The organism is Micromonospora sp. Mcm103 (assembly GCF_024519755.1).
In the GTDB taxonomy this organism is placed as follows: domain Bacteria; phylum Actinomycetota; class Actinomycetes; order Mycobacteriales; family Micromonosporaceae; genus Micromonospora; species Micromonospora aurantiaca.
Genome location: NZ_JALJRJ010000004.1, coordinates 1 through 111,667, shown reverse-complemented (window position 1 = coordinate 111,667; position 111,667 = coordinate 1). Strand labels below are relative to the sequence as shown.

The following is a 111,667-nucleotide window of genomic DNA, read 5'->3' as shown; positions in this document are numbered from 1 at the left end:
CGATGCCGGCGGCGCTCGCCACCGCCGCGCCGATGCGGGCCTTCTCCCGCACGTTCGGCTGGCTGATCCGGCTGCTGAACGAGTCAGCGAACCGGCTGGTGCGCCGCCTCGGCGTGGAGCCGCAGGAGGAACTGGCGAGCGCCCGTTCCCCGGAGGAACTGGGCCTGCTCGCCGCGATCTCGGCCCGGGCCGGCGCGTTGCCGCCGGACACCGCGATGCTGCTGCGCCGCACCATCCGTTTCGGCGACAAGCGGGCCGCCGAGGCGATGACGCCCCGGGTCGACGTCACCGCGTTGCGGGCCACCACGACGGTCGCCGAGCTGCTGGAGGCGTCCCGGCGGACCGGCCGCACCCGGTTCCCGGTCTACGAGGAGACGCTCGACCTGGTCACCGGCGTCGCCGGGGTACCAGACGCGCTGGGCGTGCCGCTGGCCCGCCGCGCGGCCACCACTGTCGCCGCCGTGGCCCGGGAGCCGGTGTACGTGCCGGAGAGCCTGAACCTGAACGGGGTGCTGGCCGCGCTCAAGGCCGCCGGGGCGGACCTGGCGATCGTGGTGGACGAGTACGGCGGCACCGACGGCGTGGTGACCGTGGAGGATCTGGTCGAGGAACTGGTGGGCGAGATCGCCGACGAGTTCGACCCGGACGCGGTGGACGGCTTCGGGCCGGTGGAGCTGACCGTGCCGGGCGGCGAGCGCACCGTCCTGACCGACGGTGTGCTGCGCGCCGACGAACTGGTGGAGCAGACCGGGTTCCGGCTGCCCGACGGGCCGTACGAGACGCTCGGCGGGTTCCTCATGGCACGGCTCGGCCACATCCCGGTGCCGGGCGAGACGCTCGACGAGGCCGGGTACGAGTTCACAGTGGTGGAGGTCGACCGGCACCGGATCGAGCAGGTGCGGGTGGTACGCCCCGAGGAGCCCGACGACGGTGCCTGAACTACTCGTCGCGGTCGGGTTGCTGCTCGGTAACGCGTTCTTCGTGGGCAGCGAGTTCGCGCTGATCGCCTCCCGCCGTACGGTCATCGAACCGCTGGCGGCGACGTCGAAGCGGGCCCGGCTGGCGCTGGCGGCGATGAACCAGATCCCGCTGATGATCGCCGGGGCGCAGCTCGGCATCACCGTCTGCTCGCTGGGCCTCGGCGCGATCGCCGAGCCGGCGCTGGCGCACCTGCTGGAGCCGGCGTTCGCCGCGCTGGGGCTGCCCGCCTCGGCGGTGCACCCGGTGTCGTTCGTCATCGCGCTGGCGGTGGTGGTGTTCCTGCACACGGTGGTCGGCGAGATGGTGCCGAAGAACATCACGCTCGCCGGCCCGGAACCGTCGGCGCTCTGGCTCGGCCCGGCCATGCTGGCGTTCTGCCTGGCCACCAAGCCGCTGCTGCTGGCCATGAAGTGGGCGTCCCGGCAGGTGCTGCGGTGGTGGCGGGTGGAGGCGACAGACGCGGTGAAGACCGTGTTCACCGCCGAGGAACTGGCCGGGCTGGTCTCCCAGGCGCGTACCGAGGGGTTGCTGGACGCCGAGGAGCACGCCCGGATCACCGGCGCGCTGGCCCTGCACAGCCGTACCGCGGCGGACGCGCTGCAACCCTGGTCCACCGTCACCACGGTGGCCGAGGACGTCTCACCGGCGTCGCTGGAGGTGCTGGCCACACGTACCGGCCGGTCCCGCTTCCCGGTGGTGCAGCGGGCCACCCGCCGGGTGCTCGGTTTCGTGCACGTCAAGGACGTGCTCGGGTACGCCGGGGCGAGCCGCCGGGCACCGGTGCCGGCCGAGATCTACCGGCCGCTGGCGGTGGTGCCGCCGGACCGTACGCTCGCCGATCTGCTGCTCGCGATGCGCCGCGAACGCCGCCACATGGTGCTGGTCAGCGACGGACGCCGGCCGATGGGTGTGGTGACGCTCGACGACGTATTGACAGCCATCGTCGGAAGATGAATTGAATACCCTTGGTGTGCAACCGATTGCGGATACGTGATTGAACAAACGGTCGCCTTGATTCCACCGGACGCCTTCCCTAATGTGAGGCACCGACCGCTGTGGGTCGTCTGCCTCGATCTTCCCTCTCGCGAGGCGCCCGGCGGTCGGTTGCAAAGGAGTCCGTGCCGGTGGCAACCACGCCCCCTCAACGTCACGCCCCGAGCGCTCCACCCGGCCGGCGGGCCGGGTTCCGACGGGTGGTACACGGTCTGGTCACCCTGGTCGCGGCCGCCGCGGTCGGCGCCGGAATGCTGACCGCCCCGGCGCACGCGGCGCCGTCGGTGGACGAGATCGACGCGCAGATCGACAAGCAGTGGCAGCAGCTCGAACCCACCATCGAGCAGTTCAACAAGGTCCGCTCGCAGCTTCGCGCCAACCAGAAGAAGTCCAAGGCGCTGAAGGACAAGATGGTGCCGCTGGAGCTGGCCTCCACGCTCGCCATGAACAAGGTCGGCGACATCGCGGCCCGGTACTACATCCAGGGCCCGTCGCAGGAGCTGGGCGCGCTGCTGGTGAACTCCAAGCCGGGCGCGCTGGCCGAGCAGCTGGTCATGCTGGACCGGATCGCCGAGGACCAGCGCCGCCAGATCGCCGGTGTGCTCAAGGTGCGCGACGAGTACAACAAGCAGAAGGAGAAGCTCGACGCGCTGATCGCGCTGGAGACCAAGCAGCAGAACGATCTCGCGGCGAAGAAGAAGCAGATCGACTCGGAGATCAAGCGGCTGACCGCCATGCTGCCGGTGACCTCGATCCGCCCGGCGGGCTGCCCCAAGATCGACGGTGTGGTGAGCAGCGCCGCGCGGACCGCCATCAAGACGGCGTGCGCCCAGGTCGGTGACCCGTACGTGTGGGGCGCCACCGGCCCGAACTCGTTCGACTGCTCCGGCCTCACCCAGTACGCGTACAAGGCGGCCGGCATCTCGCTGACCCACTTCACCGGCGCGCAGTGGAACGAGGGCCGCAAGGTCTCCCGTTCCGAGGCGAGACCGGGTGACCTGGTGTTCTTCGGCTCCGACCTGCATCACGTCGGGCTCTATCTCGGTAACGGGGTGATGGTGCACGCGCCACGTACCGGTAAACCGGTCCAGGTGTCGAGCATCAGCACCCAGCCGCTCGCCGGCTTCGTCCGGGTCGCCTGACCCGAACCCCTGGCAGCGGAAAGGCCCCCGGTCCACGCGGACCGGGGGCCTTCCCGTGTGCGGTGCCGGGTCAGCGCGGCGTGCCGACCGGGGACGGCAGGACCAGCACGTCGTCCAGGTTCACGAACATGATCCGGTGACCGAACTGGACCTGCACGTAGCGGTTCTTGCCGCGGACCACGGTCCGGTCACCCGGGGCCGAACCGTCGAACGAGACCGCCCGGTAGTACTCGCCGGGCAGCACCCCGCCCACCGCGTACCGCTGGCCGGCGGCGAACGTGTACTGCAGCGGCGAGATGGTCTGGTACGGGATGGTGTCCGGGTAGGCGGCCTGCTCCGGGTAGGCCCGCCCGTACACCGGGATGGTGGCCTTGCCGGGCCGCGGGGTCACCACGAAGCCGGTGGCCCACTTGGCGGTCGGCGCGGAGGCCGGGTTGAGGAACCACGCCTTCTGGCCGAGGTACCAGATCGCCGTCCAGTCACCCTGGCGGCCGGCGAGCGCGTACGTCTGGCCGGCGGAGGCGCGGGCGCCGTGGTCGGAGATGTACATGGTGTCCGGCGTACCGTCCGGGCGCAGCCCGAGGTCGTTGACGAGCGGGGCGTCCGGGCTCGGCGCGGTCCGCAGGATCACCGCGGAGGAACCCCGCGACGGGCACGGCTCGGCCGGCGGCCGGGGCGTCGGGACACCGGGCGGCTGCTGGTTGCAGCCGGTGAACGCCGGCCGGTTGGTGGCGAAGTCCGGGTCGATGGTGACCAGGCCGGTACGGGGCGTGCCGGTGCTGCGGAACGGCGCCTTCATCAGGTCGAAGTAGTGCGACCAGTCCCAGTACGGTCCCGGGTCCCAGTGCATGCCGCCCACGTTGGCGGCGGTGATGCCGGGCACGTTGTCGTGGCCGATGATGTGCTGCCGGTCCATCGGGATGCCGAGCTTCAGCGCGAGGTGCCGCACCAGCTTGGCGGAGGTGCGGTACATCGCCTCGGTGTACCAGGTGCCCTGACCGGCGAAGCCCTCGTGCTCCAGGCCGATGGACTTGGCGTTGACGTACCAGTTGCCGGCGTGCCAGCCGACGTCCTTGGTCTTGATGTGCTGGGCGATGTAGCCGTCCACCGAGCGCAGCGTGTAGTGCCAGCCCAGGTAGTCGGCCCGCTTCACCAGGTCGACGCTCGGGCCGAAGTAGCCCTCGGTGTCGTGGATGACGATGTACTCGATCTTCTGCTGCTTCGGCCGGTCGCCCAGGTCGTGGTTGCCGTAGTCGCCCGGGTCGTCGCTGAGCTGCTCGTACGGCGCGGGGATCCACTCGCAGGCCAGCCGCACCGGGCACTCCAGCCCGTCCGGCCGCTCGGCGTTGCGCAGGCCGAGGCGGGCCAGCCGGGAACGGTCCGGCGTCGCGGCGGTGGCGGCGAGCGTGACCCGCTGGCCGTCGTCGGTGGTCCGGCTGGCGCCCTGGCCGAGCTGGTCGTAGACCTCGTCGGCGAAGGCCGCCGCGGCGTCCGAGGTGTCCGCGCCGGAGTACCGGGCCACCGCGGCGTACCAGGCCGCCGGGTCGGTGCCGGCGCCGACCGGCCCGCCCAGAGCCTTCTGGTACGACGCCAGCAGCGCCGCGCCACCGCGGATGTTCGCGGCCGGGTCGGTGCGCAGCGTGCCCGCGTCGAGCCCGGTGAGCGCGGCGGCGGCGTCGAGCGTCTGGAGCGAGGCGGGCGGCAGCGGGGTCTCCCGCTCCGGCGCGGCGGCGGTGGCCGGGTCGAGGTTCAGCGGCCGGGAGTCGTCGCCGCGCGGGTCCTCGTCCTCGTCGACGTGGGCGCTGCCCGGCATGGCGAGGATGTGCGCGGCGTCGGTCAGGTGCATCGGGCCGTAGCCGCCGCTGGTGCTCGGCTGCCCGGGGTGGGTGTCCCAGCGGGACTCCAGATAGGAGACGCCGAGCAGCACGTTCTGCGGCACGCCGTACTCGGCCGCCGCGGCGGCGTATTGTTGTTGCCTGTCGCTCGCGGGCGCGGACGTGTCCGGCGCGGCGGTCACCGGGCCGGTCGTCGCCAGCGCGGTGGCTGTCGCCACTGCGGCGGCGAGCAGTATCCGTCTGCCCGACGGCGGGGCGGAGAGGTGCATCGAACCTCCTGGACAGGGATGGGGGTCACTGCGTCTCCACCCTCACTCCGCACACCCACGGGGGTCAATACCTTTCCAGTGAGTAATCAGCCTTGAAAGAAAATTTCACCTCCGACCTGGGTGCGGCCCGTCATCGCGTACGGAGTGTCACGCCGCTGGAAGTTGCGGATCGATAACGGTGGTCCCTACTCTGGTGAATCGTCGGCCGCACGTCTCACCGTCCAACCCGGTCGGTGACGGTCCGACACCGCCGAGTCGCCTCCGGGCGAGCCGGGGAACCAGGTACCTGGGGTGAATCCGCAGCGATGCGGTAGGGCGGCTCCCTTCCCGCCCGAATCCGTCAGCTAACCCGGTAGGCGGTACGGAAGAAGGAGTACGGACGCCCGGTGGCACTCCATGCCCCGCGGCCGTCGTCGAGCCGGTCGGTCGACCGGTCCACGGCTGTGCCGCGTACCCGCTGGTCCCGCTTCACCACAGCCCTCGCCGCCCTCGTCGGCACCGCAGTCGTCCTGACCGGCGGCGCCACGGCGGCACACGCCGAACCCTCGGTCGCCGAGATCGAGGCCCAGATCGACCGCGACTGGAACAAGCTCGAACCGGTCATCGAACAGGTGAACGCCGTACGCGAGCAGCTCGCCGCGCGGCGCAAGCAGGCCGACGTGCTCGGCCGGCAGATCGCACCCCTCCAGGCCCGGGTGGACGCCGCACTCGGTCAGGTCGGCGGGCTCGCCGCCGACGCCTACAAGGGCGACAACCTCTCCACAGTGAACGCGCTGCTGGGCAGCCGCTCACCCGGTGACCTGGTCACCGGCCTGGAACTGCTCGACCGCTTCGCGCACCGCCAGCACGAGCAGGTGCGCTCCGTCGCCGCGCTGCGCGACGAGCTGGCGGCGAAGAAGAAGCCGCTGGACGAGATGATCGCCGGGCTGGCGCGTACCGAGGCCCAGCTCGCGGCGAAGAAGAAGCAGATCGACGCCGAGATCGCCAAGTTGGAGAAGCTGCGGCTCAAGGTGTACGGCAAGGGCGGCGGCGGCCCGCTGCGCCCGGCGCCGTGCCCGGCCGGCTACCCCGGCGGCCCGGCCGGTGCGGCGGTCAAGTTCGCCTGCGCCCAGATCGGCAAGATCTACGTCTGGGGCGCGGCCGGGCCGGACCACTTCGACTGCTCGGGCCTCACCATGGCGGCTTGGGCCAAGGGCGGCGTCTCGCTGCCGCACAGCGCACGCCAGCAGCACGGCGTGACGAAGCGGATCAGCCGGGCCGAGCTGCGCGCCGGTGACCTCGTCTTTTACTACGGCGACCTGCACCACGTGGCGATGTACGTGGGCGACGGCTGGGTGGTACACGCCTCCCAGTCCGGCAAGCCGATCACCATGAAGCGGGTCGACGACGGCGACATCAACAGCTACGGCCGTCCCGGCTGAGGTGTAAGGAAGGGCCCCCCTCTTAACGCCTCCGGTAGAGGAGGGGGCCCCTATTAACAACTGCGGGCGTCGTCAGCGCGTCGGCCAGGTGCGCCAGCTCTGCCAGGACCGGCTCGGCGTCGGACCGCGCTGCCCCTGGTAACGCGAGCCGTAGACGGCCGAGCCGTACGGGTGCTCGGCCGGCGAGGAGAGCCGGAAGATGCAGAGCTGCCCGATCTTCATGCCCGGCCAGAGCGTGATCGGCAGGTTCGCCACGTTCGACAGCTCCAGCGTGACGTGGCCGGAGAAGCCGGGGTCGATGAAACCTGCTGTCGAGTGCGTCAGCAGCCCCAGCCGCCCCAGGCTCGACTTGCCCTCCAGCCGGCCGGCGAGCTGGTCACCCAGCGAGATCACCTCAAGCGTGGAGGCGAGCACGAACTCGCCCGGGTGCAGCACGAACGGCTGCCCCTCCGGCACCTCCACCATCGACGTCAGGTCGTCCTGCTGCACCGACGGGTCGATGTGTGTGTAGAGGTGGTTGTTGAAGACCCGGAACAGCCGGTCCAGGCGTACGTCGATGCTCGACGGCTGCACCAGCGTGGGCTCGAAGGGCTCCAGCGCGAGCGTGCCGGCCTTGATCTCGGAGATCAGGTCGCGGTCGGAGAGCAGCATCGGAACACCATAGCGACCGGTACGGGTGACCTGCGTGTCGCACTACATCTTCGTACATGTGTTCGATAGAGTGTCCACATGGCTTCCTGGTCCGAATTCGCCGCCGACGAGCCCCGCCTCGCCGACGAGATCCGCCTCCTGATGCAGCAGTACGGGCCGGGCTTCGGCTACCTCGCCACGGTCCGCGCCGACGGTGGCCCCCGGGTCCATCCCGTGTCCCCGGTGATCACCGACGACGGCCTGTGGTGCTTCGTCATCGACTCGCCGAAGCGCCGCGACCTCGAACGCGACGGCCGCTACGCGCTGCACTCGTTCCCGCCGGAGGAGAGCGATGACGAGGCGTACATCGCCGGGCGCGCACGACCGGTGACCGACCCGGCCACTGTGACGCGGCTGGCCCGGATCGCCCGCGCGTCGCCGCAGGGCGACTGGCGGCTGTTCGAGTTCACCGTCGAGGCGGCGATGCTGACCCGGCGTGACCCGGTGGCCCAGCCCGGCGCCCCCCCGCCGCAGGTGCGGGTCTGGCTCGACCCGCGCGGAGCCGAACCGGCCCGGCGGGAGCCGGTGGCCGCGGAGGCCCGGCGCGGCCGGCACGGCTTCGACACCCGCCGTCCGGCCGCCTGACCCGGCCCACGACGAACGGTGCCGGCCCGTCCGAGGACAGGGCCGGCACCGGTACGCGGTACGACAGGTCAGGCTGCGCGGTAGGCGTTCCACGCGGTGAGCATGCGGCTCGCCTGGCCGGCGGTGAACTGGTACATGCAGGAGTCGTACGTGTAGTCCATGAAGTTGGTGATCGGGTCCTTGCCGGCGGTCGAGCAGGTGTCGCGGCCGGTCGGGCACTGGTACGCCGGGGACGCCTCGGCCGGGGTGTCGGAGACGCTGTCGCCCGAGCCGGAGCAGCCGCCCTGGAAGGTGTGGTAGAGGTTCAGCCAGTGGCCGACCTCGTGGGTGCCGGTGTCACCCTGGTTGTAGTTGGTCGCGGTGCCGCCGGGCAGCGACTCGTTCAGGACCACCACGCCGTCCATCTTGTCCAGCGTCCGCTTCGGGAACGTCGCCCAGCCCAGCAGGCTGTCGCTCAGCTCGCCGAGGTAGATGTTCAGCGTGTTCTTGCCGCCCTCACGCAGCGAGGTCTTCATCGAGCGCTCGGCGGAGGAGCCCTGCACGATCGGGTACCACGACGGGTTCGTCACCCGGTTGATCTTCGTGAGCTGGAACCCGAACGCGGTGGCGGCGCCGCCGGTCGAGCCCGCGTACGCCTGGTTCAGCACGGTGATCTGCTGGTTGATCATCGAGTCGGTGATGTTGCCGCCGGCCCGGGTGCTGTTCTCCTGGATGACGTGCACGACGACCGGGATCGTCACGGTGGCCAGCGGAGCGACGGCGCCGGTCCGGAAGCTGGCCCGCTCGCGCTGCGCGGCGGCGAGGTCGGCCTCGCGGTCACGGACCTGCTTGGCGGTCAGGTGGTTGGGGTCCAGCTTGGCGTTGCCGCCCTTCGCGACGCGAGCGTTCGCGTGCTCGTCGGCGTGGGCGTCGGCCGGCTCGGCGCAGACGCCGGCCGGGGCGGCCGAGAAGGCCGAAGCAGCGGGGACGACGCCGACGGCGGCGGTGCTGAGCAGCAGCGCGAGGGTCGACGTCGCGACACCGGCGGTACGCCGGGTCAGCAGGTTGGGACGGAGTCCCATGGGCCCACCTCTTTCTGACGGCGTGGCAGGGGGTGTGTCACGCCGGTTCGGAAACGTGGGGCAGACGTTACATCCCATCGACGCATTTGAGAACGCCCATACGTTTCCGACGTGCAACTTCGCGCCAGCCGGCTCCGGTGGGTGCTTGATCCACTCCAGTTCGGGGAGGTGGCGGGGTCAACCGCCCGCCGATGCCGCCACCTCGCCGAGGTGGCGCGTGCACCTGACTGCACGGGGGTGGGGGGCTTCAGGTAGAGTGGTGCCGCTGCGGGTGTAGTTCAATGGCAGAACATCAGCTTCCCAAGCTGACAGTGCGGGTTCGATTCCCGTCACCCGCTCCAACGTGAGGCCCCAGCTCAGGACAGGTTTCCTGGTTGGGGCCTCAGTCGTTGCTACCGCTTCTTGTGCTGGCCGTGCCCGCTACGTGCCCGATCACGGCCCTTCTTGATCTGCTCGCTGAGCCCGCTCGCGATGTGCTCGTCGCGCTCCTTGGCGGTGTGCTGGTAGATCAATGCCGCGCGAGTCGAGGCGTGACCCATCCTGGCCATGAGGTCGGCCAGGCTCGCCCCGGTCCGTGAGGCGAGGGTGTTGCCTGTGTGCCGCAGGTCGTGGAAGTGGAAGCCGGGCAGGCCGACCGCCGCCACGGACATCCGCCAGTTGCTGGTGCGCTGAAAGTTGGAGCAGCTTGCGCCGGGTGACCGGTTCCCCACCGAAGGCGAGCTTTCCGACCACTACGGCATCAGCCGAAACACCGTGCGTCTCGCCTTGGACGTCCTCCGCAATGAAGGGCTCATCGTGTCCCGACGCGGACGCGGCAGCTTCGTACGCTCCGAGCCGCCCATGCGCTACTACGCCTCGCTCACTGGCTCCCGTCGCAAACGGTTGGAGGCCGACCGGCGACGAGACACCTTCAGCCAGCAGATCGAAGCCCAGGGTAAGACGCCTCGACAAGTCAGCACCGTCGAGGTTGTGCCCGCGAGCGACGAGATCGCCTCACACTTGCAGCTCCGGCCCGGCGATCCCGTAGGTGTGCGGCGCAGGGTTATGTACGCCGACGATCAGCCGCTACAACTCGGTGACAGCTACTACCCGCTGAACATCGTGCGAGACAGCAAGATCATGAACCCGGCCGACATCGTCGAAGGCACGGATCAAGTGCTCGAAGACTTGGGCCACATCCCGACGCGCTATGAGGACGAGATCACCTGGCGGATGCCGAGCGCGGACGAGGCCACGAAGCTTCACCTCGGTCCGGCAACGCCAGTCGGCCGACTCCTGCGAACCAGCTTCGACCAGGAGGACCGACCGATCGAGGTGTATCAAGTGATCCTGCCCGGAGACCGTCACGTTCTGCTCTACGAGGTTGACGCCGAATGAAGCCAACACCGGTGACATTGACGGGCCGCCTGATCCGACTCGAACCGCTCGGACCGCAGCACGCCGCCGATCTGCTGGCAGCCGCAGCGCACGACGAAATCTGGACGTACCTCGACGAGCCCACGCCTCGCACCAGCGAGGCGATCAACGCCTTCATCAGCGACGCGCTACGGGATCAGGAAAGTGGGCAACGACTCCCATTCGCCGTGGTGGACCTGCACAGCGGGAAGGCGATCGGAAGCACGAGCTACATCGACATCCGCCCGAACGATCGCACGCTAGAGATCGGCTGGACCTGGCTCACGCCCAGCTCCTGGGGAACCGGTGCCAACACCGAAGCCAAGTTCCTCCTGATGCGGCACGCGTTCGAGGTGCTCGGCGTCGGACGAGTAGCGATCAAGACCGACCTACGGAACACAAGATCACAGCGCGCCATCGAACGGCTCGGAGCACACCGGGAAGGCGTGTGGCGCAACCACCGTCTACTCAGCACCGGCCGATACCGCGACAGCGTCTACTACAGCGTCATCGACTCCGAATGGCCCACCGTCCGCGACAAGCTCGCACCAGCAGTCCAGTAGATCAAACGACCAGGCCAGCGGCCGACTGCCGACAATGCGGTGAGAACTTTCTGTACGTCTTCAAGGCGGCCCGCAACGGGCCGCACGCGCCGCCGCCTGGGCGCGCGCCGGCCGCTGCCGCTGTCGCTCTGCGGCCGTCACGCCTGACGCCCGGCGGCTGGCGCGGACAGCGGGAAGCCCGGAGGGCCGCCGCAGAAACGACAGGGATCGTTGACCGGTGAGAGGTGGGCCGGCAGCCGGCCGGGCCGCGCGGCCACGAGCCCGCGCGGCGTAGGGGAGCGCACGCCGGCCGCGTCGGCGAGCTGGCGGCGGTCGCGGGGCTGCGGTTACTGCGCCTCCGGCGGGGGCGCTCCGGCTCCAGGATGGCCGGGCTGCGCCAGCGGGTCACGGTCCGTGGGTGGTTGCGGTAGGCCATCCCGCCTGCCCTCGACCCGGGCAAGCCGAGCAGACCCCCGCCCGACCCGCCAGCGTCCGAACGTGCGTCAAGGTCCGCTTGACGTGGCGGGCCGGGCGGTGGCCCGCTCCACAGGAGTGCGGGTCGAGGGCAGACGGGATGGCGCACTGGGCTCTTCGGGAGGACCGTAAGTGCCATCATGAAAGCCAAGTTCGCTTTGCATCGCAGCAAGAAGGCTGACGTAGTCATTGCCTTCGCTAGTAGGTGGACGCTTCTGATTCATGAGTGCATGTTGAGTAAGGGTGAGATCGAAGTAAACGGCAGACGCTTTATAGAATATCGTTTTTGATGCAACCAGTCGGGCCCGGTCGAGAATCTCGTGGAACTTGTCTTCCGCGCTCCTCCACTCATCAACTTCTGCATCTGGGAAGCGTTTAGGAGACCCGTCAAGAGTGGAGAATGCCAGGTCGAGCCTTGTTTTCCAATCATGAAGCGAGGCCAGTAGTTCCGTGTACACATCTCTGCGCAACTCAAGTTGACGCTCACGAGACTCTTGCTGCCACTGGTCGTACCGGCTCTGTCGTTCGCGCTCCCAGCGCAGGTCTTCTGCCTCTCGCTCCCTCTCCCATTTGAGGTCTTCTCGCTTTGCGGCGAAAATCTGGGCGAACATCGAGGCAGCCAAGGTTCCGCCCACGCCTACGGCCGCGACCGCGAGCGGCACCCATAAGGGGGTTGATGGCATCCACTCATTGTGCCCCGGCGGGTCAACTGCGAAGAGATGATCGCCCGGTTGCCCGCTAGACCGCTCTTCCGCGACGAGGGGGCAGGCGATCGGCCTGCTGACCTGCCCCCGGAGATGGCGGCTCAGCCGGCGAGCATCGCTAAGAGGCCGGCGACGGCCGCCGTGAGAGTCGCGAGGGCTGTGACCAGCCCCGTAACGGCTGTGAGGTAGCCGATCCGACGTGTGTGCTGGTCTTCGTTCTCCTTGGCCCGGCCATGTCGGGTTGCTAACCTGGGCACTCGACCTCCCTACCTGGTTCGTTGCGCGCGGATCAACACGGAGTTCGCTGCGGCACCCGTTTGCGAGACGGGTGCCGCTCCGTGTCTCTAGAGGTTGTACACGACGGGGTCTGACAGATTCGCCGTCGTGGCCCTCTTGGGTGATCGAAGCACCCCGTGACCAGGTAGTTCAACAATGGCGGTGGACAAGTCTCGGGACAACCTGTGGACATGTGGCGCGAACAGGTGTGCTAGATGGGGGCTCTCCTGTGGACAGTCAGTGACAAAAGTGACGCGGCGTCGCCATGAGCAGGGAAAACGCCATTCACAGGCTGTGGACAACAAGTTTCGGAAAGATGTGGAACAAAAGCCACGCTCCGGCGTGTCCTTGACGACTGACCTGGGGAAAACCCCACCGTTGCTGCGCCGTTGGGCATGTTGGCGAACAGGGTGTGGAGGCACGTCGAACAGACTGCTCACCTTCCGTTGGCTCATCGTGACGGTGAGGGTCCGAGGTGGTCAGTGGAAAGTCAGCACGAGGTCTGGCATCCGGTGTGACTGCTTGACCAAATACGCCAAGGGCTGAGTGCTCGGTAGCAGTGCATGCCACTTGTTGACAGCGGCCAGCACCCGCACTCCACCTTTGCAAGGCAGGGACAGCGAAGTCGATCGTCAGCCCGACGAGGCGGCGGAGCTGCACGGCCTGCACAGGCGGATCGGCCCCCACTGCTCATCCATGAGGTCATCCCAGAAGTCGGTTCTCGGCACCGCCGGCATCACGTCGGCTCCACAGAGGGCCGTGAACGCGTCGTCTGTAACGGCGTGGCCAACCATCTCACGCAGCGGCAAGGAGTGATCCGCTCGCACCGCCTCAACTTGGCGTGTGTCTGCGGGCGTCAGCGCCAGGACGAACTTGATCCGCTTACGCACACCAGGAGGGTAGCGAGACCGTGCCCGATCCGTGCCCGATGGAGCGGTCAGCAGCGGTCAACAGCGGCCCCTTGCGCGATATCGACCGATCCCTTCCATCCTCGATATCCAGGCGGCACGGTTGCTCAGCAGCGTGATCAATCCGATTCCCAAGCTGACAGTGCGGGTTCGATTCCCGTCACCCGCTCCACGCGAGAGGCCCTGGTCAGGACGCAAGTTCCGGCCAGGGCCTTCGACGTTCCGCGATCATCGATCACGCGACGTGCCATTGGCGTGCCATTAGGCCTCGGTGTGCTCGCGTGCCGCTTGCGAGGGGGCGTACGCCTGCTGGCCGATGTCGCCCCGGTTGTCCTCTGCGGGCAGCCGGGATGTGCCGCTGCCTTGCGCGAGGCGTCTCAGGGCGCGCGCCAAGATCTTCCAAGGCAGCAGAGCTTCACCCCAGCTACGGACGTCGAACGACTCGATGACTCTCGGTGCCCTCTCGAACAAGGATTCACCGTTGGGAAGGCGGGCCAGAGACCGACAAAGAGCAGCCAGGTGGCGAAGGTGAGGTAAAGAAGGCCAGCTAGCAGGAGTACGAACGCTCCAACAGCGTAGAGCGCGACTGCGTCCATGACGTCAGATCCTTTAGCTACGTCGAGTAATGATGAGCGGCGATGTTGGCCCGTACTTTGCAGCCAACTTGGCGACCGTGTGAGGTCGCAGCAGCCTCCCTCCGTCGCCCAGCTTCCTGTCGCCTGTTTTCCATCAACACCTCGACGTGGCGTCGATATGGAGCGCCCGTCCCACCCAGACCAAGCTTGGTCAAGCTGCGGTGCGAGAACTCCATAACGAGTCACGTCGTGCTCACCGCAGCATGCCACATGTTCATTACCTTCTTCCATGGCTGGACAATGACGGCGTGGCTTCACCGGCTCTTCTTGCTCTTCTTCCCGGATTTGCCCTTAGCCCCGTGCGAGCCTCCAGCCGGCTTGGCGCCCTTTCGTTCAGCGCGCACCGCTATGTGCAGGGCCAGCGCGATGGCGCGGTCGGCCTCTGCGGTCGCGTGCTGGTAGATCAGCGCGGCCTGCGGCGAGTCGTGGCCCATCCGGGCCATCAAGGCGCCGCGCTCCGCACGGCGCGGGCGCGGTGAGCCCGTCCGGCGGCAAGCCGCCCCGACCGCCTGCGGCGCCGGGGCGGAGAGCCGCCGATATCCGCCGGCTGGCCGCGCCCCATGATGAAGGATCCGAGCGACGATCAGCACCAGGCCGTGACGATCGCCTGAGTGGTCCTTCGTCGTCCAACTTCCGGCGATCGACTGCCGCGTCGGCTACGCCGACTTGCCCCCGAACCCACTACGCGGCGTGGGCGGGTGGTGAGGGCTGGTCTCGAAGCCTGCCCATCCGCGATCGGTCACAGCAGCGGCAGCTGCCAGGGCACGACCGCATCCTCCGGTCAGAACTCCTCATCCTCGTCGTCAGAGGGAGCAGGGTGCCCGCTGTATGCCTCCCATGCCTCCCGCAGGGCCATGAAGGCTGGCTCGTATGCGGTGTGCTCGGTGAGGTGGTCGGCGAACTGGCGGTAATCGCTGCCGGTGGTAGGCCAGCAGTCGTCGTCAGCGGCGTCGCGGGCCAGGTCACCGATCGGGTGGTTGGCGTCAGCGTGGCCCGCAAGCCATGCGGTGAAGCTGCCGTTTGGCGCAGGCAACTTGGGCGGGGTGAGGGCGACGCCTAGCGCGGGATTGGGGGAGCCGGGATGCACCCGCACCGGCACGCGCGCGAGGTAGGCGGCGGCGATCATGGCGCCGTTGGTGACGTACCCGATCCCAGCGCGTTCTCCGTCGTGCTTCAACCCGTACGAGGTGGGCCAGGGCCGGTCGCCGGCGGGGTATAGGGTGCGCAGCCAGGCGTGTGCCGTGCGCACCTGTTCGAGGTTGTCGGCGAGTGCGGCTCGATCGGCGGCGTGGTCAAAGTCGGCCGCGGAGTACTTGCCGTACCCGTAGTTGCAGAGCATCGGGTGGGCGTCCATGACCCGTGTGAGGTCGGCGTGGCTGGGTTGATCTGCGGTCACGTTTCCCTCAGAGGTCGGTGGTTGAGTGCCGGGTTGAGCATGCTGGATCGGTGGAATCTTCGCGACCGTGGCGCGCCGGAAGGTGACGTCAGTGTCACGCATGGTTGGTCACAGTGGCGTGTTGGTCGTGCCATTGGCGTGCCATTAGGCCAGGACAACCAAGGTCAACCGAGGCCAACAGGGACCGTCGTGACCAGGCAGCCGACTCCATGACCTGCCGCCCATCGGCAATTCCCAAGCTGACAGTGCGGGTTCGATTCCCGTCACCCGCTCCAACGTGAGGCCCCAGCTCAGGACAGGTTTCCTGGTTGGGGCTTGAAGGCGTCCGGGAACGATGTCGGCGAGCTGGAGGACCTGGGCGACGGTGGCGGCCGCTCCCTCTGCGAGCTGAGTCCGTCAGTGATGTGCTCGTCGCGCTCCTTGGCAGTGTGCAGTGAAAGCCGGACGCTGCGGCCCGCTCCCCAGACGGGCGGGTCGGCGGTAGACGGGATGGCGGCGGGTTGTCTCCGGTTTGACAGGATTCAAGGCGTGGCTGATCGAGCGTCGAGATTCGTGCGTCGTGGGCCGGAGGGTGGGCCGTATGCGTGTCCGTGCTGCCAGTGCCTCACGCTCGACGAGCGTGGCATGCATGGGATCTGTCTGGTGTGTTTCTGGCAGGATGACGGGACAGATGACCTCAGCGCCGACGAGTTGAGCGGGCCGAACGGGCTGACCCTGACCGAGGCGCGGGAGAACTTCGAGCGATTCGGTGCCTGTGCCGAGCTGCGATCGGACTGGCCTGAGCAGTTCGAAGAATTGCGGAGCCGGCTCGCTGATGGGATGCCGGTGGATGCAGCCATTGCTCTGATGCGCGAGCGTGGCCTGGGCTGGCTGGAGTCGAAGAAACTTCTGTGGCACCTGGTGGTGCCGGATGTTCGCGCGGTAAGGCTGCTGATTGAGAGAAGCGCTACTTGGGCTGATCGTCGTTCGAGAGCTGGCCGGCATGGGCGGCAAGGGGCGTGACCGCAGGTGTGGGAGCTGATGAACGGTCGCGCACACTGATGACTCGGGATGAGGCCATCGCCCTCGTCGAGCGGATCATGAGTGTTGACTACGCGGATGACGATGAGTTGGGCGGATGGCTGGACCAACTTGAGCGGGGCCTCGTCTGTCCAGGCGGCTATGTCTCCAACCTGATCTACTGGAGCGACCCCGAGTTGACGGCTGCTGAGGTGGTCGACCGCGCCTTGGCCTACCAGCCGATCCAGATGCGGTCCACGCCATGGGCGTAGCCGTCGCGGGGGCGCGAAGTCAGGCCAGGGCCTTCCGTACGTCACTCAGGCCACGGGCGCCCGGCGCGCCACCGCGAGAGCGGCTTGTCGTACCGCTCGGAATCGGGCAGGCTGAACCGGCTGATGTCCTCGAGCAGCTCGGCCGACGCGTCGTACTCGCGCAGGACGGCCGGCGCGTGCCGTATCACCCACAGTTGCAGCGCGGGGGCCCACGCGTCGATGCCGTGCGAACTCGACCACGGGAGCGCGTCGCCCCCCAGGTCGTACATCCACGCATCCATGGCCTCGACCAGCTGTCGCCTGGCCGGCTCGTCGGCCAGCGCCTCCGCCCAGTCGGCCAACCACGGCGTGAGCCGGGTGGTGGCCTCGGCGAGGAAGGACAGGGCCGCATGTGCGGGCACGTTCGCGTCGGGCTCGACCAGGACGTGCACCCACCAGACGTTCAGGAACCTCCGCAGGGCGGCCTGCTGCTCCCTCGGCCACTCGTGCCAGGGAGAGACGGCGAAGAAGCGGGCCAGACTGTCCAGCCCTTCCGTCGCCACTATTCGGCCGTCCACGAGGCGCTCAGTCACCTGGGGCAGGATCCGGCGTAGCAGCGGGCCGGGATAGCGCCAGTCCGTGGTCCAGTACGTGCGACGGAGCAGGTCTTCGTCGAGCGGCACGTCCGGCGTCTTCAGCAGTGCCAGTTCCTCCGCGCTGCCCCAGTGGCACTCGCAGTTGGACTCCTGCTCGTGGGCCGTCATGCCCTGGAACGCGACGGTTACACCCGTCAGCGCCTCGTCCAGGAGGCCGCTTGTCTCAGTCCGATCGGGGATCATGGCGAATCCACCTTCGAGGACTCCGGAGGCATACGCCTGCCGAAGAGATGACCTTACTGTGGAGACGGGGCGGGGCGTGCACCCGATCTACGATCATCTGCCGGAGGTCGCCGAATGACACCGAGCGCTTCGCCGACGACGGACCGGCTCGCCGTCCTGCTCGACTGGGACGGGTCGGCGGGAATCGAGGTCGACTGGCCGGCCCTCACCGAGGCCGCCGGCCACCCCTTTCCCGAGGACTACCGACGCTTCGTCGAGCGCTTCCCACACGGCAACCTCGGCTTCCTGGAAGTGCTTCATCCTTCCGACTGGGGCGTACCGGACTTCCTCCTGTACGCGCGGAACTGGCATCACGCGATGAACGAGAGGGCGGAGTGCACGGGAGGGTTCCCGTACCACTTCGGCACCTCACCGGGAGACCTCCGGGTCTGGGGAGCCGTGAACCTCGACTATCTGCTCTGCTGGCACCTGGACGACGGCCCTCCCGAGCAGTGGCCGACGGTGGTCTGCGATACCGCCCTGATCGATCCGCCCGAGCCCTACGCCGGCACCGCCACCGCATTGCTTGCCGAGATCGCTGAACTGAGGAACCCGGTGCCGGTGATCGGGTACGTCACGGAGATCGACGGGGTGCCCTTCAGGTTCGTCCGGCACGAGTAGATCGGCTCGGTGGCGGCGATGAGTTGCGGGTCGTTGACGGGTCTGACGGGGGACGAGCGGTGACCGGAGGAGCAGACCCATGGGCAAGTTGATCGTGACCGAGTTCCTGACCCTCGACGGCGTGGCGCAGGCGCCCGGCGAACCCGACGAGGATCGCGAGGGCGGCTTCAGCCACGGCGGCTGGCAGATGCCGCTGCTCGACGACAAGTCCGGCGCGGTGATGTTCCAGCAGGCCAGCAGCATGGACGCGCTGCTGCTGGGCCGCAAGACGTACGACATCTTCGCCGGCTACTGGCCCCAGGCGCCAGCGGACATCCCCTTCACCGGCCTGCTGAACGGCGTACCGAAGTACGTGGCCAGCCGTACGCTCGCCGACCCGCTGGCCTGGGAGAACTCGTCGCTGGTTAAGGGTGACCTCGCCGAGCGCGTCACGGAGATGAAGGCCCGCCACGACGAGGTGCACGTGATCGGCAGCCTGGACCTGGCGCAGTCGCTGCTGCGCCTCGGCCTTGTCGACCGGCTCAACCTGTGGGTGTACCCGGTCGTGCTCGGTACCGGCAAGCGCCTGTTCGGCGAGGGGACGGTGCCGAGCGCGCTGCGGCTCACCGAGTCGGTCACCCACGCCCACGGCACGCTGCAACTGACGTACGAGCCGGCCGGCGCGCCCGCCTACGGGGACGCGGCCGCGTAGGGCGCACGGAGGTCGAGCACGTGCCGCAGGCCGGGCTCCCCGTCCAGTTCCACTCGATGATCCGGCACGAAACCGGCGCGACGGAGCACCGCCAGCGAGGCCGGGTTCGCCAGCGCCGCCGAGGCGACCAGCCGCCGCAGCCCGTACTCGGTGCGGGCCAGTTCGCAGACGCGCCGTACGCCTTCACTCGCGAGCCCGCGCCCGGCGGCGCGTTCGGCCACCCGGTAGCCCAGCTCGGCGCTGCCGTCTGCGACGTCGACCAGGTTGAACCGCCCGAGCACGGCGCCGTGGTCGCCGACCAGCACGTGGAAGTGGCAGGTGCCGCGTTCCTGCTCGTCCAGCAGGGCCGCGTGCCGGGCGGCGTAGCCGGTGAAGAAGTCGTCGCCCCGGTCGGGGACGTACCGGGCGAAGTAGGCCCGGTTCTCCCGCTCGAACCGCAGTACGGCGGGGGCGTGGTGGGCGGCGAGACGTTCCAGCTCCGGCATCGGCCCAGGTTAGGCGTCGGCCGGGTAGCAGCGCAGTTCGATTGTGTTGCCGTCCGGGTCGCTGACGTAGATCGAGGTGGCGGTGCCGCGCGCGCCGAAGCGCGGGACCGGGCCGGTCAGCACGGTGAACACCCCGGAGTCGACCACCCGCTGCCAGTCGACCGGCTCCACCACGAGGCAGAAGTGGTCCACGTTGGACCCGCCCGGCTCGCCCTTGATCAGGTCGATGATGGTGCCGGCGTCGACGCGTACGGAGGGGAACGGCACCTCGCCGGCCCGCCACCTGTCGACCCGCACCGGGGCCAGGCCGAGCGTGCCGCAGTAGAAGTCGAGGGAACGCTCGACGTCGCTCACCGAGAGGACGAGGTGGTCGAAACCGGTCACCGTCACGAGATGGTTGTGCATGCGTCAACCCTGGTCCGGCGCGCCGCCGGGACCAAGCCCGATCCGGACTACGATCGTTGACCCGCAGGCAACGACGGAGGTGGTCCGGTGCTGGAGCGGTACGAGATCGAGACGTTCCTGACCCTGGCCGAGGAACTGCACTTCGGGCGGACCGCCGAGCGCCTGCGGGTGAGCACCGGCCGGGTCAGCCACGTGGTGCGCAAGCTGGAACGCCGCATCGGCGCGCCGCTGTTCGAGCGGACCAGCCGGGTCGTCCGGCTCACCCCGATCGGCGCCCGCCTGGCCGACGAGATGCGCCCGCTGGTGGCCGGCATCGAGGCGGCGGTGCAGCGGGCCGTCGACGCCGGGCGCGGGCTCACCGGCGAGCTGCGGGTGGCGTACGTGGGTGAGTCGACAGCTCCGGTGCTGCTGCGCGCGGTGGCCCTGTTCACCGAGCGCCATCCGGACTGCGAGGTGCACGTGCACGAGGCGCCGCTGGCCAGCACCCGGTCGAGTCTGCTGGACGGCACGATCGATGTGCTGATCGCCTCGTACCCCTTCGACGGCATGGCGAACGGCCCGGTGCTGCTGCGCGAGCGCCGGGTGCTCGCGGTGGCCGCGGGCCATCCGCTCGCGGCCGAGGAGTCGGTGTCGCTGGAGGTGCTCGGCGACCATCCGGTGGTGCAGTACCCGGCGGTGACCTCGGCCGCGTTCAAGCAGGACCGCACGCCGGACCGCACCCCGTCCGGCCGCCCGGTGCCGAAGGGCCCGGTGGGCGGCAGTTTCTCCGAGATGCTGGCGCTCGTCGCGCTGGGGCGCGGGGTGCTGCCGGTGGGTGAGCAGGCCCGGCAGTTCTACGCCCGCCCGGACGTGGCATACGTGCCGATCCACGACGCGCCGCCGATCTGTCGCGGTCCGGTGTGGCCGGCCGGGAACACCACCACCCGGGTACGCGAGTTCGTCCGCGCGGCTGCCGACGCCAACCCGCTGCCGCCGGACTGACCCCGTCGCACCCGGCTGGCAGCATCGGCGGATGCGGGACGAGATCCGGGAACTGGTCGAGGAACTGCCACCGGGGTTCGCGGGCATCCGCTGGTGGACGCCGGCCGAGGTGAACGAGGCGCCGACCGGCACGATCGAGCCGCATCTGGGCCGGATGCTCGCCAAACTGGCGGCAACGACGCCTTGACCCGTCCCCTGCGGCAAGGCCCAGCGTGACCGGTGCCGGTCGCGGTGACCGGCACGAGGAGCGCGAGGGAGGCACGGTGCGGCTGCTGACCATCGGCGCGTTCGCCCGGGCGACCGGCCTGAGCGCCAAGGCGTTGCGCATCTACGACGACTGCGGGCTGCTGCCCCCTGCCGCTGTGGATCCGCACTCGGGCTACCGCTACTACGCGCCGGAGCAGGCGGACCGGGCGCGGCTGATCGCCGGGCTGCGCCGGGCCGGGATGCCGCTGGCCGAGATCCGTACCGTCTGCGGCCTTCCGCCCGCTGCCGCCGCCGAGGCGCTCGACGCCTGGTGGCGGCGGGTCAGCGCGGACACCGCGGCGCGCGGCCGGGCCGTCGCGCTCCTCGTCGACAGGCTCAGCGAGAGGGGCACCACCATGTCCGAGACCACCTTCCGGTGCGCGACGCGCTGCGAGACCGGCACGGTCCGCGACTCCAACGAGGACACCGCGTACGCGAGCGCGACGCTGCTCGCGGTCGCCGACGGCGTACGCGGTCCCGCCGGGTCCACCGCCAGTGCGGCGGCGGTGGACGCGCTGCGGCCGTTGGAGCACGCGGACGCGCCGCAGGCCGACCTGCTCGCCGCGCTTGCCGACGCGGTGACCCGGGCCGACCGGGCGGTACGCGCGCACGCCACCGACGCCGACCAGCCCGCCACCACGCTCACCGCGCTCGTACGGCGCGGCACCCGGCTCGCGCTGGTGCACGTCGGGGACAGCCGGGCGTACCTGCTGCGCGGCGGTGAGCTGTCCCGGCTCACCCAGGACCACACGTACGTGCAGACGCTCGTCGACCAGGGCCGGCTCACGCCCGCCGAGGCAGGGGCGCATCCGCAGCGGGCGCTGCTGGCCCGGGCGCTCGGCGCGGGCGCGGAGGTGGAGGCGGACCTGGCGCTGCGGACCGCGCTGCCCGGCGACCGCTACCTGCTCTGCTCCGACGGTCTCTCCGCCGTCGTGGACCCGGGAGCGCTGCACGCCGCGCTGGCCGAGGCGGACGACCCGGAGACGGCCGTCGAGCGCCTGGTCGAGCTGGCGTACGCGGCCGGCGCGCCGGACAACGTCGCCTGCGTGGTCGCCGACCTGGCGGCGTGATCCCCCGCGACCCGGGCCGGGATGTCCGGCCCGGGTCGTACCCTGGCGATCATGCGAATCGGCATCGTGATCCTGCCCGACCAGCGTTGGTCGGAAGCGCGTCGGCGGTGGGCCCAGGTGGACGAGTGGGGCTTCGACCACGCCTGGACCTACGACCACCTGGGCTGGCGTGACCTGGTCGACGGGCCGTGGTTCGACTCGTGGACGACGCTCACCGCGGCGGCCGGCGTGACGTCCGGGGTGAAGCTGGGGACGCTCGTCGCCTCGCCGAACTTCCGGCACCCGGCGGCGTTCGCCCGGCAGGTGACAGCGCTCGACGACGTGTCGGACGGCCGGGTGCTGCTCGGCCTGGGTGCCGGCGGCATCGGCTTCGACTCGGCGGTGCTCGGCGGCGAGACGCTGCCGCCCCGGCAGCGCGTGGACCGGTTCGCCGAGTTCACCGAGCTGCTCGGCGCGATCCTGCGGGAGGACGGCACGACCTGGCGCGGGGAGTGGTTCACCGCCGTGGACGCGCGCAACAACCCGGGGTGCGTCCAGCAGCCTCGGGTGCCGTTCGTGATGGCCGCGAACGGTCCCCGCTCGATGCGGCTGGTCGCCCGGTTCGGGCAGGGCTGGGTCACCACCGGGCTCGGCGGCGACGACGTCGAGGCGTGGTGGGGCACTGTGGCGGAGCTGTCCGACCGGATGACGCGGACGCTGGAGCAGGCCGGCCGTGACCCGGCGACGCTGGACCGCTACCTGTCGCTCGACTCGGCTCCGGTGTTCTCGCTGACCAGCGCCGACTTCCTCGCCGAGCAGGTGGCGCGGGCGGCCCGGCTGGGCTTCACCGACGTGGTGACGCACTGGCCCCGGGCCAGCAGCTGGTACGCCGGTGACGAGGCGGTGCTGGTGGAGGCGGCGGCGCTGCTGCCGGAGCTGCGCCGGGCCGGCTAGGTGCCGACGCTGCCCTCGGTGGAGACCAGCCGGAACCGGAGGCAGACGATCCGGGTGTCGTCGGTGACCGGGGTGCCCTGCCGGGCCCAGTAGGCGCCGTGGCCCTCGCGCCACTCCTCGATCGACCGGTCGCCCTCACCCTCGGCGCGGGCGAAGTCCCACGTCACGTCGGCGAAGCGCACCACCTCGACGCCGGTGACCTCCACGACGGCGACGAGCGCGTCGTTGTCGTCGACCAGGACCAGTCGCTCGCCGACGTACTCCAGTTCCTCGTTCTCGTCGTCGTACTCCTGGACCAGCCCGGCGGTGGCGGTCTTCACGCCGGAGAGCACGAGGGTGTTGAGCCGGGTGCGCAGCTCGCCGGGTGTGCCGAGGGCGAGTGCGCGCAATCCACCGATGCGGGGCCACATGCTGCCGACGCTACGGCACCGTACCGCCGGCACTCACCCGGTTTAGCGGCGTCTCACGGCAACTCGTCGCCGCTGACCAGGGCGCGCAGCCCCAGCCGCGCGGCGACCTCGGGCGGGCAGGTCGCGACCAGCGCGGCGGCGCCGATCAGGTCGGCGCCTGCGTCCCGGACGACCCGGCTCAGCGCGTCGAGCTGCGCGCCGGTGTCGACCCAGTCGTCGACCAGCAGCACCCGGTCGCCGGGGCTCAGGCGCCGGCCGTCCACGCCGACCCGCAGCCGCCGGCCCCGGTAGTCGGGGGGTGTCTGCGCCCAGCGCGTCGGCCCGACCCGGCGCCGCGCGCCACCGTCCTTGTACGCGGGCAGGAAACCGGCGCCGGCCGCGACCGCGACGAGCGGGCCGAGCAGCAGCCCGGTCACCTCGGGGGCGATCACGACGGTCGGGCGGTCCTCGGGGAACAGCCCGGCCACCGCCGGCCCGACCTGGGCCAGCACCTCGGGGTCACGCCACCAGCCGGAGATGTCGCTGACCAGGTGGGTGCTGCCCGGGCCGGGGTCGATCCACCCGAACAGCTCGACCAGGCGACGACTCAGCACGCTTTCCATCCTGGCGGATCTACGGTTGCCATCCTGGCGGATCGGTGGGCCGTTCGGCCGATCGACGCTGGCGTGATCGGCTACACGTACCAGGGTAAATGCGGGCATAGCACCATGATCACGTTGACTTCGGAAGTGCTTCTCTCGTTACGGTCCGGGCCGGTTTGTTCAGCTGACGAAAGGACCGGGCCGGTGGCTGCTAGGCACCTTCGTACCCGCAAGTTCTCCTCGCCCGCCGCCATCGCCGCGACCGCGGCGGTCGGTGTGGCGCTCGCGGTCGGCGGTACCGTCGGCGCCGTGCGGCTCACCTCCGCCGAGCCGCCCGCCGAGCCGGCCGTGGTCGAGACGCTGCCCAGCACGCCCGCCGCCACGTCGGCCGCCCCCTCGCCGAGCGCGTCCGCCTCGCCGAGCGCGAGCCTCAGCCCGTCGCCGAAGGCCACCCCGAGCCCGAAGGCGAGCCGCACCCAGGCGGCCTCCCGGAGCAAGGCCCGGACCGCCTCCCCGTCGCCGACGGCGAAGAAGACGAGCAGCCCGAAGGTCGTGGACAGCGGCTCCTGCGGCGCCTCCTTCTACGCCGAGGGCCAGATGACGGCGAACGGCGAGTCGTTCAACCCGGACGCGCTCACCGCCGCGCACAAGACGCTGCCGTTCAACACGAAGGTGCGGGTCACCAACCCGGCCAACGGCAAGTCGGTGGTGGTGCGGATCAACGACCGCGGCCCGTTCATCGACGGCCGGTGCCTGGACCTGTCCCGCGCCGCGTTCGCGACCATCGCCGCCACGAGCCTCGGCCACGTGAACGTCCGGTACGAGGTGCTCGGCTGACCGGCCACTCGGGCAGAACTTCCACGACCGACGGGCCAGGTTCATTCTCCCGTCCACGTCCATCAGGCATGCTGTCCGATGTACGCACGCAACCCTTCCAGCCGGGCCGAGGCCCGCTGAGTCCCGGATCCCGCGCCGGCCTCGGCGCGGCCCTCGCGCTGCTCGCGATCGTGGTCGCGGTGGAACTGGCCGACGGCCGTCCGGCGCACTACCTCGCGTTGATGGTCGGCGCGCCGTTCCTCGCGGCGGCCCTGGCGTCCTGGCGGGTGGTGCTCGCGGTGGGCGGCCTCGCCACCGCCATCGGCATCAGCTTCGCCGTCGCGGAGCGGGGCAGCCCGCTGGTGACAGTCGTCAATGTGACAGCGGTCGGGGTGGCCACCGCGATCGCGGCGGCGACGGCGGCGGTACGCCAGCGCCAGGCGGACCGGATCGCGGAACTGTCCCGGCTCGCCTCGGTCGCTCAGCAGGCGGTACTGCGACCGCTCGGCCCGCAGGTCGGCACGCTGGCGGTGGCCGCCCGGTACATCTCGTCCACCGCGACGGCCGAGATCGGCGGCGACCTGTACGAGGTGATGGACACCCCGTACGGCGTCCGCATGATCATCGGTGACGTACGGGGCAAGGGGCTGGACGCGGTCCGCCTGGCCAGCATCGTGCTCGGTTCCTACCGGCACGTCGCGTACGAGCGGGCCGACCTGCGCGCGGTGGTGACCGACCTGGACCGTGCGGTGGCCCGCAACGTGGGCGACGAGGACTTCGTCACGGCGGCTCTGGTCGAGGAGCGCGGCGGCACGCTCACCATCGTCAACTGCGGGCACCCGCCACCGCTGTTGCTGCGCCGGGGCGCGGTGATCCCGCTGGAGCCGCCCGCGCCCGCGCCGCCGCTCGGCTTCATGCCCGTGGTCCGTCCCCGGGTGGAGCGGCTGGAACCGGGCGACCGGCTGCTGCTTTTCACCGACGGGCTGGGCGAGGCGCGCCGGGACGGTGAGTTCTTCCCCACCGCCGACCGGGCCTGGCGGCTGCTCGGCCACGGCACCGTCGCGGACGGGCTGGCCTCGCTGGAGACCGCCCTGGTCGAGTGGGTGCACGGCCGGCTCGACGACGACATCGCGCTGGTCCTGATGGAGTACGTCGGCCCGCGCAGCACCACCGCCACCCCGGTTCCGAGCTGGGAGGTCGGCGCCGCCGACGGATGAACGGGAAGTGTGTAATCGCTGTCACTTCCGAGATCGGCTTGTCGTTGCCTACCGGTGAGTAATACAGTCTGGAGTTACTGATCGGTAACACCTGTCCGGAAGCGGGGCCAGCGAGCATGACCCACTACAAGAGCAACGTGCGGGACCTCGAGTTCAACCTGTTCGAGGTATTCGGGGCGGACCGGACGCTCGGCCAGGCCCCGTTCACGGACCTGGACGTCGACACCGCCCGCAGCTTCCTCGGCGAGGTCGACCGCCTCGCCCGCGAGGACCTGGCTGCCAGCTACTCGGACAGCGACCGCAACCCGCCGGTCTTCGACCCGGCGACGTTCACCGCGCCGCTGCCGGAGTCGTTCAAGAAGTCGTACAAGGCGTTCATGGACTCCGAGTTCTGGCGCCTGGACCTGCCGGAGTCCCTGGGCGGCACCAACGCCCCGCGTGCCCTCTGGTGGTCGCTCGCCGAGCTGGTGCTCGGCGCCAACGCCCCGATCTGGATGTACGCCTCCGGCCCGTCCTTCGCCCACGTGCTGCACGTCGAGGGCACCGAGGAGCAGAAGAAGTGGGCCCGGCTGTTCATCGACAAGCAGTGGGGCTCGACCATGGTCCTCACCGAGCCGGACGCCGGCTCCGACGTGGGCGCCGGCCGTACCCGCGCGATCCAGCAGCCGGACGGCTCGTGGCACATCGAGGGCGTGAAGCGCTTCATCACCTCCGGTGAGCACGACCTGAGCGACAACATCGTCCACTACGTGCTGGCCCGCCCGGTCGGCGTCGAGGGTGTCGGCGGCCCGGGCACCAAGGGCCTGTCGCTGTTCGTCGTGCCGAAGTACCACTTCGACCCCGAGACCGGCGAGCTGGGCGAGCGCAACGGCGTCTACGCCACCAACGTCGAGCACAAGATGGGCCTGAAGGTCTCGAACACCTGCGAGGTCACCTTCGGCGAGCACGGCGTACCGGCCAAGGGCTGGCTGCTGGGCGAGAAGCACGACGGCATCCGCCAGATGTTCATGATCATCGAGTACGCCCGGATGCTGGTCGGCACCAAGGCGATCGCCACGCTCTCCACCGGCTACCTCAACGCCCTGGAGTACGCCAAGAACCGGGTGCAGGGCGCCGACCTCACCCAGATGGCCGACAAGACCGCCCCGCGGGTGACCATCACCAACCACCCGGACGTGCGCCGCTCGCTGCTGCTGCAGAAGTCGTACGCCGAGGGCCTGCGCGCGCTCGTCTGCTACACCGCGACCTGGCAGGACAAGGTCACGATCGCCGAGGCGGCCGGTGACGAGAAGGCCACCAAGCTGGCGAAGCGGGTGAACGACCTGCTCCTGCCGTTGGTCAAGGGCGTCGGTTCGGAGCGGGCGTACGAGCTGCTCGGTCACGAGGCGCTCCAGACCTACGGCGGTTCCGGCTTCCTCCAGGACTACCCGCTGGAGCAGTACGTCCGGGACGCCAAGATCGACACTCTGTACGAGGGCACCACCGCGATCCAGAGCCTCGACCTGATCTTCCGGAAGATCGTCCGGGACAACGGCAAGGCCCTGATGGCGGTCGCCGCCGAGATCCAGGAGCACATCGCCTCCGAGGCCGGCAACGGCCAGCTCAAGGAGGAGCGTCAGGCGCTCGGCAAGGCGCTCGCCGAGATCCAGAACATCCTCGGCGTGATGACCGGCTGGCTGGGCGAGGCCCAGGGCGGCGACACCCGCGCGCTCTACAAGGTCGGCCTGAGCAGCCGCCGGTTCCTGCTGGCGATCGGCGACCTGGTGGTCGGCTGGCTGCTGCAGAAGCAGGCGGACGTTGCGCTGAAGGCGCTGGCCGGCGAGGTCTCCGAGGCCGACAAGTCCTTCTACACCGGCAAGGTCGCCGCGGCCCGGTTCTTCGCCCGCGAGGTGCTGCCCCGCATCGGCGCCGACCGGCGGATCATCGAGGGCACCGACCTGGAGATCATGGACCTCCCGGAGGAGGCCTTCTGAGCCCTTCCGGGGGCTTTCACCCCTGAAACGTCACTCTCCCCCTCATGACGACGGCCGGCGGGCCCCAGCCCGCCGGCCGTCGTCGTGCGCGCGGCCCGGGTGGATAGGCGGCCCGGTGGCGGGTAACCGTCGCGGACCACGACCGAGTACGCCCAAGGCCATCGCACGGGGGAGTGCAGCGCACATGGGCATTGGTAGCGCCATCTTTCTCATCGCGCTCGGCGCGATCATGACTTTCGCCATCCGGGCCAACGTCTGGTGGATCGACCTGCGCGCGGTCGGCTGGGTGTTCATCCTGGCCGGGCTGGGTGTCCTGCTGACCACGCTGTGGTTCTGGCAGGACCGCCGCAAGCGGGCCCGCACGCTCATCGTGGAGGAGAACCGGCTCTCGCATCCGACAGCGATGATGCCGCCGCCGCCCGACCCGCCGCCGCCGACGGCACCGCCGTCCTGACGCCGCGTCTCAGCTGCCGATCCGGTCCAACTCGGCGAGGTCGTCGCCGGAGAGGGCCAGCCCGGCGCCGGCGACGTTCTCGCGCAGGTGTGCGACGGACTTGGTGCCGGGGATCAGCAGGATGTTCGGCGAGCGCCGCAGCAGCCAGGCAAGGGCGACGCCCATCGGCGTCGCCCCCAGACGTCCGGCGACCGCCGACAACGCCGAGGACTGCAACGGGGTGAACCCGCCGAGCGGGAAGAACGGCACGTAGGCGACGCCCTGCCGGGCCAGCTCGTCGATCAGGTCGTCGTCGCCGCGGTGGGCCAGGTTGTACTGGTTCTGCACGCAGACGATCGGCGCGATCGCCTGCGCCTCGGCCACCTGTTCCGGCGTCACGTTGCTCAGGCCGAGGTGGCGGATCAGGCCCTCCTGCCGGAGCGCGGCGAGCGTCTCCAGCGCCTCGGCGAGCGACCCGGGCTGCGGGCCCGTGGCGTCGCCGAGCCGCAGGTTGACCACGCCGAGCGCGTCAACGCCGAGCGTCTCCAGGTTCTCCCGCACCTGCCGCCGCAGGCTCTCCGGGTCCCGGGCCGTGGGCCAGTGGCCCTGCTCGTCCCGGTCCGCGCCGACCTTCGTGACGATGTGCAGCGACTCCGGGTACGGGTGCAGCGCCTCCCGGATCAGCCGGTTGGTGACGTACGGCCCGTACGCCGCGCTGGTGTCGACGTGGGTGATGCCAAGCGTGATCGCCTCGCGCAGCGCCGCCAGGGCGCCGTCGTGGTCGGCCGGTGGTCCCATGACCCACTTACCGGCGAGCTGCATCGCGCCGTAGCCGAACCGCGTGACGGTCAGGTCTCCCAGCGTCCAGGTGCCGCCGGGAAGGGTGGTGCGGGCCATGCGTGTACCTCTTGGCTCTCGTCGTCCGTCACGGGCACGGCCGGATCGGCGGTGCCCGGCCTCCACTATCGGGGTGTAACTTTCCGGGGGGAAGTAGGCACCTCAAAGTGCGTAGCTCACCGGCGTGACAGGAGCAGAGCATGAGCAAGGCCGAGTACGACGCGTTCCTGGCCCAGTGCCCCAGCCGGCAACTGCTCGACCGGATCACCGACAAGTGGGTCACGTTGGTGCTGGCCGCGTTGCGCAGCGACGGCTCGCACCGGTTCGGAGCGGACTGCGCCGGAGAGCCGCGGCCGAGGCGATACTCCGAGCTGTTCCGCACGCTGCCCGGGGTCAGCCAGAAGATGCTCACCCAGACGCTGCGCGCCCTGGAGCGCGACGGAATGATCACCCGCACTGTGGAGCCGACAGTGCCGGTGACTGTCACCTACGAGCTGACCGACCTCGGGTTCTCCCTGCACGAGATGATCCGGGGCCTGAAGACCTGGGCCGAGACGCACATGGACGACGTGCTCACCAACCGGGCGGCCTACGACAGCCGGGTCTGAGCCGTCCGCTCAGGCGCGTGCGGTGTGGCGGCCGGTGATCGGCGCGTTCCCCGGCGCGAGGTCGGCCCAGCGGGTCGTCGGCCGGTGCACCACCAGGTCGGTGGTCCGTAGCCCGTCCGGGTCGGCCCGCTGCGGATCGAGCAGCGCCGACAGCAGGGAGATCCCCGGGTTGTGCGCGACGAGCAGCACCGTCCCGGCGGCCGGCTCGACCGTCCACAGCAGCTCCAGCAGCTGATCCGGAAGCGCGTCGTACGCGGTCACCTCGTATCGCACCGCGGGAGCCGAGCCCGCCGGGCCGCCCTCCGGCGGCGAGCCGGTCATGCCCATCGCCACGTCGTGCCAGGTCTGCCGGGTGCGCCGCGCGGGCGAGCAGAGCACCACGTCGGGAAGCAGCCCCTGTCGGGCCAGCCAGGCGCCGGCCGCCGCGGCGTCGGCGTGACCCCGCGCGGTGAGCGACCGCTCCGCGTCCGGGCCGTTCGCGGACTGCTCGGCCTTGGCGTGCCGCAGCAGCACCAGCGTCCGCTGCCCGTTCCTGCCGTCCGTCATACCGCCCAGCTTGCCTGATTGACGATCAAAGCGCCTGGGTATGTCGATGTGTGCCGCTACCTCATCCATGGCCGCGGCGGGCAGGAAACGCCAGCAGGACGCCAAGGAGGCGACGTCATGGGCATCGGTGCCAGCATCTTCCTCATCGCGCTCGGCGCGATCTTCGCGTTCGCCGTCGACGCCAATCTCGGATGGCTGAACCTCAACGTGGTGGGCTGGGTGCTCATGCTCGCCGGCGTCGCCGGCCTGCTCACCACGCTCTACTTCTGGAACAGCCGCCGCCGTGTGGTGGCCGCTCCGGTACGCGAGCAGGTCGTCGCCGAGCCGGTGGTGCCGGTGCGCGACGACCGCGTCGTGCGCGAGGAGTACCGCGAGGTGCGCCGTCCGGGCTCGGGCTACCCGGCCTGACCCCCGAGAACCCGAGGGCCCCGCAACGGTGCGGGGCCCTCGCGCATGTCCGGGGTCCGGCAGGTCCGGAGTACGGCAGGCCGGGGTATGTCGGGCCCGGCTCAGGCGAACAACGCGAAGTAGATCGCGATGTGGTGGCAGATCGCCGCGACGAGCGTGCAGGCGTGGAAGAACTCGTGGTGGCCGAAGACGGTGGGCCACGGGTTCGGCCGGCGCAGCGCGTAGAACACCGCGCCGACGCTGTAGATCGCGCCGCCCACGCTCAGCAGCACCAGCGCGGTCACGCCACCGGAGTGCAGGATCTGCGGCAGCATGGCCACCGCTACCCAGCCGAGCGCCAGGTAGAGCGGGGCGGAGACCCAGCGCGGCGCGTGCGGCCAGATCAGCTTGACCGCCACGCCCGCGATCGCGCCGCCCCAGACCAGGCTCAGCATGATCGTGGCCTGCCGGGTGTCCAGCAGCAGTGCGCAGAACGGTGTGTAGGTGCCGGCGATGAACACGAAGATCATCGAGTGGTCCATCCGGCGCATGATCTGGTAGCCGCGTTCGGACCAGACCCGCCGGTGGTAGAGCGCGCTGGTGCCGAACAACCCGCACACGGTGAAGCTGTAGATCAGGCAGCTCACCAGCGGCGCCCAGCCGGGACGGCCGGCGGCGATCGAACACAGCACGATGCCGCAGACGAGAGCGGCGAAGAACGCGTAAGCGTGCAGCCAGCCGCGCATGCGCGGCTTCCCGATGTCGGCCGGCCGGAGCCGGAGCGGTGCGGAGGTCGTCACCTCAATAGGTTACGACGGCGTAGGTTACTTGCAAGTAGTGTGGACCGTCACCTCACCCGGCGGGAGGATGACCGGATGCTGATCCGGCCGGTCGGTGCGTACGCTCTGCTCCTCGACTGCGACGACGCGGAGCAGGCACAGGCGTGGCGGGCCGAACTGTGGCGCCGGCGCGAGGCGGGCGAGCTGACCGCCACCGAGATCGTCCCCGGCGCGGTCACCGTGCTGCTCGACGGCGTACCGGACCCGCAGGCGGCAGCCGCGCGGATCTCCGGCTGGCGGCCCCGGACCGCCGCCTCCGGCGCGGCCACCACCGAGGTCCGGGTGCCAGTCGTGTACGACGGCGAGGACCTGCCGCGTGTCGCGGACCACTGGCACGTGGACGTGCCCGCAGTCGTGGACCGGCTGCGGCGTACCGAGTTCCGGGTGGCCTTCTGCGGGTTCGCACCGGGGTTCGCGTACCTGACCGGGCTGCCGCCCGAGCTGGCGGTGCCCCGGCTCGCCACGCCGCGTACCCGGGTGCCGGCCGGCTCGGTCGCGCTCGCCGGCCCGTACGCGGGCATCTACCCCGCCGCGTCACCCGGCGGCTGGCTGCTCGTCGGCCGCACCGACCTGCCGCTGTTCGACGTGCACGCCGACCCGCCCGCCCGTCTCGCTCCCGGCACCCGCGTCCGGCTGGTCGACGCGCCGTGATCGAGGTACTGCGCGCCGGGGCGCTCACCACCGTCCAGGACCAAGGGCGGCCCGGGTGGGCGCACCTCGGCGTACCCCGCTCCGGCGCGCTCGACCCGGCCGCCCTGCGCCTGGCCAACCGGCTCGTCGGCAACGACGAGGACGCCGCCGGACTGGAGATCACCCTGACCGGCTGCGCGCTGCGCGTCACCCGGGCCGTGGCTGTCGCCCTCACCGGCGCCCCGGCCGACGTGGTCGTCGAGTGGCCGGCCGGCACCGCACCGCGCCGTCCGGGGGACGTGGGACGGCCGCTCGCGCTGCCCGCCGGGGCGGCGCTGCACGTCGGACCGGCCCGAGCCGGGGTACGGACCTGGCTGGCGGTCAGCGGCGGGATCGCCGTCGAGCCGGTGCTCGGCAGCCGCGCCACCGACACGCTCTCCGGCCTCGGACCGCCGCCGCTGCGCGACGGGGACCGGCTGCCCCTCGGCACCCCGGCCGGCCCACCCGCACCCGTCGACGTCCCCGTCACCGGGCCGGTTCCGGACGAGCTACGGCTGAGCGTGCGCCCCGGCCCCCGGCAGGACTGGTTCACCCCCGAGGCGCTCGACCTGCTGTGCCGCGCCGCGTACACGGTGAGCCCGGACAGCAACCGGGTCGGCGCGCGGCTGGCCGGCGCGGCGCTGACCCGCGCGGTCGCCGGCGAACTGCCCAGCGAGGGTCTGGTGCTCGGCGCGGTGCAGGTGCCGCCGGACGGCCGGCCGCTGGTCTTCCTGGCCGACCACCCCACGACAGGCGGGTACCCGGTCATCGGGGTGGTGGACGACGTGACAGCGCTCGCCCAGGCCCGGCCAGGCACTACGGTGACGTTCCATGGACCTCAACGCTGACCTGGGCGAGGGATTCGGAAGCTGGCGGCTCGGCGACGACCACGCACTGCTCGACCTGATCAGCTCCGCGAACGTCGCCTGCGGCTTCCACGCCGGTGACGCGGCCACCATGCACCGGGTCTGCGCCGGCGCCGCCGAACGCGGCGTCGCGGTGGGCGCGCAGGTCGGCTACCGGGACCTCGCCGGCTTCGGCCGGCGGCACATCGCGTACGACTTCGCCGAACTGCGCGACGAGACGATCTACCAGCTCGGGGCGCTCGACGCGTTCTGCCGCCTGTACCGCACCCGGGTCCGCTACCTCAAACCGCACGGCGCGCTCTACCACGCGGCAGCCCGCGACGAGGGCCAGGCCGCCGCGCTGGTGGCCGCGATCAGCGGGTACGACCACGAGCTGCCGGTGCTCTGCCAGCCCGGCAGCGTGCTGGCCCAGCTCGCCGCGGGCGCCGGGCTGCGGGTGGTGGCCGAAGGCTTCGCCGACCGCAACTACCTCCCCAACGGCACGCTCGTGCCGCGCAGCTCACCGGACGCGCTGGTGACCGACCCGGAGCAGGTGGCCGTCCGGGCGGTACGGATGGCCGTCGAGCGCACGCTGGTCGCCGTCGACGGGACGGTGATCCCCGCCCCGGTCGAGTCGATCTGCCTGCACGGGGACACGCCGGGTGCGGTGCGGTGCGCGGAGCTGGTACGGGCCGCGCTCATCGACGCGGGGGTCACGCTCACTCCGTTCGCGTGAAAGGAAGGGCCCCTTATTAAGGCCTCCGGTAGAGGAAGGGGCCCTTCTTAACGTGCACCGTCAGGCGTCCATGCCGCGCAGGACCAGCGGCACGCGGGTCGCGCCACCGGTGACCACCCGGACCGGTACCCCCCAGTCCTGCCGCGTCAGGTGGCAGGCCGCGTGCTCCACGTCGGCGTCGCAGGTCGCCGCCTGGGCGGTCACCTGGAGCACCCCCTGCGCCACGTCGCCGCTGACCACCAGCCTGCGGGACAGGTCGGTGGTCGTGCCCGCGCCCTCGACCAGCAGCTCCGGCGGGGACGCCGAGACCACCAGCCGGGTCGACGGCCCGTACGTCTCGTCGAGCTTCTGCCCCGGCGCCGGCGTGAAGATCACGTCGAGCGTCAGCTCCCCGGCCGCCACGTCGGTGGGCTTGCGCTCCAGCCGGTGCCGAGGGCCGTCCACCGTGTTCGCGCCGGCCGAGGTCAGCGCGCCCGGCGCCAGCCGGGTCAGCCGGTGCGCGGCCGACTCGACCACCAGCACGTCGCCCTCCCCGGTGAGCACCAGGTCGCTCGGCTCGGCCAGCCCGTCCGCCACGGTGCCCACCTGGCCGGTCTCCGGGTCGAAGCGGCGCACCGCACCGTTGTACGTGTCGGCGATCAGCACCGAACCGTCGGGCAGCGCGCACACGCCCAGCGGGTGCTGGAGCAACGCCTGGTCGGCCGGGCCGTCGACGTGCCCGAAGTCGAACAGGCCCTGACCGACGGCGGTGTGCATCTCGCCGCCGGAGACCCACCGGATCGCGCTGGTCTCGCTGTCGGCCACCCAGAGGCGGGCGCCGTCGGCCGAGACCGACAACCCGGACGGCTGGGCCATCCACACGTCCGGCAGCGGGCCGTCGCGCAGCGCCTCGACAGTGGTCCCGGCGTACATGCCGGCGGTCCGCTTCATCGGGTCGAACCACCAGAGCTGGTGGATGCCGGCCATCGCCACGATCACCCGGTCGTCGTACCAGGCCACGTCCCACGGGGACGACAGGTCGACGGCGCGGGCGTCGTGCGCGTGGTCGTCGACTGTCGAGCGCCACTGCCGCCCGGTGCCGGCCACGGTGACCACCTCGCCGGAGGACAGCCGTACGCCGCGCAGCAGGTGGTTGACGGTGTCCGCGACCACCACGTCGTAGCCGGCCACCTCGGCCACGTGCGGCGGCAGCAGGCAGAGCCCCTGCGGCTCGGCGAACGTGGCGGCGGAGGCCGGGCCGTCCGTACGACCCCGGGAACCGGCGCCGATGCGGCGGACCACCGTCTCGCCGTCGGCGGCCAGCTCGACCAGTGAGTGCCGGGCCGAGTCGCTGACCAGCAGGTTCCCGCCGTCGAGCGGCAGTGCCTTGCCGGGGAACCGCAGCACCGTGTCCGGCTCGGCCGGCGGCACGTACGGGCCCTCGCCCCGGTGCAGCGTGCCCTTCGCCTCGTGGGTGGCGATCAACTCGTCGATCAGCCGGGCCAGCCCTTCGGCGTGCCCCTCGCCGGCCATGGTGGCGACCACGTAGCCCTCGGGGTCGACCACGGCGAGCGTCGGCCAGGCCTTGGCCGCGTACTGCTGCCACATGTCCATCTCGGCGTCGTCGAGCACCGGGTGGTGCACGCCGTACCGCTCGACGGCCGCGGCCAGCGCCGCCGGATCCTTCTCGTGCTCGAACTTCGGCGAGTGCACGCCGATCACGACCAGGACGTCGCCGTACTTGTCTTCGAGCGGGCGCAACTCGTCGAGCACGTGCAGGCAGTTGATGCAGCAGAACGTCCAAAAATCAAGCAAAACGATCTTGCCACGCAGGTCAGCCAGTGTGACGGCCTTGCCGCCGGTGTTCAGCCAGGCCCGACCCCGCAGTTCCGGTGCCCGTACGCGTGCGCTCATGCCCCCATCGTGCCGCACCGGCCGGGCGCGCTCCCGGCGATCCCCCGGTGAGCAGAGGCACACCGGAACGGAGCGGAGCGCCCACCCCGGCGAGGGGTGGGCGCTCCGCGTACGTGTGGTTACTGGCCGGCGGGCTTCAGGCAGAGCACCCGGGTGGTCCCGCCGCCCTCGACCGAGACCGAGGGCTGCGACAGATCGGCGCACTTGTCCTTGTTGTCCACCTTCGACACCACGCTGAACGCGCCCGGCTCGCCGCAGTCGGCGGCCACGGCGCTCGTGCCGGACTGCTTCACGCAGGAGCCGACGGCCGGGTCGAAGCCCGTCGACTTGTCGCCGCCGACCTTGCCGAGCAGCGTGAGCAGACCCAGCGGTACGGCGAGGATGAGCACCGCCGCGATCAGCACGGCGGCGAGCACCCGGCCGTTGCGCACCTTCGGCGGGGGCGCCTCGGTCTGCGACTCGGTGGCATCCGGCTTGAACGCGTCGAAGCGGCCCTGCTCCGGCTCGGTGCCGGGCCCGTCCTGCGCCCACGCCGGCGGGGCCTGCTGGGGCGGCGGGAAGGCGTTCGGGCCCGCCGGGCCCTGGCCGGGCACCGCGACCGAGGCGCGTCCCCCGGCGGACGGGCCGAACCGGTCCGGCTCGCCGAACGGCTCCGGCCGGCCGGCCGGGCTGCCGAACGCCGCCTGCTGCCCACCCGGACCGCCGAACGGGTCGGGCTGACCGCCCTGGTTGCCGTACGGATCCTGGTGACCGCCCGGACCGCCGAACGACTCCTGCTGACCGCCCGGACCGAACGGGTCCGGCCGGCCACCCGGGCCGCCGAACGCGTCCTGGCCGCCGGGAGCGCCGTACGGGCTCTGCGGGCCGCCGAACGGGTCACGGGTGGCGTCGGGCTGCTCGCCGCCCGGGTGCACGCCGTTGGCGGGGCGGGTGTTGCCGGGCGGGTCCACGAAGGACGGCACACCGACCGGGAACGACGGCGGCGCGGCGGGCGAGGAGGGTGCTCCGGCGTACCCGTGCGGTCCGTCGGCGTCCTCGGACCGCGACTGCGGGCCGGGGAAGCCGTTGCCGTGCGGCCCGTCCTGGCCGGGGAACCCGGACTCGTCCTGCTCGGGGGCGTCCTCGGGCTCCGGGCGGGCGGGCCGCCCGTACACGCGGGGCTGCGGCGTGGGGCCGCCGGTCGGCAGCGGCTGGTCGGACGGCGGGGTGACCCGGCTGGCCACCGGCACCGACGCGCTCGCCGTGACCGGGCCGCCCTCCGGGGAGGTACGCGGGCCGGGAACGGCGGGCGACTGCGGCTCCTCCGGGCGGGACGTGTTCCAGCCGCTGTCGCCACGCTCCGGCTCGTACCCATGGGGTTCGGGGCCCGGGTGGTCGGCGGGCGACGACGCGGCCAGCGCGGCGCCCGGCACCCGCTGCTGCTGTGCCGGCAGCGGCACCGCGTTGCCGGGGGAGATGCCCGGCGCGGGCGCGGGCTGGTAGGCCGGGGCGGAGTCCTCGGACCGGCCCCACGCCTCGGCCTGCGGCCACGGCTCGGGCGACGGTGCGGCCGGACGCTCGTCCTGGTTGCCGCCCCAGCCGGCGGGCGCGTCTGACGACGGCGCGGACACGCTCGCGCGGGCCTCGACCGGCGCGGCGGCACCCCAGGCGGGCTGCGCCTGCTCGTCCGACGGCCGCGCGGGTTCGCGCTGCTGCGGTACGGCGGCGCCGTCGCCCCAGCCGCCGGACTGCCGGCCCTGGTTCGGCTCCCAGCCGCCCGGCTGTGCCGCCTCGGCGGGGTTCGCGGCGCGCCCGGCGGCCCAGCCGCCCGAGCGGTCCGGGTCCTCGGTGCGGGCCGGCTCGTCCCAGCCGCCGGACCGGTTCTCGGCCTGCGGGGCGGGCCAGCCGCCGGAACGCTGTCCCTCGTCGTGCTGCGGCCCGCCGGTCGCGCGCCAGCCGCCGCTGTCCTCGGCCGAGCAGTTGTCCTGATCGGACTGCTCCGGAGTGGACCAGGCGTTGTCCGGCCGGGTGGCGCCGGGCACCGAGACGGCTGCGGCGGCCCGGGCGGGCGGGTCGGCCGGCGGCCAGGTGGCGCCGGTCTGCTGACCCGGCGCCCAGGCCGGCTGGCTCTCCCGCGGGGTCCAGCCGCCCGAGCGGTTCGGGTCGTCGGACGCGGCGGGCTGCTCGTCGCGCGGGGCCCAGCCGCCCGAGCGGTTCGGGTCGTCCTGCTGCTGCTGCGCGGCGGCCCAGCCACCGGCGCGACCGGAGACGTCCTCGTGCTGCCCGCCGGTGGGCGCGAAGCCGCCGGAGCGGTGCGGGTCGTCCGCGGGGGCGGGCGTGACCCAGGTCTCGTTCGGCACGGTGGCCGGGGCGGGCACGTAACCGGTGTCGCGGGCGGCCGGGTCACCGGACGGCGACCAGCCCTGCTGCTGCTCGCCGGCGTTCCACCCCTGGCGGTTCTGCTCGGCGGCGGCCCAGGGGGCCTGCGACGGCTCGGCCGGGCTCCCCGGCGGCGTGGCGGACCAGGCGGGCGGCGCCTGCTCGGCGCCGCGATCAGGGCCGGGCTGCTCCTGGTTGCCCCAGGCGGGGCCACCGGAACCGGACCAGGCGGGGTTGCCCTGGTCGTTGCCGCCCCAGGCGGGCTGCGGGACCTGGGCGGTCGCCCGCCCGGTCACCGGCTGCCCGGCGGGCGGGGCCCATGCGGGTGGCTGGTCGTCGTTCGCGGCCCAGGCCGGGGCCGGCTGCGCGGGCCGACCGGCCGGCGGGGGCGGTGCCCAGCCGAGGTCGGGTGCGCCGTTGTACCCGTTGTCCTGCTGCGCCGGCTGATCGCCGTACGGCACCGGTCCGCCGGTGCCCGGCGACACCTCGCCCGGCTCCTGGCCGGGGCGGTGCGGAGCCTCGGACGTCATGGGTGCGCCTCCTCCATCACAGGTCGGCCGCCGATGCCGGTCGGGAAAACCGTCGGCACGACTACCGGCGTCGCCGGCGGGTACCGGCCGTGCGGGCTCCCCGCACCGTATCCGGTGGTCGCCCGAGGCCGCTCGGGGGAGCATCAGCGGTCACCGAAAGTCACCGGACGACGTCGATGGGTTTCGCTGTCTCGTATCCGTCCGGAGTCAGCCGGTTGGCGACCGTGCCAACCGTACCGGGCGGTGAAGCGAGGTGGAATCCCGGTGCCGACCGATACCGGTACGCCGAAGACCCGCCCGGAGTCGGGCGGGTCTTCGGACTGGAGGAGGTGAGAAAGGTCTGTGGCGTCAGCTCATGTGACGCTGGGCGATGGCGAGAAGCTCCTCGCGGACCGCGGGCGAGTTGGCGGAACGCAGCGCGTGCTCGATGGCGCGGGCGCGGCGGTTGGCGTCGCGGCGGGTGCGGATTCGCTCGATCATGCTCATCTTGGGTCTCTCCTCCTGGCTATTCGGTTGTCAGCCCCTTGATGTCTCTATTTAAGCGCACCGGGCCCGTCATCGCCATCGATTATTAGGTGAGCTGAACCACGTACCTACGGATCGTAGGTCCACCCACCCCTCGGTCCTATGATTCCGTTCCCAAAACGGTTACGGCCGGTGTGCCGGGCGTTCACCCTCGGCACACCGGCCGTAACCGGAGCGGTGGTTCGTCAGGTCCAGGCGAGCAGCGCCGCCTCCGGGTCGGCCAGGAAGTCCCCGATGTCGCGGAGGAACTTCGAGCCCAGCTCACCGTCGATGATCCGGTGGTCGAAGGACAGGCCCAGCGTGGTCACCAGGCGCGGCTTCACCTTGCCCTTGTGCACCCAGGGCTGCTCCCGTACCGCGCCGAAGGCGAGGATCGCCGACTCACCCGGGGGCAGGATCGGCGTACCGGTGTCGACGCCGAAGACGCCGACGTTGGTGATGGTGAGCGTGCCGCCGGACATGTCCGCCGGGGACGTCTTGCCCGACTTCGCGGTCTGCACGAGTTCCGTCATCGCGTCCGCCAGCTCGCGCAGCGAGAGCCGCCCGGCGTCCTTGATGTTCGGCACGATCAGGCCGCGCTCGGTGGCCGCCGCGATGCCGAGGTTGACGTACTCCTTCACCACGATCTCGTCGCCGGCCCAGGTCGAGTTGACCATCGGGTGCCGCTTGACCGCCAGGAGCACCGCCTTGGCGACCAGCAGCAGCGGCGAGACGCGTACGTCCCGCCACTCGCGCCGGTCGCGCAGCCGGTCCAGCGCCTTCATCGCCCGGGTCACGTCTACGGTCAGGAACTCCGTCACGTGCGGGGCGGTGAACGCCGAGCGGGCCATGTTCTCCGCGGTGAGCTTGCGTACCCCCTTGACCGGGATGCGCTGCTCGCGGTCCGCGCCGAAGCTCGCGGCCGACGCGGCCGGTGCCGCGACCGTCAGCGGCTCGGCCGCCGCCGGAGTCGCGCTCGCCGCCCGCTGTACGTCCTCACGGGTGATCGAGCCGAGCGGACCCGAGCCGGTGAGCGTGGCCAGGTCGATGCCGAGATCCTTCGCCAGCTTGCGGACCGGCGGCTTGGCGAGCACCGGACCGGAGACCCGGCCGTTGCCGTTGACCGCCGCCGCGGGAGCGGGCGCCACCGGCGCGGGGACGACAGGCGCGGGTGCCACCGGGGCGGCGGCCTGAGCCGGTGCCGCAGCCGGCGCGTCGCCCCCCTTGCGGGGGCGGCGCTTGGCCGGGGCGTTGCGCGGGCCGTAGCCGACCAGCACGGCGGTACGCCCACCCGGGGCCACACCACCGATCAGGCCCGGCTCGACCATGCCCTCGGCGGGCGCGACCTGGACCGCGGCGAGCGACGCCGCAGACGGTGCGGGCAGGTCCGACGCGGGGGTCGCGGTCGTCGACTCCTCGATCGGCCCGGCGTTCGGGTCGGTGTCGATCGCGATGATCGGCACGCCGACCTCGACCGTCGACCCCTCCGGGTGGAAGATCGCCTGCACCCGGCCGGCCCACTTCGCCGGGATCTCGACCGCCGCCTTGGCGGTCTCCACCTCGACGATCGGCTGGTTCAGCTCGATGTCGTCGCCGACCTTGACCAGCCAGGCGAGGATCTCGCCCTCGGTCAGGCCCTCGCCCAGGTCGGGAAGGTTGAACTCCTTGATCCGGGACATGCCGCTCACCAGCCGAACGTGCGGTCGACGGCGTCGAGCACCCGGTCCAGGTCGGGCAGGTACTCCTCCTCCACCCGGGCGGCCGGGTAGGGGGTGTCGAAGCCGGTCACCCGCAGCACCGGGGACTCCAGGGAGTAGAAGCACTCCTCGGTGATCCGGGCCGCGATCTCCGACCCGAGACCCAGGTTGCCCGGGGCCTCGTGCACGACCACGCAGCGGCCGGTGCGCCGCACCGACTCGTACGCGGCGGTCAGGTCCAGCGGCGAGATCGTGCGCAGGTCGATGACCTCCAGCTCGCGGCCGTCCTCGGCGGCGGCGGTGGCCGCGTCGAGCGCGGTGCGGACCATCGGGCCGTACGCCAGCACCGTCGCGTCGGCGCCGGGCCGCGCGACCCGGGCCGAGTGCAGCGGGTACGCGTCGGCGATCGGCGCGTCCAGGTCCACCGGACCCTTCTCCCAGTAGCGCCGCTTCGGCTCCAGGAACACGATCGGGTCGTCCGAGGCGATGGCCTGCTGGATCATCACGTACGCGTCCTGCGGGTTCGCGCAGCTCACCACCTTGAGACCGGCGGTGTGTGCGAAGTACGCCTCGGGCGACTCGGAGTGGTGCTCGACCGCCCCGATGCCGCCGCCGAACGGGATGCGGATGACCATCGGGATCCGCACCTTGCCCTGCGAGCGGTAGTGCATCTTCGCCACCTGCGACACGATCTGGTCGTACGCGGGGTAGACGAAGCCGTCGAACTGGATCTCGCAGACCGGCCGGAAGCCGCGGATGGCCAGGCCGACGGCGGTGCCGATGATGCCGGACTCGGCCAGCGGGGTGTCGATCACGCGCTGGTCGCCGAAGTCCTTCTGGAGACCGTCGGTGATCCGGAACACGCCGCCGAGCTTGCCGACGTCCTCGCCCATGATGACGACCTTGGGGTCGTTCTCCAGGGCCCGCCGCAGGCCGGTGTTGAGCGCCTTGCCGAGGGTGAGCGTCTCCGTGGCCATCAGTGCGCGCTCCCCTCGAAGGACTCCATGTACTGCGTGAACCGGGCCCGCTGCTCGTCCAGTTCGGGAGAGCCGTTGGGGTAGACGTGGTCGAACATGGTCACCGGCTGCGGGTCGGGCATGGCGAGCACGCGCTCGCGCAGGTGCACCGACTCGGTGCGGGCCTGCTCGTCGACAGCGGTGAAGAACGACTCGTCGGCGATCTTCTGCTTGGTCAGGAACGCCTTCATCCGGGCGATCGGGTCCTTCGCCTGCCACGCCTCGACCTCGCTGGCGATGCGGTAGCGGGTCGGGTCGTCGGAGGTGGTGTGCGCGCCCATCCGGTAGGTGTACGCCTCGATCAGGCTCGGGCCCTGGCCGTTGCGCGCGTTGTCCAGCGCGTGCCGGGTCACCGCGTACGACGCGAGCACGTCGTTGCCGTCCACCCGGACACCCGGGAAGCCGAACCCGCCGGCCCGCCGGTACAGCGGCACCCGGGTCTGCCGCTCCAGCGGCTCGGAGATGGCGTACTGGTTGTTCTGGCAGAAGAACACCAGCGGGGCGTTGAAGACGCTGGCCCAGACGAACGACTCGTTGACGTCGCCCTGGCTGGTGGCGCCGTCGCCGAAGTAGGCGATGACCGCCTCGCCGTCCTCGCCGCCGGTCTTGCCGTCCATGGCGACACCCATGGCGTACCCGGTCGCGTGCAGGGTCTGCGCCCCGATCACGATCGTGTACATGTTGAACTTGAACTCGTTCGGGTCCCAGCCGCCCTGGTCGACGCCGCGGAACAGGCCCAGCGGCATGATCGGGTCGATGCCGCGGCAGTAGAGCACGCCGTGCTCGCGGTAGGTCGGGAAGGCCATGTCCTGCGTACGCAGCGCCCGGCCGGAGCCGACCTGCGCGGCCTCCTGGCCCAGCAGACTTGCCCACAGTCCCAGCTCGCCCTGGCGCTGCAGAGCGGTGGCCTCGGCGTCCAGCTTGCGGACCAGCACGAGGTCGCGGTACAGCCCGCGGTACTCCTCGTCGGTGAAGTCGACGCGGTACTCGGTCCCGTCCGGGCCGAGCGCGCTCTCGATCCGCTCACCCTCGGGGGTCAGCAGTTGTACGAGTTCCGGTTCACCGGTCGCGGCGGCGCGTCTGGTTCGGGGTGCGGCCCGCTTGCTGCGGGTGGCGGCCCCGGGGTCGCCCTTTGCCATCCGTCTCTCCCTGTCTGTCTGCGCCGGCGCCGGGGGTTACCCGAGCCGAGCACCTCGTGCGCCCGCCCGGCTGGTGCCGGGTCGGTCCCTGGCGACCGCGCCTGACCCCGGTAGGGGTTGCCGCGCGGCGTGAGCCGGAGTCGGTCGGGGACAGACCCAGGCCCGGGAGCGCCGGCGCCGTTCCGCACCAGCCGCGGGGTACGCGGAGGTGGCGGCTGCGTTGCCGTCGTGTCTGAATGATTGCAGAGGAGGTGAGCGGGCCCACAGTATGGCCTCCCTCGCCGGTGAGGTTCGATCGGGTTCACGACGGATAAGCGCTTTTGTCCGCAGTGGTGGGTGCGGCCGACGCACAAAATGTGTGTCGACACGCGGTTGCGGCTGGTGAACTGAGCGTCACTGGGTCAAGCTTGCGGTGAGCTGTTGCGCGGCATTTGTCCGAATATCCGCGCGTGCTCTTCGTCCATCCGTGCGTGAGGAGTGTGCCGGTGTCCGAACCAGAGGGTCCACCAGGTACGCCCTTCCTCGGCCGGCACCGGGCACTGCCCGCCTCCCCGTACCGCCGGGTCGTGGGCGCCCACCGCGCCACCGGGACCGGCGGTCCCAGCCGCGGCTACCTGCTCACCGTGGCGTTGCTCGCCGGCACCGCGTCGATGCCGATCCTCGCCGCGATCAGCACCGGATCCGCCACCGTCGGCAACAGTGCCCTGCCCGACACCAGCACCCCGTTCCTGCCGACCCCCTCGGTCGGCCCGGTGGTCATCCCGATGCCCCAGGGCACCCAGGCCCCGGCGCCGTCCACGGCCACGCCCGCCGTCGACGTGACCTCGGTGCCCCCGGCGCGACCGGTGCTCCCGGCGGCGCCGGCCCTGCCCGACGACAGCGACCTCGGCTCCCGGCACCGGTCCCGCCCGGTCGCCGCGCCCCCGCCGCCGGCCGCGCCGGTCCGGCCCACCCCGGTCCGCCCGCCGCGCCCGTCGCCGGTGCCCTCACCGTCGCCGTCGCACTCGCCGTCGGACCCGGCCACGCCGACGCCCGAGCCGAGCCCGAGCCCCGAGCCGTCGGTCACGACCGCCGAGCCGACGCCCTCGGCAGGTTCGTCCGAGCCGTCCAGCCCATCGGATCCGTCCGGCCCCGCCGACCCGTCGAGTTCTGCTGATCCGTCGGGTTCTGCTGATCCGTCGGGTCCTGCCGATCCGTCGGGTCCTGCCGATCCGTCCGCCACCTCTGTTCCGTCCGGCCCGTCGGTGTCCCACACCTCATGATCGACACCACTCCGGCGTAGTGGTGTGGTCCCGCCCGGCCCGATGCAGCCACTTCGCCGAGGTGGTGTGGATCAACGAGCTCCGGGGGCCTGGCCCTCGTGGGGTGGGGTGGTCTGGAGGGCGCGGGCTGCATGATCAACACCGTTGCGGGGTGGTGGTGTGGTTCCGGCCAGTTCGAATTAGCCACCTCGCCGAGATGGCGTGGATCAACGAGGGGTGAGGTGATTGGGGGCCGGCGCCCGCATGATCGACACCAGTACGGCGTGGTGGTGTGGTCACGAGCGGCTTGATACGGCCACCTCGCCGGAATGGTGTGGATAAACGAGGTTCGGGGGAAGCCCTGCGTGTCGGGCGGGGTGGTCCCGATGCGCGCGGGTCGCATGATCGACACCACTTCGCCGTGCTGGTGTGGTTCCGACCGGCTCGATGCAGCCACCTCGGCGAGGTGGTGTTGATCAACGAGGGCAGGGCCGAGGCCATCGGGTCGGTCACCCGCATGATCGACACCAGTACGGCGTGGTGGTGTGGTCACGAGCGGCTTGATACGGCCACCTCGCCGACGTGGTGCCGATCATGCGAACGGGAATGCCTAGGCCGGGTCGTCAGTGAGGCGGTGGCGGTTCGCCTCGATCCAGGCGTTCAGCGCCTCCGGGTCGTCCGGGTCCACCCCGTCCGCCATGAGCTGCGCCACCGCCGCGGTGGCCGGGCTGCGCCGCTCACCGGTGCTGTAGAGCCGCGCGAACTCCGGGACCATCTCGGTGATCGCCTCGTCCGTCCGGGCGGCCGCCGACTGCGACAGCCCGCGCTGCCGGGCCGCGTACGTCGCCCAGGCGCGCAGCACCCGGGGCAGCATCGCCGCGTCGTCCATGTCCAGCACGGCCCGGCGGTGCACCCAGTCGAGCAGGAACAGCTCGGCCACCATCGGGCTCCACCGCATCGGGTCGGCATCCGGGAAGCTGGCCGCGTGGTCGAGCAGCAGGCCGAGGCAGAAGTGCAGCGAGGCCAGCTCGCCGTCGGCCACCTCGGGCAGCCCGAACCGGGTCGCCTCGGGTGAGTCGAGGAAGGCACGCACCAGGCGGGTGCGCTCCTCGTCGGTGGGCGGCGGCATCACGGCCGGACCGGCCGGCGGCGTCGGCCCCGGGAGCGCGGCCAGCCGGGCGCCCACGAGCGCCCGGTCGGTGGCCAGCGAGCCCTGTGCGGGCAGCTCGGTGAGGTCGTCGGTGACCGCCAGGTGGCGGCTCACCTCGGCGTGCATCCGGGCCGGGTCCTCGGTGCGGAACCAGGTGAACTCGTCCTCGGTGCAGATCTCCCGGGCCTGCTCGACGATCCGTCCGGCCGGGCCGCCGACGAAGACGTCCTTGGTGATGCCGATGTTGTGGTCGACGAGGGCTACCAGGGCGTGCTCCGGGCCGCCCTCCTCCTCGTCGTCGTACGCGAACGTGGCGAGGTAGGAGGTCTGGTCGCCGTACACGTCGCCGTACGCCCAGGCGCCGGTGACGCGCACCCGGCCGAGCTGGCCGGCCCACGACGGGGCGTACGCCCCGGGCCGGACCCGGGCGGCGCCCTCGGCGTCGGGCACCAGCGCGGCGAAGACGGCCCGCAGTGTGGTCGCGGCGGCGCTGCGGCGCCGGGACGTGGCGGCGAGGAAGCCGCTGACGAACTCGCGGACGGCCTGCTCCCGGTCGTGCTCCGCGACGGCGTAGACGCTGCCCAGCAACGCGGCGCCGAGCATCTCCGCGTCCAGGGCCGAGTCGAGCCTCGTCACGTCGCGCGCGGCGTGCAGCACCGCGTCGTAGGGGGTCTGTGGCGTGGCCATGCATCGACCCTACGCCGCACCGGCCGCCCCCACACCGGTCAGCACGCCGGGTTCAGTGCCGTCCCGCCTCGCGCAGCGCGTCCCGGGCCGTGCCGTAGCGCGCCAGCACCGCCCAGACCGGGTCCAGCACGTACTTCTCGGAAACGCTGCCCACCGACGTGAGCAGGCGTTGCTCCGCCCGCGCCCGGGCCCGCCGGGCCGCCCACCCGATGACCGGCCGGGTCAGCGCCGCGATCAGCAGCCCGGCCAGCAGGCCGCCGAGCAGCAGGACCGTGGGCCAGGGCACCACGCCGAGCGTCGGATGCTCCAGCGGCGGCAGGCCGAGCAGGCGCACCGCGTACCCGACGAGCAGCCAGACCAGGCCGGCCAGCGCGGCGAGGGTGACCACCCACTGGAGCGCGCCGACCACCCGCCACCAGGCGGGCCGCCGGTCCATGCCCAGGTCGGTCGCGGCGACCGCGTGGTCGAGCGCGCCCGGCAGGTCGGCCTGCCGGGCCCGGGCCGCGGCGGTCACCGCGGCGGGCCACGGCGCCGGCAGGCCGCTCGCGGACCGCTCGGCCACCGCGCGGATCGCCAGCGTGACGGCGGAGCGCTGCGCGGCTGTCGGATCGGGTACGGAGGTGGCAGCGACCAGGCTCTCCGCCGGCGCGTTCGGGTCCCGCCCGGACAGGTGCAGCCGGCGCAGCGGGTCCGGCCGCAGCTTGCGCCAGCTCCGCAGCAGCGGCCAGCCGGTGTTGCCGACCGCCCGGTGCCGGTACGCGCCCTCGACCGCCGCCGCCACGGTCGGCACCCCGGCCGCCCCGGCGAGTGCCCGGGTCAGCTCCTGAGCCGAGGCGTCACCGGGCCGGGTGCGCGGCGGTTCCGGCCCCACGAGCGGTTCGAGATCGGCCACCACGCCGTCCACGTCGCCGGAGAGCCGGCGCAGCGCGGCCTGCCGTTCGGCGACCGTACGCTCCAGCTCGGTCCGCAGCCCCTCCAGCCCGTTCGGGTCCACCGCGACGGTCGGCAGCAGCGGTACCCCGCCCAGCCCGTCGGCGTCGAGCAGCCGGCGCAGGTCGTCGAGGACCTTCGGCAGCTCGGTGGGGTGCAGCCGGTCGGCCTGGTTGAGCACCACGACCGTGACGTCCTTGTGCCTGTGGAACTCGCGCAGGTAGCTGGTGTGGATCACGCGGTCGGCGTACTTCTGCGGATCGACCACCCAGACCACCAGGTCGACCAGGCCGAGCAGGCGGTCCACCTCCAGCCGGTGGCCGTGCTGTACCGAGTCGAAGTCGGGCAGGTCGAGCAGGACGAGGCCGTGCAGCCCGGACTCGTCGTCGGCGTCCAGCGGGCTCTCCCGGACGAACCGGTGCCGGGGCAGCACGCCGATCCAGTCGAGCAGCCGGACCGCGCCGTCGAGCGGGCCCCACACGCAGGCGTGCGCGACACCCGTCGTGGGCCGGCGTACGCCCACCGGGGAGAGGTCCAGCCGGGCCAGCGAGTTGAACAGGCTCGACTTGCCGCTGCCGGTCGCACCGGCGAGCGCGACCACCGTGTGGCGGCCGGAGAGCGCGAGCCGGTCACCGGCGCGCTCGACCACCGTGTGCGCGGCGACGAGCTGGGCGTCGGGCACGTGGCCGTCCACCGCGCCGAGGAACCGCTGGATCGCGGTGAGCCGTTCGATCAGGGTGTCCGGGTCGACCCGCTGCTCACCCCGCATCGCCTCGCGCATCCGTCCCACGATGTTGCTCACGGTGCCTTCCTTGCTCGCGACTGCGGGGCTCGCAGACCCGGCTCACTCCTCGCGCTCACGGGCGAACTTCCTGCTCGGGGGCCGGCGGGAACAGGCCGCTGCGGTGCCGGGCCCGCTCGACCTCGACGGCGGCCCAGCGCAGCGCCGCGCCGGCGTTGGCGGCGGGGCGCTCGGCCTCGGTGCGGCTCAGGTAACGCTCGGCCTCCTCGGCCAGCAGCTTGCCGACCCGGTCGAGCAGGTCGACGCGGGCCTTGCGGGCCAGGTTGCGGACCGCCTGGTCGCCGAAGATCGCCTGGAGCACCGTCTGCCCGGCCACCGCCGTACCGGTGCCCGCGGCCACCTCCAGGCCGGTCGGGATGAACGCGGTGGAGGCGAACACGCCGATCATGACGGCGAGACCGGTGGCGTTCACCGCGTACGCGGCCGTGCGGGCCACGAACCGCCGGTCGCCGCCCTCGACCCGGACCAGCTCCAGCACGCCGCGCTGCCAGTCGCGGACCAGCTGCTCGGCCCGCTCCGGCAGGTCGGCCGAGGGGTGGGCTAGGTCCGGCTCCAGCAGCGCCGCACCCGCCGGGTGCGCCTTCCAACCGGTGTACGCGTTCTCCGCCGCCTCGGCGGCCACCCCGCGCAGCAGCGTGACGAGCTGGGACTCGATCGCGGTACGCAGTTCCGCGGCGGGCGCGGGCCGCCCGGTGACCGCCGCGACCACCCGGTCGCGCAGCCGCCCGATGCGGGCCTCCAGCCCGCGGAAGAAGTCGCCGGTGCCGATGAACTCCTGCCAGCGCGCGAGCACCTCACCGCGCAGCAGCCGGCCGTCCCTGAGCCCCTGGTCGACGCTGCGCTCCGCGCTCCGGTACGCGGCCTGGACCCGTTCGTCCAGCGCGTCGGCGGCGCTCACCTGCTCGTCGGCGGCCTCGGCCAGCGTCTCCACCACCGGGTGCAGCGCGGCCAGCGCGCCGTCGAGCGTCTGCCGGACCACCGCGGCGCGGGCCTCGGAGTCGGCGGCGAGCCGGGCGAACCAGTCGCTCAGCGGCGCGGTGATCCGGTCCGGCAGCAGCCCCTGCCCGTCCACCCAGGTCTCCGGCAGCACGAACAGCGGCGAGGCGCCCAGCTCCTGCTCGGCGAGCATCTCGGACAGGTGGGCGGCGACCTCGTCGGCGGCCTCCGGGGGCACCCGGTCCAGCACCATCGCTACGGCGGTGCCCCGGGCCCGGGCGCTGCGCAGCAGTTCCCAGGGGACGGCGTCGGCGTACCGGGCGGCGGTGGTGACGAACAGCCAGAGGTCGGCGGCGGCGAGCAGCTGACCGGCGAGCGCCCGGTTGGCGTCGACCACCGAGTCGATGTCGGGCGCGTCGAGGAAGGCCAGGCCGGGCGGCAGCGCCGGCGCGGTGACCAGGTGCAGGGTGCCCGGCTGCTCGCTGGGCTCGGTGGTCCGGGTCAGGCCGGGCAGCAGCTCACCCTGCCGGAACCAGGCCGCGTCGGTCGGGCTGCACACCAGCACCGGAGAGCGGGTGGTGGGGCGGAGCACGCCCGCCGCGCTGACCCGAGCCTGGACCAGGCTGTTGACGAGTGTCGACTTGCCGGCGCCGGTGGAACCGCCGACGACCACCAGGAGCGGGGCGTCGAGCCGGGCCAGCCGGGGCAGCAGGTAGTCGTCGAGCTGGTCGGTGAGGCTGGTGGCGGCGTGCCGGGCCGGCTCGGCCGAGGGAAGGGCGAGCGGGAAGCGGGCCGCACCGATCGCCGCGCGCAGGCCGGTGAGCGCGGCGGGCAGGCCGTCGGCGGCGTGAGCAGGCTGGTCGTCGCCCGTGGTGGGCCCGGTGCGGGCTGCGACGGCGGGCGCGCCGGCACGGGTGGCGGAATCGCCATGCGTCGTCACCGCTAAAGCGTGCCCGACCGACGCAAGGTAAGACAACCGGACAGTAGTAACGGTCGGGTTGCGCCGGGTCGGCTCAACCCCGACTTGCGGATTGGCGATCGCGTGGCACTATTGAGTCAAGTTCACTCAACTTGTGGTGCGGTCGCTTACCGGCGACCCGCCGGGCAGGCCGTCTGACCTGCTCACCCGTTATGAAGCGAGGAAGCGAACATGGCACGTGCGGTCGGCATCGACCTCGGCACGACGAACTCCTGCGTCAGCGTTCTCGAGGGCGGTGAGCCCACCGTCATCGCCAACGCCGAGGGCTCGCGTACGACTCCCTCGATCGTCGCGTTCGCCCGCAACGGCGAGGTGCTCGTCGGTGAGGTCGCCAAGCGCCAGGCGGTGACCAACCCCGACCGGACCATCCGGTCGGTCAAGCGTGAGATCGGCACCAACTGGACCGTCGACATCGACGGCAAGAAGTACACCCCGCAGGAGATCTCGGCGCGCACGCTGATGAAGCTCAAGCGGGACGCCGAGGCGTACCTGGGCGAGCAGATCACCGACGCGGTGATCACCGTCCCGGCCTACTTCAACGACGGGCAGCGCCAGGCCACCAAGGAGGCCGGTGAGATCGCCGGCTTCAACGTGCTGCGGATCGTGAACGAGCCGACCGCGGCGGCCCTGGCGTACGGCCTGGACAAGGGCTCCAAGGAGCAGACCGTCCTGGTCTTCGACCTCGGTGGCGGCACCTTCGACGTGTCGCTGCTGGAGCTGGCCGAGGGCGTGGTGGAGGTCAAGTCCACCAGCGGTGACAACCAGCTCGGTGGTGACGACTGGGACCAGCGCATCATCGACCACCTGGTGAAGACGTTCCGCGGCGAGCACGGCATCGACCTCTCGCAGGACAAGATGGCCATGCAGCGGCTCAAGGAGGCCGCCGAGAAGGCCAAGATCGAGCTGTCCGCCGCCACCACCAGCAACATCAACCTGCCGTACATCACCGCCGGTTCGGCCGGCCCGCTGCACCTGGACGTGACGCTCAGCCGCGCCGAGTTCCAGCGCATGACGCAGGACCTGCTGGACCGCTGCAAGGGCCCGTTCGAGCAGGCCGTGAAGGACGCCGGCATCAAGATCTCCGACGTCGACCATGTCATCCTGGTCGGCGGCTCGACCCGCATGCCGGCCGTGACCGACCTGGTCAAGCAGCTCACCGGCCGTGACCCGAACAAGGGCGTCAACCCGGACGAGGTCGTCGCCGTCGGCGCCGCCCTCCAGGCCGGCGTGCTCAAGGGTGAGGTCAAGGACGTCCTGCTGCTCGACGTGACCCCGCTGAGCCTGGGCATCGAGACCAAGGGCGGCATCTTCACCAAGCTCATCGAGCGCAACACCACCATCCCGACCAAGCGCTCCGAGGTCTTCACCACCGCCGACGACAACCAGCCGTCGGTGCTGATCCAGGTGTTCCAGGGCGAGCGGGACATCGCCGCCTACAACAAGAAGCTCGGCACCTTCGAGCTGACCGGTCTCCCGCCGGCCCCGCGCGGCGTGCCCCAGATCGAGGTCACGTTCGACATCGACGCCAACGGCATCGTGAACGTGCACGCCAAGGACCTGGGCACCGGCAAGGAGCAGAAGATGACGATCACCGGCGGCTCCTCGCTGCCGAAGGACGACATCGAGCGGATGCGCCGGGACGCCGAGGAGCACGCCGACGAGGACAAGCGCCGCCGTGAGGAGGCCGAGACCCGCAACGTGGCCGAGGCGCTCCAGTGGCAGACCGAGAAGTTCCTCGCCGAGAGCGGCGACAAGCTGCCCGGCGAGAACCGTGACCAGCTCAACGAGGCGCTCGGCGAGCTGCGCAGCGCCCTCGGCGGGCAGGACATCGAGAAGATCAAGTCCGCGCACGAGAAGCTGGCGCAGGTCTCCCAGCAGGCGGGCTCGCTGCTCTACGCCCAGCAGCAGGAGGGCGAGCAGACCGCACCGGGTGCGGCCGGGCCGGGTGCCGGCGCGGGCGCGGCCGGTGGCCCGAAGGCCGGTGGCGACGACGACGTGGTCGACGCGGAGATCGTGGACGAGGACAAGAAGTGACATCCGGTCCCGGACACGATTCGCACCGCAGAGGGATGAGGTAACCGCATGACGGACAAGCCACGAGCGGCCGACCCGGGTGCCACCGGGTCGGCGCCGGGCGCCGGCAAGGACACCGGCGACGAACCCCGGGTCGTCATCCGCGACAAGCGCAAGCTCGGCAAGGTGACCGAGCAGCCGGCGAACGACGCCTCGGCGGCCGACGCGGCCGCCGACGCGCCCGCCGAAGGGCTGGTCGAGGAGGCCGAGGTCGTGGTCGACGAGATCGGCGGCGAGGCCGAGGTCAGCGGTCCGACCGTGGTCGACTCGCCCGCCGAGCCGAACGGCGGGCCCGGCACGGACACGCCGCTCGGCGCCGAGCTGGAGTCGCTCCGCACCGACCTGGAGGAGCTCACCCGCGACCTCCAGCGGGTGACTGCGGAGTACGCCAACTACCGCAAGCGGGTCGACCGGGACCGCAACCTGGTCCAGGAGCAGGCCACCGGGGCGGTGCTCACCGCGCTGCTGCCGATCCTCGACGACCTGGACCGGGCCCGCGAGCACGGCGACCTGGTGGGCCCGTTCGGCAGCGTGGCCGAGCAGCTCACCGGCGCGCTGGCGAAGTTCGGCCTGACCGCGTTCGGCGAGAAGGGTGACCCGTTCGACCCGACCCGGCACGAGGCGGTGGCGCACCAGACCTCCGCCGACGTGACGGAGCCGACCTGCGTACAGGTCATGCGCCGTGGTTACCAGCTCGGCGAGCGGCTGCTGCGGCCCGCCATGGTCGCGGTCGCGGACCCGGAGTAGTGCCGACCCGTGACGTCCCGCCCGCCCGCACCGGGCGGGCGGGACGACCGGGGTTCGACCCGTGGAAGGGGGTGGACCGGTGAGTTCCAAGGACTGGATCGAGAAGGACTACTACGCCGCGTTGGGCGTGGACAAGTCCGCCTCCTCGGACGAGATCAAGAAGGCGTACCGCAAGTTGGCCCGGGAGTCGCACCCGGACCACAACCCCGGCGACACCGGTGCCGAGGAGCGGTTCAAGACCGTCTCCGAGGCGTACGCGGTGCTCGGTGACGAGAAGAAGCGCCGCGAGTACGACGAGATGCGCTCGCTGTTCGGCTCCGGCGCCTTCCGGCGCAGCGCCCGCGGCGCGGGCCAGCCGGGCGGCATGCCGTTCGACGTCTCCGACCTGTTCGGCGGCGGCGCCGGCGGCGGTGACAACCGGTTCAGCGGTGGCGGCTTCACCGACCTGTTCAGCTCGATCTTCTCCGGCGGCGCCGGCGGTGGCCCGGCACGTCCGCGCGGCCCGGCCCGCGGCCGGGACGTCGAGACCGAGGTGGCGCTCGACTTCGACGACGCGGTACGCGGCGTCACGCTGCCGCTGACGCTGCGCGCACCAGGCGTCTGCGACACCTGCCACGGCAACGGCGCGAAGCCCGGCACCCAGCCGGTGGCCTGCCCGGTCTGCCACGGCGCCGGCGTGACCACCCGCAACCAGGGGTCGTTCAGCTTCTCCGAGCCGTGCCGCAACTGCCAGGGCGTCGGCACGATCGTCGAGGAGAAGTGCCCGGAGTGCCACGGCACCGGCGGCGTCACCAAGACCCGCACGCTGAACGTGCGCTTCCCCGCCGGGGTGGCCGACGGGCAGCGGATCCGCCTGGCCGGCCGGGGCGAGCCCGGCGAGCGGGGCGGTCCGGCGGGTGACCTGTTCGTGCAGGTGAAGGTCCGCCCGGACGAGCTGTTCGGGCGCACCGGGGACGACCTGACCCTGACCGTCCCGATCACGTACGCCGAGGCGGTTCTCGGCACGGACCTGCGCGTGCCGACCCTGGACGGGACGGTGACCCTGCGGGTGCCACCGGGTACGCCCAGTGGGCGGGTGCTGCGCGCCCGCGGCAAGGGCGTCGTACGCAAGGACGGCCGCGCCGGTGACCTGCTGGTCACGCTTGACGTGGTGGTCCCGGCGAAGGTCTCGGACGAGGCGCGGGCGGCGCTGGAGACCTTCGCGGCGCAGACTCCGCCCGCCGCGCGGGAACATCTCGAAGCGCGGGTACGTCGATTCAGTTGACGGCGGCACCGGAGGTGAGCGGGCATGTCGGAGGAGTACGTCGGCTCGGGTGACCCGGCCTACGAGGCCAAGGTCTTGATGATCTCGGTGGCCGCGCGGATGGCGGGGATGCACCCCCAGACGCTGCGCCAGTACGACCGGCTGGGCCTGGTGCAGGCCGGCCGGGCGTCCGGCGGCGGTCGCCGGTACAGCGTCCGGGACGTGGTGCTGCTCCGCGAGGTGCAGCGGCTCAGCCAGGACGACGGGATCAACCTGGCCGGGGTCAAGCGGATCATCGGGTTGGAGCGGCTGCTCGAAGAGGCGCAGCAGCGGGTGGCCCGGCTGGAGGCGGAACTGGACGCCGCGTACCGGCGGATCGCCGAGCTGGAGTCACTCGGCGGCTTCCCCCGCGGCGACCTCGTGCCCACCAACCGCACGTCCACCGCGCTCGTCGTCTGGCGTCCGCGCCGCGCTCCCGACCGCTGACCTCGTACCTGAAGGCCGGCGCGCCCGCTCCCCCGGGGCCGCGCCGGCCTTCGTCGTTCCCCGGGCGGTCCGCCGCCCGGGTCGGGGAAAGCCGGGGTACGGCAGAGCGGGGTCGACTACGATTTTCCGCAGGGGCAAAAAGCCTCAAATCGGAATCCGGGCTGGCGGGGGGAGCCATGACGGAACCGGCGAAGAAGGTGGCCGAGCGCGCGGAGGAACGGCTGGAGAAAGTGGCCGAGAACGTCCGCGAGCGGTTCGACCGGGTCACCGAGGGACGCTTCAGCGACAAGGTCAAGGAAGGGCGCTTCGCCGACCAGACGGACCACGGTGTGGACCGGGCGCGGGACGACGAGCGGCGCAAGAAGCAGGGCGGGTCGACCTAGACGATCCGCCGACGTGCGGGCCGGGATCCACGGGGGATCCCGGCCCGTTCGTGTCCCGAGGGCCGAGCGGGCACCACGCACCCGCCCTCGCGGTCGATCATGAAGTTGGCGGCGACAAACCGGACACCAAACACCGCCAAGTTCATGATCGACCAGGCCGGACGGGTCGAGGTGGCTGGGCGACGCTGACCCCGGGGGGACGGATGGCGTCAGAGTCGGCGGTTCTCGCGGACCAGGCCGCCCTCGCACCAGTCCCGGTAGACGAAGAGATCCGGCCGGGCGAGCAGCACCCGGCTGTTGTGCGCCCAGTTGCGCATCAGGTCGTCGCCGGACTTCTCGGCCTGCTCGACCAGCTTGCGGAACCGGCGCTTGGGGTGGGCGCGGAAGTTCGTCCGGATGCCGTCGGCGGCGTAGATGTAGAGGCAGTGCAGCGCGAACCGCCGCGCCGGGCAGCCCTGGTCCATCGCCAGATCGAACAGCGTCTGCACCAGGTGGTCACCGGCGACCAGCAGATCCCAGTCCGGCGGCATCGAGGTCAGCGGCACCGAATCCGGCTGATACGCCCACGACCGAAGCTCGGCGGGCGAGGGATCGACCGGGTTGGCGAAGCCGTGGAACGTCTCTTCCTGCACGCTCACCGGCCGACCTTCCGCTTGCGCTGGCGGGGGCACAGGCCACCCGCGGACCCTGGCTGCTGGGCCGAAACGTTAACGCGGTTGGACGGAGCAGGGGTAGACCTTCCCGGGATCAATTTGACAACGCCGGGCCGGATCTGCCCCCGGCTGATCCGGCCCGGCCCGGTCAGTCGCCGGAGCCCAGGGGCAGCGGCGCGGGCGGCCGTGCGGCGGCGGCGCGGGTGCGCAGCCACTGCTTGAACCACGGGCTGTCCGGCAGGCGGGCGAGCAGCGGCCCGGTCACCACCGTGATCAACACGTACGCGGTGGCGAGCGCGGCGAGCTTCGGCTCCACCGGGTAGACGGCCGCGACGGCCAGCCCGGCGATGACGATGGAGAACTCGCCGCGCGGGGTCAGCGCCAGGCCGGCCCGCCAGCGGCCGGGCTCGGCGATCCCGGCCCGGCGGGCGGCCAGGTAGCCGGTAGCCACCTTCGTCGCCATGGTCACCACTGCGAGCAGCAGCGCGGGCAGCAGTACCGGCGGCATGTCCAGCGGGTTGGTGACCAGCCCGAAGAACACGAAGAAGACCGCGGCGAACAGGTCACGCAGCGGGGAGAGCAGCTCGGTGGCGTGGTGCGCCACCGGCCCGGACAGCGCGATGCCCACCAGGAACGCGCCGACCGCCGCCGACACCTGGAGCTTGGCCGCGACACCGGCGACCAGCAGGGTCAGGCCGAGTACCCCGAGCAGCAGCGCCTCCGGATCCTTGGCGGAGAGCGCGGCGGAGATCAGATGGCCGTACCGGATCGCCACGGCCAGCACCACGACGACGGTGAACACCGCGATGGCGAGCGCGATGCCGCCCTTCATCAGGCCGACCCCGGCGAGCAGCGCGGTGACCAGCGGCAGGTAGAGAGCCATCGCCAGGTCCTCGATCACCAGGACGGACAGGATCACCGGGGTCTCCCGGTTACCGACCCGGCCCAGGTCGCCGAGCACCTTCGCGATCACGCCGGACGACGACACCCACGTGACGCCCGCGAGCACCACCGCCGCCACCCAGCCCCAGCCGAGCAGGAGCGCGAAGGCGAACCCGGGCAGCGCGTTGAACACCGCGTCGATCACGCCGGCCGGCGCGGCGGACCGGAGGTTGCCCACCAGTTCGTTGGCGCTGTACTCCAGGCCGAGCATGACCAGCAGCAGGATCACGCCGATCTCGGCACCGACCGCGAAGAACTCCTCGCTGGCGTTGAGCGGCAGCAGCCCACCGTGCCCGAACGCCAGGCCGGCGAGCAGGTACAGGGGGATGGGCGACACGCCGAAGCGACGGCTCAGCCGGCCGAGCAGGCCGAGCAGGAGCAGCAGCGCACCGACTTCGATGAGCAGGATTGTGGTTTCGTGCATACGCGTCAGCCGTCCGGATCGGTCTCGGCGAGGATCGCGGTCACGCCGTCGAGCCCCTGACGGGTACCGACCACGACGACCACATCGCCGGCTTCGAACCGGAAGGTGGGATCGGGCGAGACGTTCACGGCGCCCTGACGCAGCACGGCCACGATCGACGCGCTGGTCCGGGTGCGTGCCTTGGTGTCCGCGAGCCGCCTGCCGACGTACTTCGACCCCGCCGGGATGGCGATCTGCTCGGTCAGCAGCCCGGCGGCCTGCTCGCGCAGACCGGAGAGCTGACCCAGCATCAGCGACGCGCCGAGGATGTCGGCGAGCGCCTCCGCCTCGTCGTCGGTCAGGGGTATGTCGTGTTGGCAGGAGTCGGGATCGTCCGGGTCGTATAGGACCAGGTCGCGACGGCCATTGCGGTGGGAGACCACGCCGAGCCGGCGGCCGGACTCCGTCATCAGATCATGACGTACGCCGATCCCGGGCAGGGCGGTCTGTTCGACACGTACTCGCACGCGGGTGAGGCTACTCCGGGCGCGCACGTGCTGTTTCCGGGGCCGAACTGCAGACTGGTCGATGCGGCTCGGGCGGCTCGTCTAGTCCCGTTCGGCTACGAACACGCCGACACCTTCGAGCGTTTCGGTGAGACCCGTCGCGCGCAGGATCATCATCGCCTTGCCGACGACGGTGTCGGAGACGGCGTACTCCTTGCACAGCTGGGCGCGGCTCGGCAGCTTGGTGCCGGGTGGCCACTCGCCCGAATCGATCTTGCTCTTCAGTTCGTCTGCGAGCACTTGGTACTGCTGTTTGGGCATACACACTCCCCGGATGGCACGCCCATTCGACCATGCAACCGCCTCCAACCTCAAGCAATTGTGGGTTGGTCGTTGACCTACAACTGGTACCGATTGTAGGTTGCTGGCGAACGCTCCCGGATGGCACCTGGAGCTTTCCCGGGTCGGGGCGGGCATCCCCCGTGGCTCGTCCCGACCCCCGTCCTCCGCGAGAAGGGACAGTGTCGTGCGCAATCTCCTGCGAATACGTCCGAAGCGGCGGAAGGGGGGCCCGCCCAACTCCGCGCCGGTCGGCGCCTACCGTTCCGCGTCGTACCTTCCGCTGCGGCCCTGGCAGGTGCGGGGCCGCCGCTTCACGACGTGCCGTCGAGGGCTGGACCCGGCCGAGGTCGCGGCATTCCTGGATCGCGTCGCCGGCGATCTCGCCGCCGCGTACGCCGAAGTCGCCCGGAGCCGTGAGGAGACGGCCCGGATCAAGGGCGCGTTGCGCGAGTGGCAGTCCCGGCAGGCACCGTCGATGCGTGACCTGGCCGGGCGGCCGTGACCGGGCGGTACGTGATCCATCTGCCGGTGCGCGCGGCCGATCTGGCCCGGGCGAAGATGCTCGGCCGCACGGCCGGGCGGTCGTTGGCGTTCCTCGCGGTGGTGGAGTTGGGCGGGATCACCGTCTCGGCCGAGGACGACCAGGCCGTACGCCATTGGGTGTTCTGCGACCGCAAGCTGGACGGCGGCCGGCGTTGCGTGCTGCGCGCCGACCACGAGACCCCCTGCCTGGCGCGCCTGCCACGTCGCTGAGATCTTGGTACGAAACGGCCCCTCCAAGGGCCTTTTCGTACCAAGATCTCTCCGGCCGGATCGGATGAGGGTGACTCAGGTCACAGGGGTGGAGTTGAGCGGAATAGACTCAACTCTGGTTGTGTCATGTCCAGTGGACACGCCGATCCGGGGGAGCCCATGAACACGGAACGTCTCACCACCAAGAGCCGCGAGGCCATCACCGGTGCCGTCGCGCTGGCGAACCAGCGCGGTCACGCCACCGTGGAGCCCTGGCACCTGCTGCTGTCACTGCTGGACACCGAGGGCTCGACCGCCGCGGGCCTGCTGCGCGCCGTCGGGGCCGACCCCGCCGAGCTGCGCCGCGTCGCCCAGCGGTCGGTCGACGCGCTGCCTGCCGCACGCGGGTCGAGCATCGCCGAGCCGACCCTGGCCCGCGAGTTCGTCAACGCCATCGGCGCCGCCGAGCAGATCGCGCGGCCGCTGGGCGACGAGTACACCTCCACCGAGCACCTGCTGGCCGGGCTGGCCCGGGTCGGCGGCGCGGTCTCGGTCGCGCTGAAGAACTCCGGCGCCACCGAGGAGAACCTGGTCGCCGCGTTCCCGACCGTCCGGGGCGGCGACCGCCGGGTGACCACCGCCGACCCGGAGCAGACCTACCAGGCCCTCGCCAAGTACGGCGTGGACCTCACCGCCAGCGCCCGCGACGGCAAGATCGACCCGGTGATCGGCCGGGACTCGGAGATCCGCCGGGTGATCCAGGTGCTGTCCCGGCGTACGAAGAACAACCCGGTGCTGATCGGCGAGCCGGGCGTCGGCAAGACCGCGATCGTGGAGGGCCTGGCCCAGCGCATCGTGGCCGGCGACGTGCCGGAGTCGCTGCGGGACAAGAAGCTGGTCTCGCTCGACCTCGGCGCGATGGTCGCCGGCGCGTCGTACCGCGGTCAGTTCGAGGAGCGGCTGAAGTCCGTGCTGGAGGAGATCAAGAACTCCGACGGCAAGGTCATCACGTTCCTGGACGAGCTGCACACCGTGGTCGGCGCCGGCAAGGGCGAGGGCTCGATGGACGCCGGCAACATGCTCAAGCCGATGCTGGCGCGCGGCGAGCTGCGGATGGTCGGCGCGACCACGCTCGACGAGTACCGCGAGCACATCGAGAAGGACCCGGCCCTGGAGCGCCGCTTCCAGCCGGTGCTGGTCGGCGAGCCGACCATCGAGGACACCATCGGCATCCTGCGCGGGCTCAAGGAGCGCTACGAGGTGCACCACGGCGTACGGATCACCGACGCCGCGCTCGTCGCCGCCGCCGCGCTCTCCGACCGGTACATCACCGACCGGTTCCTGCCGGACAAGGCGATCGACCTGGTGGACGAGTCCGCGTCCCGGCTGCGCATGGAGATCGACTCGCGCCCGGTCGAGGTGGACGAGATCGAGCGGGCGGTACGCCGGCTGGAGATCGAGGAGATGGCGCTGGCGAAGGAGCCGGACGCCGCGTCCGCCGAGCGCCTGGAACGGCTGCGCAAGGAGCTGGCCGACAAGCGCGAGCAGCTCACCGCGCTCTCCGAGCGCTGGCAGACCGAGAAGAGCCACATCACCAAGCTCTCCACCGCCAAGGAGGAGCTGGAGCGCCTCGGCGGCGAGGCCGAGCGGGCCGAGCGCGACGGCGAGCTGGAACGCGCCGCCGAGCTGCGGTACGGCCGGATCCCCGCGCTGCGGACCGAGCTGAAGCAGGCCGAGGAGGAGCTGGCCCGGCTCCAGGCCGACGGCGCGATGCTCAAGGAGGAGGTCGGCGCGGACGACATCGCCGCAGTGGTCGCCTCCTGGACCGGCATCCCCGCCGGTCGGCTGCTCGAAGGCGAGACCGCCAAGCTGCTGCGGATGGAGGAGTCGCTGCGCGGCCGCGTGGTCGGCCAGGCCGAGGCGGTCGGCGCGGTCTCCGACGCGGTCCGCCGCGCCCGGGCCGGCGTCGCCGACCCGGACCGCCCCACCGGCAGCTTCCTGTTCCTCGGCCCGACCGGCGTCGGCAAGACCGAGCTCGCAAAGGCGCTCGCCGAGTTCCTCTTCGACGACGAGCGGGCCATGGTCCGCATCGACATGAGCGAGTACGGCGAGAAGCACTCGGTGGCCCGCCTGGTCGGTGCCCCGCCCGGGTACGTCGGCTACGAGGAGGGCGGCCAGCTCACCGAGGCGGTGCGCCGCCGGCCGTACTCGGTGATCCTGCTGGACGAGGTGGAGAAGGCCCACCCGGACGTCTTCGACGTGCTGCTCCAGGTGCTCGACGACGGCCGGCTCACCGACGGTCAGGGTCGTACCGTGGACTTCCGCAACGCGATCCTGATCCTCACCTCGAACCTGGGCTCGTCGGTGATCAGCGACCTGACGCTCACCGAGAACGAGCGCCGGGAGGGCGTGCTCGCGGTGGTCCGGTCGCACTTCAAGCCGGAGTTCCTCAACCGGCTCGACGACATCGTGGTGTTCGCCGCGCTCCAGGGCGAGGACCTGCGCTCGATCGTGGACATCCAGCTCAACCGGATGCGAACCCGTCTTGCGGACCGCCGGTTGGGCCTGGAGATCACCGAGGCGGCCCGGACGTGGCTGGCCGAGCACGGGTACGACCCGATCTACGGTGCCCGCCCGCTGCGCCGGCTGGTGCAGTCGGCGATCGGCGACCAGCTCGCCAAGGCGCTGCTGGCCGGTGAGATCCGCGACGGCGACACGGTCCGCGTCGACCTGTCCGACTCCAAGGAGTCCCTGGCGGTCACCGCCGCCTGACCCGTTTCATCCGCGAAGGCCCGGCCGTCCCCGGCCGGGCCTTCGCCGTCCCCGGCCGCGCCGGCCCGCGTGCCGCTGGTGCTGCGTGCTGCGGGTGCTGCGGGTGTTAACAAGGGGCCCTTCCTCTACCGGAGGCGTTAACAGGGGGCCCTTCCTTGTGGTTGGAGGGGGTGGTGGGGTGGGCACATAGTGGGGCATGAGCGGGAGCTGGGAACGGGAACTGGACGCGGCCGTGCGGGAACTCGACCGCGCGGACACCCTCGCCTTCGGCGGGGTGGGGCTGGCGGGGCAGATCCTGCCCGCGACCGAGGCGTACCGGACGCTGGAACAGGGGCTGCGGGAGCACCCGGAGGCGGCCCGTAAGCGGGTCGACAGGTTGCTCCGCAAGGGCTCGCCGGCCGGCCGGGCGTACGCGGCCACGTTGCTGGAGGCTGTCGACCCGGCCGCCGGGCGGGACGCCTGGGCGCGGCTGCGCGGCGACGACGGTGAGTTCACCACGTTCTCCGGCTGCCTCATGGGCCGCGCCACGCTGGGCGAATACGCCGCCGACCGGCTCGCCGGTGCCGAAGGTAGCTGAGCGCACACTCAGCGAACGGGACTTCAGAAGGCGTGCGTGCGGTTGTTACCGTTCCCGCCGAGCGCGTTGGGGGAGGCGGCAGTGAACGGTTCGTTGGCGTACGTGGTGACCACGCTGGGGTGCCTCGTCGGGGTGGCCGGTGTGGTGATCGCCGTGATCGCGGTACGGAAGTCCCGGTCGGCGTCCCGCCCGAAGACGAAGGCGGCTCCGGGTGACCCGTTCCGGGACCGGGACGCCGACGCGCTGCGGGGTGACCCGCGTGCCCTCAAGCCCGGCGACATCGTCGAGATCCGCACGGTGCCGTACACCGTGCGCGGCTCGGTGCACCTGGTCGAGGGCGGCTGGAGCTGGGCGGAGCATCTGCTCGACGACGCGGGCGGCGTGAAGCGCTGGCTCTCCGTCGAGAGCGACCCGGACCTGGAGATGGTGCTCTGGACCAGCGAGCCGGGGGCCACCGTCACGCCTGGCGCCCCGACGCTGGAGATCGCCGGCCGCCGCTACAACTGGGACGAGTCGGGTCAGGCCCGGTACACCGCGACCGAGGGCACCGGCCTCGACCCGCACGGCACCATGCGCTACTACGACTACCAGGCGCCCGGCGGCGCACGGCTGTCGTTCGAGGCGTACGGGGAGGCCGGCTGGGAGGTCAACCTCGGCGAGGAGCTGCGCCGCGCCGAGGTGATGATCTACCCGCAGGGTGGCCCGGAGACGGTGCGCTGACGTGCTCGTCTGTCTGGACGCGCCGTACGTCGACACCAGCGCCGCCGATCTGAGCCTGGCCCTGGGCAGCCCGGAGCTGCCGGCGCTGGCCGTACGCGACATCGACCTGCCCGGCCTGCCCCGGCTGCGGCTGCGCCTGCTCGGCGCCTCCCACCAGGTGGTGCTCGGCACGCTCACCGAGACGGTCGCCTGCCTGCCCGGCCGCCCGCCGCACCTGCCGGGCACGCTGCACGACGAGATGGCCGGCTACCGGTTCCTCGCCACTGTGCTCCGGCCGGAGGGCGACGGCCTGCGTACCCGGGTCGCGGCGCTGCGCGCCGAGCTGGCCGACGACCCGTATGCGCTGATCGGGGTCTTTCCCGGCGACGAGGACGCGGTCACCGCGCTCTCCGTGCGGCCCGGCCCGCCGGACGGCGCGCTCGCCTGGCGCACCTGGCACGCCTACCCGCAGACCAACGAGCTGGTCCTGACCGAGACGGTGGTGGAGGAGCTGTGACGTACCGACGGTGGTTCGTGGTAGGCGTGGCGGTCGCCGTCATCGGCGCGCTCATCGCCGCCTTCACGATCTTCTACGGCAACTTCTCGCCCCGCGGCTACGTGGAGGACAACTTCTCCCGCGCCACCGGGCGGGACATCGGCTCGAACGCGATCGCGTACACCTCGAACAAGGCGCCGAGCGAGGTGTCCAAGCAGATCACCGACGCCTGGAAGCCGGCCGACCAGTACGTCGACGGCAGCGGCGTCTACCTGCGCTACGACGACGACTCGGTGGTGATCCTCCCGCTCGCCGTCGGCTCGGTGATCCTGCTGGAGAGGATGACCACCGCCTACCCGCGGTACCACAGCGTCGTCGGCAACAGCTGGGGCTGGGGCCGAGGCAGCACGGTCCGGGGCGGCGGCCCCGGCTCCGGCAAGTAGCCCTGTCGATCCCCTCACCCTGGAGTCCTCTGTGCAGCATCTCGTCACCGACCTGCTGGTCACCCTCGCGTACGGCGCGGTCGGCGTCGTCCTGATGGCGATCGGCTACGTCCTGGTCGATCTGGCCACCCCCGGCAAGCTCCACGAGCTGATCTGGACCGAGCGCAACCGCAACGCGGCGCTGCTGCTCTCGTCGAACCTGCTCGGGGTGGGCACGATCGTGGTCGCCGCGATCGTCGCCAGCGACGACGACTTCACGCTGGGGCTGGTCGGCGCCGCCGCGTACGGCATCCTCGGTCTGGTGATCATGGCGGCGGCGTTCGTGCTGCTCGACGTGGCCACCCCGGGCAAGCTCGGTGAGCTGCTCGTGGACCCGGAGCCGCACCCGGCGGTCTGGGTCTCCGCCACCGTGCACCTCGCCACCGGTGCGATCATCGCGGCCGCGATCATCTGATGAGCGGCAAGCCCGCCAAGCACCAGGTGGGGAAGGACAAGCGCACCCAGACGGTGATCTGGTCCGTGGTAGTGGGGGTCGTAGTCCTCGTCTGCGCCATCGGCGCGTTCGGCGGCGACTCGGACACCTCAGTCCCCGTGCCGGCCGCCGACGAGCGCTCCGGCACCGTGCCGATCCTCCGGGCCGCCGCCGACAGCCAGGGCATCTGCTACGGCTGGGAACTGCTCGACGTGTACGACGAGGTGAGCGTCGGCTCCAACCTCGGCGACGGCACCACAGTCGTCGACGCTCCCGGCTGCACCCGCTGGATCGCGGTCTCCGCGAACGTCAGGTACACCTCGTCCAGCAGCGAGTCGGAGGACTCCGCCACGATCCGGATCAAGGGCTCGGAGGACATCGAGTTCGCCGACCTCGCCGCGATCGAGACCCGGCTGGGCCGCTTCGGGCTGGACGAGGACGCGTTCGTCGACGACCCGGGCTGGGCCGTCACCCGGGCCGCCACGATCCTGCCGCTGCTCGCCGCCGAGCGCGGGCTCGCCGAGCCGGCCGCGACGCCCACCGCCGCGCCGTCGACAGCCGCCACCCCGCTGCCGGACGCCGGAAACGACTTCTGGCGGGACCGCTGGATCTACGTGCTCAGCTCGGTCGGCCTGTTCCTGCTCGCCGCGCTGTTCCTCGCCGTGGGCGTGCGACAGCGCCGCAACCACCGGGTACGGGTGCCCGCGCAGCGCGCCGGGGCGGGAGCCGCCGGACGTACCCGGAGCAGACGGTGACCGCCGACGTGGCCGCACGGCCGCGGTGGCGCCTGGCCCGCTCGGCGGTCCTGCTCGCGGTCTTCGTGTGCGCGGCCTGCGGCCTGGTGTACGAGCTGGCGCTGGTCGCGCTCGGCAGCTACCTGATCGGCGACACGGTCGGCCAGGCGTCGATCGTGCTCGGCGTGATGGTCTTCGCGATGGGTGTCGGCGCGCTGGTGGCGAAGCCGTTGCAGTCCCGGGCGGTGGTCTCGTTCGCGGTGATCGAGCTGACGCTGGCGCTGCTCGGCGGCCTGTCCGTGCTCGGCCTCTACGCCGCGTTCGCCTGGCTCGACCTGTACGGCCCGGCGCTCGTCGGCACCGCGTTCGTGCTCGGCCTGCTGATCGGCGCGGAGATCCCGCTGCTGATGGTGATGCTGCAACGCATCCGGGAGCAGTCGGCGGGCAGCGCGGTGGCCGACCTGTTCGCCGCCGACTACGTGGGCGCGCTGCTCGGCGGGCTGGCGTTCCCGTTCCTCCTGATCCCGGTCTTCGGCCAGCTCAAGGGCGCGCTCGTGGTGGGCGCGGTGAACGCGGCCGCCGGCGTGGTGCTCGTCTTCACCGTGTTCCGCGCCGAACTAAGCCGCCGGGCGCGGGCCGCGCTGGGCGCGGCCACCGTCGTGGTCGGCCTGCTCCTCGGGTACGCGTGGGTGACCGCCCACGACTTCGAGGTGACCGCGCGTCAACAGCTCTACCGCGATCCGGTGGTGCACGCCGAGCGCAGCCGCTACCAGGAGATCGTGCTGACCCGCTCGGTGCGCGAGCCCGGCCACTCCGACACCGACCTGCGGCTGTTCCTCAACGGCGACCTGCAGTTCAGCTCGATCGACGAGTACCGCTACCACGAGGCGCTCGTGCACCCGGCGATGCGCGGGGCGCACGGCGACGTGCTGGTGCTCGGCGCCGGCGACGGGCTGGCCGCGCGGGAACTCCTCAAGTACCCGGACGTGCGCTCGGTGACGCTCGTCGACCTCGACCCCGCAGTGGTCGAGCTGGCCCGCCGCGAGCCGCAGTTGCGCGAGCTGAACCGGGAGTCGCTCACCGACCCCCGGGTACGGGTGCTCAACCTGGACGCGTTCGCGTGGCTGCGTACCGCCACGGACCGCTTCGACGTGGTGATCGCCGACCTGCCCGACCCGGACGAGACGGCCACCGCGAAGCTCTACACGATCGAGTTCTACACGTTGATCCGGCCGGTGCTGGCCCCCGGCGGGCGGCTCGTCGTGCAGTCCGGGTCGCCCTACTTCGCGCCCCGGTCGTACTGGTCGATCGAGCGGTCGATCCGCGAGGCGGGCTTCGCCACCGTGCCGTACCACGTCGACGTGCCGAGCTTCGGCGACTGGGGGTTCGTGCTCGCCGCGCCGGGTGACGTCGCGCCCGAACTGGCGTTGCCGGACGATCCCCCGCCGCTGCGTTTCCTCACCCCCGCGGTGCTGGCCGCCGCCGGCACGTTCCCCGCCGACCGGGCCCGGATCGACGTGCCCGCCTCCACGCTGTTGCGCCCGAAGGTGCTGGACTACGCCCGCGAGGAGTGGCGCGGCTACTAGGTTGCAAGGCATGCCAGGACCGTCACGCCACCGGCCGGGGATCGGCTGGCTGGTCCGGCTGCTACCGACCCGGGCGCTGGGCGCGGCCTCCTACCTTCAGGCGTTCGTGCTCTCCGGCGTGGTCACCGTGCTGGTCGTGCGGGCGTATCTCCAAGCCACCGGCTATCCGCAGATCGGCGGTGGCGGGCTGCACATCGCGCACGTGCTCTGGGGCGGCCTGCTGCTCGCCGTCGGCCTGGGCGTCACGCTGGTCTACCTCGGCGACGGCGCCCGGACGGCCGGAGCGGTGGTCGGCGGCATCGGGTTCGGCCTGTTCATCGACGAGGTGGGCAAGTTCGTCACCACCGGCACGGACTACTTCTACGCGCCAGCCGCCGCCATCATCTACGTCGCGTTCGCGCTGCTGGTCCTGCTCACCCAGGCGGTACGCGGACGCACCGGCCGGTCCCGGCTGACCCCGGCCGAACGCACCGCCAACGCGCTGGACGTGGTGCTCAGCGGCCTGCCCGGCGGGCTCACCGACCGGCGGCGGGTCGCCGTGCTGCGTCTGGTGCAGGGCACCGGACCGGCCACCGAGGCGGCGGTGGCGCAACTGCTGGACGCGGTGCCCCGCCGGGAGCCGCCGCCGGTGCGGATCTGGCAGCGCGCCGCGGACGGCGTCCGGCGTATCGCCGCCTGGGCTGCCGGACGCCGCTGGCTGGTCTGGCCGGTGGTGGTCTACCTGGTGCTGGAACCGATGGCCGTGGTGCTGGCGGTGGTTCTCGACGGGGTGACCGGCGAGCTGGACCAGGAACACGAGTGGGGCGCGGTACTCGGCGTCACCGTCGCCGCGCTGGTCACCGCCGTCCTGAGTCTGCGGGCGGCGTGGCTGATGCGGCGCGACCGGACCGAGGCGTTCCGGTTCTTCAAGCTGGCGCTCCTGGTCGACCTGCTGTTCGGCCAGGTCTTCAACTTCACCGTGAACCAGTTCGGCGCGGTCTCCGCCGTCGCGCTCGATCTCGCGCTGCTCGGCGTGGTCACCGCCGAGCACCGCCGGTTGCGGCGCGCCGCCGAGAGGTGAGCCATTCCGGCGTGCTGACCTGGTGGAAGATCGCTACGGTGGGCATCTGATCCAGGAAGGGAGAATCATGGTCGATGCTCCGGGCACCCCGCCCCGCACGCGTCCCGGCGTGGTGACGCTCTCCAGTTGGCTGCTCATCCTCGTCGCCGCGATCCAGGTGCTGAACCTGATCGTGGCACTCGCAGTCGTCGGCAAGATCCGCGATGTTCTCGCCGACGCCTACGCGGGCACCTCGGCCGAGTCGGCCGCCGACATCGCGTACGCGTTCAGCATCATCACGGCGGTCGTGTCGCTGCTGATCGCGGCCGGCCTCGTCGTCCTCGCGCTGTTGAACAACCGGGGCAAGAACGGCTCCCGGATCACCACCTGGGTGCTGGGCGGCATCCTGTTCTGCTGCACCGGCGGCGGGCTGCTGACCGGTCTCACCGGCGGCATGACGGGCGGCGGCAACACCACCGGTGACGTGCCCAGCTCGGAGGAGATCCAGCGCCGGCTGGAGGACGCGCTGCCGTCCTGGTACACGCCGGTCAACCTGTTGCTGGGCCTGGTCGCGCTGCTCGCCCTGCTGGCCGCGCTGATCCTGCTGGCGCTGCCGCAGGCGAACGAGTTCTTCCGCAAGCCCAAGGCCGGCTGGGAGCCGCCGGTGCCCGGTGGCGCCTACCCGGCGTACCCGTCGCACCCGGGCCAGCCGGGCCAGCCGGGCGACCCGGCGTACCCGGCGTACCCGCCGACTCCCGGCGCGCCGCCGTCGGCGCCCGGTGGTCAGCCGCCGTCCGCCGGTGGTCAGCCGCCGTCCGCGCCGGGCGGTCAGCCGGGTGAGCGCCGCGATCCGGAGCCGCCATCCGGAAGTTGACGTCCGGATTGCAGCGACGCCGACGATCCCTCCGAGTAGGTTGCAAGCCGACGCCTACCGGAGGGATCAGTCGTGTCGTACCCCGAACGGGCCGCACCCCGCCGGCCCGGCACGGTCGTCGCCGCGGCGGCGCTGCTGCTGGCGATGGCGGTCGGCGCCGTGGCGTACGCGGTGGTCAACCTGGCCGTCGGCGGCGGCACGGTGGACCGGTTCCGCGACGCGGCGGCGGAACGGACCGGCGCGAGCGGTGGCGACATCGACCAGGTGGCCGGCCTGCTACGCGGCTCCACAGTGCTGGCCGCCGTGCTCGGCGTGCTCGCCGGGCTGCTGCTCGTCGGGCTCGCGCTCGGCCTGCTCGCCGGCCGCTCCGGCGCCCGCACGGCGACCTGGGTGGTGGCCGGGACCGGCCTGCTCTGCGGTTGCTGCGGGCTGGCGGTGCTGGTCGGCCAGCGCGCCGCCCCGCTGCGGCTCGGCGCGGACGACCGGATCACCGCCGAGCTGCTGGGCCTCGTCGGCGACGCCTACCCGTCCTGGTGGATCCCGGTGAACGCGGCGGTGTCGGTGGCGCAGATCCTCGGCTATCTGGTGGTCGCCGCGCTGCTCACGTTGCCGCCGTCCGGTGCGTTCCTGCGCCGCCGCACCGCGCCGCTGCGGCTGTCCGGCTACGGCGCGACGGTGTCCGGCGCGACCGCCCCCGGGCCGACGCCCTGGGGACCACCACCCGGCCTGAACCCGCCCGCCTCCGCGCCGCCCGCCTCCGGCCCGTCGCCGTACGAGCGGCCCGTGCCGCCCCCGTCCGCACCGCCCGCGCCGCCGCCGGGTGGGTTCCCGCCACCTCCGGAGGACCGCCGATGACCGGTGACACCGACCCCTCCCGGCGCCGTGCCCTGGTCACCGGCGCCAGCCTCGGCATCGGCGAGGCGTTCGCCCGCCGGCTGGCCGCGGACGGCTGGGACCTCGTCCTGGTGGCCCGGGACGCCGCCCGGCTCGACGCGCTGGCGGCCGAGCTGACCGGCCGGCACGGCGGCGACGCCGAGACGATCGCCGCCGATCTGTCCACCGAGGACGGCTGCGCGGCGGTCGAGCAGCGGCTGACCGCCGGTACGCCGATCGAGTTGCTCGTCAACAACGCCGGCATCAGTCTGAACACGTCGTTCGTCCGGTCGTCGGTGGCGGACGAGGCGCGGCTGGTGCGGCTCAACGTGCTCGCGGTGCTGCGTCTGACCCACGCCGCTCTGGGCCCGATGACCGAACGAGGGCACGGGGCAGTGATAAATGTCTCTTCCGTTGCGGGCTTCGGTGTCCCCATGCCGGGATCCACGTACTCGGCCAGCAAGGCGTGGGTGACGAATTTCAGTGAATCGATCGGCCAGTCCGTCGCGCCGCTGGGTGTGCGCGTGATGGCGCTCTGTCCCGGCTACACACGAACCGGAAATCACGAACGCGCGGGCATCGACATGTCGCGCCTGCCCGCCTGGGCCTGGCTGCGCGCCGACGATGTGGTCGCCGAAGGGCTGCTTGACCTGCATAAAGGTAAGTTCGTGAGTGTCCCGGACTGGAAGTACAAGGTGGCGGTGGCCGGGCTGCGGTACGCGCCGAAGCGCCTGTTGCGCGGCTTCCGGCGGGACACCCGGGGTGCGGTCGGCCGGCAGCGCGGTTGACCGGCGGTGGCCCGTGGGCGGGCCGCTTCGGCGGCCGACCGGGATGGACGGTCGCACAGCGTAGCCGCTCATCGCCACCCGTCGGTCGCCCGCAGGGTTGACCAGGGCGGACCCGAAACACGGCGCTCAGACTTGCGAAGTACGCTCTGGGGCCATGGGCGACCACGACGACCTGCGCAAATTCATCACTGACCTCGCTGTGGTGCACGGCCGGGTGGTGCTCTCGTCGGGCCGCGAGGCGGACTGGTACGTGGACCTGCGCCGCGTCACGCTCCATCACGAAGCGGCTCCGTTGATCGGTCGGGTCATGCGTGACCTCACCGCCGACTGGTCGTACGACGCGGTCGGCGGCCTGACCCTGGGCGCCGATCCGGTGGCCGCCGCCATGCTGCACGCCTCGGCGGGCACCGGCCGCGCGGTCGACGCCTTCGTCGTCCGCAAGGAGGGCAAGGCCCACGGTCTCCAGCGCCGGATCGAGGGGCCGGACGTCTCCGGGCGACGGGTGCTCGCGGTCGAGGACACCTCCACCACCGGTGGAAGTGTGTTGACGGCTGTCGAGGCATTGCGTGAGGCAGGGGCCGAGGTGGTGGGTGTGGCGGTTATTGTTGATCGAGGTGCCGGCGACACGGTGCGAGCCGCCGGATTGCCCTATCGGGCGGCCTATACGTTGGCTGACCTCGGCCTTGTGGCGTAAAAGTTTGCCGATTCGGATCTGCTGATATGCAGGCGGATCGATGCTGCTGGTGGAAGGATGGAATACGTGGGAACTGCGTTGGCTGAAATGACCATGCCTCAGATCTCGCCGCTTGCCGGCGAGCCGATCGAACGCGCCGACGCCGAGCGGCTTGCGGGGGTCCTCAAGGCCCTTGCTGACCCCGCCCGGCTGCGGCTGCTCAGCCTGATCCAGTCGGCTCCCGAGGGGGAGGCGTGCGTGTGTGACCTCACCGCGCCGCTCGGCCTCTCGCAGCCGACGGTCAGCCACCACCTGCGAATCCTCACCGAGGCCGGCTTGCTGGAGCGGGAGAAGCGCGGGGTCTGGGCGTACTACCGGCTGGTGCCGTCCGCGATCGCCACGATCGCGGATCTGCTCACCCCGCCGCGGAAGCGGGCCACCAAGAAGGCTCGCTGAAACCTCCGGGCCGGCCCGACCGAGGGTCGTCCCGACCGGGTGACCGGTGGCGTGCGAGGGGTGGCGCCATCAGCGCACGGTGACGGCTGTCGTCGTCCGTGTGACCCGGCTGGAGCAGTGATGTCGAAGGCCGGTCCTCGTCCGAGGGCCGGCCTTCGGTGTCCGTACGACGTGCTCAGCGCCGGTGCTGACCGCCGTGCCCGTCACCGTGCCCGGGCCGGTGCTCCTCGATGCCCTCCCGGGCCGCCTCCACAGTGCCGGCCACCGTCGCCGCGGTGATGACGGCGACCGCCTCGCCGCGCTTGCGCGCCCGCCGGTCGCGGAGGAACTCGAAGAAGATCGGCAGCACCGAGATCACGATGATCAGCGCGACCACCGGCAGGATGTACCTGTCGATCTTGTCGCCGATGGCGTCGTAGATCTGGCGGGCCAGCAGGTAGCCGACCAGCAGGATGCCGTCCACCCAGAGGATCGCGCCCACCACGTTCCACACGAAGAACTGGCGGGCCGGCATGCCGAGCACCCCGGCCACCGGGTTGAGGAACGTCCGCACGATCGGGATGAACCGGGCCAGCACCACTGCCTTCGCCGGGCCGAACTTCTGGAAGTAGTACTCCGCCTTCTCCACGTACTCCCGCTTGAACAGCCGGGAGTTGGGCTTCTCGAACATGCGGCGGCCGTACCGGGCGCCGAGCCAGTGCCCGAGCTGCGCGCCGACGATGGCGCAGATCGGACCGCCGATCATCAGACCGGCCAGGGACAGGCGGGGGCCGTCGCCGAAGATGGCGTCGGCCACCGGTGAGGCGGCCACCCCGGCCAGGAACAGCAGCGAGTCACCGGGGAAGAAGAAGCCGACCAGCAGCCCCGTCTCGGCGAAGAGGATCACCCAGACGCCGATCATGCCGAAGGTGTGGATGAGGTCCTTCGGGTCGAGCGGGTTCAGTGCCACGCTCTCGGAGAACATCCGGGTCTTCTCTGCTGTGTCCACGGCCACACAGGGTACCCCGGCCCGGTCCGGCATATCGGCCGGACCGGGCGTCGTCGTCAGAGGCGGGGGTCCACCGGCTCGGACTCGCAGGCGAGGATCGCGAACACCAGCTCGTGGCGACGCCAGAGCGGAGCGTCCTCGGCCAGCGCGTCCAGGGCGGCCAGGCCCAGACCGTGCTCCCGCAGGGCGAGCCCGCGCTTGCGTCCCAGCGACCGGCGGCGCAACGCGGCGAGCTGCGCCGCCTCGGTGTACCCGGGACCGTAGATGATCCGCAGGTACTCCCGCCCCCGGCACTTGATCCCCGGCTGGAGCAGCGAGCCCTTCGGCGAACGAGCGGCCAGGCCCGCGTAAGGCTTGACCACCATGCCCTCGCCGCCGGCCGCGGTGAGCGCCAGCCACCACTCGGTGGCGTCGGCCACCGCCGACTCGTCGGCCAGGTCCACCACCCGCCGCCGGGTCGGGGTGAAGAACTCCGGGTCGGCGGCGCAGAGCCGGTCGGCCAGCGCCAGGTGCCAGCCGTGGTCGCGGTCGGCGTAACTCACCCCGGCCCCGGCCAGCACCGCGAACGGCGCCAGCGTCACCCCGCGCAGCCCGTCCGTCGGCCGGACGTACGCCCGGTAGGCAGCCGAGTAGGCGGTGATTTCGGCGGCCCGCCCGGCCATCCGGTCGCGCAGCCCGGCCACCGGCATCCCGCGCCCGGCGGCGGTGTCCAGCGCGGCGAGCACCGGCGGCAGCGCGGCCCGCCCGGCCGCGCCGACCCCGGCGTACTGCTCGCGGATCAGCCCGCCCGCCTTCGCCGACCAGGGCAGCAGCTCGGCGTCGAGCAGCAGCCAGTCGGTGCCCAGCTCGGCCCAGAGGCCGGCGCTGGTGACCGCGGCGCGCACCCGGGCCAGCAGTTCGCCGTCGAGCGGCGGGTCGAAGAACGGCCTGCCGGTACGGGTGTGCACCACCCCGCCGCCGAAGCGGCCCGGCTCCCGCTCCACGAGCACCACCGCCCGCGAGCCCATGTGCTTCTCCTCGCAGACCACCCGGTCGACGCCCGCCGCGCGGTAGTCGGCGAACGCCTCGGCCGGGTGCTCCAGGAAACCGTCCACGCTCGACGTGGAGCAGGGCGCCATGGTCGGCGGCAGCCACACCAGCCGGCCCGGGTCGACCGCGAACCGGCTCATCACCTCCAGCGCGGCGGCGGCGTTCTCGGCCGGCACTGTGAGCGACCCGTACGCGTGGCTGAGGTGCCGCCGTCCGGTCACGTCGGCCAGGTCCAGCACGGTGTCCGGCCGCGACGGCGTGACCGGGACCAGCGGGCGGGCCGGGGCGTACCACTCCTTCACCGCCGGGACCGCGACCAGCTCCTTCTCCGGGTAGCGCAGCGCGGTGAGCTGCCCGCCGAACACGCAACCGGTGTCCAGGCAGATGGTGTTGTTCACCCACTCCGGCTCGGGCGTCGGCGTGTGCCCGTACACGACCATCGCCGAACCGCGGTAGTCCCGCGCCCACGGGTAGCGCACCGGCAGGCCGTACTCGTCGGTCTCGCCGGTGGTCTCGCCGTAGAGCGCGAACGACCGCACCCGGCCGGACGCCCGTCCCTGGTACGCCTCCTTCAGCCCGGCGTGCGCCACCACGAGCCGGCCGCCGTCGAGCACGTAGTGGCTGACCAGCCCGTCGATGAACGTCTCCACCCCGGTGACGAACTCCGGCGGCTCGGCGGCGAGCTGCTCCATCGTCTCGGCCAGGCCGTGGGTCAGCTTGACGTCCCGGCCGCGCAGCTTGCGCAGCAGCTTCTGCTCGTGGTTGCCCGGCACGCAGATCGCGTGGCCGGCCGCCACCATGCCCATCACCAGGCGGAGCACGCCGGGCGAGTCCGGGCCGCGGTCCACCAGGTCACCGACGAACACCGCGGTACGCCCCGACGGGTGCGCCGCGTCCACCGGGCGGCCCGCGTCGTCGCGCCGCAGCACGTAGCCGAGCCGGGACAGCAGCGCCTCCAGTTCGGTACGGCAGCCGTGCACGTCCCCGACCACGTCGAACGGACCGGTCAGCTCGCGCCGGTCGTTGAACAGCTTCTCGTAGCGGATCTCCGCGGCGTCGATCTCCTCCACGCCGCGCAGCACGTGCACCTTGCGGAAGCCCTCGCGGGCCAGTCGCCCGTACGACTGCCGCAGGTCACGGCGCATCCGGTTCAGTACCTGCCGGCCGTGCGTGCGGTCGGCGCGCGCCTCCGTACGCTCCCAGGCCACCGCCTCCGGCACGTCCAGAACGATCGCCACCGGCAGCACGTCGTGCTCCCGGGCCACCCGGATCAGCCCGGCGCGGGCGTGCGGCTGGAGGTTCGTCGCGTCGACCACGGTGAGCAGGCCGCGCCGCAGCCGGATGGCGGCGACGTGGTGCAGCGCGTCGAACGCGTCGGCGGACGCGGACTGGTCGTTCTCGTCGTCGGCCACCAGGCCGCGGAACGTGTCCGAGGAGAGCACCTGGCTGGGCGCGAAGTGCCGCCGGGCGAATGTGGACTTGCCGGAGCCGGAGACGCCGACGAGCGCCACCAGTGCCAGCTCGGGGATGTCCAGGACGGTCATCGGTTCGTCGCCTCCTTCCGGTCGTTGCTGTCGTTCCGGTTGTTCCGGTCGGCCCGGTCGCGCCGGCCGGTGCTTTCGTCGCGGTCGGCGCGGGTGAGCACCGCCATCTGGGTCGGCGTGCCGACCTCCGGGTCGTCGTCGCCGACGCCGCCGAGCACCGCCGTGTAGCCGTGCGCCGCCGCCACCCGGTCCACCCAGGCGGCGAACTCGGCCCGGGTCCACTCGAACCGGTGGTCGGCGTGCCGGAACCGGCCCGGCTCGAGCCCCTCGTAGCGCACGTTGTACTCCACGTTCGGGGTGGTCACCACCACCGTGCCCGGCCGGGCGTGACCGAACACCGCGTCCTCCAGCGCCGGCAGGCGCGGCGGGTCGAGGCGCTCGACGACCTCCATCAGCACCGCCGCGTCGTACCCCCGGAGCCGGTCGTCGCGGTAGGTGAGCGCGGACTGCCACAGCCGGATCCGGTCCCGCTGCCGCTCCGGGAGACGGTCCAGGCGCAGCCGCCGGGCCGCCAGGCCGAGCGACCGGTCCGACACGTCGACGCCCACCACCTCGGTGAACCGCCGGTCGGCGACGAGTGCGGTGAGCAGCGCGCCGCCACCGCAGCCCAGGTCCAGCACCCGGCTCGCACCGCTGTCCCGCAGCGCGGCGAGCACCGCCTCCCGACGCCGTACCGCAAGGGAGGCCCGGCGGACGTCCTCCGCCGTTCCGGCCCCGCCGCCCGACGACTCGGCCGGCTCTCCGGTCGACGGCTCGATGCTGTCGTCGGCGGGCGGCTCGTCGGCCAGCCGCAGCTCGGTCAGGCGGGCCATCGCCTCGCCCGCGAGCGCCCGGCGGTGCGCCAGGTAGCGGCGCGTGATCAGGCCCCGCTCCGGGTGCCCGGCCAGCCAGCCGGCGCCGGCGCGCAGCAGCTTGTCCACCTCGTCCGGCGCCACCCAGTAGTGCTTCGCGTCGTCCAGCACCGGCAGCAGCACGTACAGATGATTGAGGGCATCCGCGAGCCGCAGCGTGCCGGTCAGCGTCAGGTCGACGTAGCGGCTCTCGCCCCACTCCGGGTACGTCTCGTCGAGCGGGATCGGAGTGGCAGTCACGGTCCAGCCCAGCGGGGCGAAGATCCGTACCGCCAGCTCGGCGCCGCCCCGGCAGCGCAGCACCGGCACCCCTACGGTCAGCGGGATCGCGCTCGCGGCCAGCTCGGGACGGTCACGCGACTCGCCGCGCAGGGCGGAGCGGAACACCTTCGACAGCGCCGACGAGAGGAGGCTGGACGCCGCGTACGGCCGGTCGTTGACGTACTGCCCGAGCGCGAAGCCCTCCGGCGCGCGGTTCTTCCGGCCGCCGCCCAGCTTGAGCGGATCGACCTCGACCAGCAACGCCGCCGTGCAGCGCGCCTCGTCCGCCTCCGGGTAGAACACATGCGCGGAACCGGCGGGCAGGTCGAAGGTCTGCACGCGGTCCGGATGCTTCACCAGGAGGTGGCCGAGGTCGGTCGCCGGGCGGTGGGTCGTGGTGAGGGTCAGCAGCACTTGTCGATGATCTCGTTCTTCTGTGTTTTTTGTCGTGGGGGTTTCCGGGGGAGCCCGACCCGCTCCGGGCGGTCAGGCTTGATCCCTGCGCGGGTCGGGCTCCCCCGGAAACCTGACGTGGTCCCCGTCGCGTCGACCTGTGCTGCCTGGTGGTTCGGCCTAGATGTGGAGGTGCCCCGCCGACCGGGTGGTCGGCGGGGCACCGTTTGTGCTTCGGGTCAGGCGACGAAGCGGGTCTTGCGGCGGCGGGTCAGCACGTAGCCGACCGCACCGGCGGCGAGCAGCAGCGCGCCGATGCCGGCGATCAGGCCGGTGGAGGAACCGGTGATCGGCAGCGTGCCGCCGTCACCGCCGCCCTGGCCACCGTCGCCCGGGTTACCGGGCGTGCCGGGGGTGCCGCCGGCCGGGTTGATGACGATCGCGGCGGTGTCGTTCTTGCCGTTCGGGTCGCCGGAGAGCTTCGTGGTGAAGCTGCCCGCCGCGTTCGCGGTCACCGTGTCGATGCGCAGGCGGAACTCGTACGGGTTCTTCATGCCCTTGGGGCTCTCGGTGACCTGGCAGGCGTACTCCTTGGCCCCCGGCTCACCCCAGTTCGCGGTCCACGGGTCCCACTCCTTCGTGGGCAGGAACGGCACGCAGTCGTACGGCGCCTCGACGACGGTCGTGCCGGCCGGGACGGTGACGCGGACCGGCAGGTCCTCCAGGCGGATGCCCGGGGTGCCCTGGCCCAGGTACTCCAGCGTGGCCGGACCCAGGTTGGTGAAGCTCGGCGCGACAGTGACGACGTCGCCCTTCTTCCCGGTGGCGGTGGCGCCCTCGGCGGCGAGGTCGGCCGGGTTGTCACCGGTGACCTTCACGGTCGCGACGGTGAAGTTGTTCATCTGGTCCAGGTCGGTCTGCGGCACCCGCGCGGCCTGCACCGACTTCTCAATTAGGCGCAGCTCGGGGCCCGTGCCGGGCTTGACCTCGTCCAGCCAGTCCTCGAACGCCTGGTCGAAGTCGTCGGTGGTCCACCAGTCGAGGTAGACCGGGAACCGGGCGCCGGTACGCGTCTCCGGGCGCAGCGTGATCGGCAGATCCTCGGAGAGCTTGTACGACCGGCCCGGCTCGATCTTCGTGTCGAAGGCGCAGAAGGCGTAGAACCCGTCCTCCTGAGCGCGGCAGTTGGAGAAGTTCCCGCCGTACGACGCGAGCCAGTCGGCCTGCACGACGAGCACCGTCCCGTCGACGGTGGTGTCGCCGCCGTTGCGGACGACGCCGGGCACGGCGGCGCGGCCACCCGGTGCACCGCTCGCCTCGACGGTCGGGTCGCTCACCAGGTCGACGCCCTCGGCGATGGTGACGCCGGCCGTACCGGTGGCCGTCTTGCCGCCCGACGTGACGCTGATCTTCAGTGCGCCCTTCTGGCCCGGCTCGGCGGTGTCCTTGCCGTTGACCAGGTAGTCGAACCAGGGCTCGTCGCCGTCGGCAAGGTCCGCCTCGCAGTGCATCTTGGTGGAGGAGACGTCGCAGGTCCAGTCCCACGCCGGCTCGACAGTGGCGAAGGCCGAGACCGCGGAGAAGTCGATGTCGATCGTGGTGCGGCCGAACTTGGGCTCCGACTCGCCGTCGGACATGTGCGCGAAGAGCGAGCCGTAACCCAGGTGGCCCGGGGCGACGAGCAGGTCGTGCGTGACGACCTCGAACGGCGCGTCCGCCGCGAGGGCGGGGGTGGCGGAGGCGGCGACGAACGCGCCTGCGACGCCCAACCCGGCGAACCAGCGCCGGGTGGAGTTGCTGAGCATGTGGGGGGTCCTCCCGTGGGGTGATCAGGTGGAGCCCACGGAGCTTAAAGATTCCTTAAAGGATCGCGTTGTCCCACATCATGAATATTGACCGAACGGATGATCGGCGCCACCGCAATGTTCCACCTGCCCGGAACCGTCCATCAATCGGACACCGGGAGGTGCAGTGACGTACGAGGAGTTCGCCGACGCGCGGTTGGGCGCCCTGCTGCGGTACGCGGTCATGCTGACCGGGGATCCGCACCAGGCCCAGGATCTGGTGCAGGAGACCCTGGTCCGGGTCCAGCTCAACTGGCGGCGGGTGGCCCGCACCGACGCCCCGGAGCGGTACGTGCGCCGGATGCTCACCAACCAGTTCATCGACTGGCGGCGCGGATCGTGGGCGCGGCGGGTGCTGCTGCGCGGCGCGGCGGACGAATCGGTGCCCGCGCCGGCCGACCACGCCCAGTCCGCGGCGGACCGGGACCAGATCCGGGACTGGCTGTCCCGGTTGCCCCGGCGTCAACGCGCCGCGCTGGTGCTGCGCTACTACGAGGACCTGCCGGACGGGGAGATCGCCGAGATCCTCGGCTGCGCCGTCGGCACCGTCCGGTCCAGCATCTCGCGTGCGCTGGCCACCCTCCGAGCCGAACTCGTGGAGGTCTCCTGATGATCGAGGACGAGCTGCGGGCCGCGTTCGCCCGCCTCGAGGAGTCGACCCCGCCCGTCGGCCCGATCCGGGCCGCCGTCGACCGGGCGGTGATCAGTCGCCGTCGGCGTCGTCGGCGCGTACGCCTGGCCGGCACGGCGCTGGCGGTCGCCGCCGTCGCACTCGTCGGTTTCACAGCGATGGCGCCCCGGCCGCCGGCGCCCACGGCGGCGCCCGCGCCCTCCACGCCGGTGCCGGAGCCCGGCGGCGCGCTGAACCTGCTGCTGCTCGGCGTCGACCAGGCCGCCGGCAGCCGGCGCGCCGATTCGGTCCTGCTGGTGCACCTGCCGGCCGACCGGAGCCGGCTCTACCTCGTGTCGTTCCCGCGTGACCTGCTGGTGCCGGTGCCACCGAACGGCGGGACGGAGAAGCTCAACGCGACGTTCTCCCGCGCCGCCGGGTCGGGCACCGACCTGGCCGCCGGCTACCGGGCGACCCGCGACGCGGTCGCCCGGCTGACCGGGGTACGCGTCGACGCCGGCGCGGTGCTCACGTACCCGGGGGCGCGTGAGCTGACCGACGCGGTCGGCGGCGTGCCGGTCTGCCTGCCGGCGCCGGTGCGTTCGGTGCACACCGAGCGGCGTTTCCCGGCCGGATGTCAGCGGCTCGACGGCGCGGCGGCGGTCGACCTGCTGCGGCAGCGGTACGGCCTGCGCGACGGTGGGCTGGACCGCGACCGCAACGCGGCCCGCTACGCCGCCGGCCTGCTCCGCCAACTGCGGGAGCAGGGCACGGCGACCGATCCGGCGCAGCTCGGCCGGCTGCTTCTGCGGGTCGGATCGGCCGTCACGGTCGATACCGGCGACCTGTCGCTGCCGGCGTTGGTGGGCGCGACCAGCCGGGCCGGTGGCGCCGAGCCGGTCGCGCTGAGTCTTCCGGTGCGCATCGCAGAGGAGAAGGGGCACGGATTCGAGCCGGACCCGGCGCTCAGCCCCGGGTTCCTGGACGCGCTGCGGGCGGACCGGCTGGCGCAGTGGGCCGCCGCCCACCCGGCCCAGGCCACCGCTCTGCGGTGACCCGGCGCCGGGTCAGCGGTAGTCGTCCTCGTCGGCGGTGACGACGCGGGCCTGCTCCATGGCGTCCCAGTCGTCGACCTCCATGCCCCGGTGCGGCTCGCCGTCCGTCTCGTCGGTCACCGTGGTGGCCTGCTCGACCGCGTCGGCCGGCTCGGCCTCCAGATCCCGCTCCTCCGGGGCGAGGTGGTCACTGGGGGCGAAGTCCTCGTCGGGCTGACCCATCGTCCCTCCCTGTTCTCCGTGCGGGCACCGTCCCCACCACCGTACGGGCTGCTCCGGGCCCTCGCTGGGTGGCGGGCGGAACGGCGGAGTCGGCGATTGTCCCGCTCCCGGCGCACGGCCGGTGCCAGGATGGGAGGCATGGGCTTCCTGATCCGACTGGCGATCACCGCGGTCGCGTTGTGGATCGCGACCCTGATCGTGCCCGGAGTGGAGGTGAGCGGCCGCAACACCGGCAGCAACGTGCTCACCCTGATCGTGGTGGCACTGGTCTTCGGTGTCGTGAACGCGGTGCTCAAGCCGCTCATCAAGGTGTTCGGCTGCGTGTTCTACCTGCTCACGCTCGGCCTGTTCGCGCTCGTGGTGAACGCGCTGCTGTTCCTGCTGACCGACTGGATCGCCGGGGTGCTGAAGCTCCCGTTCCACGTGGACGGCTTCTGGGCCGCCTTCTGGGGCGCCATCGTGGTCGCGGTGGTGAGCTGGCTGATCAGCGTCGTCGTACCGGACCGGCTGGAGAACCGGTGAGCGGCGTCCGGGCCGGTTGTGCCCCGCTCACGCTCCTGCGGGATACTGCCCGCGGTGGACAGCGCGGTCCGGCGCAACCGTGGACGTGAGCGACCGGAACGGGTCGCGCCCATGGAAGACAGCGGCCTGCACGGCCGAGAGCGGTAAGTAAGGAGCGTTCGACATGCCCATCGCTTCCCCCGAGGCTTACGCGGAGATGCTGGACCGGGCCAAGGCCGGCCGGTACGCGTACCCCGCGATCAACGTGACCTCCTCGCAGACGCTGAACGCGGCGCTCAAGGGCTTCGCCGACGCGGAGAGCGACGGCATCATCCAGGTCTCCACCGGTGGCGCGGAGTACCTGTCCGGCCCGTCCGTGAAGGACATGGTGACCGGCGCGACGGCGTTCGCCGCCTACGCGCACGAGGTCGCCAAGAAGTACCCGGTGAACATCGCGCTGCACACCGACCACTGCCCGAAGGACAAGCTGGACAAGTTCGTCCGGCCGCTGATGGCCATCTCGCAGGAGCGCGTCAAGAACGGCCAGGAGCCGCTGTTCCAGTCGCACATGTGGGACGGCTCGGCCGTGCCGGTGGCGGAGAACCTGGAGATCGCCGAGCAGCTCCTCGCCGAGGCCGCCAAGGGCAAGATCGTCCTTGAGATCGAGGTCGGCGTCGTCGGCGGCGAGGAGGACGGCGTCGAGAACGCCATCAACGACAAGCTCTACACCACCGTCGAGGACGGCCTGGCCATGGTCGACGCGCTCGGCCTGGGCGAGAAGGGCCGCTACATGGCGGCGCTGACCTTCGGCAACGTGCACGGCGTCTACAAGCCGGGCAACGTCAAGCTGCGCCCCTCGGTGCTGCACGACATCCAGGTGGCGGTCGGCGCCAAGTACGGCAAGGACAAGCCGCTGAGCCTGGTCTTCCACGGCGGCTCCGGCTCGCTGCTGTCGGAGATCCGGGAGGCGCTGGACTACGGCGTGGTGAAGATGAACATCGACACCGACACCCAGTACACCTTCACCCGTCCGGTCGCGGACCACATGTTCCGCAACTACGACGGCGTGCTGAAGGTCGACGGCGAGGTCGGCAACAAGAAGATGTACGACCCGCGCGTCTGGGGCAAGGCCGCCGAGGCCGGCATGGCCGCCCGCGTGGTCGAGGCCTGCGAGCACCTGCGCTCCACCGGCACCACCATGAAGTGACCCTATGCGTGTAAGGAAGGGCCCCTTATTAACCGCTGTGGTTAATAAGGGGCCCTTCCTCTACCGGAGGCGTTAAAAAGGGGCCCTTCCTTTCACTGCGTCAGCACCCGGACGGCGTCGCGGACGTCGTCGGTCAGGTGGATCGTGTGCGACAGGTCGCCGAACGGGGACGCGGCGAACAGCGGCCGCAGCAGCGACTCCACCGGCAGCTCGGTGGTCCAGTACGTGCGGTCCAGGAAGACGTACGCCCCGCTCGCCCCGTCGGTGCCGTAGAACGTCTTGGTGGCCGCCTGGAACACCTCCTGCACGGTGCCGGCCTTGCCGGGTGCGAACACGATCCCGCCCCGGGCCAGCCGCAGGATGGTGTCCTCCCGGATAGCGTTGGAGAAGTACTTCGCGATCCGGCCCGCGAACAGGTTCGCCGGCTCGTGGCCGTACAGCCAGGTGGGGATGGCCAGCCCGCCGGACCGGGCCCACTCGGTGCCGGGCGCCGACGGGCGGGGCGAGGGCAGCGACGTGCCGTCCGCGTACCGCTTGCGCACCGCCAGCGCCGCCGCCGTGTACCGGTCGTGGTCGGTGAAGTCCGGCGCGACGGCGAGCACGTCGATCGCGGCGGACAGCTCCTCGGCCGGCCAGGCCGCGAGGAACGCGCCGAGGTTCGCCGCCTCCATCACGCCCGGACCACCGCCGGTGACCACCAAGCGGTCGGCCCGCGCCAGCTCCCAGCCCAGCACCGCGGCCATCCGGTACGCGACGCTGCCGCGCGGCACCGCATGCCCGCCCATCACCCCCACCACCGACTGCGGCCCGTGCGCGGCCAGCCACGACCGGGTGGCGTCGGCCAGCGCGTTGTCCACACCGTGGTCGTGCAGTCGCTGCCCGAGCGCCTCGCGTACGTCCGGCAGCGCGCCGCCGTGCGCCCGGAAGTGCGCGTACACCCGGGTGTCGTACATCTCGGCGAACCCGCCCTCGGCGAACCCGGCGGCCAGCTCGTCGGCGGTGTAGAGGTGCGACGGCTGGGTCGGGTAGGGCAGCCCGGAGAACGGCGGGACCACGTTGGCGCCCCGGCGGACCAGGTCCGCGCCCACCTCGCGGCCGGCGAACCGGCAGCCCACGAAGAGCGTGCCGGTGACGTCGACGTCGCGCAGGTCGGGGATCGGATCGAGGTCGAGGCGCAGGCCCTGCACGGTCAGGCCGGCCAGGGTTCCCCCGGCCAGCCGCTGCTCGAACGCTGTGCGGGTCTCGATCTCGTTGACGTGGGGTGCGTGCGGCTCGATGACGTCCGCGGGTGGTGGGGTCGGCACCAGGCCATCCTGCCCCCGCACGGCAAGTGCCGAAACCGGGGCGGGGAACGACAGGAGCCCGGCGGGCACGCCGCCGGGCTCCTGCGTAACCGGGTCCTGGGGAGGCTCCGGATCTGTATTTGTAGTGCAAGAACCACGGCGGCGGCATGGGCCGCGGGTACGTGTGCTCCCGCCGCAGGCGTGACGAAACCCTCAGCCGTTCAGCCAACCGTCCGGGCGGGGCCCCTCGCGTACCCGAGGGCGAAGCGGGTTGAATGGGGCGATGCAGAACCTGTTGCCTGAGCCACCGGCCACCCTGCTCCCGGTCCACGAGGAGGCCGACGCCGCATTGGCGGCGGCGGCCGAGCAGGGCACCGACGAGGCGTACGCCGAGGTCGCGGCCCGTTTCCCGACCTACAGTGCGGCCTGGGCCGCGCTGGCCGGCCGCGCGCTCGCCGCGGGTCAGGTCGTCACGGCGTACGCGTACGCCCGCACCGGCTACCACCGGGGCCTGGACCAGCTGCGCCGCAGCGGCTGGAAGGGCCACGGCCCGGTGCCCTGGTCGCACAAGCCCAACCGGGGCTTCCTCCGCTGCCTCTACGTGCTGTCCCGCGCCGCGGGGGAGATCGGCGAGGCGGACGAGGCGGCCCGGTGCGCCCAGTTCCTCCGCGACTGCGACCCGGCCGCCGGAGACGCGCTCTCCGGCGACTGACCACTGCCGCGACGGCCGGTCCCGACCCGGGCACCGGCCGTCGCGCCCGTCCTACAGCCCTTCCGCCACCGACGCGGCGATCTTCAGCCAGGCGTCCCGGGTGGCGGAGGAGAGCTGCCCGTACCGCAGCGGCTCGCCGGTGTCGATGAGCCGCTCGTACGGCGCCAGCAGCACCGCCCGGGTCCGCGCCGCGAAGTGGGCCTGGATCGCGGGCAGGTCGATCTCCTTGCGCGACGGCGGCATCGAGACCACTGTGACCGCCTGCCGGACCAGCCGCTGCCGGCCGCTCTGCTCCAGGTGGTCGAGCATCCGGGCGGCGGTCTCGGCCGAGTCGTTACGAGCCGACATGGTGACCACGAGCTGGTCGGTGGCGTCCATCGCGGCCTGCCAGTTCTGCGCCCGGACGTTGTTCCCGGTGTCCACGAAGATCAGCTTGTAGAAGCGGCTGACCACCTCGCGGATCTCCGCGAACGCGGCGGCGGTGAGCATCTCGCCGCCGGTCGCCGACTCGTCCGAGGCGAGCACGTCGAACATGCCCTCGCCCTGCGAGCGGACGTACTGCGACAGGTCGCCCACCCGCCCGTGCGGCCCCTGGAACTGGGCCAGGTCGCGCAGCATGTCCCGCACCGTACGGGCGTGGAAGTCCTGCTGGGCCCGCATGCCGAGAGTGCCCTGGGTCTCGTTGTTGTCCCAGGCCAGCACGTATCCGCCGCGCTTCTGCCCGAACGTCATGGCGAGCAGCAGGATCGCCACCGTCTTGCCGGCGCCGCCCTTCGGGTTGACCACCGTCACCTGGCGCAGGCCACCGAAGTTGCGGCGGACCATCTCGATGTCGCGCTTCATCTCCTGCTCGTGCCGCCCGGGCGCGAGCCGGACCAGCCCGATCTTGTTCACCACCGCGCGTACGCCCATGGTGGCCACCGGGTCGACCGGCCGGGCCTGGCGGCGGCGGGCGAAGTCCTCGGCGGTCGGGGGCACCGCCTGCTGCGGCGTCCAGCCCTGCTCCGGGTGGGGCGCGCCCGGCTGAGGCGGCGGTGGCGGCACCACCGGGCCGGACACCGGCGCCTGCGGCGGCATCGGGCCGCCCGGCTGCGGCGCGCCGGCCTGGGGCGTCCAGCCGGGCGGCGGGTACCAGCCGGGCTGACCAGGTTGCGGCTGGTACGCGGACGGCGGATAGCCGTTGCCGTACGGGGACGGCTGCGCCGGCACGCCCGGCGACGGCGGGAACGGCCCGAGGCGGGGCGTCTGCTCGGGCGCGCCCGGCCCTGCCGGTCCCGTACCGGAGTCCGGCGACGGCTGCGTCCCGGCGACAGTGGCGCGGCCGGACGCGATGCCGTCCTCGGGGAGGGCGTCAGGCGGCGGGGGCGGTGCCACGGTGGCCCGGCCGGAGGCGGCGCCGCCGGCGGAGAGTGCCTCGGGCGGGGGCGGCGCCACGATGGCGCGGCCGGACGCGTTGCCGTCGGCCTCCGCTGACTCGGACGGCGGAGCCGCTGCCTCGGTGGGGAGCGGGTCCGGCGTGGTGGCGGAGTCCGACCCGGCCCGCTGTGGCGGCTGTGCCCACGGCGAGGTGGCCCGTCCGTTCCCGGTGCTCTCGCCGGCGGTAGCCGTTCCGGCAGTGCCGGAGGTGGGCGTGGTCGCCGGGGCGGGCGCCGCCTGCGTACCGGGCACCGCCGGTGAGCTGGATGCCGCCGGTTCCGGCTGGGCCGGTGACGGGGCGGAGGTCGCCCGGTCGAGCGTGAACGGCAGGTCCATGTCGACCGCGGGCGCCTGGGGCGCCGGGACGTCCGCGGCCGGCGGCGTGGGAGCGTCGGCGGGCGGGAGCGGCCAGGGCACCGACGCCCACGGCGGGATCGTGGCCGCCGCCGCGTCGGTCTCCTCCGGCGGCCAGAGCGGCTCGACGTCCCGCTGCGGCACCTGCGGCCGGCCCGGTACGTGGGCCCGGTCGTCGTTCTCGTGCACCACGGTTCCTCCCCATTCCTTCCGCCGAGGATAGGCGTTCCGGCCAGCGCCGCGAGCCGGGTGGGGATCGACCGAGGTCAGCCCGTCCAGACCGCCCAGGCGCCCGGCTCGGTCCACCAGGAGCGCTTACGGCTCAGTTCGCCCTCGACGCCGTCGTCGAGGAACGGCACCTTCTCGTCGCGGGGCACCACCGCCACCGCGCGTCCCCGCGCCCGGCGTACCTCCAGCCGGACCTTCTTCCGGCCCAACGCCGACCGGGTCACCACCGGTACGGCGACGCCCACCGTCACCCGCCCGTCGGCCGGATCCGGGCCGCCCAGCAGGTCCACCTCACCGAGGCGCGCGTACCCGCCCGCGTTGCCGATCGCGCACGCGGTGATCGGCTCCGAACCGTCGCTGAGCACCGTGCCGTCGACCTCGACCCGGGCCCGCCAGTGCAGCGGACGGCCCGCGTCGTCGGCGGCGCCGAGCAGCGCGCCGTCCAGCGTCACCGAGCCGCCGTCGTTGCGCAGCAGGTCGAGCCGCCGGGCGGTGCCGTCCAGCACCGCGGCGGCCACACCCGCCGGATCCCGGGGCAGCCCGAGCTGCGCGGCCAGGTCCCGCGCCGTCCCGGACCGGGCCGGATCGAGCGGGAGTACGCCGACAGGGGGCAGGTCGGGCACCGTACGGTCGTCGGCGAGGTCCGCGGGACGGCGGCTCGGCGGCGGAGCGTACCGGCGCACCAGCCGGCGCAGGACGGCGCGCAACTGACCGTCACTCGCCGTGGCGACGATCAGCCGGGTCTTGCCGTCGGAGTCCGGCCAGGTGAGGCCGTCGGCGCGCGGCGGGCCGTCGAGGCGGGCCAGCACCTCGTCGATCTCGGAGTCCGACCGGGCGGTCACGGTGGTCACCCGGGCACCCCGGGCGGTCAGCTCGTCCGCGCAGGCCAGCACCGGTACGCGCGGCGTCTCGCAGCGCTCCTCGCCGGTCTCGGCGGCGGTGTCGTCCGCGCCGCCGCAGCAGGCGCCGCCGCTGCCGCAGCCACCACCGGGAGCGTCCCGCTCCGAGCCGAGGGTGAGCAGCACCACGTCGTACACGAAGGAGCCTCCTGCTTCTCGACCAACCCCTGCTGGTCCCGCCGTCACTACTTGTTAGCCTGACACCCCGGGCTCGCTGACCGGTCGCCACCTGGCACCCGAGCCTTCTGGAGGCGAGAAGATGCCAGCGATCGTGCTGCTCGGCGCCCAGTGGGGCGACGAGGGCAAGGGCAAGGTTACCGACCTGCTGGGTGAGCGGGTCGACTACGTCGTGCGCTACTCCGGCGGCAACAACGCAGGCCACACGGTGATCACGCCGGACGGCCAGAAGTACGCGCTGCACCTCATGCCGTCCGGGGCGCTGTCACCGAGCGCGATGATCGTGATCGGCAACGGCGTGGTGGTCGACCCGAAGGTGCTGCTGCAGGAGATCGACGGGCTCGCCGAGCGCGGCGTGGACGTGTCCCGCCTGCGCATCTCCGGCGACGCGCACCTGATCATGCCGCACCACCGGGCGCTGGACCGGGTGGTCGAGCGCTACCTGGGCAGCTCCCGCATCGGCACCACCGGCCGGGGCATCGGCCCCGCGTACGGCGACAAGGTCGCCCGGATGGGCATCCGGCTCCAGGACCTGCTCGACCCGGGCATCCTGCGCAAGAAGCTTGAGCTGGCGCTCCGCGAGAAGAACCAACTCCTGTTCAAGGTCTACAACCGCAAGGCGATCGACGTCGAGGAGACCGTCGAGGAGTACCTCCAGTACGCCGAGCGGCTGCGCCCGTACATCGCCGAGACCCGGGTGATGCTCTGGGACGCGCTCGACCGCGGCGAGACCGTGCTGCTGGAGGGCGCCCAGGCCACCATGCTCGACATGGACCACGGCACCTACCCGTTCGTCACCTCGTCGAACCCGACGGCCGGTGGGGCGTGCGTGGGCGCGGGCATCCCGCCGACCGCGATCACCAAGGTTATCGCGGTGAGCAAGGCGTACACGACGCGGGTGGGCTCCGGCCCGTTCCCGACCGAGCTGTTCGACGACAACGGGCAGCACCTGCGCAAGGTCGGCCACGAGTACGGCACCACCACCGGCCGGGAGCGCCGCTGCGGCTGGTTCGACGCCGTGGTGGCCCGGTACGCGTGCCGCCTCAACGGCGTCACCGACCTTGTGGTCACCAAGCTGGACGTGCTGACCGGCCTGGCCAAGGTGCCGATCTGCGTCGGGTACGAGATCAACGGTGAGCGTTTCGACGACATGCCGATGACGCAGACCGACTTCCACCACGCCACGCCGATCTACGAAGAGCTCGACGGCTGGTGGGAGGACATCACTAAGGCGCGGACCGAGGACGAGCTCCCGGAGAACGCCCGTCGCTACATCGCCCGCATCGAGGAGCTGACCGGCACCCGGGTGAGCGTGGTCGGAGTAGGCCCAGGCCGAGAGGAAAACGTCCTCCGCCACCCCCTCCTCCCTTAACCCCCTCCCACCCCACCCACCCACCCTCCGCCCGCCACCCACCCCGGACCACCCCGTTGATCATGAAGTTAGCGGCCGTTTTGTAGATCCACATCGCCGCTAACTTCATGATCGACGGGGCGAGGGCGATGGTTGTCCACAGGGCGGGGTGGGTTGTCCACAGGGGCTTCGCGTGGGTGGGGTGCGCGGGGACGCTCGGTGGGTGGAACGGGCTTGGGTGATCCGGCAGATCGCGAGTGACCAGGGTGGCGTCGTCACCCGTGCGCAGGCGCTCCGGGCCGGCTACAGCCGGCACGAGATCGACAACCTCCTCACCTCGCGTCGGTGGCGGCGGCTGGCCCGCGCGACGTACGCCGTCGAGCGCACCGGGCCCGACGGCGTGGAACGGCGGCGGCAGATCCGGGCGGCGGTCCTGTCGCTGGGCCCGGAGGCGCACGCCGTCCTCGGCACCGCTGCCGAGCTGCACGGGATCGCGGGGCTGCCGAGGACGGGCGCGATTCACGTCGCGGTCCCGGGTCGCGCGGCCCGGCCGTCCCGCGTCAGGGATCCTGCCGTGACGCTGCACCAGTTCGAGCATCCCGAGCAGGCGCTGACGACCGTCGACGGCATTCCGGTGACGGCTCCCACGCACACGCTTGCGGAACTCGTCCTCCGGGTTCGTCGCTACGTCGCGGTGGCCCTGCTCGACTCGGCGCTCAATCAGGGGCGGATCACCGAGGAGGAATTCGGTGCCATCCCCGTCCTGATCGCGGGGCGGCGGGGCGTGGTGCATGCGCGTCGTCACCTGGCTGAGGCGAACGGCGCCGCCCAGTCGCCGCTGGAGACGCGTACCCGGCTGCGGTGCATCGACGGAGGCGTCCCGCCGGACGCCCTTCAGATCGAGGTACGCGACGCCGACGGTTATCTGCTCGGCGTCGGCGACATGGGCTGGCGGGCTGCCCGGGTGATCGCGGAGGCGGACGGAAGTGGTCCGCACTCCACGCCCGATGCGCTCTTCGACGACCGGCAGCGGCAGAACCGCCTGACCAACGCCGGCTGGACCGTCCTCAGGTTCACCTGGCCCGACACCCTCCGCCCCGACTACATCCCCCAGGTCGTCCGCGCGGCGCTGGCCGCAAGGACCCGGCGTTGACCATGAAGTTGACGGCGATGTCGATCTCACATCCTGCCGTCAACTTCATGATCGACGGGGTGGGGTGGGGTGGTCAGTAGGATGCCGGTCGTGCGCGTACTTCTTGTGGGTGGTGGTGGGCGGGAGCACGCTCTCGCGCTCGGACTCGCCGGTGACCCGGCTGTCGAGGCGCTCGTCGCGGCTCCGGGGAATCCGGGGATCGCCGCGGTGGCCGAGCTTCGGGAGGTGACACCCACCGACCCGGCGGCAGTGGCGGCCCTCGCCGTCGAGGTCGCGGCCGACCTGGTGGTCATCGGGCCGGAGGCGCCGCTGGTGGCGGGCGTCGCCGACGCGGTACGCGCCAAGGGCATCGCGGTGTTCGGCCCGAGCGCGGAGGCGGCCCGGCTGGAGGGCTCGAAGACGTTCGCCAAGGACGTGATGACCGCTGCCGGTGTGCCGACCGCCCGCGCGTACACCTGCGAGGACGCGAGTGCGGTGGCGCAGGCGCTGGACGAGTTCGGCGCGCCGTACGTGGTGAAGGACGACGGGCTCGCCGCCGGCAAGGGCGTGGTGGTCACCGACGACCGGGCTGCCGCCGAGCGGCACGCGGCGGAGTGCGGCCGGGTGGTGATCGAGGAGTACCTGTCCGGTCCCGAGGTCTCCCTGTTCGTGGTGACCGACGGCGAGGCGGCGGTGCCGCTGCTGCCGGCGCAGGACTTCAAGCGGGTCGGCGACGGCGACACCGGGCCGAACACGGGCGGCATGGGCGCGTACGCGCCGCTGCCGTGGGCCCCGCCGAACCTGGTCGACGACGTGATGCGCGACGTGGTGCACCCGACGCTGGCGGAGTTGCGCCGCCGGGGCACCCCGTTCGCCGGGCTGCTCTACGTGGGCCTGGCGATCACCCCGTCCGGCCCGCGTGTCATCGAGTTCAACGCGCGTTTCGGCGACCCGGAGACGCAGGTCGTGCTCGCCCTGCTGGAGACGCCGCTCGGCGGGCTGCTGCACGCCGCCGCCACCGGCACGCTCGGCGCGCACCAGCCGCTGCGGTGGCGCGACGGCGCGGCGGTCACCGTCGTGGTGGCGGCCGACGGCTATCCGGCGGGCCCGCGTACCGGTGATGTGATCACCGGCGCGGACCGCGCCGGGATCATCCACGCCGGCACCCGCCGGGACGCCGACGGCACGTTGCGGTCCGCCGGCGGCCGGGTCCTCTGCGGTACGGCGACCGGGCCGGACCTGGCCGCCGCGCGTGACGCCGCCTACGAGTTGGTACGCGACGTGGAGCTGGCCGGTTCCCACCACCGCACCGACATCGCGGCGGCGGCGGTGGACGGCCGGATCACGATCCCGGGCTGACGGTCCCGCGCCGGCGGCCGGCCATCCGGTTGAGCACGTTCGCCGTGGCCCGCTCGATGCGTGGGTCGCGGTGTCCCTGCCGGTCCAGGGCCAGCGTCCAGCCGAGCGTGCCGCTGGCGAACACCACGGCGCCGCGTGCCGTCTCGTAGACGTGGCTGCTCTGGAGTCGCCGGCCGCCCTGCTGCGCCGGGTACGGCGACGAGCTGAGCGTGGTCCCGGCGGGCCGGGCGAGGGCGGCGTGCAGCCCGTCCGCCTCGCCCGCGACCACGCCCGGGATGCGGTCGCCGTCGGCGACGCCGGTGCCGGACCACACCCAGTTGTCGGCACCGCGCACCACGAGCGGCTGCGGGGTCAGCACGATGCCGTTGTACTGCACGCCGAGCAGCGCCTGTTCCGGCCGGTCGAGGTCGCGCCACGTCACAGTCGGGTCGCCGGTGCCGGCGCCCGGGTCGGGGAGCGTCTTGGCGCACTCGACGACCCGTTCGGGGCGGCCGTCGGCGGCGGGCCGTACGCGGGCGTGCCAGTAGACGCTGTTCGCGCCGAGGAACGCGAGGCTGGTGCCCCCGTCCAGGCCGACCTCGGTGGCGCGGCGCATCTCGGCCGACCAGTACTCGTCGTGCCCGCAGAACACCAGGCCCCGGTACCGCGCCGGGTCGAGTCGCCCGGAGTGCAGGTCGAAGCTGGTGGCGTAGCTGACGTCGTAGAGGTTGCGTTCCAGCCACCGGACCGCTGCCTCGTCGCGGTCGAAGTGGGTGGGCCGGCCCGCGTCGGCGTACGGGCGGTCGAACGAGACAGCGCGTGCCCGCAGCGCCGGGTCGCGCCGCCCGTCGGTCCGGTAGCCGTTGTAGAGGCTCTTGCCGACCCGCCGGTCGCGCGGCCACTGGTTGTACGCCTGCCAGGTGGTCACCGGCAGCACCACGCAGAGCGCGGCCGGGCGCCTGTCGTCGCGCACCACGAACGGCGTGCACGCCCGCCAGCCGCCGGCCGAGGTGAAGACCGCCTGGTAGAGGCCGGAGGTCCAGCCGTGCGGGACGGGCAGGCGCCAGGACACCGGCCACCGGCAGTCGAGCGCACCGGTGTCCGGGTCGGCGACCGGCACCGGTTGCGGCTCGCCTCTCAGCTCGGGGCTGGTCAGCATCGTGCGGGCGCCCGCGCCGTCGTACCAGCCGATGCGGTGCACGCTGATCCGGAACCGGCCGCCCGGGTTGACGGCGACGTGGAAATCGATCACCTCGCCGGGGGCGACGCTCGTCGTCGAGGCGTACCCCTGGATCTGACGCCGCCGGTCGTCGGCGGCCCGGCCGCCGTGCTCGGGCCACCACGGCTCACCGGCGGCGCGGTTCTCCCGCTCGACGGGCGGAACCGGCCAGCGGGTGGGTGGGTCGTCGGGCCGGCCGTGGACCGGGTCGAACGAGCCGAGCGCGGCGGCGGACGCGCCGCCGACGAGGAGGCCGAGCGCGGTACGCCGCCGAAACCGGTCCATTGTGGTGCTCCCCGTTCCCCGTCCGGTCGGGAGACAAGGTAGCACCGGCGGCCGGCGCTGTCTGTCCGTTGTTGATCAATCGAAGTAGCGGCGCAGCTCCCGGGTGAGCACCTTGCCGGTGGCGTTGCGCGGCAGGTACTTGACGAACACCACGTCACGGGGCACGGAGAAGCGGGCCAGGTAGCGCCGGACGTACTCGCGGACCGCCTCCGGGTCGAGCGTCTCGCCGGCCCGCAGCGCCAGGAACGCGGCCAGCCGCTGACCGTAGTCGGGATCCGGTACGCCGATCACCGCGACCTCGCGGACCTGCGGCAACCGGGCGATCAGGTCCTCCACCTCGGACGGGAAGACGTTCTCACCACCCGAGACGATCATGTCGTCGGCCCGGCCGTCGACGAAGAGCAGTCCGTCGGCGTTGAGCCGGCCCAGGTCGCCGGTGTCGAGCAGACCGTCGCGGCTCTCCCGGCCGGCGCCCGAGGTGTAGCCCTCGAACAGCATCTCGTTGCCGACGAAGATCCGCCCGACCTCGCCGTCGCGGACCGGCCGGCCGGTCTCGTCCAGGATGGCCAGCCGGGTGCCGTGCGGCGGCCGGCCTGCGGTGGTGGGCGCGGCGCGCAGTTCGGGCGGGCCGGCGATGGAGGCCCAGGAGACCTCGGTCGAGCCGTAGAGGTTGTAGAGCACGTCGCCGTACCGGTCCATGAAGGCGGTGGCCAGGTTGCCGGGCAGCGCGGATCCGCTGACCGCCACCACCTTGAGCGGCGGCCGGGGCTGCGGTGGCGCGACCTCCATCAGCCGTTGCAGCATCACCGGTACGGCGAACATCGCGTCGCACCGCTGGTCGACGAGCGCGGCGAGCGTGGCGGCCGGGTCGAAGCGCCGGTGCAGTACGACCGTGGCGCGCAGCGCGAACGAGACCTGGAGTGCGGCGTACCCCCAGGTGTGGAAGATCGGCGCGGCGATCATCACGGTGTTCTTCGCGTGCAGCGGGATCCTGTCGATGATGGACACCAGCGGGCCGAAGCCGTGCGGGGTGGGCCGGCGGGCGCCCTTGGGTGCGCCGGTGGTGCCGGAGGTCAGCACTATGGTGCGGCCGTCGCGCTCCGGCGGCTGGAGCTTCTCCCCGGGTACGGCGGCGGCGATCAGCTCCTCCTGCCCCCGCTCGTCGACCCGGTGCAGCTCGGCCGGGAGGCCGAGGACGCGCTCGGTGAACTCGCCGTCGTGCACCAGGACGCGCAGGCCCTGTTCCTCGGCCACAGTCACCAGTTGCGCGGCGGACAGGCCGGTGTTGACCAGGACGGCGTCCGCGCCGAGCAGCATCGCTGCGACTATCGCCTCGATCAGGCCGTGGTGGTTGCGGCAGAGCACGCCCACCCGGTCGCCGGTCTGCACGCCGAGGTGGGAGCGCAGCGACCGGGCCAGCCGCTCGGAGCGGTCGAGCAGTTCCTGGTACGTCATGGTGGCGCCCTGCTCGTCGACCACAGCGACGCGGCCGGGGTCGCGGGCGGCGGCCTGGCGCAGCTCCCCGGCGAGGCTCCAGCCCCACCGGCGCAGCGCGTTGAGCTGGGAGACCACGCGGATCGGTCCGCCCGGGGCGAGCAGTCCACGTCGGGTCAGCGTGGCGGCGATGAACGGCAGGTCCACGGCGCAACTCCTTCGCGTTCGTGGTTCGTCGACCAGGCTCCGGACGGTCGGGCGTCCGGTTCGGCATGATCTTGTGCCCGATCGCGGTTCGGGTCGGCCCGGGAGCGGCGGCCCGGCCCGCGACGGCACGAGGCGTCACGGGTCGGGCCGCGGCCCGCCGGCGGTCAGCGGATCTGCATCCCGGAGATGGCCCGGGAGATGACCAGCCGCTGGATCTCGGAGGTGCCCTCGAAGATGGTGTAGATCTTGGCGTCCCGGTACCACCGCTCCACCGGGTGGTCGCGCAGGAAGCCGGCGCCGCCGAGGAGCTGGACCGCCTTGTCGGTCACCGAGACGGCCACCTCACCGGCCTTGAGCTTGGACATCGAGCCCTCACCGGCGGTGAACGGCCGGTTGTTGCGGCCCATCCAGGAGGCGCGCCAGACCAGCAGCCGGGCCGCGTCGATCTCCATCTTCATGTCGGCGAGCGCGAACGCGACCGCCTGGTTGGCGATGATGGGGCGTCCGAACTGGACCCGCTCCTTGGCGTAGTCCAAGGCGTACTCGTAGGCGGCGCGGGCCACGCCGAGCGCCTGCGCGCCGACTGTCGGGCGGGACAGCTCGAACGTCCGCATCGCCGCCTGACCGGAGGCGCGCTGCCCGGACCGGGCACGGCCCAGACGCTCGTCGAGCGCGCCCTTGCCGCCGAGCAGGCAGCGGCCGGGCACCCGGACGTCGTCGAGGAAGACGTCCGCGGTGTGCGAGGCGCGCAGCCCCAGCTTGCGCAGCTTGCGGGTGGCGGTCAGACCGGGAGTGCCAGGGGGTACGACGAACGCGGCCTGGCCGCGCGAGCCCAGCTCGGGCTCGATCGAGGCGGTCACGACGTGCACCCCGGCGATGCCGCCGTTCGTGGCGTACGCCTTCTGGCCGTTGAGCACCCACTCGTCGGTGGCCTCGTCGTAGACGGCGCGGGTACGCATCGAGCCGACGTCGGACCCGGCCTCCGGCTCGCTCGTGCAGAACGCGGCCACGGCCGGGGAGTCGACGTCGCCGAAGCACTGCGGCACCCACTCGACGAGCTGCTCGGGGGTGCCGGCGCCGTAGATCGCGGCGACCGCGAGGGAGGTGCCGAAGATGCTCAGGCCGATGCCGGCGTCACCCCAGAAGAGTTCCTCGCTGGCGATCGGCAGGGAGAGGCCGGTGGGGTCGGCCCAGCAGGTGGCGAGGAACTCGAACCCGTACAGGCCGACCTTCGCGGCCTCCTGGATGATCGGCCAGGGGGTCTCCTCCCGGGCGTCCCACTCGGCCGCGGCCGGGCGCACGACCTCGGCGGCGAAGCCGTGCACCCAGTCGCGAAGGTCCCGCTGTTCCTCGTTCAGGTCGAGCGAGAACTCGGCCATGTCAGGCCTTGGGGATGTCGAACAGGTTGGCGATGTTGGCGGCCAGGCCCAGGTCGCCCTTGGCCTTCAGCTTGCCGGTCATGAACATCATCACCGGGTTGGCGCCACCGGAGACGATCTTCAGGAACTCGACCGGGCCCATGGTGAGGCTCAGCTTCGGGTCGCGGGTCGCGGTCTCCGAGACGGTGCAGGTGCCGTTCTCGATGACGATCTCGTAGGTGTCGGTGCCACCGTCCGGACGGCCGGTGATGTTCCAGTGGATGACCGCGTTCGTGGCACCGGCGCGGTCGGCGCGGAACAGCGTGGGCATCCGGTTGAAGACCTCGCTGAGGATCTTGCCGCGCGAGTCGCCGGACATGATCTCGTTGATCTTGGCGTCCGGCGTGGACTTGACCAGCTGCGCGAATTCCTTCGGGCCGACGTTCGCGAAGTTGGCCGGGTCGAAGTCAGTCATGGGGGATTGCACCTCTCGGGCGGGGCCACTTTGGTTACTCTGGCGTAACCTTACGCACGGGTAGGTATGCTCGCAAGGGTGTCCAGCACGCCGACCTTCAAGCGCCTCCCACGCGCCGTACGCGAGCAGCAGATGCTCGACGCGGCGGTGAAGGTGTTCTCCCGCCGCGGCTTCCACGCCGCCAGCATGGACGAGATCGCCGACGACGCCGGCATCTCCAAGCCGATGGTGTACGCCTACCTCGGCACCAAGGAGGAACTCTTCATCGCCTGCCTGCACCGGGAGAGCACCCGGATGATGGAGGCGATCGCCGGCGCCGCCGCCCCCGACCTGCCCGCCGACGAGCGGCTCTGGCGCGGGCTGCGCGCGTTCTTCGGCTTCGTCGGCGCACACCGCGACGGCTGGGCGGTGCTCTACCGGCAGGCCCGCGGCTCCCAGCCGTTCGCCGCCGAACTCGCCGCCATGCGTGACCGGCTGGTCGAGGTGGTCGCCGGGATGCTCGACCACGCGCTGCGCGCCTCCGGCCGCGAGGTCGGCGCCACCGACCTGGAGGTGGTCGCGTACGGGCTGGTCGGTGCCAGCGAGTCGCTCGCCGACTGGCTGGCCGACCACCCCGAGGCGGACGCAGGGAAGACCGCGACGCGGATGATGAACGTGGCCTGGCTCGGCGCCGACCAGCTCCTGCGCGGCGTCACCTGGCACCCGCCTACGGCGTAAGGAAGGGCCCCTTCTTAACGCCTCCGGCAGAGGAAGGGCCCCTTCCTGACACCTGCGGCGCGCGGTGGCCCCGCGCCCAGCGCACCATCTCCACCACGAGCGTCACCGTCAGGGCCAGCCCCAGACCGAACAGCAGTCCCCGGATCGGGTCCTGCTCGAAGGCGAGCCCGCCGAGGTAGCCGACCGACGCCGAGTAGGTGCCCCAGGTCGCGGCGGCGAGCGCGTCGAAGGCGAGGAACCGCCGCCGGCGAAAGCGGGTCGCGCCCATGGTGAGGGTGACGGCGGTCCGGCCGCCCGGCACGTACCGGGCGACGGTGAGGATGAGCCCGCCGCGCACGGCGATTCCCCGCCGGGCCCGGTCCACAGCGGCCCGCCGACGGCTCTCCCGTGGCAGCCGGTCCAGCAGCCGAGCCCCGCCGTGCCGGCCGATCGCGTAGGAGACGTGGTCGCCGACCAGCGCGCCGAGCGCCGCCACGCCGATCACCAGCGGCAGGTCCGGCTGGCCGGTGGCCGCGAAGACGCCTGCCGTGATGACAGCTGTCTCGCTCGGTACGACGGGGAAGAACCCGTCCACCACGGCAATGGCGAACAACGCCAGATAGACCCAGGGCGACGAGATCGTGTCGTGGAGCAGTTCGAGAGCGGCATCCATGGCGTCGATGCTGGTCCGGCCGGGCGCCGACGGAATCTGCCGTCGGTCGGCCCGGAGGGTGCACTTTCGTCGTGCCGTACCCCGAGGTGGTCTCGGGGTCGGCACCCAACCCTCCCCGAGCCCGGTGCCGTCGCGGGCCCGCCGGGCCTAGGCTCGTCGGGTGACCGCCTGGGCGGGCGCCGTCCGGCGCGTCGAACCGTACCTGCCGGTGCTGCTGGCCGGGACGGTGGCCGCCGCCACCTGGGCCTCGGCGACCGGCGGGCTCGGCGTGCGCTCGCCGCTGCCGCCCGCGGTGATCCTCCTGCTCGCGCTGGCCACCGGTGCCTCGGTGCTCTCGTCACGTCGCTGGGTGCTGCCCGCCGCGGCCGCCGTGTGCTGGCTGGTCCTGGCCGCCTGGGCGGCCGTCGTGGTCACGTCCTGGCGGGCCGGCACCGGACTGCGGGGGCGGCAGCTCGCCGCGTACCTGTTCGGGACGCTCCCGGTCATGCTCACGGGAATGGCGGTCGGCAGCGCGGTGGGTGGCGAACGCCGCATGGTCATGGCGACCCCCGGAAACGCGGTGGTGTTCTACGCCTGGCTGGTGATCGCTCCGGCGATCGTCGGGCTCTGGATCCGGGCCCGCCGGGACGCCCTGGCGGCCCTGCGGGACCGGGCCGAGCGGCTGGAGCGCGAGCAGGAGGCGCAGGCCGACCGGGTACGGGCGGAGGAACGGGCCAGGATCGCGCGGGAGATGCACGACGTCGTGGCGCACCGGGTCTCGCTCATGGTGGTGCATGCGGGTGCGCTTGAGGTGACCACCGCCGATCCCGCCACGGTCGAGACGGCCGCGTTGATCCGGTCCACGGGCCGGGCCGCCCTGACCGACCTGCGGGAGGTGCTCGGCGTGCTGCGTCAGGAACGGCCGCTCCCGGCGCCGGGCTGGCACACGGTCGACGATCTGGTCCGCGAGTCGCGCGCGGCCGGACTGCGGGTGAGCCGGTCGGACGAGGGAACGCCCGGGCCGGTGCCGGACGCCGTGGCCCGGACCGTGCACCGGGTGGTGCAGGAAGGGCTGACGAACGTGCGGAAACACGCCCCGGACGCGGCGGTCGACGTACGCCTGCGGCACCTGGCCGACGGGGTCGAGGTCACCATCCGCAACGACCGGTCCGACCGTCGCGATCCGGTGCTTCCGGGTGCCGGGCTCGGCCTGGTCGGCCTGCGCGAACGGGTCGAGCTGACGGGTGGGCGGCTCACGGCGGGGCCGATCCCCGGCGGGGGCTTCCTGCTGCGTGCGCTGGTCCCGGCCGGGGAGACGTCGTGATCCGCGTCGTGCTCGCGGACGACGAGCAGCTCATCCGCGCCGGGCTCCGGTTGATCCTGGAGGCCGCGCCGGACATCACCGTGGTCGGCGAGGCCGCGGACGGGGCCGAGGCGCTGGCCGCCACCGTACGGTTGCGCCCCGACGTGGTGCTGCTCGACGTCCGCATGCCCGGCGTCGACGGGCTGGCCGCCGCCCCCGGGATCGTGGCCGCCGGACCGAAGGTGGTCATGCTGACCACCTTCGACCTGGACGAGTACGTGCACGAGGCGCTCCGGGCCGGCGCGGTCGGTTTCCTCCTCAAGGACACGCCGCCCCGGGACCTCGCCGCCGCCGTACGGACCGTCGCCGCCGGGAACGCCATGCTCGCGCCGACGGTGACCCGGCGACTGATCAGTTCCTTCGCCGAGCGCGGTCCGGCCCGCCGGGAGGCCGCCCGGCAGCGGCTGTCCCGGCTGACCGAGCGGGAGGCGGCGATCGTCCGCGAGGTGGCCCGGGGGGACGGGAACGCCGAGGTGGGCCGCCGGGTCGGCGCCAGCGAGGCGACCGTGAAGACGCACGTCAGCCGTGCGCTGGCCAAGCTCGGCCTGGCCAACCGGGTGCAACTCGCCATCCTCGTGCACGACGCCGACCTGCTGGACTGACGGCCCCGGAACCGCGCCGGATCCGGCCGCGGCGGGGTCAGCGGCGGGCGGCCCGGGTCCGAGCTCTACGCCGGCCCCAGCGGACGGCCTCGAACAGGCCGGTGACCGCCAGCGAGATGGCGACGCCGGCGAGCAGCCCGGACAGCGGGTTGTGCTCGAACGCCAGGCCACCGAAGTAGCCGAGCAGCCCGCAGTAGACCCCCCAGGTGGTGCACGCCAGGCCGTCGTACAGCAGGAACGTGCGCGCCGGGTAGCGGACCGCGCCCATGGTCAGCGTGACCGCGGTCCGGCCGCCGGGGACGTACCGGGCGGTGGTCAGGATCATCCCGCCGCGCCTGTCGACCGCCCGGCGGGCCCACTCCGAACTGGCCCGCCGCCTGCTGTCCGCCGGGAAGCGGGCCAGCCGGTGCGCGCCGCCGCCGCGCCCGATCGCGTACGAGACGTGGTCGCCGACGAGCGCGCCGAGCGCGGCGGTCAGGATCACCAGCACCAGGTTCGGCTCGCCGCCGGCCGCGAAGACCCCGGCGGTGATCACCACGGTCTCGCCGGGGACCGCCGGGAAGAACGCGTCGACGGCGGTGACCGCGATGATCACCAGATACACCCACGGCGACGTCACCGTGTGGTGCAGCAGGTCGAGCACGTCCCCCATGCACCCATGCTCGGTGGTGCGGTGTTAAGCAGGGGCCCTTCCCATACAAAAGGCGTCAACAAGGGGCCCTTCCTTCTCCTCGGCCGTCGGCCCGCGCGACGTGAGCACCACCGGCGCCCCCAGCGCCTCCGAGACCGCAGCCGGCCAGTCGGCGGGCGACTCGTCCAGCACCGGCCGGGCCCGCATCAGCCGCTCGGTGAGCGCCGCCTGCCGGTCCAGGTCACCGGCCGGCCCCGGGACGAGCCGGTCCAGGCCCTCGTACCGGCGGCAGATCCGCAGCTCCGGACCGGCCAGGTCGAGGTGGGTGAGCGCCAGCCCGTCGACGCCACCGGCGACCTCCAGCGCGTACCGGTGGGCGACCGCGTCGAAGTGCCCGAACCGGAACCGGCCCTGCCAGGGGTTCGTCCCGTTGTGGCGGTCGGTGAACGGCAGCGCCGCGTCCTCGGTGACCAGCGGTCCCGGACCGTGCCGGGTGGTGGTCGTGCGCAGCACGCCGAGCCGCTGCGCGGTCCCGGCCATCCCCGCCTCGGCGAGCAGCGTCTCGGCGTTGGCGAACGTCGTGGTGCTCCACGTCGTGTACGGGTGGAAGCCGTGCCACTCGTCCAGCAGCACCCCCTGGGCGCCCTCGAACACGCAGGTGCCCTCGCGCAGCGCGGATGCCAGCCAGGTCCGGTCGACGATCGCCACCCGGCGCGCGAAGGCCGCGTACGCGGGCAGGCAGTCCTCCACCGGCGGCGCGTCGAGCGGGCCCAGCTCGGCGGTGAGCCGGTCCCGTAGCGCGGTCAGCCGCCGGCGCAGCACCGCCGGGCGGCGGCAGTCCGCCACCCGGGGTGCCTCGTCGGGGTGGGCGAGGCCGTACGCGACCGCCTCGCCCACCCCGAGCCCGCAGGAGCCGTGCCGGTCGGCTCCCCGGGCGATCTCCCGGGCGCGATTCGCGGCCCGGTGGTACGGGGTGGCGAGCAGCGCCTCCCCGTCCACTGTCAGACGGTCGAGCGCGTCGGGCACGCCGACCGACGCGAGGTGGTCGGCCTCGGCGGCCAGCGCCAGCGGGTCCACCACCACGTGCCGCGCCAGGTGTGTCCGTACGCCCGGACGGAACGTCCCGGCGCCGAGCTGCGCGAACGTGTGGTGCCTTCCGTCGCGCAGGACGACGTTGTGCGCCGCCTGCGCGCCCCCGTTGAACCGGATCACCGTGTGGACCTGCCGGGTGGCGCAGAGCAGGTCCACCACTGTGCCCTTGCCGGCGTCGCCGTAGCCGAGGTCGACCACCATCACGTGGTTCACAGCCGGGTGACCCCGCTTGCGCCGTCGGCCGGGCTGAACGGCAGCGTCGCCACCGCGCGCCGGTCGGAGCCGAGCCGGGCGAGCGCCTTCGAGACGGTACGGGTGGCGGTGGAGCCGGCCCGGTCCAGGTCGCGCAGCCCGGCGTCCAGGTCGATGGCCTGCTCGCCGAGGCCGACGGTGAGCGCGATCGTCTCGCAGACCGCGTCCAGGTCGTCCAGCTCGACCGCGTTCTGCCCGAGCAGGCCACGCCAGAAGTCCAGCACCTTGCGGTTGCCCGCGTAGTGGCTGCCGGCGGGCAGCAGGTAGTAGGTGTCCCAGCGCGCGGTCACCTCGTCCACCATCTGCCGGACCGGCACGTCCTCGCGCAGGTCGTCGCCGATCAGCCGGCTCACCTCAGCGGTCTTCACCGCCGGGTACGCCAGTTCGTCGCCGATGATGAACAGGTAGCCGCGCCGGCCGCGCTTGTCCCAGCTGTCGGTGGCCGTGTGCCGGGCCATGAAGTACAGCGCCAGCTCGTACGACTCCATCATCTGGCCGCCACCGCCGCCCTCCAGCACGATCCGGCCGAGGTCGTCGTCCATCCGGTTGTCGGACTCGAACTGCCCGATCTGCAACGGCACCCGGTCGCAGGTGGCGTCGCCGATCGCGCCGAACATGACCTGCGGGTCCTTCGTGTACCCCTGGCGCAGCAGCAGGCCGAGCAGCTGCGGCAGCTTGCTCTGCAGCACCCGGGGCACGTGCCCCATCGAGCCGGTGACGTCGAACAGCACGGCGATCGGCGTCGACTGCGGGTGCTCGGCGGAGTCGCGGCTCTCCCGCAGCGCGTCGCGCGGGTCGAGCGCCGGGTGCACCTTCCGTGCGCCGCTGTCGCTGTAGGAGAACGCGCTCTTGCCGGTGCGGCGCCGGTAACGGTCGGCGGCGTCGTACACGTCGGTGGACCAGATTCCACTGCCCATGGCAGCCTCCCTACGGGTTGAGGGTGAAGGGTCGGAAGGTGCGCGGCCCGTACAGCCGGTGCAGCACCTCGTCCAGTTCGCGCAGCAGCCGCCAGGCGTCGTCCGGCCGGGTGGCGAGCGCGGTGCCCTGGCAGCCGTCGGCGAAGGCGCGCAGCTCGCGGGGCGCGCGGTCACCCATCAGCCAGGTCATGCAGCGGGCGGCCATCGCGATGTCGGTGCCCGGGCCGCACTGCCGCTTGGCGGCGACCTCCGGCGGATACCAGTCCTCGTGGCCGGGCACCAGCGCCGGCACGAGCCCGCCCGGCTCGGCCGAGAAGCACCAGTCGACGAGCACCACGCCGTGCGCGTCCGGCTCGATCAGCACGTGCCGGGGCAGCACCGCGCCGTGCACGACGCCGGCCCGGTGGGCCAGGCCGAGCGCCACGAGCAGCCGCCGCCACATCCAGGCCGCGTCGCGCGGGTCCAGCCCGTCCGTGTACGCGCGGCGCACGTCGTCGAGGCTGCGCAGTCCGGGTACGGTCACCAGCTCGTTGACCTGCCGTTGCACGCCGGTCGACGGGTCGCGCGCCGGGTAGGAGTCAACGAGCCGGGGCACGTACGCGAGGTGCTTGGCGTCGCCGCGCTCGGCGATCCGGCGCAACGCGCGCGCCTCGCGGGCCATCAGGTCGTTGTCGCCGGGGTGCCGGGCCACTTTGAGCAGGCGTCCGTCGCCGTGGTCGTGCAGGTCGGCGACGTCGCCGACGTACATCGGGGCGGGGGTGCGCCACCGGGTGGTGACGGTGACCAGCGCTTCGGCGGCGGCGGCGCGTATCCCGGGGTCGGCCGCGCCCAGCCGGTCGGGGTGCAGCGCGCCGACCAGCTCGCGGTAGCGGCGGGCGGGCTCCTGCGTGCCGAACAGGTCGGCGTCGGTACGCGCGGCGGTGACCAGCCGGATCGCCTCCTCGGTCCTCACCGCACCGTCTCCTCCCGGGCGGGGCGCAGCAGCGCCGGGTGCAGCAGCCGGGCGTCTCCGGCGCGGTAGAGCTTGGCCCGGGGGCCGCCGCGCGTGCCGCCGCGTTCGGTGCTGGCGCCGGTGCTCTCCACGAAGCCGGGCACCGAGAGCACCTTGCGGTGGAAGTTGCCGGCGTGCAGCGGGTGGCCCCAGACCGTCTCGTAGACCTCCCGCAGCTCGGTGATCGTGAACTCGGGGGCGAGGAACCGGGTGGCCAGCGGCGTGTACTCCAGCTTGGAGCGGGCGCGCTCCAGGCCGTCGGAGATGATCCGGCCGTGGTCGAAGGCGAGCTGCCGGCTGGTGAGCGCGGTGACCGGCAGCCAGATCGCCTCGTCGGCGTCGGTGTCGGCGACCGGGTCGGGCAGGTCGGGGGCGAACGCCAGGTGGGCGACCGAGACCACGCGCATGCGGGGGTCGCGGTCGGGGGCGCCGTAGCTGCCGAGCTGTTCCAGGTGCACCCGGCGCAGCCGCTCGCCGCCGAGGCCGGTCTCCTCGGCCAGCTCGCGCCGGGCGCCCGCGGCGAGGTCCTCGTCCGGCTGGACGAAGCCGCCGGGCAGCGCCCAGTGCCCCTCGTAGGGTGGCGCGCCGCGGCGGATCAGCAGCAGGTGCAGCGCGCCCTCGCGGATGGTCAGGGCGACCACGTCGACGGTGACCGCGACCGCCGGGTAGTCCCGGGGGTCGTACCCGGCGAGGAACTCCTGCTCGTTCACGGTCACTCACTCTCTCAGGTTGAGAACAACTCAATCTGAGAACAACTTAGCGCCGAAAAGAGGGGACGGCAAGTCCCCTCTTTCGCTCAGCGCACCGAACCGGTCAGATGTGGCCTTCCGTCCCGGGCGCTGTGCAGTGCGAAGTCCCAGCCCGCGCCGGTCGCCGAGGCGCTGAACGCCACAGTCGACGGCAACGGCACCGGCAGCTTGAACGACACGTCCACCGTGTACGCCTCGGGCAGCCGGGGCTCCAGCGCGGCCAGGCAGCGGGCCTTGCTCCACATGCCGTGCGCGATCGGGCGCGGGAAGCCGAACAGCCGCGCGCCCAGCTTCGAGGTGTGGATCGGGTTGTGGTCGCCGGAGACACGCGCGTAGTCCGTACCGACCCGTGGGGCCACCCGCCACCGGGCCGAGGCGGCGGGCGGCGCCGGGCGGTCACCCCGGTCGCGCCGCGGGCCGCCGCCGGACGCACGCTCCTTCCCGAGGTACGTGGACACGCCGCGCCACACCTCCTCGCCGCCGATCGAGCCGACCAGCACCACGTCGAGCTGGCGGCCCCGCTCGTGCGGGCGCAGGTTCTCCGCGTACGTGTGGAAGTCGACGCTCTCGCCGGCCTCGACCGGACGGTGCACGGTGATCCGGTTGGCCACGTGCACCACGCCGGTGAGCGGGATCGGGAAGCCGGGGCTCGTCATCAGCCGCAGCGACAGCGGGAACCCGAGCACGTGCAGGTACGTCGCCGGCAGCCGGTCGGTCAGCCGGAACCCGCACACCCGGTCGTAGTCCGCCAGATGCCGCTGATCCACAGCGACCCCACCGACGGCGAGTTCCAGCCCCGGCACGTCCGCCCCGCGCCGCCCCCCGACCCCCGGCACCACTCCCAGCAGCGCCCGCCGATAGAGCGCCCCACTGGCAGGCAGCCGCTCCAGCGCGACCCGCCGCCGCCCCTCCGGCCCCACCGCTTCACCCCGTCGATCATGAGGTTGGCTGCCCTGTGGATCTCCAGAAGTGCCGTCAACTTCATGATCGTCGGAGGAGGGGCGGGCCTGCGTGCGGGCTAGGGCGGCGGCTCGGGCGGCGGTCAGGTCTCGGGTGGGGCCCTCGATCAGGTCGTGCAGGGTCAGGTCGTCGTCCTCGTGGTCACGGGGTGCCATCACGCCCCCAGCAGGCTCTGGCCGCAGACCCGGACCACGTTGCCGCTCACCGCGCCGCTCGCCGGCCAGGAGAGCCACCCGATCGTCTCGGCCACGTCCACCGGCAGGCCGCCCTGGGCCATGCTGTTCATCCGCCGTCCCGCCTCGCGGATCGTCAGCGGGATGCGCGCGGTCAGCCGGGTCTCGATGAAGCCCGGCGCCACGGCGTTCAGGCTGATCCCGCGCTCGCGCAGCACCGGCGAGAGCGAGTCGACCAGGCCGATCACGCCGGCCTTGCTCGTCGCGTAGTTGGTCTGCCCCCGGTTGCCGGCGATCCCGGCGATCGACGAGACCGACACGATCCGGCCGCCGGCCGGAATCAGGTCGCGTTCCAGCAGTACGTCGTTGATCCGCTCCTGGCTGGACAGGTTCACGTCGATCACCGAGTCCCACCGGTCGGCGTCCATCCGGCCCAGCGTCTTGTCCCGGGTGATGCCCGCGTTGTGCACCACCACGTCGACCCGGCCGTGCCGGGACGCCAGATGCTCCGCCAGCCGCGTCGGCGCATCAGGCGCGGTCAGGTCGAGCTGCACCGCGCTGCCGCCGATCTCGTTCGCGACAGCGGCCAGCTCGTCCCCGGCCGCCGGGATGTCCAGCGCCACCACCTGGGCGCCGTCGCGGGCCAGCACCTTCGCCAGTGCCGCGCCGATGCCCCGGGCCGCGCCGGTCACCAGCACCACCTGCCCGGAAAGCGGCCGGTCCCAGTCGGCCGGCGCCACGGCGGTGCCGGTGCCGACGCGGACGACCTGGCCCGAGACGTACGCGGACCGGCCGGAGAGCAGGAACCGGAGCGTGGACTCCAGGCTCACCGGGGTACCGGCGTCACCCTCGCGTGTCACGTAGACCAGCTGGGCGGTCACGCCCCGGCCGAACTCCTTGCCGATGCTGCGGGTCAGGCCCTCCAGCGCACGCTGGGCGGTAGCCTCCCGAGGGGAGCCGCACTCGGCCGGCGGGGTGCCAAGCACGATCACCCGGCCGCTCGGCACCAGCGAACGGGCCTGCGGGTGGAAGAAGTCGTAGAGCTGGCGCAGCCCGGTGGAGTCGGTGATGCCGCTGGCGTCGTACACCAGGGCCGCGAAGCGGCGGTCGGCGTCGTGGGCGGCGACCGGATCGGCCAGCTCGACCCCGGCGGCGGTCAGGATCTTGCCGGCCGGCTCGGCGATCCGGCCGCCGGCCGAGGAGCCGAGCAGGACCGGCCCGGGAACGAGCGGGTCGCCCGGCGTGTGCCGGCGCAGTCGGGGCGGGTCGGGCAGCCCGAGGCGCTTGACCAGCGCGCGACCGGCCCCCGTCTGGACGAAGCTCGCGTACCTGTCGGTCATAGGCGTAGCCTACTGGCGAGTAGGGTTCGGGCAACAGTTTCGAGGGAGGCCGATCGTGCAGAGTGTCCGGCGGGTCGCGGTCATCGGGGGCAACCGCATCCCCTTCGCCCGGTCCAACTCGCGCTACGCGCACGCGTCGAACGCGGACATGCTCGGTGCGGCGCTCGACGGGCTGGTCGCCCGGTTCGGGCTGGCCGGCGAGCGGGTCGGCGAGGTGGTGGCTGGCGCGGTGCTCAAGCACTCCCGCGACTTCAACCTCACCCGTGAGGTGGTGCTCGGCTCCCGGCTCGACCCGCACACCCCCGCGTACGACATCCAGCAGGCCTGCGGCACCGGGCTGGAGGCGGCCATCCTGGTCGCCAACAAGATCGCCCTCGGGCAGATCGAGGTCGGCATCGCCGGTGGCGTCGACACCACCTCGGACGCGCCGCTCGCCGTCAACGAGGACATGCGGCGCACGCTGATCCAGCTCAACTCGGCCCGTACGCTCGGCGAACGGCTCAAGATCGCGGCGAAGCTGCGCCCGCACCAGCCGTTCAAGCCGGAGATCCCGCGCAACGCCGAGCCGCGTACCGGACTGTCGATGGGTGAGCACGCGGCCCGCACGGCGCTGCGCTGGAACGTCGACCGGACCGCGCAGGACGAACTCGCGCTGCGCTCGCACCAGCGGCTCGCCGCCGCGTACGACAAGGGGTTCTTCGACGACCTGATGACCCCCTACCTGGGGCTGACCCGCGACCAGAACCTGCGCCCGGACACGAGCCTGGAGAAGCTCGGCTCGCTCAAGCCGGTCTTCGGCGCCTCCGGTGCGGACGCCGAGCGGGCCACCATGACCGCCGGCAACTCCTCGCCGCTCACCGACGGCGCATCGACGGTGCTGCTCGCGTCCGAGGAGTGGGCCAAGGCGCACAACCTGCCGGTGCTGGCCTGGTTCTCCTGGTCCGAGACCGCCGCCGTCGACTTCGTGCACGGCGACGAGGGCCTGTTGATGGCCCCCGCGTACGCGGTGCCCCGGATGCTGGCCCGCGCCGGGCTGAGCCTCCAGGACTTCGACTTCTACGAGATCCACGAGGCGTTCGCCTCGCAGGTGCTGGCGACGCTGGCGGCCTGGGAGTCGCCGGAGTTCTGCAAGGAGCGCCTGGGCCTGGACGCCCCGCTCGGCTCGATCGACAGGGACAAGCTGAACGTCAACGGCTCGTCGCTGGCGGCCGGGCACCCGTTCGCCGCCACCGGCGGCCGGATCGTCGCCACGCTCGCCAAGCTGCTGGATCAGAAGGGGAGCGGGCGCGGCCTGATCTCCATCTGTGCGGCAGGCGGGCAGGGCGTGACAGCGATCCTGGAGCGCTGACGAGGACGCCCGCCCGGTTCTGCGCCGGGCGGGCAACCCGCGTGCCGGCTCGTTCCGTCCCCTGGGCATGAGGCGAGCAAGGGGTGGCACTTCGTGACCGGGCGCGACGAGGAGTTCCGCGACTACGTGACCGCCCGGCTGGAGCCGCTGCGCCAATGGTGGCCTACAGCGCACTTCTCAGGAGCAGTAACGCCGGTTCGTGCTAATTTTCCTGCGGGCGTCGTCATAGTCTCTGGCTCGCGTCTCATCCACAGCCCACTCATATGCTTTCGCATAGTAAGCGAGGGCCTCTTCTCTGCGTCCCTGCCCGCAGTAAATTAGCGCTGTTTCACCGTAGGCGCCGGATGCCGTCGCCCGTAGCCAAACCTTCTTCCTGTCGGATTCAAATCTGGCGGTCACGTACTTGAGCGCCTCCAGAGCGGCCTCGGCCTTGCTGCGGTCGCCCGACCTCAGCAGACATGCATACGTTCGACCAATACCAAATTTCGCTCTAGCGTCAACGTCTGGAACGCGAGACGTAGCCGCAGATCTATAGACGCCTTCATATTTGTCGAGTGCGGCGGCAAGGTGGGCTTTCGCTTGAGAGGTAAGCTTGCCTTCGCATCTGGGGCCGCCGGTGCTCCTAATTTTGGACAGGCCCGTTTGGTAGTCGATTTCAGCGAGTCCGAGAATAGCCCTTACGTAACCCCTGTCTGTTTTAAGGGCGGCTGTATAGGCGGCTGCTGCCCTCTCGGTTGATCCAGTGCCACCGAGGCGCCCCTCTGTGTTGCCCTTCAGGACTAGCGCCAATCGTTTTAGGTCATCGGAGATTCCGGGTGTTGCGAGGACTTTACTTAAGGTGTCTTTGGCGACACCGTAGTCCGAATTCGCGTACTCGGCGATCGCGCGGAGAAGGGTGATGTATGGAACTAAAAGCTCCCCTACAGATGCCTTCGCGATACTTGTTCTAATCTCTAGGGAATCGCCCACCAGGCCCGCATTGAATTTATAGTAACCCGCTAGCTCCTGCGCTTCGTTCCATCCACCCTGCGATCCAATGCTTGCCTCGATTTCCACTCTGACTCGTTGGCCGCTAGGCGTTAAAGTCAATGAGACCGCTAGCTCGGCATCAAGCTTTTTCTGCACCTCAGAGAGGTATGTCTCTCGTTCCTGATCTGATTGGATATTTCGGTTGCAAGTTTGACCGATGCCAACCTGTCCGGAGCGATCTTCGAAGCTGCTAGAAACCTGCTTGAAGAGGCTCTCATTGATATCACTGGCATTCTTCTTCTCCATGTCTGACCAGCGTTGCCCGTCCTCGCGCCGAACGCCTATATTTGCCACGGCAATGCCGTAGGGCTCGTTGATCTTTTGCTCTCGTTTGACCCAGCAGGGAAATACGGGTTTTGCGCCCTGCCAATCGGACAAGGTGCCTAGAGTTCCGCACAGAATGGTGATCAGGGATATGGATATTGACCAGCGCGTCGCGCTCTTATCACGCCACTTGGCGAACCTCTCATTAAGGTCGCTAGTCGTGAGCGCCAATCGAATGGGGGGCGATGGTTTCTCATCCGCATTTGCGCGCCCATTCTCGGCATCTTCGTCACGGGGGGTTGGCGACTCCACCGATGGGAGACCTCGAAGTTGAGCGATCGTGCCACGCGATAAGTCCGATTCGGCCGGACTGTCAGATGCTGCCCCCGTGCAAGTATCGGACCTTTCGGAAGTTGATATTGCGTCGGGGTCCTCGCTTGCCTTTGTCATGAACGCACCATAGGCGAAACGACGGCTATCTGACTCTCGGGCTTTCGGGTCATTGGCCCGTGCGATAACATCCGGTGTCGCGGATCCAGTGGACCTGGGGTGAACGCTTGGACACGAGGAAAAGGGTGCTTGTCGCCACGGCTCTTGTAGTAGCGCTGGGTTTGATCGCGACCCTGGCAACAACGGCGGATGAGAAGACGGACGGGGGAACTGCATCGAAAAGCACCGAACCCAAGATCAGCATTACGCCGTCTAGCTCAGTCGATACGGGTATGTCTTCTGCCTCGCAGTCGCCAGGTGGTGGAGCGCCGGTTCCCGAACCCCTGCCAAATCCCGGTCGATTTCCCGTCAAGCCAACATTGCGCCCCGGTTCAGGATCGTCTAGTGGAGATGGCGGCCGGAATCCACAGGGCTCGGCATTGCCGCTTCCCCCGATGCCCCCGCGCGGCCACATCCCGATTGGTGGTGTGTTGTCAAGGAGTGATCCTGTCCCGCCGGGCATCGCGTCGCAGCTTGAATATTTCCAAGGCGGCGGCGACGTTTGCGGTTTTGGCATCACCACCTTCTCGGTCGCAGTCAAGAACCGCCCCGACCTCGATTTTATGGCTGCCCCAGACGTGCTGGATGTGTGCGTCTACGGTTATGCCCCGGAAGGCGAGGTTACTCTCGAGATGCGCGACCCAGCGGGAAGGATCTTCGAGTCGCGTCAAATGAACCCTGGCGATCTTGACGCATTTAATGCCGTCCCGTTCAGGCGTGTTCGGTCAGATCCGATGGGCCTGTATACCGTTGCTGCTATTCAAAATGGAATCACAGTGTCTACTGCGATTGAAGTGCGTGCCGCGTCGAGCCCGCAGTTCATGGGTTACGTTAATGATGCTTATGGCTTGCCTGACTATGGTGCATTTATAGTGGCAAAGCCGGGTGACACAATTCGCCTGGCGGTAGGAGGGTACGCCCCCGGTTCAACGGTCGACATGCGCATCTACCACAACCCTCACCAGCGGCAGCGTGATGGAAAAACCGTAATGGACTACCTTACCTCCCACCCCGTCACGGTAGACTCAAATGGGGCCGGGATGTGGGTGCTCCAGACGGAACGCTCCGGTCCTAGCGAGCAGTGCTTCATGTTCTATAGCGAACTGGTGGCACGGCGCATGTACCCCGCTCCTGACTCACCTGAAGCGCCATCTATCATATGGAATGTGCAGCTTTGTCTTTTTCGCGATCCACTCCAAAGTGCTGACTTCAAGTGAACGGCGCCCATCATGCAGCCTCCACGCACCCGGTCCGCGCGGTGGTGACGCGCTTTCGAGGAGGGGCGGAATCGGTGCAGCCGAGGCGAGGCGGGCCGGACGTGCAAGATAATTGATGTGTCGACGGCCCTTGGATCTTGGGCGGATGTCGACAGGCTCTCTGGGTTCTTTGAGTCAGGTGACTCGCGGCGCCGCCGGTCTCCGGCGTCGATAGCTGCCGTACTAGTAACAGAGACCCCGTCGTAGAGGGCGCTCATTGTCCTAGGCGAATGCAGTGTCTGAGCAGAGTGATGACAGTCGAGGAGATGGTCGCGGTCGCGCTGGACCCGGAGATCCGGCTGGGCTGACGGTGTGTCCCGGTCCGGCCCGCCCACAGGCCGGACCGGGTACCGGCGTCGCCGGGCCCGGCCCGGGCGTCATGAAAGACTGAGGTACGTGACGACGATCCCGAACGTGCTCGCCAACCGGTACGCCTCGCCCGAACTTGTCGCCCTCTGGTCGCCGGAGGAGAAGGTCCGGATGGAGCGCCGGCTCTGGCTGGCGGTGCTCAAGGCCCAGCGTGACCTCGGCGTGCCGGTGCCGGACGGGGTCGTCGAGGCGTACGAGCGGGTGGTCGACGACGTCGACCTGGCCTCGATCGCGGCGCGCGAGCGGGTCACCCGGCACGACGTGAAGGCCCGGATCGAGGAGTTCAGCGCGCTCGCCGGGCACGAGCACGTGCACAAGGGGATGACCTCCCGCGACCTCACCGAGAACGTCGAGCAGCTCCAGATCCGTGCCTCGCTGGAGCTGATCCGGGACCGGGTGGTCGCCACGCTGGCCCGGCTGGGCCGGCACGCGGGCGAGTACTCGGCCCTGGTGATGACCGGCCGGTCGCACAACGTCGCCGCGCAGGCCACCACGCTGGGCAAGCGCTTCGCGTCGGCGGCGGAGGAACTGCTGATCGCGTACGAGCGGCTGGAGGACCTGATCGGCTGGTTCCCGCTGCGGGGGATCAAGGGGCCGGTGGGCACCGCCGCCGACCAGCTCGACCTGTTCGACGGCGACGCCGGCAAGGTGGCCGAGCTGGAGCGCCGGGTGGCCGAGCATCTGGGGTTCAGCCGAGTGCTGGACAGCGTCGGCCAGGTCTACCCGCGTTCGATCGACATGGCGGTCGTCGCCGCGCTGGCCCAGGTGGCCGCCGCGCCGTCCTCGCTGGCGACCACGATCCGGCTCATGGTGGGCCAGGAACTGGTCACCGAGGGCTTCAAGCCGGGCCAGGTCGGTTCCAGCGCGATGCCGCACAAGATGAACACGCGCTCGTCGGAGCGGGTGAACGGCTTCGCGGTGATCATCAGGGGTTACCTGTCGATGGTCGGCGAGCTGGCCGGTGACCAGTGGAACGAGGGTGACGTCTCCTGCTCGGTGGTGCGCCGGGTCGCGCTGCCGGATGCCTTCTTCGCCGCCGACGGGCTGTTCCAGACGTTCCTCACCGTGCTGGACGAGTTCGGCCCGTACCCGGCGGTGATCAACCGGGAGCTGGAGCGCTTCCTGCCGTTCCTCGCCACCACGAAGATCCTGGTGGCAGCAGTGCGCCGGGGTGTCGGCCGGGAGGTCGCGCACGAGGTGATCAAGGAGCACGCGGTCGCCGTGGCGCTGGCGATGCGGGAGAAGGGCGCGGCCGAGAACGACCTGTTCGACCGCCTCGCTGCGGACGGCCGGCTGGGCCTCACCCGGGCCGAGATCGACACCCTGGTCGCCGACCGCAACGCGTTCGTGGGCGCCGCCACCGACCAGGTCACTCGGGTGACCGCAAGAATCACCAAGGTGGTGGAATCCCACCCCGAGGCGGCGGCCTACTCCCCGCCCCCCATCCTCTGACAGTGATGATGTGGGAGCGGGTCACCCGGCCCGTGTGACACCGCAACTATC

At 71.8% G+C, this 111,667-nt stretch carries 110 protein-coding genes, 1 tRNA gene and 1 riboswitch (1 of these 112 cut by a window edge); of the genes, 60 read left to right on the top strand and 51 right to left on the bottom strand.

Annotated features, from left to right (window positions below):
- The 3 genes from OC439_RS07715 to OC439_RS07705 form a co-directional block, all read left to right on the top strand.
- Positions 1 to 938, top strand: partial view of a hemolysin family protein gene (locus OC439_RS07715; RefSeq protein ID WP_262012846.1) — the 3' portion only. The gene continues 370 nt to the left of window position 1, outside the view; only the last 938 of its 1,308 coding nucleotides appear in the window; its start codon lies beyond the left edge, outside the window; its stop codon occupies positions 936 to 938.
- On the top strand, positions 931 to 1,935 hold the full coding sequence (locus tag OC439_RS07710) for a hemolysin family protein (protein WP_013283320.1): 1,005 nt from the start codon (positions 931 to 933) through the stop codon (positions 1,933 to 1,935). The genes OC439_RS07715 and OC439_RS07710 overlap by 8 nt, the downstream gene beginning before the upstream one ends.
- Before the next feature lie 170 nt (positions 1,936 to 2,105).
- Entirely contained in the window at positions 2,106 to 3,116 is a 1,011-nt protein-coding gene (locus OC439_RS07705) for a C40 family peptidase (RefSeq protein WP_135242665.1), read from the top strand.
- 70 nt (positions 3,117 to 3,186) lie between these two features.
- Here the strand turns inward: OC439_RS07705 and OC439_RS07700 are convergent, their stop codons facing one another.
- A complete protein-coding gene (locus tag OC439_RS07700) occupies positions 3,187 to 5,220 on the bottom strand; it encodes an N-acetylmuramoyl-L-alanine amidase (RefSeq protein WP_262012845.1) in 2,034 nt (677 codons plus the stop codon).
- A gap of 238 nt (positions 5,221 to 5,458) precedes the next feature.
- A riboswitch (cyclic di-AMP (ydaO/yuaA leader) is annotated at positions 5,459 to 5,593 on the top strand.
- A gap of 13 nt (positions 5,594 to 5,606) precedes the next feature.
- Here OC439_RS07700 and OC439_RS07695 point away from each other — a divergent pair.
- Positions 5,607 to 6,641, top strand: coding sequence for an NlpC/P60 family protein (locus tag OC439_RS07695; protein WP_262012844.1), 1,035 nt, complete (start codon positions 5,607 to 5,609; stop codon positions 6,639 to 6,641).
- Between the two features lie 72 nt (positions 6,642 to 6,713).
- On the opposite strand, the gene dcd is transcribed toward OC439_RS07695, so the two are convergent.
- On the bottom strand, positions 6,714 to 7,292 hold the full coding sequence (dcd, locus tag OC439_RS07690; RefSeq protein WP_043327610.1) for a dCTP deaminase: 579 nt from the start codon (positions 7,290 to 7,292) through the stop codon (positions 6,714 to 6,716).
- A gap of 78 nt (positions 7,293 to 7,370) precedes the next feature.
- Here dcd and OC439_RS07685 point away from each other — a divergent pair, with 78 nt between their 5' ends.
- On the top strand, positions 7,371 to 7,916 hold the full coding sequence (locus OC439_RS07685) for a pyridoxamine 5'-phosphate oxidase family protein (RefSeq protein WP_262012843.1): 546 nt from the start codon (positions 7,371 to 7,373) through the stop codon (positions 7,914 to 7,916).
- Between the two features lie 68 nt (positions 7,917 to 7,984).
- Here the strand turns inward: OC439_RS07685 and OC439_RS07680 are convergent, their stop codons facing one another.
- Positions 7,985 to 8,977, bottom strand: coding sequence for a zinc metalloprotease (locus OC439_RS07680; RefSeq protein ID WP_262012842.1), 993 nt, complete (start codon positions 8,975 to 8,977; stop codon positions 7,985 to 7,987).
- Between the two features lie 267 nt (positions 8,978 to 9,244).
- Here OC439_RS07680 and OC439_RS07675 point away from each other — a divergent pair.
- Positions 9,245 to 9,318, top strand: a tRNA-Gly gene (locus tag OC439_RS07675).
- A 51-nt stretch (positions 9,319 to 9,369) separates the two neighbouring features.
- On the opposite strand, the gene OC439_RS07670 is transcribed toward OC439_RS07675, so the two are convergent.
- Positions 9,370 to 9,627: a tyrosine-type recombinase/integrase gene (locus OC439_RS07670; protein WP_410054896.1), complete on the bottom strand. Its 258-nt coding sequence runs from the start codon at positions 9,625 to 9,627 to the stop codon at positions 9,370 to 9,372.
- A 25-nt stretch (positions 9,628 to 9,652) separates the two neighbouring features.
- On the opposite strand from OC439_RS07670, the gene OC439_RS07665 reads away from it, so the two are divergent.
- On the top strand, positions 9,653 to 10,354 hold the full coding sequence (locus OC439_RS07665) for a GntR family transcriptional regulator (RefSeq protein WP_262012841.1): 702 nt from the start codon (positions 9,653 to 9,655) through the stop codon (positions 10,352 to 10,354).
- Positions 10,351 to 10,935: a GNAT family N-acetyltransferase gene (locus tag OC439_RS07660; RefSeq protein WP_262012840.1), complete on the top strand. Its 585-nt coding sequence runs from the start codon at positions 10,351 to 10,353 to the stop codon at positions 10,933 to 10,935. Before OC439_RS07665 ends, OC439_RS07660 begins: the two co-directional genes overlap by 4 nt.
- Before the next feature lie 482 nt (positions 10,936 to 11,417).
- On the opposite strand, the gene OC439_RS07655 is transcribed toward OC439_RS07660, so the two are convergent.
- The 4 genes from OC439_RS07655 to OC439_RS07640 all read right to left on the bottom strand — a co-directional run bounded on the left by OC439_RS07655 (position 11,418) and on the right by OC439_RS07640 (position 15,409).
- Positions 11,418 to 12,071 carry a hypothetical protein gene (locus OC439_RS07655; protein WP_262012839.1) on the bottom strand — a complete coding sequence of 218 codons (654 nt, stop codon included), beginning with the start codon at positions 12,069 to 12,071 and terminating at the stop codon, positions 11,418 to 11,420.
- Positions 12,072 to 13,000: 929 nt separating this feature from the next.
- Positions 13,001 to 13,258, bottom strand: coding sequence for a hypothetical protein (locus tag OC439_RS07650; protein WP_262012838.1), 258 nt, complete (start codon positions 13,256 to 13,258; stop codon positions 13,001 to 13,003).
- A gap of 907 nt (positions 13,259 to 14,165) precedes the next feature.
- On the bottom strand, positions 14,166 to 14,345 hold the full coding sequence (locus tag OC439_RS07645) for a hypothetical protein (protein WP_262012837.1): 180 nt from the start codon (positions 14,343 to 14,345) through the stop codon (positions 14,166 to 14,168).
- Positions 14,346 to 14,692: 347 nt separating this feature from the next.
- Positions 14,693 to 15,409, bottom strand: a complete 717-nt coding sequence (locus tag OC439_RS07640; protein WP_262012836.1) for a YozE family protein — start codon at positions 15,407 to 15,409, stop codon at positions 14,693 to 14,695.
- A gap of 300 nt (positions 15,410 to 15,709) precedes the next feature.
- On the opposite strand from OC439_RS07640, the gene OC439_RS07635 reads away from it, so the two are divergent.
- Positions 15,710 to 16,309, top strand: coding sequence for a CPCC family cysteine-rich protein (locus tag OC439_RS07635; RefSeq protein ID WP_315985917.1), 600 nt, complete (start codon positions 15,710 to 15,712; stop codon positions 16,307 to 16,309).
- Positions 16,306 to 16,578, top strand: a complete 273-nt coding sequence (locus OC439_RS07630) for an e9imm peptide (protein WP_262012835.1) — start codon at positions 16,306 to 16,308, stop codon at positions 16,576 to 16,578. Before OC439_RS07635 ends, OC439_RS07630 begins: the two co-directional genes overlap by 4 nt.
- A 41-nt stretch (positions 16,579 to 16,619) precedes the next feature.
- Here OC439_RS07630 and OC439_RS07625 read toward each other — a convergent pair whose 3' ends face one another.
- A complete protein-coding gene (locus tag OC439_RS07625) occupies positions 16,620 to 17,396 on the bottom strand; it encodes a hypothetical protein (RefSeq protein WP_262012834.1) in 777 nt (258 codons plus the stop codon).
- A 114-nt stretch (positions 17,397 to 17,510) separates the two neighbouring features.
- On the opposite strand from OC439_RS07625, the gene OC439_RS07620 reads away from it, so the two are divergent.
- Complete coding sequence (locus tag OC439_RS07620; protein ID WP_262012833.1) at positions 17,511 to 18,056, top strand: hypothetical protein; 546 nt, start codon at positions 17,511 to 17,513, stop codon at positions 18,054 to 18,056.
- A gap of 79 nt (positions 18,057 to 18,135) precedes the next feature.
- A complete protein-coding gene (locus tag OC439_RS07615) occupies positions 18,136 to 18,747 on the top strand; it encodes a dihydrofolate reductase family protein (protein ID WP_262012832.1) in 612 nt (203 codons plus the stop codon).
- Here OC439_RS07615 and OC439_RS07610 read toward each other — a convergent pair.
- Positions 18,726 to 19,232 carry a GNAT family N-acetyltransferase gene (locus OC439_RS07610; protein ID WP_262012831.1) on the bottom strand — a complete coding sequence of 169 codons (507 nt, stop codon included), beginning with the start codon at positions 19,230 to 19,232 and terminating at the stop codon, positions 18,726 to 18,728. The genes OC439_RS07615 and OC439_RS07610 overlap by 22 nt on opposite strands.
- 9 nt (positions 19,233 to 19,241) lie before the next feature.
- On the bottom strand, positions 19,242 to 19,637 hold the full coding sequence (locus OC439_RS07605; protein WP_262012830.1) for a VOC family protein: 396 nt from the start codon (positions 19,635 to 19,637) through the stop codon (positions 19,242 to 19,244).
- An 87-nt stretch (positions 19,638 to 19,724) separates the two neighbouring features.
- Between OC439_RS07605 and OC439_RS07600 the strand changes: the two genes are divergently transcribed.
- The 4 genes from OC439_RS07600 (at position 19,725) to OC439_RS07585 (ending at position 22,867) form a co-directional block, all read left to right on the top strand.
- Positions 19,725 to 20,618, top strand: coding sequence for a LysR family transcriptional regulator (locus tag OC439_RS07600; RefSeq protein WP_262012829.1), 894 nt, complete (start codon positions 19,725 to 19,727; stop codon positions 20,616 to 20,618).
- 31 nt (positions 20,619 to 20,649) lie between these two features.
- The gene (locus tag OC439_RS07595) at positions 20,650 to 20,805 is read left to right on the top strand and encodes a hypothetical protein (protein WP_262012828.1); all 156 of its coding nucleotides are present in this window, start codon (positions 20,650 to 20,652) and stop codon (positions 20,803 to 20,805) included.
- A gap of 76 nt (positions 20,806 to 20,881) precedes the next feature.
- Positions 20,882 to 21,934 carry a MerR family transcriptional regulator gene (locus tag OC439_RS07590; RefSeq protein ID WP_262012827.1) on the top strand — a complete coding sequence of 351 codons (1,053 nt, stop codon included), beginning with the start codon at positions 20,882 to 20,884 and terminating at the stop codon, positions 21,932 to 21,934.
- 21 nt (positions 21,935 to 21,955) lie between these two features.
- Positions 21,956 to 22,867, top strand: a complete 912-nt coding sequence (locus OC439_RS07585; protein ID WP_262012826.1) for an LLM class flavin-dependent oxidoreductase — start codon at positions 21,956 to 21,958, stop codon at positions 22,865 to 22,867.
- Here OC439_RS07585 and OC439_RS07580 read toward each other — a convergent pair.
- Positions 22,864 to 23,277 (bottom strand): ASCH domain-containing protein, encoded by a 414-nt coding sequence (locus OC439_RS07580; protein WP_262012825.1) that lies wholly within the window; start codon positions 23,275 to 23,277, stop codon positions 22,864 to 22,866. The two genes, OC439_RS07585 and OC439_RS07580, sit on opposite strands and share 4 nt — an antisense overlap.
- 53 nt (positions 23,278 to 23,330) lie before the next feature.
- On the bottom strand, positions 23,331 to 23,879 hold the full coding sequence (locus OC439_RS07575) for a phosphoribosyltransferase (RefSeq protein WP_262012824.1): 549 nt from the start codon (positions 23,877 to 23,879) through the stop codon (positions 23,331 to 23,333).
- 183 nt (positions 23,880 to 24,062) lie between these two features.
- Here OC439_RS07575 and OC439_RS07570 point away from each other — a divergent pair, with 183 nt between their 5' ends.
- The 4 genes from OC439_RS07570 to OC439_RS07555 all read left to right on the top strand — a co-directional run bounded on the left by OC439_RS07570 (position 24,063) and on the right by OC439_RS07555 (position 28,318).
- Positions 24,063 to 24,695, top strand: a complete 633-nt coding sequence (locus OC439_RS07570) for a septal ring lytic transglycosylase RlpA family protein (protein ID WP_262012823.1) — start codon at positions 24,063 to 24,065, stop codon at positions 24,693 to 24,695.
- Positions 24,696 to 24,763: 68 nt separating this feature from the next.
- Positions 24,764 to 25,891, top strand: coding sequence for a PP2C family protein-serine/threonine phosphatase (locus OC439_RS07565; protein WP_262012822.1), 1,128 nt, complete (start codon positions 24,764 to 24,766; stop codon positions 25,889 to 25,891).
- Between the two features lie 116 nt (positions 25,892 to 26,007).
- Positions 26,008 to 27,864 (top strand): acyl-CoA dehydrogenase, encoded by a 1,857-nt coding sequence (locus tag OC439_RS07560; RefSeq protein ID WP_262012821.1) that lies wholly within the window; start codon positions 26,008 to 26,010, stop codon positions 27,862 to 27,864.
- Positions 27,865 to 28,048: 184 nt separating this feature from the next.
- Positions 28,049 to 28,318 carry a DUF6458 family protein gene (locus tag OC439_RS07555; RefSeq protein ID WP_013283345.1) on the top strand — a complete coding sequence of 90 codons (270 nt, stop codon included), beginning with the start codon at positions 28,049 to 28,051 and terminating at the stop codon, positions 28,316 to 28,318.
- Positions 28,319 to 28,327: 9 nt separating this feature from the next.
- Here OC439_RS07555 and OC439_RS07550 read toward each other — a convergent pair whose 3' ends face one another.
- Positions 28,328 to 29,194, bottom strand: coding sequence for an aldo/keto reductase family oxidoreductase (locus OC439_RS07550; protein WP_262012820.1), 867 nt, complete (start codon positions 29,192 to 29,194; stop codon positions 28,328 to 28,330).
- Positions 29,195 to 29,334: 140 nt separating this feature from the next.
- Between OC439_RS07550 and OC439_RS07545 the strand changes: the two genes are divergently transcribed.
- Positions 29,335 to 29,742 (top strand): winged helix-turn-helix transcriptional regulator, encoded by a 408-nt coding sequence (locus OC439_RS07545; protein WP_262012819.1) that lies wholly within the window; start codon positions 29,335 to 29,337, stop codon positions 29,740 to 29,742.
- Between the two features lie 9 nt (positions 29,743 to 29,751).
- Here OC439_RS07545 and OC439_RS07540 read toward each other — a convergent pair whose 3' ends face one another.
- Positions 29,752 to 30,288: a SixA phosphatase family protein gene (locus tag OC439_RS07540; protein ID WP_262012818.1), complete on the bottom strand. Its 537-nt coding sequence runs from the start codon at positions 30,286 to 30,288 to the stop codon at positions 29,752 to 29,754.
- A 117-nt stretch (positions 30,289 to 30,405) separates the two neighbouring features.
- Between OC439_RS07540 and OC439_RS07535 the strand changes: the two genes are divergently transcribed.
- The gene (locus OC439_RS07535; protein WP_091413749.1) at positions 30,406 to 30,696 is read left to right on the top strand and encodes a DUF6458 family protein; all 291 of its coding nucleotides are present in this window, start codon (positions 30,406 to 30,408) and stop codon (positions 30,694 to 30,696) included.
- 101 nt (positions 30,697 to 30,797) lie between these two features.
- Here OC439_RS07535 and trhA read toward each other — a convergent pair whose 3' ends face one another.
- Positions 30,798 to 31,475, bottom strand: a complete 678-nt coding sequence (gene trhA, locus OC439_RS07530) for a PAQR family membrane homeostasis protein TrhA (protein ID WP_262012817.1) — start codon at positions 31,473 to 31,475, stop codon at positions 30,798 to 30,800.
- A gap of 75 nt (positions 31,476 to 31,550) precedes the next feature.
- Here trhA and OC439_RS07525 point away from each other — a divergent pair, with 75 nt between their 5' ends.
- The 3 genes from OC439_RS07525 to OC439_RS07515 are packed head-to-tail and all read left to right on the top strand — an operon-like array spanning position 31,551 to position 33,764.
- Positions 31,551 to 32,165 (top strand): 5-oxoprolinase subunit B family protein, encoded by a 615-nt coding sequence (locus OC439_RS07525; RefSeq protein WP_262012816.1) that lies wholly within the window; start codon positions 31,551 to 31,553, stop codon positions 32,163 to 32,165.
- Entirely contained in the window at positions 32,162 to 33,031 is an 870-nt protein-coding gene (locus OC439_RS07520) for a biotin-dependent carboxyltransferase family protein (protein ID WP_262012815.1), read from the top strand. The genes OC439_RS07525 and OC439_RS07520 overlap by 4 nt, the downstream gene beginning before the upstream one ends.
- The gene (locus tag OC439_RS07515) at positions 33,015 to 33,764 is read left to right on the top strand and encodes a LamB/YcsF family protein (RefSeq protein WP_262012814.1); all 750 of its coding nucleotides are present in this window, start codon (positions 33,015 to 33,017) and stop codon (positions 33,762 to 33,764) included. Before OC439_RS07520 ends, OC439_RS07515 begins: the two co-directional genes overlap by 17 nt.
- A 60-nt stretch (positions 33,765 to 33,824) precedes the next feature.
- On the opposite strand, the gene OC439_RS07510 is transcribed toward OC439_RS07515, so the two are convergent.
- The 10 genes from OC439_RS07510 to OC439_RS07465 all read right to left on the bottom strand — a co-directional run bounded on the left by OC439_RS07510 (position 33,825) and on the right by OC439_RS07465 (position 49,587).
- Complete coding sequence (locus OC439_RS07510; RefSeq protein ID WP_262012813.1) at positions 33,825 to 35,657, bottom strand: NHL domain-containing thioredoxin family protein; 1,833 nt, start codon at positions 35,655 to 35,657, stop codon at positions 33,825 to 33,827.
- A gap of 119 nt (positions 35,658 to 35,776) precedes the next feature.
- A complete protein-coding gene (locus OC439_RS07505; protein WP_262012812.1) occupies positions 35,777 to 38,545 on the bottom strand; it encodes a hypothetical protein in 2,769 nt (922 codons plus the stop codon).
- A gap of 348 nt (positions 38,546 to 38,893) precedes the next feature.
- Positions 38,894 to 39,031, bottom strand: a complete 138-nt coding sequence (locus OC439_RS07500) for a hypothetical protein (protein ID WP_013283356.1) — start codon at positions 39,029 to 39,031, stop codon at positions 38,894 to 38,896.
- 224 nt (positions 39,032 to 39,255) lie between these two features.
- Entirely contained in the window at positions 39,256 to 40,728 is a 1,473-nt protein-coding gene (locus tag OC439_RS07495; protein ID WP_262013017.1) for a dihydrolipoamide acetyltransferase family protein, read from the bottom strand.
- Between the two features lie 5 nt (positions 40,729 to 40,733).
- Positions 40,734 to 41,723, bottom strand: a complete 990-nt coding sequence (locus tag OC439_RS07490; protein WP_013283358.1) for an alpha-ketoacid dehydrogenase subunit beta — start codon at positions 41,721 to 41,723, stop codon at positions 40,734 to 40,736.
- Entirely contained in the window at positions 41,723 to 42,901 is a 1,179-nt protein-coding gene (pdhA, locus tag OC439_RS07485; protein ID WP_013473399.1) for a pyruvate dehydrogenase (acetyl-transferring) E1 component subunit alpha, read from the bottom strand. The genes OC439_RS07490 and pdhA overlap by 1 nt, the downstream gene beginning before the upstream one ends.
- Positions 42,902 to 43,511: 610 nt before the next feature.
- Entirely contained in the window at positions 43,512 to 43,967 is a 456-nt protein-coding gene (locus OC439_RS07480; RefSeq protein ID WP_262012811.1) for a hypothetical protein, read from the bottom strand.
- A 785-nt stretch (positions 43,968 to 44,752) separates the two neighbouring features.
- Positions 44,753 to 45,979, bottom strand: a complete 1,227-nt coding sequence (locus tag OC439_RS07475) for a hypothetical protein (RefSeq protein ID WP_262012810.1) — start codon at positions 45,977 to 45,979, stop codon at positions 44,753 to 44,755.
- Between the two features lie 52 nt (positions 45,980 to 46,031).
- A complete protein-coding gene (locus OC439_RS07470; protein ID WP_262013016.1) occupies positions 46,032 to 47,690 on the bottom strand; it encodes a GTPase in 1,659 nt (552 codons plus the stop codon).
- A gap of 76 nt (positions 47,691 to 47,766) precedes the next feature.
- Positions 47,767 to 49,587: a dynamin family protein gene (locus tag OC439_RS07465; protein WP_262012809.1), complete on the bottom strand. Its 1,821-nt coding sequence runs from the start codon at positions 49,585 to 49,587 to the stop codon at positions 47,767 to 47,769.
- Positions 49,588 to 49,797: 210 nt separating this feature from the next.
- Here OC439_RS07465 and dnaK point away from each other — a divergent pair, with 210 nt between their 5' ends.
- From dnaK to OC439_RS07440, 5 genes are all read left to right on the top strand, one after another.
- Positions 49,798 to 51,660, top strand: a complete 1,863-nt coding sequence (gene dnaK / locus OC439_RS07460; protein WP_013473404.1) for a molecular chaperone DnaK — start codon at positions 49,798 to 49,800, stop codon at positions 51,658 to 51,660.
- Between the two features lie 48 nt (positions 51,661 to 51,708).
- Positions 51,709 to 52,446 carry a nucleotide exchange factor GrpE gene (gene grpE / locus OC439_RS07455; protein ID WP_262012808.1) on the top strand — a complete coding sequence of 246 codons (738 nt, stop codon included), beginning with the start codon at positions 51,709 to 51,711 and terminating at the stop codon, positions 52,444 to 52,446.
- Positions 52,447 to 52,525: 79 nt separating this feature from the next.
- Positions 52,526 to 53,710, top strand: a complete 1,185-nt coding sequence (gene dnaJ / locus OC439_RS07450; protein WP_262012807.1) for a molecular chaperone DnaJ — start codon at positions 52,526 to 52,528, stop codon at positions 53,708 to 53,710.
- 24 nt (positions 53,711 to 53,734) lie between these two features.
- Positions 53,735 to 54,175 (top strand): heat shock protein transcriptional repressor HspR, encoded by a 441-nt coding sequence (locus OC439_RS07445; RefSeq protein WP_120572381.1) that lies wholly within the window; start codon positions 53,735 to 53,737, stop codon positions 54,173 to 54,175.
- A gap of 176 nt (positions 54,176 to 54,351) precedes the next feature.
- Positions 54,352 to 54,558: a hypothetical protein gene (locus OC439_RS07440; RefSeq protein ID WP_013283368.1), complete on the top strand. Its 207-nt coding sequence runs from the start codon at positions 54,352 to 54,354 to the stop codon at positions 54,556 to 54,558.
- Between the two features lie 209 nt (positions 54,559 to 54,767).
- On the opposite strand, the gene OC439_RS07435 is transcribed toward OC439_RS07440, so the two are convergent.
- From OC439_RS07435 to OC439_RS07420, 4 genes are all read right to left on the bottom strand, one after another.
- Entirely contained in the window at positions 54,768 to 55,196 is a 429-nt protein-coding gene (locus tag OC439_RS07435; RefSeq protein WP_262012806.1) for a hypothetical protein, read from the bottom strand.
- A gap of 163 nt (positions 55,197 to 55,359) precedes the next feature.
- Positions 55,360 to 56,577 carry a cation:proton antiporter gene (locus OC439_RS07430; protein ID WP_194800188.1) on the bottom strand — a complete coding sequence of 406 codons (1,218 nt, stop codon included), beginning with the start codon at positions 56,575 to 56,577 and terminating at the stop codon, positions 55,360 to 55,362.
- Between the two features lie 5 nt (positions 56,578 to 56,582).
- Positions 56,583 to 57,083: a cation:proton antiporter regulatory subunit gene (locus tag OC439_RS07425; protein WP_047892103.1), complete on the bottom strand. Its 501-nt coding sequence runs from the start codon at positions 57,081 to 57,083 to the stop codon at positions 56,583 to 56,585.
- Positions 57,084 to 57,164: 81 nt separating this feature from the next.
- Complete coding sequence (locus OC439_RS07420) at positions 57,165 to 57,383, bottom strand: winged helix-turn-helix domain-containing protein (RefSeq protein WP_262012805.1); 219 nt, start codon at positions 57,381 to 57,383, stop codon at positions 57,165 to 57,167.
- Between the two features lie 205 nt (positions 57,384 to 57,588).
- On the opposite strand from OC439_RS07420, the gene OC439_RS07415 reads away from it, so the two are divergent.
- The 16 genes from OC439_RS07415 (at position 57,589) to OC439_RS07340 (ending at position 70,618) form a co-directional block, all read left to right on the top strand.
- Entirely contained in the window at positions 57,589 to 57,906 is a 318-nt protein-coding gene (locus tag OC439_RS07415; protein WP_410054895.1) for a DivIVA domain-containing protein, read from the top strand.
- Entirely contained in the window at positions 57,903 to 58,157 is a 255-nt protein-coding gene (locus OC439_RS07410; RefSeq protein WP_120572377.1) for a hypothetical protein, read from the top strand. Before OC439_RS07415 ends, OC439_RS07410 begins: the two co-directional genes overlap by 4 nt.
- A 159-nt stretch (positions 58,158 to 58,316) precedes the next feature.
- Entirely contained in the window at positions 58,317 to 60,908 is a 2,592-nt protein-coding gene (gene clpB / locus OC439_RS07405; protein ID WP_262012804.1) for an ATP-dependent chaperone ClpB, read from the top strand.
- A 196-nt stretch (positions 60,909 to 61,104) separates the two neighbouring features.
- A complete protein-coding gene (locus tag OC439_RS07400) occupies positions 61,105 to 61,485 on the top strand; it encodes a hypothetical protein (RefSeq protein WP_262012803.1) in 381 nt (126 codons plus the stop codon).
- 81 nt (positions 61,486 to 61,566) lie between these two features.
- On the top strand, positions 61,567 to 62,205 hold the full coding sequence (locus tag OC439_RS07395) for a DUF4178 domain-containing protein (protein WP_262012802.1): 639 nt from the start codon (positions 61,567 to 61,569) through the stop codon (positions 62,203 to 62,205).
- Position 62,206: 1 nt separating this feature from the next.
- Positions 62,207 to 62,701 carry a DUF2617 family protein gene (locus OC439_RS07390; RefSeq protein WP_262012801.1) on the top strand — a complete coding sequence of 165 codons (495 nt, stop codon included), beginning with the start codon at positions 62,207 to 62,209 and terminating at the stop codon, positions 62,699 to 62,701.
- The gene (locus tag OC439_RS07385; protein ID WP_262012800.1) at positions 62,698 to 63,123 is read left to right on the top strand and encodes a DUF4247 domain-containing protein; all 426 of its coding nucleotides are present in this window, start codon (positions 62,698 to 62,700) and stop codon (positions 63,121 to 63,123) included. Before OC439_RS07390 ends, OC439_RS07385 begins: the two co-directional genes overlap by 4 nt.
- Positions 63,124 to 63,154: 31 nt before the next feature.
- The gene (locus tag OC439_RS07380; protein ID WP_030269725.1) at positions 63,155 to 63,577 is read left to right on the top strand and encodes a DUF350 domain-containing protein; all 423 of its coding nucleotides are present in this window, start codon (positions 63,155 to 63,157) and stop codon (positions 63,575 to 63,577) included.
- Positions 63,577 to 64,350 (top strand): hypothetical protein, encoded by a 774-nt coding sequence (locus OC439_RS07375; RefSeq protein ID WP_262012799.1) that lies wholly within the window; start codon positions 63,577 to 63,579, stop codon positions 64,348 to 64,350. The genes OC439_RS07380 and OC439_RS07375 overlap by 1 nt, the downstream gene beginning before the upstream one ends.
- A complete protein-coding gene (locus OC439_RS07370; protein ID WP_262012798.1) occupies positions 64,347 to 65,915 on the top strand; it encodes a polyamine aminopropyltransferase in 1,569 nt (522 codons plus the stop codon). Before OC439_RS07375 ends, OC439_RS07370 begins: the two co-directional genes overlap by 4 nt.
- A 10-nt stretch (positions 65,916 to 65,925) precedes the next feature.
- On the top strand, positions 65,926 to 66,975 hold the full coding sequence (locus tag OC439_RS07365; RefSeq protein ID WP_262012797.1) for a hypothetical protein: 1,050 nt from the start codon (positions 65,926 to 65,928) through the stop codon (positions 66,973 to 66,975).
- 67 nt (positions 66,976 to 67,042) lie between these two features.
- The gene (locus OC439_RS07360) at positions 67,043 to 67,828 is read left to right on the top strand and encodes a hypothetical protein (RefSeq protein WP_262012796.1); all 786 of its coding nucleotides are present in this window, start codon (positions 67,043 to 67,045) and stop codon (positions 67,826 to 67,828) included.
- Between the two features lie 72 nt (positions 67,829 to 67,900).
- The gene (locus OC439_RS07355; RefSeq protein ID WP_262012795.1) at positions 67,901 to 68,683 is read left to right on the top strand and encodes a hypothetical protein; all 783 of its coding nucleotides are present in this window, start codon (positions 67,901 to 67,903) and stop codon (positions 68,681 to 68,683) included.
- Positions 68,680 to 69,489 (top strand): SDR family NAD(P)-dependent oxidoreductase, encoded by an 810-nt coding sequence (locus OC439_RS07350; RefSeq protein ID WP_262012794.1) that lies wholly within the window; start codon positions 68,680 to 68,682, stop codon positions 69,487 to 69,489. The genes OC439_RS07355 and OC439_RS07350 overlap by 4 nt, the downstream gene beginning before the upstream one ends.
- A gap of 154 nt (positions 69,490 to 69,643) precedes the next feature.
- Positions 69,644 to 70,183 (top strand): orotate phosphoribosyltransferase, encoded by a 540-nt coding sequence (gene pyrE, locus OC439_RS07345; RefSeq protein WP_262012793.1) that lies wholly within the window; start codon positions 69,644 to 69,646, stop codon positions 70,181 to 70,183.
- A 57-nt stretch (positions 70,184 to 70,240) separates the two neighbouring features.
- On the top strand, positions 70,241 to 70,618 hold the full coding sequence (locus OC439_RS07340) for an ArsR/SmtB family transcription factor (protein WP_007454255.1): 378 nt from the start codon (positions 70,241 to 70,243) through the stop codon (positions 70,616 to 70,618).
- 175 nt (positions 70,619 to 70,793) lie between these two features.
- On the opposite strand, the gene OC439_RS07335 is transcribed toward OC439_RS07340, so the two are convergent.
- From OC439_RS07335 to OC439_RS07320, 4 genes are all read right to left on the bottom strand, one after another.
- Entirely contained in the window at positions 70,794 to 71,639 is an 846-nt protein-coding gene (locus OC439_RS07335; RefSeq protein ID WP_262012792.1) for a DedA family protein, read from the bottom strand.
- A gap of 23 nt (positions 71,640 to 71,662) precedes the next feature.
- Positions 71,663 to 74,179, bottom strand: a complete 2,517-nt coding sequence (locus OC439_RS07330) for a polynucleotide kinase-phosphatase (protein ID WP_262012791.1) — start codon at positions 74,177 to 74,179, stop codon at positions 71,663 to 71,665.
- Positions 74,176 to 75,705: a 3' terminal RNA ribose 2'-O-methyltransferase Hen1 gene (locus tag OC439_RS07325; RefSeq protein WP_262012790.1), complete on the bottom strand. Its 1,530-nt coding sequence runs from the start codon at positions 75,703 to 75,705 to the stop codon at positions 74,176 to 74,178. The genes OC439_RS07330 and OC439_RS07325 overlap by 4 nt, the downstream gene beginning before the upstream one ends.
- A 218-nt stretch (positions 75,706 to 75,923) precedes the next feature.
- Complete coding sequence (locus tag OC439_RS07320) at positions 75,924 to 77,489, bottom strand: LPXTG cell wall anchor domain-containing protein (RefSeq protein ID WP_262012789.1); 1,566 nt, start codon at positions 77,487 to 77,489, stop codon at positions 75,924 to 75,926.
- A gap of 166 nt (positions 77,490 to 77,655) precedes the next feature.
- On the opposite strand from OC439_RS07320, the gene OC439_RS07315 reads away from it, so the two are divergent.
- Positions 77,656 to 78,138, top strand: a complete 483-nt coding sequence (locus tag OC439_RS07315; RefSeq protein ID WP_262012788.1) for a SigE family RNA polymerase sigma factor — start codon at positions 77,656 to 77,658, stop codon at positions 78,136 to 78,138.
- Positions 78,138 to 79,193, top strand: coding sequence for an LCP family protein (locus tag OC439_RS07310; RefSeq protein ID WP_262012787.1), 1,056 nt, complete (start codon positions 78,138 to 78,140; stop codon positions 79,191 to 79,193). Before OC439_RS07315 ends, OC439_RS07310 begins: the two co-directional genes overlap by 1 nt.
- Before the next feature lie 12 nt (positions 79,194 to 79,205).
- Here OC439_RS07310 and OC439_RS07305 read toward each other — a convergent pair whose 3' ends face one another.
- Positions 79,206 to 79,415, bottom strand: coding sequence for a hypothetical protein (locus OC439_RS07305; protein WP_120572362.1), 210 nt, complete (start codon positions 79,413 to 79,415; stop codon positions 79,206 to 79,208).
- A 138-nt stretch (positions 79,416 to 79,553) separates the two neighbouring features.
- On the opposite strand from OC439_RS07305, the gene OC439_RS07300 reads away from it, so the two are divergent.
- Both OC439_RS07300 and fbaA read left to right on the top strand, forming a co-directional pair.
- On the top strand, positions 79,554 to 79,937 hold the full coding sequence (locus OC439_RS07300; protein ID WP_135242722.1) for a phage holin family protein: 384 nt from the start codon (positions 79,554 to 79,556) through the stop codon (positions 79,935 to 79,937).
- Between the two features lie 163 nt (positions 79,938 to 80,100).
- A complete protein-coding gene (gene fbaA, locus OC439_RS07295) occupies positions 80,101 to 81,123 on the top strand; it encodes a class II fructose-bisphosphate aldolase (RefSeq protein WP_194800169.1) in 1,023 nt (340 codons plus the stop codon).
- 92 nt (positions 81,124 to 81,215) lie between these two features.
- Here the strand turns inward: fbaA and OC439_RS07290 are convergent, their stop codons facing one another.
- The gene (locus OC439_RS07290; protein WP_262012786.1) at positions 81,216 to 82,427 is read right to left on the bottom strand and encodes an LOG family protein; all 1,212 of its coding nucleotides are present in this window, start codon (positions 82,425 to 82,427) and stop codon (positions 81,216 to 81,218) included.
- A 262-nt stretch (positions 82,428 to 82,689) separates the two neighbouring features.
- On the opposite strand from OC439_RS07290, the gene OC439_RS07285 reads away from it, so the two are divergent.
- A complete protein-coding gene (locus OC439_RS07285; RefSeq protein ID WP_135242725.1) occupies positions 82,690 to 83,118 on the top strand; it encodes a DUF3151 domain-containing protein in 429 nt (142 codons plus the stop codon).
- Positions 83,119 to 83,169: 51 nt separating this feature from the next.
- Here OC439_RS07285 and OC439_RS07280 read toward each other — a convergent pair whose 3' ends face one another.
- On the bottom strand, positions 83,170 to 85,080 hold the full coding sequence (locus OC439_RS07280) for a MinD/ParA family protein (protein WP_262012785.1): 1,911 nt from the start codon (positions 85,078 to 85,080) through the stop codon (positions 83,170 to 83,172).
- A gap of 74 nt (positions 85,081 to 85,154) precedes the next feature.
- Positions 85,155 to 86,153, bottom strand: coding sequence for a diacylglycerol kinase family protein (locus OC439_RS07275; RefSeq protein ID WP_047892100.1), 999 nt, complete (start codon positions 86,151 to 86,153; stop codon positions 85,155 to 85,157).
- Between the two features lie 121 nt (positions 86,154 to 86,274).
- Here OC439_RS07275 and OC439_RS07270 point away from each other — a divergent pair, with 121 nt between their 5' ends.
- The 3 genes from OC439_RS07270 (at position 86,275) to purD (ending at position 90,034) form a co-directional block, all read left to right on the top strand.
- A complete protein-coding gene (locus tag OC439_RS07270) occupies positions 86,275 to 87,564 on the top strand; it encodes an adenylosuccinate synthase (protein ID WP_013473426.1) in 1,290 nt (429 codons plus the stop codon).
- A gap of 202 nt (positions 87,565 to 87,766) precedes the next feature.
- The gene (locus tag OC439_RS07265) at positions 87,767 to 88,696 is read left to right on the top strand and encodes a type IV toxin-antitoxin system AbiEi family antitoxin domain-containing protein (protein WP_262012784.1); all 930 of its coding nucleotides are present in this window, start codon (positions 87,767 to 87,769) and stop codon (positions 88,694 to 88,696) included.
- A 90-nt stretch (positions 88,697 to 88,786) separates the two neighbouring features.
- A complete protein-coding gene (gene purD, locus OC439_RS07260; RefSeq protein ID WP_262012783.1) occupies positions 88,787 to 90,034 on the top strand; it encodes a phosphoribosylamine--glycine ligase in 1,248 nt (415 codons plus the stop codon).
- On the opposite strand, the gene OC439_RS07255 is transcribed toward purD, so the two are convergent.
- From OC439_RS07255 to OC439_RS07240, 4 genes are all read right to left on the bottom strand, one after another.
- The gene (locus OC439_RS07255) at positions 90,018 to 91,517 is read right to left on the bottom strand and encodes a N,N-dimethylformamidase beta subunit family domain-containing protein (RefSeq protein ID WP_262012782.1); all 1,500 of its coding nucleotides are present in this window, start codon (positions 91,515 to 91,517) and stop codon (positions 90,018 to 90,020) included. The genes purD and OC439_RS07255 overlap by 17 nt on opposite strands.
- A gap of 75 nt (positions 91,518 to 91,592) precedes the next feature.
- Positions 91,593 to 93,158 carry an AMP-binding protein gene (locus tag OC439_RS07250; RefSeq protein ID WP_262012781.1) on the bottom strand — a complete coding sequence of 522 codons (1,566 nt, stop codon included), beginning with the start codon at positions 93,156 to 93,158 and terminating at the stop codon, positions 91,593 to 91,595.
- 164 nt (positions 93,159 to 93,322) lie between these two features.
- Positions 93,323 to 94,537: an acyl-CoA dehydrogenase family protein gene (locus tag OC439_RS07245; RefSeq protein ID WP_262012780.1), complete on the bottom strand. Its 1,215-nt coding sequence runs from the start codon at positions 94,535 to 94,537 to the stop codon at positions 93,323 to 93,325.
- Position 94,538: 1 nt separating this feature from the next.
- Positions 94,539 to 94,991 carry an SCP2 sterol-binding domain-containing protein gene (locus tag OC439_RS07240; protein ID WP_262012779.1) on the bottom strand — a complete coding sequence of 151 codons (453 nt, stop codon included), beginning with the start codon at positions 94,989 to 94,991 and terminating at the stop codon, positions 94,539 to 94,541.
- A 78-nt stretch (positions 94,992 to 95,069) separates the two neighbouring features.
- Between OC439_RS07240 and OC439_RS07235 the strand changes: the two genes are divergently transcribed.
- Positions 95,070 to 95,708 (top strand): TetR/AcrR family transcriptional regulator, encoded by a 639-nt coding sequence (locus OC439_RS07235; RefSeq protein ID WP_262012778.1) that lies wholly within the window; start codon positions 95,070 to 95,072, stop codon positions 95,706 to 95,708.
- Here the strand turns inward: OC439_RS07235 and OC439_RS07230 are convergent.
- Positions 95,698 to 96,360, bottom strand: coding sequence for a DedA family protein (locus OC439_RS07230; RefSeq protein WP_262012777.1), 663 nt, complete (start codon positions 96,358 to 96,360; stop codon positions 95,698 to 95,700). The genes OC439_RS07235 and OC439_RS07230 overlap by 11 nt on opposite strands.
- 160 nt (positions 96,361 to 96,520) lie before the next feature.
- Here OC439_RS07230 and OC439_RS07225 point away from each other — a divergent pair, with 160 nt between their 5' ends.
- Together OC439_RS07225 and OC439_RS07220 are read left to right on the top strand one after the other, a co-directional pair.
- Complete coding sequence (locus OC439_RS07225; RefSeq protein ID WP_262012776.1) at positions 96,521 to 97,663, top strand: sensor histidine kinase; 1,143 nt, start codon at positions 96,521 to 96,523, stop codon at positions 97,661 to 97,663.
- A complete protein-coding gene (locus OC439_RS07220) occupies positions 97,660 to 98,304 on the top strand; it encodes a response regulator (RefSeq protein WP_262012775.1) in 645 nt (214 codons plus the stop codon). The genes OC439_RS07225 and OC439_RS07220 overlap by 4 nt, the downstream gene beginning before the upstream one ends.
- Before the next feature lie 37 nt (positions 98,305 to 98,341).
- Here the strand turns inward: OC439_RS07220 and OC439_RS07215 are convergent, their stop codons facing one another.
- The 7 genes from OC439_RS07215 to OC439_RS07185 form a co-directional block, all read right to left on the bottom strand.
- Positions 98,342 to 98,956 carry a DedA family protein gene (locus OC439_RS07215; protein WP_262012774.1) on the bottom strand — a complete coding sequence of 205 codons (615 nt, stop codon included), beginning with the start codon at positions 98,954 to 98,956 and terminating at the stop codon, positions 98,342 to 98,344.
- Positions 98,957 to 98,980: 24 nt separating this feature from the next.
- On the bottom strand, positions 98,981 to 100,240 hold the full coding sequence (locus OC439_RS07210; RefSeq protein WP_262012773.1) for an adenylosuccinate synthetase: 1,260 nt from the start codon (positions 100,238 to 100,240) through the stop codon (positions 98,981 to 98,983).
- A complete protein-coding gene (locus OC439_RS07205; protein ID WP_262012772.1) occupies positions 100,237 to 101,196 on the bottom strand; it encodes a hypothetical protein in 960 nt (319 codons plus the stop codon). Before OC439_RS07205 ends, OC439_RS07210 begins: the two co-directional genes overlap by 4 nt.
- 10 nt (positions 101,197 to 101,206) lie before the next feature.
- Positions 101,207 to 102,148 carry a serine/threonine protein kinase gene (locus OC439_RS07200; RefSeq protein WP_262012771.1) on the bottom strand — a complete coding sequence of 314 codons (942 nt, stop codon included), beginning with the start codon at positions 102,146 to 102,148 and terminating at the stop codon, positions 101,207 to 101,209.
- Entirely contained in the window at positions 102,145 to 102,903 is a 759-nt protein-coding gene (locus tag OC439_RS07195) for an NUDIX hydrolase (RefSeq protein WP_262012770.1), read from the bottom strand. Before OC439_RS07195 ends, OC439_RS07200 begins: the two co-directional genes overlap by 4 nt.
- An 80-nt stretch (positions 102,904 to 102,983) precedes the next feature.
- Entirely contained in the window at positions 102,984 to 104,051 is a 1,068-nt protein-coding gene (locus OC439_RS07190) for a MaoC/PaaZ C-terminal domain-containing protein (RefSeq protein WP_262013014.1), read from the bottom strand.
- Positions 104,051 to 105,409 carry a 3-oxoacyl-ACP reductase gene (locus tag OC439_RS07185; RefSeq protein WP_262012769.1) on the bottom strand — a complete coding sequence of 453 codons (1,359 nt, stop codon included), beginning with the start codon at positions 105,407 to 105,409 and terminating at the stop codon, positions 104,051 to 104,053. Before OC439_RS07185 ends, OC439_RS07190 begins: the two co-directional genes overlap by 1 nt.
- A gap of 55 nt (positions 105,410 to 105,464) precedes the next feature.
- Here OC439_RS07185 and OC439_RS07180 point away from each other — a divergent pair, with 55 nt between their 5' ends.
- A complete protein-coding gene (locus OC439_RS07180; RefSeq protein ID WP_262012768.1) occupies positions 105,465 to 106,757 on the top strand; it encodes an acetyl-CoA C-acetyltransferase in 1,293 nt (430 codons plus the stop codon).
- A gap of 177 nt (positions 106,758 to 106,934) precedes the next feature.
- On the opposite strand, the gene OC439_RS07175 is transcribed toward OC439_RS07180, so the two are convergent.
- The gene (locus OC439_RS07175) at positions 106,935 to 108,362 is read right to left on the bottom strand and encodes a tetratricopeptide repeat protein (RefSeq protein ID WP_262012767.1); all 1,428 of its coding nucleotides are present in this window, start codon (positions 108,360 to 108,362) and stop codon (positions 106,935 to 106,937) included.
- Positions 108,363 to 108,625: 263 nt separating this feature from the next.
- On the opposite strand from OC439_RS07175, the gene OC439_RS07170 reads away from it, so the two are divergent.
- Entirely contained in the window at positions 108,626 to 109,756 is a 1,131-nt protein-coding gene (locus tag OC439_RS07170) for a hypothetical protein (RefSeq protein ID WP_262012766.1), read from the top strand.
- Positions 109,757 to 110,191: 435 nt separating this feature from the next.
- Positions 110,192 to 111,616, top strand: a complete 1,425-nt coding sequence (gene purB, locus OC439_RS07165; RefSeq protein ID WP_262012765.1) for an adenylosuccinate lyase — start codon at positions 110,192 to 110,194, stop codon at positions 111,614 to 111,616.
- Positions 111,617 to 111,667: the final 51 nt, after the last annotated feature.

What these genes read in the sequence shown, in the direction of transcription:
- fbaA (WP_194800169.1), top strand. Translation starts at nt 80,101, where the DNA reads ATGCCCATCGCTTCCCCCGAGGCTTACGCGGAGATGCTGGACCGGGCC.
- OC439_RS07245 (WP_262012780.1), bottom strand. Translation starts at nt 94,537, where the DNA reads ATGGCCGAGTTCTCGCTCGACCTGAACGAGGAACAGCGGGACCTTCGC.
- OC439_RS07375 (WP_262012799.1), top strand. Translation starts at nt 63,577, where the DNA reads ATGAGCGGCAAGCCCGCCAAGCACCAGGTGGGGAAGGACAAGCGCACC.
- OC439_RS07680 (WP_262012842.1), bottom strand. Translation starts at nt 8,977, where the DNA reads ATGGGACTCCGTCCCAACCTGCTGACCCGGCGTACCGCCGGTGTCGCG.
- OC439_RS07300 (WP_135242722.1), top strand. Translation starts at nt 79,554, where the DNA reads ATGGGCTTCCTGATCCGACTGGCGATCACCGCGGTCGCGTTGTGGATC.
- clpB (WP_262012804.1), top strand. Translation starts at nt 58,317, where the DNA reads ATGAACACGGAACGTCTCACCACCAAGAGCCGCGAGGCCATCACCGGT.
- OC439_RS07605 (WP_262012830.1), bottom strand. Translation starts at nt 19,637, where the DNA reads ATGCACAACCATCTCGTGACGGTGACCGGTTTCGACCACCTCGTCCTC.
- OC439_RS07545 (WP_262012819.1), top strand. Translation starts at nt 29,335, where the DNA reads ATGAGCAAGGCCGAGTACGACGCGTTCCTGGCCCAGTGCCCCAGCCGG.
- OC439_RS07510 (WP_262012813.1), bottom strand. Translation starts at nt 35,657, where the DNA reads ATGAGCGCACGCGTACGGGCACCGGAACTGCGGGGTCGGGCCTGGCTG.
- OC439_RS07270 (WP_013473426.1), top strand. Translation starts at nt 86,275, where the DNA reads ATGCCAGCGATCGTGCTGCTCGGCGCCCAGTGGGGCGACGAGGGCAAG.
- OC439_RS07500 (WP_013283356.1), bottom strand. Translation starts at nt 39,031, where the DNA reads ATGAGCATGATCGAGCGAATCCGCACCCGCCGCGACGCCAACCGCCGC.
- OC439_RS07185 (WP_262012769.1), bottom strand. Translation starts at nt 105,409, where the DNA reads ATGACCGACAGGTACGCGAGCTTCGTCCAGACGGGGGCCGGTCGCGCG.
- OC439_RS07625 (WP_262012834.1), bottom strand. Translation starts at nt 17,396, where the DNA reads ATGATCCCCGATCGGACTGAGACAAGCGGCCTCCTGGACGAGGCGCTG.
- OC439_RS07560 (WP_262012821.1), top strand. Translation starts at nt 26,008, where the DNA reads ATGACCCACTACAAGAGCAACGTGCGGGACCTCGAGTTCAACCTGTTC.
- grpE (WP_262012808.1), top strand. Translation starts at nt 51,709, where the DNA reads ATGACGGACAAGCCACGAGCGGCCGACCCGGGTGCCACCGGGTCGGCG.
- OC439_RS07595 (WP_262012828.1), top strand. Translation starts at nt 20,650, where the DNA reads ATGCGGGACGAGATCCGGGAACTGGTCGAGGAACTGCCACCGGGGTTC.
- OC439_RS07575 (WP_262012824.1), bottom strand. Translation starts at nt 23,879, where the DNA reads ATGGAAAGCGTGCTGAGTCGTCGCCTGGTCGAGCTGTTCGGGTGGATC.
- OC439_RS07365 (WP_262012797.1), top strand. Translation starts at nt 65,926, where the DNA reads ATGCCAGGACCGTCACGCCACCGGCCGGGGATCGGCTGGCTGGTCCGG.
- OC439_RS07215 (WP_262012774.1), bottom strand. Translation starts at nt 98,956, where the DNA reads ATGGGGGACGTGCTCGACCTGCTGCACCACACGGTGACGTCGCCGTGG.
- OC439_RS07475 (WP_262012810.1), bottom strand. Translation starts at nt 45,979, where the DNA reads ATGGCCACGCCACAGACCCCCTACGACGCGGTGCTGCACGCCGCGCGC.
- OC439_RS07400 (WP_262012803.1), top strand. Translation starts at nt 61,105, where the DNA reads ATGAGCGGGAGCTGGGAACGGGAACTGGACGCGGCCGTGCGGGAACTC.
- OC439_RS07230 (WP_262012777.1), bottom strand. Translation starts at nt 96,360, where the DNA reads ATGGATGCCGCTCTCGAACTGCTCCACGACACGATCTCGTCGCCCTGG.
- OC439_RS07505 (WP_262012812.1), bottom strand. Translation starts at nt 38,545, where the DNA reads ATGACGTCCGAGGCTCCGCACCGCCCCGGCCAGGAGCCGGGCGAGGTG.
- OC439_RS07310 (WP_262012787.1), top strand. Translation starts at nt 78,138, where the DNA reads ATGATCGAGGACGAGCTGCGGGCCGCGTTCGCCCGCCTCGAGGAGTCG.
- pdhA (WP_013473399.1), bottom strand. Translation starts at nt 42,901, where the DNA reads ATGGCAAAGGGCGACCCCGGGGCCGCCACCCGCAGCAAGCGGGCCGCA.
- OC439_RS07190 (WP_262013014.1), bottom strand. Translation starts at nt 104,051, where the DNA reads ATGGCACCCCGTGACCACGAGGACGACGACCTGACCCTGCACGACCTG.
- OC439_RS07610 (WP_262012831.1), bottom strand. Translation starts at nt 19,232, where the DNA reads ATGCCGGAGCTGGAACGTCTCGCCGCCCACCACGCCCCCGCCGTACTG.
- OC439_RS07490 (WP_013283358.1), bottom strand. Translation starts at nt 41,723, where the DNA reads ATGGCCACGGAGACGCTCACCCTCGGCAAGGCGCTCAACACCGGCCTG.
- OC439_RS07655 (WP_262012839.1), bottom strand. Translation starts at nt 12,071, where the DNA reads ATGCCATCAACCCCCTTATGGGTGCCGCTCGCGGTCGCGGCCGTAGGC.
- OC439_RS07305 (WP_120572362.1), bottom strand. Translation starts at nt 79,415, where the DNA reads ATGGGTCAGCCCGACGAGGACTTCGCCCCCAGTGACCACCTCGCCCCG.
- OC439_RS07330 (WP_262012791.1), bottom strand. Translation starts at nt 74,179, where the DNA reads ATGACCGTCCTGGACATCCCCGAGCTGGCACTGGTGGCGCTCGTCGGC.
- OC439_RS07700 (WP_262012845.1), bottom strand. Translation starts at nt 5,220, where the DNA reads ATGCACCTCTCCGCCCCGCCGTCGGGCAGACGGATACTGCTCGCCGCC.
- OC439_RS07645 (WP_262012837.1), bottom strand. Translation starts at nt 14,345, where the DNA reads ATGGGCCACGACTCGCCGCAGGCCGCGCTGATCTACCAGCACGCGACC.
- OC439_RS07585 (WP_262012826.1), top strand. Translation starts at nt 21,956, where the DNA reads ATGTCCGGCCCGGGTCGTACCCTGGCGATCATGCGAATCGGCATCGTG.
- OC439_RS07550 (WP_262012820.1), bottom strand. Translation starts at nt 29,194, where the DNA reads ATGGCCCGCACCACCCTTCCCGGCGGCACCTGGACGCTGGGAGACCTG.
- OC439_RS07660 (WP_262012840.1), top strand. Translation starts at nt 10,351, where the DNA reads ATGAAGCCAACACCGGTGACATTGACGGGCCGCCTGATCCGACTCGAA.
- dnaK (WP_013473404.1), top strand. Translation starts at nt 49,798, where the DNA reads ATGGCACGTGCGGTCGGCATCGACCTCGGCACGACGAACTCCTGCGTC.
- OC439_RS07240 (WP_262012779.1), bottom strand. Translation starts at nt 94,991, where the DNA reads ATGACTGACTTCGACCCGGCCAACTTCGCGAACGTCGGCCCGAAGGAA.
- OC439_RS07470 (WP_262013016.1), bottom strand. Translation starts at nt 47,690, where the DNA reads ATGCGCGAGGCGATGCGGGGTGAGCAGCGGGTCGACCCGGACACCCTG.
- OC439_RS07670 (WP_410054896.1), bottom strand. Translation starts at nt 9,627, where the DNA reads ATGTCCGTGGCGGCGGTCGGCCTGCCCGGCTTCCACTTCCACGACCTG.
- OC439_RS07540 (WP_262012818.1), bottom strand. Translation starts at nt 30,288, where the DNA reads ATGACGGACGGCAGGAACGGGCAGCGGACGCTGGTGCTGCTGCGGCAC.
- OC439_RS07495 (WP_262013017.1), bottom strand. Translation starts at nt 40,728, where the DNA reads ATGTCCCGGATCAAGGAGTTCAACCTTCCCGACCTGGGCGAGGGCCTG.
- dcd (WP_043327610.1), bottom strand. Translation starts at nt 7,292, where the DNA reads ATGCTGCTCTCCGACCGCGACCTGATCTCCGAGATCAAGGCCGGCACG.
- OC439_RS07420 (WP_262012805.1), bottom strand. Translation starts at nt 57,383, where the DNA reads ATGCCCAAACAGCAGTACCAAGTGCTCGCAGACGAACTGAAGAGCAAG.
- OC439_RS07350 (WP_262012794.1), top strand. Translation starts at nt 68,680, where the DNA reads ATGACCGGTGACACCGACCCCTCCCGGCGCCGTGCCCTGGTCACCGGC.
- OC439_RS07340 (WP_007454255.1), top strand. Translation starts at nt 70,241, where the DNA reads ATGGAATACGTGGGAACTGCGTTGGCTGAAATGACCATGCCTCAGATC.
- OC439_RS07525 (WP_262012816.1), top strand. Translation starts at nt 31,551, where the DNA reads ATGCTGATCCGGCCGGTCGGTGCGTACGCTCTGCTCCTCGACTGCGAC.
- OC439_RS07255 (WP_262012782.1), bottom strand. Translation starts at nt 91,517, where the DNA reads ATGGACCGGTTTCGGCGGCGTACCGCGCTCGGCCTCCTCGTCGGCGGC.
- OC439_RS07515 (WP_262012814.1), top strand. Translation starts at nt 33,015, where the DNA reads ATGGACCTCAACGCTGACCTGGGCGAGGGATTCGGAAGCTGGCGGCTC.
- OC439_RS07205 (WP_262012772.1), bottom strand. Translation starts at nt 101,196, where the DNA reads ATGGGCAGTGGAATCTGGTCCACCGACGTGTACGACGCCGCCGACCGT.
- OC439_RS07565 (WP_262012822.1), top strand. Translation starts at nt 24,764, where the DNA reads ATGCTGTCCGATGTACGCACGCAACCCTTCCAGCCGGGCCGAGGCCCG.
- OC439_RS07535 (WP_091413749.1), top strand. Translation starts at nt 30,406, where the DNA reads ATGGGCATCGGTGCCAGCATCTTCCTCATCGCGCTCGGCGCGATCTTC.
- OC439_RS07685 (WP_262012843.1), top strand. Translation starts at nt 7,371, where the DNA reads ATGGCTTCCTGGTCCGAATTCGCCGCCGACGAGCCCCGCCTCGCCGAC.
- OC439_RS07635 (WP_315985917.1), top strand. Translation starts at nt 15,710, where the DNA reads ATGTGCTCGTCGCGCTCCTTGGCAGTGTGCAGTGAAAGCCGGACGCTG.
- OC439_RS07335 (WP_262012792.1), bottom strand. Translation starts at nt 71,639, where the DNA reads ATGCCGGACCGGGCCGGGGTACCCTGTGTGGCCGTGGACACAGCAGAG.
- OC439_RS07285 (WP_135242725.1), top strand. Translation starts at nt 82,690, where the DNA reads ATGCAGAACCTGTTGCCTGAGCCACCGGCCACCCTGCTCCCGGTCCAC.
- pyrE (WP_262012793.1), top strand. Translation starts at nt 69,644, where the DNA reads ATGGGCGACCACGACGACCTGCGCAAATTCATCACTGACCTCGCTGTG.
- OC439_RS07615 (WP_262012832.1), top strand. Translation starts at nt 18,136, where the DNA reads ATGGGCAAGTTGATCGTGACCGAGTTCCTGACCCTCGACGGCGTGGCG.
- OC439_RS07445 (WP_120572381.1), top strand. Translation starts at nt 53,735, where the DNA reads ATGTCGGAGGAGTACGTCGGCTCGGGTGACCCGGCCTACGAGGCCAAG.
- OC439_RS07620 (WP_262012833.1), top strand. Translation starts at nt 17,511, where the DNA reads ATGACACCGAGCGCTTCGCCGACGACGGACCGGCTCGCCGTCCTGCTC.
- OC439_RS07580 (WP_262012825.1), bottom strand. Translation starts at nt 23,277, where the DNA reads ATGTGGCCCCGCATCGGTGGATTGCGCGCACTCGCCCTCGGCACACCC.
- OC439_RS07440 (WP_013283368.1), top strand. Translation starts at nt 54,352, where the DNA reads ATGACGGAACCGGCGAAGAAGGTGGCCGAGCGCGCGGAGGAACGGCTG.
- OC439_RS07640 (WP_262012836.1), bottom strand. Translation starts at nt 15,409, where the DNA reads ATGCGTGACACTGACGTCACCTTCCGGCGCGCCACGGTCGCGAAGATT.
- OC439_RS07555 (WP_013283345.1), top strand. Translation starts at nt 28,049, where the DNA reads ATGGGCATTGGTAGCGCCATCTTTCTCATCGCGCTCGGCGCGATCATG.
- OC439_RS07430 (WP_194800188.1), bottom strand. Translation starts at nt 56,577, where the DNA reads ATGCACGAAACCACAATCCTGCTCATCGAAGTCGGTGCGCTGCTGCTC.
- OC439_RS07320 (WP_262012789.1), bottom strand. Translation starts at nt 77,489, where the DNA reads ATGCTCAGCAACTCCACCCGGCGCTGGTTCGCCGGGTTGGGCGTCGCA.
- OC439_RS07360 (WP_262012796.1), top strand. Translation starts at nt 67,043, where the DNA reads ATGGTCGATGCTCCGGGCACCCCGCCCCGCACGCGTCCCGGCGTGGTG.